Consider the following 114490-nt stretch of genomic DNA (forward strand, 5'->3'; position numbering starts at 1 on the left):
AACAATAGTGCCGGGACGCGTTCTGATAACGCCTGGACAATTTCGGGTACTTACACTTTTGGCCCGACAGAATATGCACTGGGCTACCAGCAAACCCGTGGCACGCATTCCGGCCTGAATGCAGCTGGTAAGGTCATTAACCCGTACGGTAATACCGAAGGGGTGACTGCGACGGCCGATGGTGGCAAGAACGCCGTTTATGGCTCAATCATGTACCACGCCGACAAACAGTTTGATCTCTATGTGGCGGCGGATTACTTCACCACCACGGGCGATTGGGTTCTGGGCGATGCACAGGGCAACGGCATGTTGTACGGAACCGGGCAGGCATATAAAGGCACTGTAGAAGTGGCAACCGGTGCTCGTTACAAGTTCTAGACCTGCCTTGGCATTCGGTGTTCGCAGAGCACTGGAACAGGAATAGTTGGTTAAGGCCGGCATCCGTTATCAATATCAATATCAATAGAAGCCCTGATTTATCAGGGCTTCTTCTCTTCATTTTTCTTTTCAGCGTTTCCAGGTTGCCAATGCCAGCTGGCGCCCACTTGCGTCTGCTGTATCTGTCCAGACAGTCGCTGCTGCCAGATTGCTGGACTATTCCAGGCTAACCCAAGAACACTTGGCTAGAGCGTGCCCAAGCCTGGCAAAGCTGCTGCTGCACGCCCAGGCCGTCAATTCCAAGGCGCATGCTGTCGCCCGGTTTGAGATACCACGGCTCGGGCTTTTGCCCCAGACCTACGCCGGGCGGCGTGCCGGTGCTAATGACGTCGCCGGGATAGAGCGTCATGAACTGGCTGATGTACGACACCAGTTTGGGAATGCCAAAGATGAACTGGTTGGTGCTGCTGTTTTGCACGCGTTTGCCATTGACCTCTAGCCACAACGGCAATACATGCGGATCGGAAATCTCATCTCGCGTCACCAGCCACGGGCCGATGGGCGAAAAGGTGTCGCAACCCTTGCCTTTATCCCACTGACCAGCGCGTTCCAGCTGAAATTCGCGTTCAGATACATCGTTGATCACCACGTATCCGGCAACGTAGTTCAGCGCGTCGGCTTCTTCGACGTAGCTGGCGGTGCTGCCAATGACCACGCCCAGTTCCACTTCCCAATCGGTTTTGACTGAGCCGCGTGGAATTACCACGTTGTCGTTGGGGCCGATGATGGAACTGGACGGCTTCATAAACAGCACTGGTTCTGGCGGCGGTTCCAACCCCGATTCGCGGGCGTGGTCGGCGTAGTTCAAGCCTACGCAAATAATCTTGCCAACACCGTTCACCGGGCAACCGATGCGCACGTCCGCCGGGACTGACGGCAAACGCGTCAAGTCAATCGCCGTCAGCGCGTTCAAGGTGACGGCGTCCAGTTGCTTGCCGGTGAGATCGGGCAACAGCATGGATAGATCGCGAATAACACCTCGCGCATCCAGTGCGGCGGGTTTTTCCTGGCCGATTGGGCCGTAACGCAGCAATTTCATGAGGGCTTCTCTGTTCAGGTTGGCGGATTATTTGATGACGAAGTGGGCCACGCTGCGCGCTTCAATGGCGGTCCAATCCCAGCGGATACCTAATCCTGCATCTTCGGGCGGCAGTGCGTGGCCTTGCTCGATAGCGATGGCTGAGGTGGTCAGGTCTTCCAGTTGCGGAATGTATTCCAGCCAGGTGGCATTAGGCACGGCACAACACAGGCTCACATGCAGTTCCATCAAGAAATGCGGGCAAACGGCGATGTTGTGGCATTCGGCCATATGCGCGACTTTCAGCCAGGGTGTAATGCCGCCCACGCGGGCAACATCGACCTGAATGATGGAACATGCATCGTGGCGCACATAGTCGGCAAACTGGCCCGGGCTATAGAGCGATTCGCCCACTGCAATGGGAATGCGGCTGTGGGAATTCAAGCGGGTGTGGCCAGCAATATCGTCAGCGGGTAAAGGTTCTTCCAGCCAGGCCAAGCCGATGGGTGCGAGGGCGTCGGCCCGGCGCAAAGCTTCGGATAAATGAAACGCCTGGTTGGCATCGACCATCAACTCAAACGCCGCGCCAACGGCTTCGCGTATGGCGGTGAGGCGGGCGACGTCTTCCGATAAATGCGGTTTGCCGACTTTGACTTTGGCGCCCTTGAAGCCCGCTTCTTGGGCCGCAACAGTTTGTTCAACCAGCGTCTCGGTGGGCAACTGCAACCAGCCGCCTTCGGTGGTGTACACCGGGATATTGGGCTTCGCTCCGCCCAGCAATCGCCACAACGGCAGGCTGCTTTGTCTGGCGCGCCAATCCCACAATGCGGTATCGATAGCGGCCAGTGCCAGACTGGTGATTGCGCCGACCGCCGTGGCGTGAGTATGAAAGAACAGATCACGCCATATGGATTCGATTTCTACCGGGCTTTTGCCAATTAGCCGCGGGCCCAAGTGATCTTTCAGTAGCGCCATCACCGATGACCCACCTGTGCCTATCGTATAGCTGTAGCCAATGCCCTCGCTGCCGTCATCGCACACGATGCGCACGATGGGGGTTTCCTGCGTGACGAAGGACTGGATGGCGTCACTGCGGGTGGTTTTGGGGGGGAGGTTGACTTGGTGGAGGTGGATTTGGGTGATAGTGGGCATTTTTCCAATCCGGTTTTTTTAAGTGCCTACGGCACGTTTGTGAAAAGCATTTCAAGAAATTCGTAGCCCGGATGAAGCGTTAGCGGGAATCCGGGGGGCAATATTGGCCTTTGCTAATCCCGGAGGCTCATTGATGTATTGCAACCCCGGATTCTCGCTGCGCTTCATCCGGGCTACCAAACTACCAACAGCGGCAACACCAAACAGGCCCACGTGACCAACAGACGACGTGCTTTTCCTCCCCTGGAGGCACTCATGCCTTTCAAATCAACCCAGCTGGTTACTCATTCGCGACTGCTAACGCCACCAACCCGAAACACAACACCTCTAATCCATATGAAACACCATCTCCGCCATCGCCCAATGCTCCCCATCCGCTCGACTGGCTAAAGGCACCTGGCACGGCGCGCACAAGGCCCACCAGCGCCGCGTCACTTCCTGATCCGCAATCGACTGCATATCCGCAGCAAAATCCGTCCCGTGGTATTCCCAATAACCAAACAGCAAATTCTCCGGCTCGCGCAAAAAGATGCTGTAGTTCTTCACATTGGCGGCTGTTAGTCCGGCGATGATTTCGGGCCAGACTTCAGCGTGCAGCTGTTTGTATTCGGCAATCTTGTCCGGCTTGATGCCAATCACCATTCCCATGCGTTGCATTGGTTTGTTCCTCAAGCTGGCCGCTAACCCTTCACCCCGCCAAACGTCAGCCCGGCGATCAGATGCTTTTGCACGATAAAGGTCAGGATCAACGCGGGGATGATGATGACCACCGCCAGCGCGCACATGCCCGCCCAGTTGATGGTGAATTGCGAGGTGAAGTCCATCAGCCCCACCGGCAAGGTTTTGGTGTCGGTGGTGCGTGTCAGTTGCGAGGCCAGCGCGAATTCGTTCCAGGAGGTGAGAAAGGCAAAGATGGCAGCGGAGGCGATGCCGGATTTGGCCATGGGGAACTCCACCTGCCAGAACGCTTGCCAGCGGGTGCAACCGTCAATCTCGGCGGCTTCGGCCAGTTCGCGCGGAATCTGGCGGAAGAAGCCATCAATCAGCCAAACCGAGAACGGTACGTTCATGGCCACGTACACCAGAATCGTACCGACTTTGGTGTCGATCAGCCCCAGCCAGGACCAGATGATGAACACGGGCAATGACAACGCAATGCCCGGCACGGCACGGCTGAGCATCAGGCCGACAAACAGGTATTTCTTGTAGCGGAATTTGTAGCGGGCAAAGGCGTAACCACCGGCCAGCCCGATCATGATGGCGATGACAGTGCTGGTCACCGAGATAATCACCGAGTTCATGAAATACGCTTTGACCGGGATTTCCGTTACATCGCCCAGGCCGAAGATATTGCGAAAGTTATCCAGCGTGTAGCTCGATGCCAGAAACAAACTGTCCCGCGCCAGAATTGCGCCGTTGGTGCGAAAGGCGTTCAGCATCACCCACAGCCCAGGCAGCAGGATCATGCACATGGCGATGAACACGCCGATCCGCACGCTCCAGCGCAACGCCAAAGCAGCGGGGAACCAGGGTTCGGGCAGATCGCCTTCATCTTGCAAAGGCGCAAACTGGCCAGCTGGTGATGCTGTTTTCAGGCTACGGCCAAGTGGATGCTGGTTTTCCATGGTGTGCGCAATTTGGGTCATTTCAGGCATCCACTTCGTTCAGGTACTGCCGCGAGGCGTTGAGCTTGCGGAAAAAATGCACGGTAAACAGGATCGATAACAGCACTGCCACGTAGGACATCGCATTGGCGTAACCCATGCGCGCATCTTCATAACCGGCGCGGGCGGAGAGGGTCCAGATCAACTCGGTACGCCCGGCCGGGCCGCCATTGGTCATGATCTTGACGATATCAAACGCGCGCCCGACATCTAGCGAGCGGATGGTCATGGCGATATACACAAATGGCATCAGAAACGGCAGGGTCACGTGGCGGAAGGCCTGGATGGGCGTGCAGCCATCCACGCGGGCGGCTTCGAGCGGGTCTTGCGGCATCGCCATCAAACCGGCCAGCAGCAAAATCGCAAACACGGCCGTGGAGTTCCAGATTTCTGCCACCGCCAGCGAGAAAAATGCCAGCTTGGCATCGACCAGCCAGCCAATGGCCTGCGTGATGCCGAACCAATCCTGCAGAATGTGATTCACGATGCCGATGTTGTCGTTGAACATGAACTTGAATTGAAAGCCCACCAGGATCGGCGAGAACATCATCGGAAACATCATGATGGTGCGCAGCAAACGCTGCCCGCGCGTGACCTGGTTGATGAGCAACGCCAAGCCCAGCCCGAACAGCATTTCCAGATTCAGCACCACCGTCAGAAACAATACCGTGCGCCCGAATGCCCACCAGAAATCAACGGATTCAAACAGACGGATGTAGTTCTTGAACCAGATGAAGTTCCAGATGGTTTCCGGGCGCACCAGGCGGTAGGCGGTGAAACTGGTATAGAGCGAGAACACCAGTGGCAGGGCGACCACCAAGCCGATCACCAGGAACGAGGGGATCAGCAAGCGCGCTTCAGGAGGTAGTTTTCGCAATGACATCATCGAGTGGCTCGTTTTCTGGCGATATGTAGGGTTTGCAGGCTTTGCCTGCGAACGCGTTCAAAGGTTGTTTCCGTTTCAACTTCAACTTCAACTTCAACTTCTACTTCAAAAGCTTGAGTGCCTTCAGCACGGGTTTTAAAGGCGTTTGATACCCGGCGGTGGCCGGGGGCACGTGACTTTCTTTTGCTTCGCCAAAAGAAAGTAACCAAAGAAAAGGCGACCCCGCTGCCGCAAGGGGGCCCGAAGTCAAAAACCAAAACAAACCGTCTGTTGGCCTGTGTTCTTTGCGTGCATCCGGCGTTCTCTGGTCGATCGGTATGTTCAATTCCGTAGCCCGGATGGAGCGTTAGCGGGAATCCGGGAATCGATGCTTGCCAAAATCAAGGCACGCGGTCTGTCGATGCATTGCAACCCCGGATTCCAGCGAAGTTTATGCCGAGAATCGGCCTCCATCCGGGCTACAACATCGGGATTGGTAAGGCGTGAGGTATTTATTCCTCGCACCTCACCTTTCACCACTCACTCAATCACTTGTAATACCCGGCGTCATCCATCAACGCTTCAACCTTCTTGGCTGCATCGTCCAGCGCCTGCTTGCTGGTCTTGTCGCCCACAATCGCTTTCTGCAATTCAGGCCAGATCACGTTAGAGGCTTCGATCCATTCCGGGATCAGCGGCGGAGTGAACGAGTCTTCACGCATGCCGGCCGAGAACGTGTTGAACACATCCAGCAGATAGGTTTCGTTCTTGGCTTTGAACTCGGCTGCAGCGGCTTGCTGCGCGTCCAGTCGGGTTGGCATCAAGCCGCGGCGGGCTTCGAGCATCTGGGCGTCAAGGCTGGTCAGGAACATCAGGAAGTCCGCAGCCACTTTCGGGTTGTCGCAAGAATTGGTCAGAGAGAACGAATGCGAGCCAGACCAGCCGGTGCGTTTGCCGCTGCTGCCTTTAGGTGCGCGAACGATGCCGACGTCGCCAGCAATCTTGCTGCTCTTGGGGTCGTTAAAGAAGCTGGCCCAGCCGCCCCAGTCCAGATCCAGCGCGACGGTGCCGCTGGCAAAACCGTTGCCCAGGTCGTCCCATACATAGTTGGGTGAACCCTTTGGTACGGCGCCGGATTTATACATGTCGACAAACCAGTTCAGCGATTTCACGCCAGCCGGGCTGTTGAAAGTGGGCTTCATGTTTTTGTCGAACAACTGGCCACCATTGGCCACCAGCATTTCGTAGAAACGCCCGGTAATGGCTTCGTCTTTACCGGCAAACTGGGTGCCGTAAAACGCTGGCGGTTTGGCAAAGAATTTGGCCTGTTGAGCCACTTCGTCCCAGGTTTGCGGCGGGGCGAGGTCTTTGCCGAACTTGGCCTTGTAAGCGGCTTTGTTGGCCGGATCGTCATAGGCTTTCTTGTTGTAATACAGCTCGCTGATATCCGAATGGCGCGGAATCTCCAGCAGCTTGCCCTTGATGGTGGATTGCTGGATCACCCGTGGCGAGAATTTGGCGATGAAGTCCGGTGGCACCAGGCCTTTCAGATCGCGCGTGATGCTGGTGTATTGCGCGGCAAAGTTGGTGTGGCTGGAATACAAACAGTAATCGATCTTGCCCGAGGCAATATCCTGTTTGAGTTCGCGATCCAGTTCAAAGTGGCTTTTGCTGGAAAGAATCTGCACCTTGGCGCCGGTTTTCTTTTCCCATTCCGGAATCAGGGTGTATAGCGGTTCGTATTGCTCGCCGCCAATCAGTTTGACGCGCAATGTGTAGCCATCGTACGGGCCAGCTTGCGCCGGTAAAGCAAATGCCAGTGCCACCAGCGAAACAAGGGTCAGCGACGGCATGAAACGATAGTTCTTCATCTTGGCCTCCAGAGTCGTTATCACGGAGCTGTGTGTTGACGTTCCGTTTGTGTCATTGCAGGAATATCCAACCGGTAAAAGGCGATGGCGTTCTCGCCGAGAATGGCTGCTTGCTCTGAGGGCGTCAGGTGCGCGAGCAGCTCATCCGTGGTGCTGCACCAGCTGGCGTAATCGCCCGCCAGCCGCAACACCGGCCAATCGCTGCCCCAGATCAGCCTGGAAGGGCCAAACGTGGACAGCAGATGCTTCACATAAGGTTGCAGTGTTTCGGTATGCCATTCGGGCGCGGCTTCGGTGGCCAGCCCGGACAACTTGCAGTGCACATTGGGCAGATCGGCCAGCCCGGCGATCAGATCGGCCCAAGGTTGAAACTGCCCGTCGCGGATTTGCGGTTTGGCCGCGTGATCCACCACCACGCGCAGCTGTGGGTAGTGGCGAGCCAGCGTGAGAATGTGCGGGATGTGGCGCGGCAAAATCAGCGCATCAAACGCCAGGTTGTGCTTGATCATGGCGCGGATGGCCGGTTCCAGCTTGGGCTGCAGAATCCAGGTGTCATCTGACATGCTTTGCAGCATCGGCCGTACACCTTTGAATTTCGGCTGCATTGCCCATTTAGCGATGCGGATGGGCGCATCGCGTTCGGCCAGATCCATCCAGCCGACCACGCCTTTAACAAAGTCATAGCGCTGGGCCAGGTCGGTCAGATACAGGTTTTCGATGACCGAAGCGCGGGTCTGGATCAGCACGGTGCCGTCGATATGGTTGGCCGCCAGCAGTGGTTGCAGGTCAATCGGGCGGAAGGTGCGATAGATCGCGCCCAAATCTGGCGTGGGCCAGTCGTAGCCCGGTAAAGACAAGTCCCAAAAGTGCTGGTGGGCATCGATCCGCATGGCGTTACGCTCCCCCTGGCACTGGCGCAGCGGCGGCGATCAAACCACTTGCTTTGAGTACGGTCCAGAATTCGCCAGGAATGGCTTGTTCAAACCAGGCACAGTTCTGCTGCAATTGCGCCAGGGTTTTGCCGCCGGGAATACAAGTCGCCACCGCTGGGTGGGCCAGCGGAAACTGCAGCGCGGCAGCGGGCAGCGGCACGGCATATTCATCGCACACGCTTTGCAGCGCATCGACGCGAGCGAGTACAGCTGCAGGCGCATCGGTGTAGTTGTATTTGCGGTTGCCGGTGAGCACGCCCGAGTTGAATGGCCCACCGAGGATGATCCCCACGCCGCGCGCCACACAGTCATCCAGAAACGGCGACAGCGTTTGTTGTTCGAGCAAGGTGTAACGGCCCGCCAGCAGGCAGCAATCCAGATCAAATACCTGCATCACGTCGTGCACCACTTGCCACTCGTTCACGCCCAGCCCGACTGCGGCAATCTGACCGCCGCTGCGCAATTCATCCAGCGCCTGCAAACCCCCACCGGCAGTCAGTTGCGCGAAGTAATGATCGTGCTGGTCACCGTGGGTATCGCGGCCAATGTCGTGCACCAGCAGAATGTCGATGCGATCCATGCCCAGGCGTTGCTGGCTGTCTTCAAACGAGCGCATCACGCCGCTGTAGGAATAATCGTAATGGGGCAAGAACGGCAGCGGATTCACCCAGCCGTTTTCGTCACTCACCGCTTTGCCAGGCTTCAGTAAACGGCCGACTTTGGTTGAGAGCACAAACTGGTCACGCGGGCGCTGGCGCAGCATCTGGCCAAAACGATGTTCGGATTTCGTATAACCGTAGTAGGGCGCTGTATCGAAGTAACGCAAACCGGCATCCCACGCGCCGTTGATGGCGGCGAACGCTTCTTCGTCGCTCACATCACGATACAGCCCTGCCAGCGGCGCACCACCCAAGCCAAGGGCAGTCACCTTCAGGGCGCTACGGCCAAGCGCGCGTTGGTCGGTGATCTTCATTGCGCCACCTCAGCGGTTTGGGTGGTGGTGGCGAGGGTAATGCGCGCTTCACTTTGTCGATCAAACAAATAGATTTTGCCGGGCGCCGCAGTCAGCAGCAGTGCGTCGCCGGGTTGTGCGTTGATCCGCTCATGCAGCGTGGCGCAGATTTCGGTCTCGGCCAGGCGCATGATCAAATGTGTGTCGGCGCCGGTGGGTTCTACCACACGCACCTTGGCGCTCAGGCCCGACTGCACACTCAGGCGTAAATCTTCTGGCCTCAAGCCTAGCCAGACAGTTTGTCCGGTTTCGCCAACTTGCGTGGTGGCGACCTGAATGGTCTGGCCGTCATCCAGATTCACCCAACTGCTCTGGCCGTCGTGGCGCAAAGTGCCGGGCAAGAAATTCATGGCGGGTGAGCCGATAAAACCGGCGACAAACTTGTTGGCCGGGTTGTCGTACAGCTCCAGCGGCGTGCCCACCTGTTCGATCAAGCCATCGTGCAGCACGACAATACGATCAGCCATGGTCATGGCTTCGATCTGGTCGTGAGTCACGTACACAGAAGTGGTTTTCAGTTGCTGATGCAGGGCCTTGATATCAGCGCGCATTTGCACGCGTAATTTGGCGTCCAGATTAGACAGCGGCTCATCGAACAAAAACACCTGCGGATCGCGCACGATGGCGCGGCCCATAGCAACACGTTGACGCTGGCCACCGGACAAAGCGCGAGGGAAGCGCTCCAGCAAGTGCGACAACCCCAGCATCTGCGCGGCGTGGTCCAGCCGACGCTTGATTTCGTCTTCCGGTTGTTTCTTGAGACGCAGCGCGAAGGTCATGTTTTCGCCCACGGTCATATGCGGATAAAGCGCGTAGTTCTGGAACACCATGGCGATATCGCGATCACGCGGCGGCAGTTTGTTGACCACTCGGTTGCCAATGCGAATCTGCCCTTCGGTGATGTCTTCCAGCCCCGCCAACATGCGCAACAGCGTGGACTTGCCGCAGCCCGACGGCCCCACCAGCACCACGAATTCGCCGTCAGCAATGGCCAGATCCACGCCGTGGATGATGTGCGTATCGCCGTAGCTTTTCTTCACTTGCGTAAGGGTTACTGATGCCATTTGCTTCGTGATCCTTGGCTGTAGGGTGCGCATTGATGCGCACCGTGACCGCTGAACGCGTTCGCATGCAGGGCATGCCCCAAAAGGGGTACCACAAGGGCACAAACCGCACGGTTATCTTCTAAATCGTTACGCCGCCATCAACCGACACTGCGGTGCCGGTAACAAAACGTGACTCGTCGCTGGCCAGGTACACCAGCAACGGCGAGATATCGTCCACCGTCGCCAGTCGCCCCATGGGTTGGCGGGCGATGAAGTCTTTCTCGGCCTGCACCGGGTCTGCTGCGCTGGCGATGCGATTGCGCAGCGAAGGCGTATCCACCGTGCCAGGGCAGATGCAATTGCTGCGGATGCCTTGTTTCACAAAATCGGCGGCGACTGCCTTGGTAAAACCAATCACACCCGCTTTGGTCGTGCCGTAGACAAAGCGGTTGGGAAAGCCTTTCAGGCTGGATGCCATCGATGCCATGTTGATAATCGAACCACCGCCGTTCTCCAGCATGGCGGGCAAAAACGCCCGCGTAACCCGGAACATGCTGGTCAGGTTCAAGTTAATGCTGAATTCCCAGTCCGCTTCGCTACACGCCAGAATCGAGCCGTTGTGTACGAAGCCGGCACAGTTGAACAACACGTCAATGGTGCCGATTTCGACTGCGATCTCGCTCACGGCAAGGCTGTTGCAGACATCCAGCACGCGGGTGGTGATGTTGGCGTGGTCCAGTGTGGCCAGCGCATCGGCGTTCAAGTCTGTCGCCCACACCTTGGCGCCTTCAGCGGCGAAAGCCAGCGCTGCGGCCCGGCCCATGCCTTGGCCTGCAGCGGTGATGAAGGCGGTTTTGCCGGTAAGACGGTTGGACATGCTGTTTCATCCTTCAAAAGCTTGTTTTGTTAGTGCCTTACGGCACCCATGAAAAGCGTTTGATACCCGGCGGTGGCCGGGAACACGTTACTTTTTCTTGCTTCGCCAAGAAAAAGTAACCAAAAAGAAGGCGACCCCGCTGCAACCCACTCCCCGTTAACTTCGCATCATTGGGGGGGTACCCCCAAGGGGCACCCCGCTGCCGCAAGGGGCCCAGATCAAAAGCCGAAACGAACCGTTTGTTTGCCGGGCACCTTTACGCGCATCCTGCGTTCCCTCGGTCGGCCGGAGCCTAAGGTCTCCGGCTCTCGGTCGGCGTGTTCAGTTGCTTTGTTTGTCCACCAAAAAACATCGGGCCGTAGGCTGGATTCGGCGTAGCCAATCCACCATTTGCAAACCCAGACCCGTCTATTCGTAGCCCCGTAGCCCGGATGAAGGCCTATGCTCGGCATAAACGCTAGCGAGAATCCGGGATTGCAATGCATCAACCGGCCAATGGTCTTCGCTTTGGCCGACCATGCTCCCGGATTCCCACTTCGTTCCATCCGGGCTACACGATCACACCCGCCGGATCGGTAAACATGACGGCCCGATTGGCTCAAAACTTTTGTAGGTCAGAATGAATTCCTGATGGCCCAGCGATTCGGACTTGCTGGCTTCGCCGTTAGCCACCCGGCCTACCAGATCAACAATCTCGCCACCCAGTTCATCCAGTGTGGCTTCGCCATTGAGCAAGCGCCCGGCGTTGATATCCATGTCTTCTGCCAGCCGCTCGTAGGTCTGCGGATTGGCGCAAATCTTGATCACCGGCGAGACCGCTGAACCCACCACTGAGCCACGGCCCGTGGTGAACAGCGTGATATGCGCGCCGCAGGCGATCAGTTCCACGATCTCGGCGTTGTCGGAGATATTCGGGAAGCCAAAGCGCACTTCGCCATCGGGCACCACATCCAGCAGATACAAGCCGCCGGTAGGTGGTACATCGCCCGGTTTGATCAGGCCAGCGATGGGCGAATCGCCACTCTTGGCATACGCGCCGAGCGATTTTTCTTCTTGCGTGGTCAGGCCGCCGTCGGCATTGCCCGGCGCAAAGCTGCCGTGGCCGAGCGTGGCGTAATATTTGGCGGCTTTGGCAACGGCGTTGACGATTTCGTTGCCCAGTTCCGGCGTGGCGGCGCGGCGCTGCATGTGAAATTCACAGCCGACCAGTTCGCCGGTTTCTTCAAAAATACAGGCCGAGCCATTGGCAATCAGCGTATCGAAAGCGCGCCCGACAGCCGGGTTGGCGGTAATGCCGCTGGTACCGTCCGAGCCACCGCAAATGGTGGCAACCACCAGTTCGTCCCAGGCCATCGGCACCTGGTCTTGCGTGTTGAGTTGATCAAGTGCCCATTGCACCCACTCCACGCCTTGCGCGATGGTGCTGCGGGTGCCGCCTTTTTCCTGAATGGTGAGCGTATGCACCGGGCGATCGCTGGCGGCGATGTGGCTATCCAGCCCGCGCTTGTCAAAGCTCTCGCAACCGAGCGACACCAGCAACACCGCACCGACGTTAGGGTGCGTACCCAACTGGCGCATGATCTTGTCGGCGTAGCCATTGGGATAACAGCCAGGAAAGCCAATCAAATGCACTTCTTGCCCGCGAAAATGTTGGACGATTTCGCTGGCGACAAAGTGCGCGCACTCCACCAGATAGGCCACCGCCACCACATTGCGGATGCCTTTGCGGCCATCGCTGCGCGGCCAGCCTTTGAGCGCAGGCAGGGCGGTTTCAGTGTTGGTGGACATAGCTGTGCCCCTCTTCGAGCGTGTAAGTGGGCAAATAATCGCTGGTCAGATTGTGCGTGTGGATATGTTCACCGCGCGCAATGCCTTGAGTGGCGCTGCCAATGATGGCGCCGTAGCGAAGTATTTTTTCGCCTTGGGCGATGTTATGCCGGGCCAGTTTGTGGCCGATGGCAATTGCATGCGGAATGCGTACGGTGACGCTTTCCACCAATACTGTTTCGCCCGCTGCCAAGGGCGCGCAGACAATCAGACAATTGTCTTGAGGCCCGATCAGCAACAAGCGGCGATCGGTCAGCAAAGTTTCAGAATTTGCCATGTTGCAGATACGCCTCTTGTGGATCGACACCCGCCAGAATGGCCGTTCGCACTTTGTTTTCTTTGCCGATGGCGGTTTCCGCCTCGCGCACGATTTCGTCCGCCAGCGCGCCGGGTAACACAATCGCCCCGTCACGATCCGCGCACAGGTAATCGCCGGTATGCAGCGTGACCTCGCCAATAACGACCGGTTGGCCGAATTGTTCCGGCAGCCAGTAACCAACTACATCGACCGGCGTGGTGTGACGGCACCACACCGGGAATCCCAGCTCCAGAATGAACGCGGTGTCACGGCAACCACCATCGACCAGCGCGCCAGTCAGTCCTTTGTATTGCAGCGTCTCGGCAGATAACTCGCCCATGAACGCCGCGTGATGATCGTTAGGCTGGATCACCAGCACATGGCCACTTGGCGCACGGGATAACAGGTTGGTCCATGCCAGCAGCGTGTCATGCGCCGGGGCCGGGGTAGGCTGACCTTCAACGGTAAACACCGGCCCGGCCAGGCGCGTGGTGGCATCCAGTGGGTGTATCTGCCGCGGCAACACAAAGTTGCGCATCCCGGCGGCACGCATGACGTCATGCAGCACGCCGGTATAACAGGCGGCGAGGCGCTGGCTGAGTGGATCAGGCTGCTGCGTGGTCACTGCGCGGTATCTCCGGTTGTTGCACCAGCTGCTGGAAGTTGCGGTCGATTTGCCTGTTTGCAGTAAATCAACTACACCCGTTGTATACTTGGCTCGAAGGTCTATTGGTCTGACCATTGAACCAAAGATTAGGTAGCATGGTGGGCGGATGTCAAGCGTTTTGTGGCGATTTTTTAATGACTACAAAATGCTGCATCGCAATGATTTGACAACAAAAAACAGCAAACCCAAGCGAGTGGAATATGGCGCATCGCCTGCCGCAGATTGAATCCAGAAGACTGTATCGCCAGATCGCCGAATTGATCGGACGCCATATTGATAGCGGCCAGTTTCCGCCGGGCAGCCTGCTGCCAGCCGAGCGTGAACTGGCGCAACAACTGGGCGTGAGCCGGGCCTCGGTGCGTGAAGCGCTGATCGCGCTGGAGGTAGAAGGGCGTGTCACCGTCAAGGTGGGAAACGGCGTGACCGTGCTGGAGAAAACGGTTCAGACTGGGGCCTCGGCGGAGAACAACAAAGCGCTGGAAGCGGTGCAACAAAACGGCTGGCCAGATGTGGGTCCGCTGGAGTTGCTGGAGGCCCGTATCCTGGTGGAATCTGAATCCGCCGCGCTCGCTGCCAAGCGCGCCACCCAATCGGATATCAATTTGCTGGAGCAATATCTGGTGGAACTGGCGGACGAACATCGCCGTTTGCACCACATTCAGCCTGCCGATCGTCGGTTTCATATGAAGATTGCCGAGATGAGCGGCAACCAGGCGCTGGTGCATCTCACCGAGCAATTGTGGGATCAGCGCGGCAGCCCGGTATTTGCCCGGTTTGAAGATCACTTTGTGACGCACCGGCTGTTTGAAGACACCAGCCAGGATCACCGGCGGATTCTAGATGCCATTATCAGCCGCGACAGCACGGCAGCGCGCTCGGCCATGCGGCGGCATTTGAGTGATGTGCGCAAAGCTTTTTTGCGCGGATTATCGGGCAGCAAGACTGAAGAACAAGCTTAGTCCGGATGGATGAACTGGCGCATCAGCGCCGGGACTGCTGAACAGATGCAGCGCCGTTTTACTCGCGCTATGCTGCGGCTTCTTGTCGATTTTCTGGTCGCCCGACCCGTCACGCTGATGTCCGCTTTGCCTGCTACTACCTCGCAACCGATTTACGTCGTCACTCTCGCGGTGATTCGCCACCAGCAATTGCTGTGTGTGCGCAAACGCGGCACCACGCGCTTCATGTTGCCCGGCGGCAAGCCGGAAAGCGGTGAAACCGCCGTTGCCTGCGTCAGCCGTGAAGTGCAGGAAGAACTGGGTTGTTTGGTGCTCACCGATACCTTGCACTACGTGGGCGAGTTTGCCAGTGCTGCCGCCAATGAGTCGGGGCGCCTGGTGCAGGCGCAGGTTTACAACGGGGAAATCGTCGGTGATATTCAGTTGGCGGCAGAAATTGAAGAATATCGCTGGTTGCCACTTAATGGGCCTTGGCCGGTGCCCATGGCGCCATTGCTGCAAGAGCAGGTACTGCTGGCGCTGCAGCAAGTTTGAAGCAACTGTTGGCCGGTCTTTGAATCAAGTGTGATGAGCGGGCCTGGTGAACCGGTGTGGTGGCAATTGTCCGCAGACAGCCTGGTTGGCCACCTGACAAACTCACTGCTTTGTCATTGGCGATGAGCGAGAGCAGATCATGCAGGTTCTTTTGATTGGCACCAATCACATGCAGCAGGCCGACAGCTTGATGTTCCGTCAACTGTGTGGCGTGCTGCAACAGCTCCAGCCAGATCATCTGTTGCTCGAAATGCGCCAGGAAGACATCCAGCAAGATTCCGCAATGCTGGCGCCGTTTTACGGGCCGGAAATGATCCTGCTGGCGCAACAGTTCCGCAATATCGCTCACGGTTTCGACTGGTTAGGCGATGCCATTGTTGGCAAAGCGATTCCGCCTGGCCACATGGATGAACAACAGGCGTTGTCGGCGGATTTGGGCGGCGATGATCTCGCTCCCGCCGGGCGCGAGTTTTACAGCGCTTTCAATGCTGAGCTGGAACCGTTTCTGCGCGATGATGATTTGTTCATCATGAATCAGCCCAATGCGGTGGCCGTGGCGGGACGGTGGATCAATTTCTACAATTGGTGCACCGGTCGCTTTGCCCCGCTGGCGGCTTTCTATCGCAAACGCGTACTGCAGATCGATGCCAATATCGCTGATTTTGTCCAGGCCAAAGTGCACCAGCCGGGCAGCATTTGCGTGGTGATTGGCTTGTCGCATTTGCCGCGGGTCAAGGCCGCTTTGCAGCAACGCTTGCCTGGCGTGCAGACGCGTTTACTGGGTGAGGTTGCCCCGCCATCCGCAGTGCTCTGAGTCGTTTGCGACCGTAGCGTTAATCAGGACAAAACAGCATGAAAGCCCTGGTGTTTGAACAATTTGGTGGCCCGGAGGTTTTGCAGTACCGGGAGATTGCCGATCCGGTAGCACAAGACGATGAAGTGATCGTGCAGATGAAAGCCATCGGCCTGAATTTTGCAGATATCTATCGCCGTAAAGGCAATTACCATCTCGCTGGCCAGCCGCCTTATATCCTGGGTTATGAAGGCGCCGGTGTGGTGGTTGCTCGCGGCAAAAACGTGCAAGGGCTGCAGATTGGCCAGCGCATTGGCTTTGCCGATGTGCCACATGCCAACGCCGAATTGGTGGCGGTGCCGCAAGACAAGGCGATTCCTTTACCCGAAGGCACCGGCTTTGAACTGGCGGCGTCTGTGCTGTTGCAAGGGCTGACTGCGCAGTATCTGGTGAGCGACGGCTATCCGGTAAAACCAGGCGACGTGGCGCTGGTTCATGCGGCAGCGGGTGGCGTGGGGCAATTGCTGACGCAAATGATTATTGCCTTGGGCGGTTCGGTGATCGGCCTGACTTCATCGCCCGACAAAGCCGCCGTGGTGCAGGCGCTGGGTGCCAGCAATGTCTTGCTTTATAAGGATGACTGGCCGCAGCAAGTGCTGGCACTGTGCGGCGGCGTAAACGTGGCTTATGAGTCGGTCGGGTCGACGCTGATGCAAAGCTTTGCCGCCACCCGTAAACGCGGCACTGTGGTGTTCTTTGGCATGGCTGGTGCAGACCCCGCGCCGATTGATCCGCGCATGTTGATGGATACTTCGCAGACCCTCACCGGCGGAGATTTGTGGAACGTGCTGACCAGTTACACCGAACGCACACAACGCGCCGCCCGGCTGTTTGAGTGGATTGGCAGTGGCAAGATCAAGGTAAGTCCGCCCGCAGTAGTTGCGCTGCAAGATGGCGCTGCTGCACATCAACTGCTGGAAAGCCGTAAAAGCACTGGCAAGATACTGCTTATTCCTTAAGCGGGCGGGGCGGATTGTTGTTGCGATTCGCCCTCACAACAGTGCTTTCACCCGCTGGCAAGTCTCGCCAATTCCCGCTTGAACAATCACATCAAAAAACCGGTCCAGTCGCGTGTCGCTCAGGTTGATCAAGCCGCAGGGCACGCCCGCGCGGGCGGCCTCAACCGGAATCAGATTGACCGGGCCAACCTCCAGCGAAGAACCCATGACCAGCAGTAAATCGGCGTTAACGGCCAGATCAAACGCCGGGTCGATCAATGGTACCGCTTCGCCGTAAAGCACCACATCCGGCTTGAGCGCGGCATTGCATTCGCGGCAAAGCGGTAGCGGATTTGCCTGCACATAAGCCAGATCGTGCGTGGTCTGGCAGTTCAGGCAGGTGGCGCCCATCAAGGTGCCGTGCATTTCAAGTACTTCGCGGCTGCCGGCTTTGTGATGCAGGCCGTCGATATTCTGGGTCAGCACGCTGATCCGTTTGCCTTGTTCTTCCAGCCACGCCAGAAACTCATGCCCGGCGTTAGGCGAATATTGGCCAGCCAGTTTCAGCTTAAAAATCTCGCGAAATGCATCCCAGAACCCGGCAGGGTCAGCGTAGAAGTAATCGATCGACACCACGTCGGCAAAGCTGCGGTTCTGTGTGAACAAACCGTTGGCCGAGCGAAAATCCGGAATGCCCGACTCGGTACTCATTCCCGCCCCGGACAGCACGGCAATATGGTTGGCGTTGGCGATCAACGTGGCAAGGCGGGAGAGGTTGTCCATGGCAGTCAACAGGCGTGGGCTAAAGTGGCAGTTTAGCCAAAGCGGGCGATATGGTGTGGGGCAATCCGGCGGCTTGACTGGCAGTTTAAAACGCTGCGCTAAGGCCGGCCCCCAATTGGTTTGCAGGTATGCCTCATGTGATGCTGCGGGCAGCCCGGCTCGTTCAGCCTTGTTCAACCTCAACCCGGAATACCCATGGCCCGTTCTCCCGCACTGCTGCAGATGTGGCAACGCTGTTCCAGACTGCCTGCGGGCAACTGGCTGTTTTCATGGCTGGTGTGCCTGAAAGCACCGTACTTTGGTTCGATCTCGCCGCGTTTTGATGTACTGGAGCCGGGCAAAGCCCAGGTTTCGATCAAGAAACGGCGCAAAGTGCAAAATCATATCGGCACGGTTCATGCCATCGCCATGTGCAATATGGCCGAGTTGGCAGCTGGTACGATGACCGACGTCACCATCCCGGCCACGCACCGCTGGATTCCCAAGGGCATGACTGTTGAGTACCTCAAGAAGGCCGAAACCCATCTGCGCGCCGTTGCTACGGTCACCGCGCCTGCCGATTGGGGCACAGGGATGGACTTGCCGGTGAAGGTGGAAGTGCTGGATAGCAATGAGCAACTGGTACTGCTGGCGACGGTGACCATGTGGGTATCGGCAAAAAAGAGCTGAACCAAACGGGAATGTGACTGCGCGGAACCGGGCCGCCTCGCGTTAAAATGGCGTTTTGCGACCAGCCTTGCACCATGACCGAATCTACCCAAACCCCTGAAGCCATCCTTGCAGCAACGCAACGCTGGCTCACCCGCGCCATCATCGGTCTGAACCTGTGCCCGTTTGCCAAGAGCGTGCATGTGAAGCAGCAGATTCGTTACGTGATTAGCGATGCCACTGATGCCGAAGGCGTCGAAGCAGCCCTGGAGCTGGCTTTGCTGGAGCTGAACGATAGCGATCCGGCGGACGTAGATACCACCTTGCTGATCCTGCCCGCCGCGTTTGCCGATTTTCTGGATTACAACGATTTTCTGCACCAGGCCGACCGTTTGCTCAAGCTGATGGGCTTTCAGGGCAAGTACCAGATCGCCAGCTTTCACCCGCAGTATCAGTTTGCGGGCACCGAAGCAGATGACATCGAGAACTACACCAACCGCGCGCCGTATCCGACTTTGCATTTGATCCGCGAAGCCAGCATCGAACGCGCCGTGGCGGCTTTTCCCGATGCATCGGTCATTTACGAGCGTAACCAGGAAACCATGCGCCGGATCGGGCTGGATGGCTGGCGCAAGTTGATGAGTGCCGACGAGCCGGATTGAGCGTGACCTGAGTACCACCAACCGTAACCCCCGATGAAGTGAAACGAAAATCCGGGGGTGCAATGCAGAAACACAGCGCAGGCCCTGGATTTTGGCTGTGGAGGCCGCCCTGAGGCGCCCGCCGTATCCGGGTGTGGCGGGCGCAAAGTGCAGATGCTTTGGTGCTGTTGCCTGGATGCCTACTTGTCTTTCAAATAAAGCCGGTCATCAAACGTAGCGACCCATTGCGGGAAATAAACCACCAGCAAGGTCATGACGATGCCGCTGGTAAAGGCTTCCGGCCAGCCCATCAACAGGTAGTAGGGTAGTTGTTCGTCAACCAGAAAACCCAGGTCATACACACCGCTGGCCGCCAGCAGGCCGCAGGTGAGCAGCCCCACGCACCACATCGACAAAGCGCCCGCCGCAAAGCTGTTGACGAAGATATAGGTGAAGTAGTTGATGGGCATTTTCTTTTGGGCAAACCGCAGCAATTGCCAGGTGAGCGTGGTGGGAACAGCCGCCACAATCAGCCACGACAAACCCATGCTGGCCCAATCGCCATGCCCATCGTAGATATCTCCGCCCAACGCCACCGCCAAGCCCAGCCGCGCCCGATCCGGTCCAGCGATCAACGTTAACGCGGTGGCGCCGATCAAATGAAACGCCAGTCCGGGCTGGATATTGGCTTTCATTTGCCAGGCAATCAGCACGGCCACCGTGCCGCCAAACCAGCAGGTCAGTTCTGACTGCGGCAACTTGAGCCACGGCACTTGCCACGCCGAGCGGGCCAGCAAGCAGGCGCACAGCAGCCATGCCGTAATCAGCCAGGAATCGGGAAAATGCGCGGCGACCAGGTTCATGGCATCAGGCCAGGTGAATGCGCCACTGTTTGTCCACGATGTCTGCCAGTTGCGTCAGACGGCCATGGAAAAAATGCCCGACACCTGGCACCACAATAATCGGCAATTGTTGCGGACGCGCCCAATCGAACACACCAGCTAATGCCACCACTTCGTCCTCCTCGCCGTGGATAACGATGGTGTCGGCGGGCACGTTGGGAAAAGCCTGACGAGTTACCGATGGGCCGATCAAAATCATGCCTTCAATTTCGTCATCACCCAGGCGCTGGCGAAACTGCGATTGCACATAGGTACCAAACGAGAACCCGCTCAGCAGCACTTTGGGCAGGTATGGATATTCGCTGCGGGCATGCGTCAGCACCGCCGCCATATCGTTGGGTTCTTCCACTCCGCGGGTATGTTCCCCTTCAGAGTTGCCCACGCCGCGCAAATTGGGGCAGTACGCCACGTATCCCAGTCGCGACAAGGTTTTGGCTACCGTCGTCACAATCTTGTTGGTGAACGTGCCGCCTTCCAGCGGGTTGGGATGCGCCACCAGCGCAATGCCTCGTGTTTCGGGCTGCGCGGATTCCAGGCGCAGACATTCCAGGTTGCCCGCTGGGCCAGTGATGTTGATTTGTTCGAAGGTGGGTGCTTTGCGGGGGATGGTCATGGTGATGGTGGGTTGGGCGGGGAAGGGAGTATTTTAGCGCAGGAGGGGATTATGTAGGGCGGGTGCACGCTGCCGTTGCGGATTGGGGTGAATATCAACCGCCAAAGCCAAAGCGTGAGTGCCTTCGGCACGGTGTGAAAGGCGTTTGATACCCGGGGTGCCCGGGGGCACGTTTCTTTCTTTTGCGTCGCCAAAAGAAAGAAACCAAAGTCCCGCAGAGCGGGATAGCAAAAAGGCGACCCGGGCGCAAGCGCCGACGGGATCCGAAGTCAAAAGCAGAAACGAACCGTCTGTTTGCTTGGGGTCTTTACGCCCATCCTGCGTTCCCTCGGTCGGCCGGAGCCTAAGGTCTCCGGCTCTCGGTCGGCGTGGTAAGCATGGATGATTATTCTGGAAGAAACAGCAATATCAGTTCCCCTCTTTTTCAAAGAGGGGCTAGGGGAGATTGGTTTTTGGGTGGATCAGACAGCAATGGTGAATTCCATATTGCAGCCATCTCCCCCAGCCCCTCTTCCAGAAGAGGGGAGCTAAAAGCAACAGCACTGCAACAGCAACAGCAACAGCAACAGCAACAGCAACAGCAACAGCAACAGCAACAGCAACAGCAACAGCAACAGCAACAGCAACAGCAACAGCAACAGCAACAGCAACAGCAACAGCAACAGCAACAGCAACAGCAACAGCACGAAACCCTTGCAGACCAATCACCTTGTCATTCCAGAGGGAATGACGAAATGGTGGAGGCAAAGGTGCATGAGGAGTTGAATCGCAATCGCTCGCCAACAGACGAAGTGCTCTTCCTCCCCTGTCAGGCGCCAAGCGAAGCGAGATTGACCCGGGGTTTCGGGTGACGCCTGTCCGACGCCCGCTTGCGGGCTAGTTCGTCGACCCGCCGGGGCAATCTTGCGAAAGCGCGGGTATCCAGCCGCAGGCTGGAAGCCGGTTCGGGGTCGCCTTCTTTTTGGTTATTTATCCCGGTTTACCGGGACACTTTCTTGGCGAAGCAAGAAAAAGTAACGTGTCCCCGGTCACCACCGGGTATGTAAATAGCCGTGCCGACGGTACTCAAGCGTTTGGTGCTCGGCTAATAAAAAGCACCGGGGAGATTAACTCCAGAAATCCTCGCCCAACAAACCTAAACCAACCCCATATCCACCGCCCGGACCCCCGGAAAAACCGCATCCAGCTGTTTGCCTGACAATCCATACATATGTCCGAACATCCCACCCAACATGCTCCGGTAATCATTCAACACCGGCCAGTCCCGATTCTGGAACAGCGTCGCAATCGACACCGCACTTTGCTGGCCAGCGATCTGGCCGCCACGAATGCCGCCACCCATTACCCAATACACACTGCCATGGCCGTGGTCGGTGCCTTTGTTGCCGTTTTCACGGAAAGTCCGACCAAACTCCGAGACCACAACCACGACAGTTTTTGACCACGTATCGCCGGTTTCCTGCGCAAATGCCGCAAGACCTTTTCCCAGATTGTTGAGATTGGTTGCCAGTGCACCATTGGCGTTGCCTTGGTTGACGTGCGTATCCCAGCCGCCGACATCCACAAACCCCAGCCGATACTGTTCGCGCATCAGTTTCCCCATCCGGCGGGCCTGATTTTCAAAGGCGGTACTGGACGCGGCGCCGCGGTTGGCGGCGGTCATTTCGTCTTGCAACATTTTGGCCACGTCCTGACGCAGGTTCAGGCCTTCGTGCACCTGTTGGGCGAGCGCAGTGTTGGAGTACATGGCAGCCAGCAGTTTTGATTGCCGCTCATCAAACGGGCTGTGATTGGCGTCTTGCAAAGCCACGTTGGGGATATTGATGCCGCCGCTGCAGCAGATCGGCAGCGTGCCAGTGAAAGAAATCGCCGGTATGCCCTGGATTTGCGCGGCCAGGCGATTGATAAACCCGCTCTGATAATCACGGTGCCCGCTCACCGGCTGGCCCAGTTCGATACTGTCTTGGGTTTCAAAGTGGCTGCGGGTCAGGTCGTCGGTACCGGCAAAGGGCATGAAGGCGATTTCGGAGCGTTGCCATAACGGGTAGAGCGAATCCTTCAGTGCTGGATGCAAACCCCAGTCAGTGGATAGCGGTAACGCCTGAGTTTTGGCAATCGAGATATTCGGGCGCACGCTGTAGTAATCGTCGCTGCTGATCGGCACCAGCAGGCTGGATGCGTCGTAACCACCGCGCAAAAACACCAGCAAAAACCGGGTGTCGGTGTTGCTGGCAGCGGCGAACAGCTTGCCGGACCAGCTTAATGTGGTCGCGCCAGCTGCCAAGGCCATCAGTTGCAATACGCGGCGGCGTTCGGGGGAGAAATCGGCGATGGCGTCAGTCATACATGAACTCCGGCGATGACAGCAGCAACATGTTCCATTCTTGCTGGGAGGCGGCTTGCGTCAGCGCGTTGCGGGTGGTGTCGGAGACGTACGGATCAAACAGCTGGTAATAAAGGCGGTTGTTCAGCATCGGAAAGCCGGTGCCCTTGCTGCCATCGGGTTGGTCGAACAAACCGGCGTTACCGGAGCCGATGGCCCGGGCAATTTCAAAGCGTTTTACCATCTGGCCCGAGCTGGACCATGCCTCGGCGGTGAGCGGATAGCCGTCTGGCGTGAGGCGGCCATATAGCGGCTCGCCCAGATTGTTGAGCCAGTTCACTTCCGGTTTCAGATTGATGATCTGGCGGCCGTCATAAGCCAGCCGCAATGCCGATACCGTATACGCCATCGGGTCTTTGAACTGCTTGCCCAGTGACGCTGTGAATTCGCGGCTTTGCAGCAGTGTTTTGAGGACGGCGGCAATGTCGCCATCCGTGTGTTGCCAGGTTTTGGCCATTTGCTCGACCACGTGTTCGGGCGGCGTTTGCGCCATGAAATAGGTGGCGATCTTGCGGCTGACAAAACGGGCGGTGGCGGGTTGGTTGGCCAGAATGTCGGCAACTTGTACGATCTCGGCAAAGCCTTTGCCGTCGATGGTCTGCCCCAGAAACTGCTTGCTGCCAAAGTCGTGCCGCTGTGGGTTGAATTCAAACACGCCGTTGCGCACCAGATAAGCCGCCAACTCCGGTTTGACCTTGGGCGGTTGCGGATTGAAGTTGACGCCCAGGCCGGTAAACACGCGGGCCAGTTCCTGCACATCTTGCTGGGTATAACCGCTGTTCACGCCCATGGTGTGCAGTTCCATGATCTCGCGGGCGTAGTTCTCGTTGATTTTGCCGACGGCGTTTTGCGCGTTATCCAGATACACCAGCATGGCGGCGTTGGTCATGGTGGCCAGTAACAAATCGCGAAAATGCCCCAATACATGCGGGCGAATGGCCGTTTCTTCGTAATCCGGGATCAGATTACGCAGGTTGTTCTTACCCGCGTAAACACTGAAATGGTTGAGCCAGAACCAGTTCATGCGCTCTTGTAATTGGTCGGGCGAATACAGATCACGCAACAAATGACGCTGCATGGTTTCTTGCAGCAGATCGTTGCCCAAGTCATTGCGGGCTTTTTGCAGCGCCTGTTTTTGCTCGTCTTTGGTAGCGGTTTTGAGTTGGTCGTTGATATAACGCCAGTTGTTTTCCAGCGTCAGTGGCGTTTGCTGGTCGACCCACAATCCAGCAATTTGCTGTTTGACGGGCGCAGGCAGGTCACGGTCACCATGCGGATGCAGTTGATCATCCAGAAAATTCGCGCGGCCCAATTTGCGATACCGCGCCACGGTGGCGCTGTCGGCGCCCCAAGTTACGCGTTGCAGCCAGTTCAGATCGGCTTGCGGCAAGTCTGACGACGAATCGGCCAGCGTGCCCGAGCTGTAGAGCAGGCTGCCCAGCGCCAACGCGCCAGCAAGAAAAGGGCCGGTTCGGAACATGCGTTCGTATCCTTGATCTGCGAGATCGCAATAAACATTCAACGGTTGGCTGGCCCCGACGATGACCGCCGCATGTAACGGACAGTAAGCAAGCTCACACATAGCCTTGCGGCCAGTCCACCGGGCGAAAGCACGCGCTCTGCGCTTATCGCAATGGCCTGTCCGTTAGCTGCTCTACAATGCGAAAGCCAGCCTTTACACATTTTTTACCTTCGACTAACCCTGGCTTAAGTCGATTTGCGGCAGACTTCGGGCCGTGGCTGTGATCTATACACTTGTAAGCAGCGAGTCCTGTAACAGGTTGGCGTTCGCCATCGGTATTAGTGCCGGATGTCGCGCCGTAAACTGGCTCCGCTGCCTTGCGTTGATCAATTCGCACCGTTGTTCCATACGTTTTAGAGCCGCTCGCCCCATCGTCCCGGCTGTTGCCGGGGTTGCAAGCAGAGTAACAAGCGCCCGCTTTACCGGCACAAGAAGTCCGGACGGCAGCGCGAGTGGTTATTAAAGCCCGTTGAAGGGCCGCACCGGATAACACTGGATTACCTCATGTCTGCTGACCAGCACCAAAACCCGCCTGTAGTTTCCGCTTCCAGTTTTCAGCCCCAGTCCCGTCGCCGCGTGTGGCCGTGGCTACTCGCCGCCGTGGTGGTGGTGGCCGGTGCCGGGTACTTCATCCATAACGCCAAGCCAGGCGCTGCGGCCCAGGCTGGCGGTGGTCGTCGCGGGGGTGCGGCTGGAGCGGGCGGGGCGCCGATGCCGGTGCAGGCGCGCAAAGTACATGCGGGTGATCTGAACGTTTATCTCACTGGCTTGGGTACTGTGACGCCAGCCAATAGCGTGATCGTGCACACGCGGGTCGATGGCTTGCTGCAAAAAGTGTTGTTCACGGAAGGCCAGGTAGTGAAAGAAGGTCAGGTGCTGGCGCAGATTGATCCAGCGCCGTTTGCCGTTACCGTCGCGCAAGCACAAGGCCAGTTGCTGCGCGATCAAGCGCAATTGCTGGGTGCCCAACAAGATCTGGCGCGTTATCAGACGCTGCTGACGCAAGAATCTATCTCTAAGCAACAGGTTGATCAGCAACAGGCGCTGGTCAAGCAATACGAAGGCACGGTCAAGGCCGACCAGGCGGCGGTGGATAGCGCCAAGTTGCAGTTGTCGTACACCAAAGTGACCGCGCCTGCGTCCGGCCGTATCGGTTTGCGCCAGGTCGATCCGGGCAATATGGTGCATGCGGCGGATACCAATGGCTTGGTGGTGATTAACCAGGTCACGCCGATTTCCGTCATGTTTACCATTCCGGAAACCAACCTGCCGGCGGTGTTGCAGCAGGTCAACAATGGCCAGACGCTGGCGGTAGATGCCTTTGATCGTGGCCAGACCATCAAGCTGGCGAGCGGTAAATTGCTGTCACTGGATAACCAGATCGACACCACTACCGGCACGGTGAAACTGAAAGCCGTGTTCCCGAATACCGATGGTTCGCTGTTCCCCAACCAGTTTGTGAACGCCCGTTTGCTGGTGCAAACGCGCCATGACGCCACCATTTTGCCAAGTGCCGCCGTGCAGCGCGGTACCGCAGGCACCTTCGTATTTGTGGTGGGCGATGATCAAACCGTCTCGGCCCGCCCCATCACACTTGGCCCGGTGGATGGAGACAACGTGGGTGTGGAGTCCGGCCTCAAGCCCGGCGAAACGGTGGTGATCGACGGCGGCGACAAGCTCAAGGAAGGCTCGCCGGTTGAGGTGATCTCGCCCAATGCCAGCGGCGTGGCAGGGCAAAAGCCGCATGCGCATCGCGGTAGTGGTCCGCATGGCATGCGAGCCAGTGGCGCGTGGAAACACAAGCAGAGCCAGGAATAAGGCGATGAGTCGGTCTGATCGTCCCCTGTTCCGGAGCCATAAATGAATCCCTCACGCCTGTTTATTCTGCGGCCAGTAGCAACGTCGTTGCTGATGGTCGCCATCTTGCTGGCCGGTCTGGTGGCCATGCGCTTTTTGCCGATTTCTGCGTTGCCGGAAGTCGACTACCCGACCATTCAGGTGGTCACGCTGTACCCTGGCGCCAGCCCGGACGTCACGACGTCATCCATTACCGCGCCGCTCGAACGCCAGTTCGGGCAGATGCCTGGGCTGAACCAGATGTCGTCGGTGAACTCCGGCGGTGCCTCGGTAATTACTTTGCAGTTCAATCTGGCTATCGGGCTGGACGTAGCCGAACAGGAAGTACAAGCCGCCATCAACGCCGCCAGCAATTTGTTGCCAACCGATCTGCCGATGCCGCCGATTTACAGCAAGGTGAATCCGGCCGATACGCCAATCATGACGCTGGCAGTGACCTCCGGCACCATGACGCTGCCCAAGGTCGAAGACCTGGTGGATACGCGACTGGCGCAAAAGATTTCGCAATTGCCGGGCGTAGGTCTGGTGAGTTTGTCCGGCGGGCAACGTCCGGCGGTGCGGATTCAGGCGAATCCGCAGCAATTGGCATCGTACGGGCTGAATATCGAGGACGTGCGCACTGCCATTGGCAACGCCAATACCAATCAGGCCAAGGGCAGTTTTGATGGCCCGATGCGTGCCTCAACCATTGATGCCAACGACCAGCTCAAGTCGGCGGCCGAGTACAACAGCCTGGTGCTGGCATACAAAAATGGCGCAGCGATTCGCTTGTCGGATGTCGCAACCATTGTCGATGGCTCCGAGAACACCCGCCTGGCGGCCTGGGCCAACGAAAAACCGGCCATTCTGGTGAATATCCAGCGCCAGCCTGGGGCCAACGTCATTCAGGTGGTCGATAGCATCAAGCAACTGCTGCCATCGTTGCAGGCTACGTTGCCTGGCGCGGTGCAGGTGCAAGTGCTGACTGACCGTACCACGACCATCCGCGCATCCGTGCTGGACACCATGTTTGAACTGCTGCTGGCGATTGCGCTGGTGGTGCTGGTCATCTACGTGTTCTTGCGCAACGTGCCTGCCACCATTATCCCGAGTGTGGCAGTGCCGCTGTCTTTGGTGGGCACATTTGGCGTGATGTATATGTGCGGGTTCTCGATCAACAACCTGACGCTGATGGCGCTGACTATCGCCACCGGTTTTGTGGTCGATGACGCCATCGTGATGATCGAAAATATCTCGCGTTATATCGAAGAGGGCGAAGAGCCGATGAAGGCCGCGCTCAAGGGCGCCGAGCAAATTGGCTTCACCATTATCTCGCTGACTTTTTCGCTGATCGCCGTGTTGATTCCGCTGCTGTTTATGGGCGATGTAGTGGGGCGCTTGTTCCGCGAATTCGCCATTACCCTGGCGGTATCGATCCTTATTTCTGCAGTCGTCTCACTCACGCTCACGCCGATGATGTGCGCGCGTTTGCTCAAGCACACGCCGGAAGAAAAACAAAGCCGCTTCTATCACAGCATGGGTGCGTTCTTTGATAATGTCATTGCCCGCTACGGCAAGATGCTGACGTGGGTGCTGGACCATCAGCGTATGACGCTGACCGTTGCAGTGGGCACGATTGCGCTGACTGCGTTGCTGTTTGTGTTCGTGCCCAAGGGTTTCTTCCCGGTGCAGGATACCGGCGTGATTCAGGGTATCTCGGACGCTTCGCAATCGGTGTCGTTTACCGCGATGGCGCAGCGGCAGCAGGCGCTGGCTGATGTCATCCTGAAAGACCCGGATGTGGATTCGCTGTCGTCGTTTATCGGGGTAGATGGCGTTAACGCCACGCTCAACAGTGGCCGTTTCTTGATCAACCTGAAGCCGCACGATCAGCGCAGTTCGTCTGCTACCGATGTGATTCGCCGCTTGCAGCCGGAAGTAGCCAAGGTCGAGGGTATCTCGCTGTTCATGCAGCCGGTGCAGGATCTGACCATTGAAGATCGCGTAGCGCGTACGCAGTATCAGTTCACGCTGCAAACTGCGGACATCAACCAGCTGAGCGAATGGACGCCCAAGCTGGTAGCCAAACTGGCCACGCTGCCGCAACTGGCGGACGTGACCAGCGATTTGCAAGACAAAGGTTTGCAGGCGTACGTGGATATTGATCGCGACGCGGCAGGGCGCCTGGGCATTACCCCAGCGGCGATTGATAACGCGCTCTACAGTGCCTACGGCCAGCGCATGATTTCCACTATCTACACCCAGGCCAACCAGTACCGCGTGATTCTGGAAGCCTCGCCTGAACAGGCTGTCGGTCCGCAATCGCTGGAGAATCTACACGTGGCTGGCACCAACGGCGTGCAAGTACCGTTGTCGGCGGTGGCCAAGGTGGTGGAGAAAAACACCCCTCTGGTGATCAACCATCTGTCGCAGTTCCCGTCGTCTACCGTGTCGTTTAACCTGGCGCCGGGCGCGTCGCTGGGTGAAGCGGTGAAACTGATCGACCAGGCGGAGCAAGAAATCGGCATGCCAGCGGCGGTGGAAACCAGCTTTCAGGGCGCTGCGCTGGCTTTCCGGGCGGCACTGTCCAACGAGCTGTGGCTGATTCTGGCGGCGATTGTCACGATGTATATCGTGCTGGGCGTGTTGTACGAGAGCTATATCCACCCGATCACCATTCTGTCGACCTTGCCGTCGGCTGGTATCGGCGCACTGCTGGCGCTGTTGCTGGCGCGCACTGATCTGAGCGTGATTGCCATCATCGGTATCGTGCTGTTGATTGGTATCGTCAAGAAAAACGCCATCATGATGATCGACTTTGCCTTGCAGGCAGAGCGTGACGAAGGCAAGCCGCCGCGTGAAGCCATCTACCAGGCATGTTTGCTGCGCTTCCGGCCGATTCTGATGACGACCATGGCGGCATTGCTGGGCGCTTTGCCGCTGATGCTGGGCACGGGCGTGGGTTCCGAATTGCGCCATCCGTTGGGCGTAACCATGGTTGGTGGTTTACTGGTCAGCCAGTTGCTCACGCTGTTTACCACGCCGGTGATTTACCTGTGGTTTGACCGCGTCAGCCTGCGTTTCCGTAACTGGAAGGCGCAACGCGATGGCGGCACCACCGCCGCGTCAACGGACGTGCGCTGATGAGTTTTTCATCTACTTTCATCAAGCGCCCGGTCGCCACCACACTGCTCACGGTTGGCATTGCGCTGGCTGGTGCGGTGTCGTTCTTGCTGCTGCCAGTGTCGCCGCTGCCGCAGGTGGATTACCCGACGATCTCGGTTTCGGCCAGCTTGCCCGGCGCTTCGCCCGATACCATGGCCGCCACCGTCGCGACGCCACTGGAACGTGCGCTGGGCCGCATTGCGGGCGTGACGGAGATGACGTCTTCCAGCTCGCTCGGTTCTACCCGGGTGACGCTGCAGTTTGATCTGAATCGCGATATCAACGGTGCGGCGCGCGATGTGCAAGCGGCCATCAATGCCGCTCGCAGTTTGTTGCCGACCGGCATGCCGAGCAATCCAACCTATCGCAAAGTCAACCCGGCCGACGCGCCGATCATGATTCTGGCGCTGACCTCAGACACCCTGAGTCAGGGCCAGATGTATGACGCAGCCTCGACCATCCTGGCGCAAAAGCTGTCGCAGATTGATGGTGTTGGGCAGGTGGACGTGGGCGGCAGTTCGCTGCCGGCGGTACGGGTGGAATTGAATCCGCTGCAGCTGAACCAGTACGGTGTGTCGCTGGAAACCGTGCGCACTGCGCTATCAGCCGCCAACGCCAATCGCCCCAAGGGCCAGACTGAAGACGGTGATCGGCACTGGCAGATTTACGCCAGCGATCAGGCCAAAACCGCCAAAGAATATTTGCCGCTGATTGTCAGTTACAAAAACGGCAACGCGGTGCGCCTGGCAGATGTGGCCGAGGTTAAAGACTCGGTGCAGGATGTGCGCAACGCGGGTTCGGCCAATGGCAAACCTTCGGTACTGCTGATTTTACGGCGGCAGCCTGGCGCTAACATCATCGAAACAGTGGATCGGGTGAATGCTGAACTGCCGGGCCTGACGGCGCAAATTCCGGCGGCAATTAACGTCGCCGTAGCCATGGATCGCTCGCCGACCATCCGCGCCTCGCTGTCTGAAGTGGAGCGCACGCTGATCATCTCGGTAGCGCTGGTGATCATGGTGGTGTTTTTATTCCTGCGAAATGGTCGCGCGACATTGATTCCGGCGGTGGCCGTGCCGGTGTCATTGATCGCCACCTTTGCTGCGATGTATCTGTGCGGATTCAGCCTGAATAACCTGTCGCTGATGGCATTGACCATCGCCACCGGTTTTGTGGTGGATGACGCCATCGTGGTGCTGGAAAACGTATCCAGGCATATCGAAGAGGGCATGAAACCGTTCCAGGCAGCCATGGCCGGTGCGCGCGAGGTGGGTTTTACGGTTATCAGCATGAGCATTTCGCTGGTGGCGGTGTTTATTCCGATTCTGATGATGGGCGGGATTGTCGGGCGGTTGTTCCGCGAATTTGCGGTGACACTGTCGGTGGCCATTCTGGTGTCACTGGTCGTTTCGCTGACCACCACGCCAATGATGTGTTCGCGCCTGCTGCGCGCCGAGCGCAAAGAACATGGCCGCTTGTATCGCCTGAGCGAACGCATCTTCAACGGGATGCAAAACGGGTATCGGCGCTCGCTCACGTGGATTTTGCGGCACGGCCCGCTGACCATGCTGATTCTGCTGATCACCGTTTGCCTGAACGTGTATCTGTACGTGGTGATCCCCAAAGGGTTCTTCCCGCAGCAAGATACCGGCCGTATTACCGGCAACGTGCAGGCCGATCAGAGTATTTCGTTCCAGGCCATGCGCCTGAAAATGGCCGACTTTACCCGGATTGTAAAAAACGATCCGGCGGTCGATTCGGTAGTGGCTTATACCGGCGGTGGCCAGCGCAACAGTGGTTTCATGTTTGTCTCGCTCAAGCCATTGGCCGAACGCAAGCTCTCGTCCGATGCGGTGATTGCACGGCTGCGCGACAAACTGGCCCACGAACCGGGCGCGAAGTTGTTCTTGCAATCAGTCCAGGATATTCGCGTGGGTGGCCGAAGCTCTAACGCCCAGTATCAATACACCTTGCAAGCCGATGACCTGGCCGTGCTGCGCGAATGGCAGCCGAAAATCCAGAATGCGCTGGCCAATGTCGACATTCTCAAAGATGTAAACACCGACCAGCAAGACAAAGGTTTGCAGACCACGCTGACGCTCAATCGCGATGCCATTGCGCGGCTGGGGCTGACGGTGAGCCAGGTTGATTCGGTGCTCAATGACGCATTCGGCCAGCGCCAGGTCTCCACCATTTACCAGCCGCTAAACCAGTACCACGTAGTGATGGAAGTTGCCCCGCAATACTGGCAGAGCCCGGAAGCGCTGAAGAATATCTACATCATCAGCTCGACTGGGGCGCAGGTGCCGTTGTCGACCGTGGCAAGCTATGCACCGACATTTACGCCGCTGGCAGTGAACCACCAGGGCGAATTTGTGGCGGCGACGATCTCGTTCAATCTGGACCCGGGAACGTCATTGTCTGAAGCGCAGACGGCCATTGAAGACACCATGAACCGGCTGAGCGTACCGTCGTCGATACACGGCAGTTTTGCCGGTAGCGCCGCCGCTTTCCAGCAGTCCAATGACTCTCAGAAGTGGCTCATTCTGTCAGCCATTGTGGCGGTGTATATCGTGCTGGGCATCTTGTATGAGAGCTACGTGCATCCGATCACCATCTTGTCGACGCTCCCTTCGGCAGGTGTCGGGGCACTGTTGGCGCTGATGTTGTTCAAAACTGAATTCACCATCGTGGCGTTGATTGGTGTGCTGTTGCTGATCGGTATCGTTAAAAAGAACGCCATCATGATGATCGACTTTGCGCTGGATGCAGAGCGTCGCCAGGGCATGAGTTCGCGTGATGCCATCTTTCATGCCTGCATGTTGCGCTTTCGGCCGATCATGATGACCACCATGGCGGCCATTCTTGGGGCCATTCCGCTGGCGCTGGGACATGGCGATGGCGCCGAGCTGCGTCAGCCGTTAGGCATCTCGATCGTTGGTGGTCTGGTGGTGAGCCAGATACTGACGCTGTACACCACACCCGTAATGTATCTCTACCTGGATCGTTTCCGTCTCTGGTGTTTGCGCCGCATGGGCCGCACTGAAACCCAAACGACCTTTGACGCGCAAAGTGGAGCAGGAGTCCGCTAAATGAACCGAAAACGACAAATCAGCCTGATGACCCTTGCCATCGTCACCGCCTTGACTGGTTGTGCCGTTGGCCCTGACTACAAAGGCGCGCCCCAGGTCGATGCTGGTACCGCGTTCAAGGAGGCGGCAGGCTTTAAACCAGCCAACCCGCAAGAGCTGACACCGCGCGGCAAATGGTGGGAAGCCTACGGTGACCCGACGCTCAACGGTCTGATGGAACAAGTCCAGATCAGCAACCAGAACGTGAAGCAGTTCGAGGCGCAGTATCGGCAGGCCCAGGCCGCTGGTGACGTGGCCCGCGCCGCATTCTGGCCCACGGCCGGGCTGGATCTGTCCGCCGGTCGCAGCCAGAGCAACACCAGTACCGTGAGCGGTACCGGTGGAGCAGGCGCCACCACATCCAACCGCACCGCCATCAAGAACAACTATGGCACGGTGCTCGATGCCAGCTGGGAACCGGATATCTGGGGTAAGGTCCGCCGCCAGGTAGAAGCGCAAGACGCCAGCACGCAAGCCAGCGCAGCTAATCTGGCTGGGGCTTTGTTGTCGGCACAAGCCACACTGGCGCAGGATTATTTCCAGCTGCGCGTGCTGGATGGGCAAAAGGCGTTGTACGTACAGACCGTCGCTGCTTACCAGAAGTCGCTGAATCTGACGCAGAACCAGTACAAAGCCGGCATCGTGACACGTGCAGATGTGGCGCAGGCGCAAACGCAGTTGTATGCGGCGCAGGCTTCACTGACTGACTTGGGCGTTTCGCGGGCACAGCTGGAACACGCCATTGCCATTTTGATTGGCAAGGCTCCGTCCAACTTCACGCTGCCAGAAGAAACCCTGGCCGCGAACTTGCCAGGCATCCCGGCCGGTTTGCCTTCTCAGTTGCTGGAACGTCGCCCGGATATCGCCGCCGCAGAACGTGCCGTCGCCCAAGCCAATGCCAACGTCGGTGTGGCCACAGCCGCTATGTATCCAGCGCTGACGCTCTCTGCCACCGGTGGTTATCAGGGCAATAACTTTGCCGATCTGTTTAATTTGCCCAGCCGGATCTGGTCGCTCGGGGCCGGGCTGACGCAGCCGATCTTTGAAGGCGGTTTGCTGCGCGCCGGTAAAAACGAGGCTGAAGCCCAATACGACGCGGTGGTGGCAGAATATCGCCAGACCGTGCTGGGTAGCTTGCAGGAAGTAGAAGACAATCTGGCCGCGCTGCGGATTCTGGAAGACGAAGCCAAAACCCAGGAAATGACGGTGCATGCGGCGCAAGATTCGGCCGATCTGGCGTTCAATCAGTACAAAGCCGGAACTGCGACCTATGTAAATGTGGCGACGACGCAGGCTGCTTTGCTGAACGCGCAAAGCAATGCGCTGAACGTGCGGCAGCGGCGCTTTACCGCCAACGTGTTGTTGATCAAAGCATTGGGCGGTGGCTGGGAAGCGTCTGAAATGACGCAAACCGCATCGGCAAAGTAAACCGGCAATACGCATGAACGTAGCAGCAAAAAAGCCTCCGAAACTGGAGGCTTTTTTCATTTGTCTGGGCCGAAAGTCTTCGCGCGTTACCTCGCCCTCAATGCTGCCAGCCGCGCCGGTTAATCCACAGCGCCGCAAGCATCACCAGTCCGCCAATCACCAGCCTTGGGATATCCGCATGCTGGTTGAAGAACGCCAGATTGATGAGCAAGCCCACTGGAATATGCATGTTGTTCATGGCGCCCAGCGTACCGGCATCGACCATGCAGGCGCCTTTGTTCCACCAGTAAAAACCCAGCGCTGACGAGATCAGTCCCAGGAACGCCAGCACGGCAAACTGGTCAAGGGTCGCGGGCAATTTGGCCGCGTTGCCAAAAATCAGGAACGAGGGCAGGGCGACGATCAACGCGCCGAGAAAGAAATAACCAAACGAGCGATATTGCGGCAGGTCGCTCGGGTAACGGGCAACCAGACGGCGGTATCCAACCTGGCCCGCCGCAAAGGTCAGATTGGCCGCTTGCAGCAGCAAAAAGCCGGTGAGGGCGTTGCTGTCGATGTGGTCGTAACGGATGATCAGCGAGCCAATCACTGCCACCAGCGCCGCAGCAAAGGCGCGCGGATTGAAGCGGCGTTGCAGCAGATCGTCCAGCAGCGTGATGTAGATCGGCGTGAAGATGGTGAACAGCAGCACCTCCGCCACACTGACAAAATGAAAAGAGCGATACAACAGCAGATAAGTCACGCCAAACTGCAACGCGCCAGCCGCCATGGTGCCCAGCTTGCGCATGCCGGCAATGCCGTTCCAGGCCGTAAATGGCAGAAAGACCAGCCCGGCAATGGCCACGCGGGTGAGCACGGCAAAATCACTATCGACATGACCGGCCAGAAAGATGCCAATCAGATTGAAAGACAGCGCCCAGACGACGGTGATGATGGCGAGATAAGGCATACGGGAACCTTTGAACAAGTTTTTTGGGGCAGCGACGGTCCTTTGCGGGATGGAGCGCGGCGTCAGCCTGTATGACAGGCCCATTACCTGTTCAGGGCCTGCAACACAGCAAGCAGCCCGCAACGGACTGTCCCTGCGGGTTTGCGCGAAATCGGGTGCCTGCCGCCCCGTTGCTGTGTCCAAAGGCGCTTGGCCTTGGGGCACAGCAACGGGTCAACAGATCATCCCGATTTGGCGCAAACGCTGCTCCCAAAGAACCCGTTCAGAGGTTCCTTGAGATCTTCCGCAGCGGTTTTGTACAAGTTGTAATATGACGAAATACTAATTTCGTGCGCGGATGATACAGTGCTGGCGGATTTCGGCCTATCATTCGGGAGTGCGCTTTATGTTGCTTTGCATCAAACCGACCGGTCCAGTGAATGGCCGCGTTGTGCAAGGCCTTGAGTGCCCTTCATTTTCTCGTTATAGCGTTGTGTCATGTCTTCAGATTCCAGCTCTACCCAATTGCCCGATACCGCCGCCGAAGCAGGCGTCACCCGGCGTGTCGTCAGCATTGTGATGTTCACTTTCATTGCTTATCTCACCATCGGTATTCCGCTGGCGGTGCTGCCTTCTTATGTCCATCTGGATCTGGGTTTCGGCTCGGTATTGGCGGGGCTGGTGATCAGCGCGCAGTATCTGGCCACGCTGGCCAGTCGCCCGCAGGCTGGGCGAATGTCGGATAACCTGGGCGCCAAACGTACCGTGTTATATGGCTTGGCCGCCGCGGGTGTCAGTGGCGTGTTCATGCTGCTGGCCGCGCTGACCAGCCATATGCCAGGCGTGAGTTTTGCCTTGTTGTTGGTGGGGCGTCTGATCCTGGGTTTTGCTGAAAGCTGCTGTGGTACTGGCGCCATTACCTGGGGCATCGGTACGGTGGGTGCGCAGCATACCGCCAAGGTTATTTCCTGGAATGGTGTCGCCACCTATGGCGCATTGGCCGTCGGTGCGCCGCTGGGCGTTATGCTCACGCACCAGTTTGGCTTTGCCGTGATCGGCATCGTAGTCATGCTGCTGGGCGTGCTTGGTGTTGCCTTGGCGCTGCCGCGCACAGCTTCACCGATTGTGCATGGTGAGCGCCTGCCGTTTCGCAGCGTGCTGGGCAAAGTGTTCGCTTATGGCACGGGGCTGGCGCTTGGTTCGGCCGGATTCGGCACCATCGCCACATTTGTGACGTTGTTCTACGCCAGCCGCCACTGGCCCAATGCGGCGTTCACGCTGAGCATGTTCGGTCTGTGTTTTGTCGCGACGCGTCTGATATTTGCGCGCAGCATCAACAGCTACGGCGGCTTCAAAGTGGCGATTGTGTCATTTGTGGTGGAGTGCATTGGGCTTACCCTGTTGTGGACCGCGCTGACGCCCACCATGGCGCTGGTCGGCGCTGCGCTGACCGGCATCGGTTTCTCGCTGGTGTTCCCGGCGTTGGGTGTCGAAGCCGTGGCATTGGTGCCCGCTGCCAGCCGTGGCGCTGCGCTAGGGGCGTATTCGGTGTTTCTGGATGTGGCTCTAGGCCTGATCGGGCCGGTTGCTGGCTTGATTATTGGTGGCTATGGCTACCCGGCCATTTTCTTTGTGGCGGCCATTGCTGCAGCGGCGGGCGTGGTGCTTACGGTGGTGTTGCATCACAAAAATCCACGCGGGCCGCAGGCGATTGCTGCGGCATAAAGCACTGATGCAGACCACGACCGGCTGAGCACTCCAACGCCAGTCAGCAAGGTATTTCCCAAAGCCCGACGAAGCAGCTTCGCCGGGCTTTGTCGCATCTACGCGACGTTTCCAACAGTCCTTGCAGGCGAAACGTAAGCAAGCTGCACCATTTTTATGCTATTTGATATTCAGGGGGCTCAAAAAATGCCAGGGTTCCCGGCGCGATCATTCGAACTATTCCGTAATCGCCTCCCTTGGCTTGAACTTGAACTATCTAGAACCTTATCGATTCTGCGGGAATATCACGCACATGCGTCGCTTGATCCAGTGCCTTGCACTTATGTTGTTGGTAATGAACGTCCCGACATGGGCCGCCAATCCGATTTCCATCGTCGAGCATTCGGCTTCCGCGCCGATGGCCTCAGCGCCAGAACCGGCCGACTTTCGCTATATGAACCGGACCATCGTCCAGTTCCGCGACGATCTGGCGGGAGCGACTCCAGCGGTGCGGGCACAACGCGCGCAAGCCGTGCTGGAAAGCCTGAAGGAATCCGATCTGGATCTGCCGCTCAATCGCATTCAGGTGCTGTTTGGCAATATCCAGGTCACGGTATTCCAGTTGGGCGACCGGCTGCTGTTCTCACTCTTGCCGAATGACCAAAACCCCGGCGATCGCCGGCCCTTTGAGGCTTTTGCCACGGATACCGAAAGTAATCTCAAAACGGTACTGGCCGTGCGCAAAGAAGGCATGCATTGGCCCAATCTGATCCACGGCATTGTGGCGACATTGCTGGCCGTTGCCGTGCTGGCAATGGCCGTGTGGGGGCTGGGCCGTTTACGCAAAATACTGCTGCGCTGGTGTGAGCGTTTGCAGAAACGCCATGATGAAGCCGAAGCAACCACAGGGTTTGACTGGCTGGGCGCCTCGGTACAACTGGCGCATCGGTTGATCCAGATTTGTTCCGCCTTTGCATTGCTGACTTTGTTGTATGTCTGGTTGGTATTCGTGCTCAAGCAGTTCGTGCTGACCCAACCACTGGGTGATCGCATGGGCGGCTTTCTGGTGGATCTGCTGACACGTATTGCCGAAGGCTTTGTGAGCGCAGTACCGGGCGTGATCACCGTGGTGGTGATCTTGCTGATCACCCGGGCGGTGCAAGACATCATTGCCCGGGTGTTCGAGGCGGTGCAGAAAGGGCGCATGGAAATCCCCGGCTTGCATCCGGATACCGCCGGTGCCACGCGCCGCATGGTATCGGTGATGGTATGGGCGCTGGGGCTGACGTTTGCCTACCCGTATATTCCCGGCTCGCAAAGTGACGTGTTCAAGGGCTTGTCGGTGCTGTTCGGCTTCATGATCACGCTGGGCTCGGCGGGGATTGTGAATCAGCTCATGAGCGGCATGGTGCTGATTTATTCGCGGGCGCTGACCAAGGGCGATCTGGTGGCGATCGGCGAAACCACAGGCGTGGTGACTGAGCTTTCTACTTTGTCGGTCAAACTACTGACGCTGCGCAAAGAGGAAATCACCATCCCGAACGCGGTGGTAGTGGGCAATACCATCCACAACTACACCCGCGCCGCCGGGGCAACCGGGTCGCTCTTGTCCACGACCGTGACCATCGGTTACGACACGCCATGGCGGCAGGTACATGCCATGCTGGAGGCCGCCGCGCAAAAGACGCCTGGGCTGGCAGCAACGCCAGCGCCTTATGTGTTGCAACGCGCGCTGTCGGACTTTTACGTGGAATATCAACTGTTTGCCCACACGCCAGATCCGATGGGGCGGGCCGGAACCTTGTCTGTGCTGCATGCCAATATCCAGGACGAGTTCAACACCTGGGGCGTACAGATCATGTCGCCGCATTTCGAGGAGCAACCGCATCAAGCGGTACTCGTGCCCAAAGGCCAGTGGTATCCGGCGCCAGCCAAACCGGCCAATGGCGAGGGGACTTCCTGACCAGCGGCGTTGTTTCACAACCAGACTGCCTCGCGACCAGTCTTACAAGCGTCTAGCTTTAGGAATGAGCATTAATGAGGTGCACAAGGCTGATCAACCCGGCCTTGCTGCCCACACAACAAGATCGATAAAAAAAACGGACTCACTCGCCAGTCCCAGGTGCAATGAGCCGGGAGATGCGTATGCGACAAGGCTTGTTCAAGCTAAGGGTCCGGTGCGCGCTGGTGAGTAGTCTTTCCGGCATTTTGCCTGCTGTTGCCTTGGGCGACGGTTTTGTTCCCGATATGTCCATGCAGCCCGGCGCAACGCTGGTGGCATCCCGTCTGGGTAATAGCAGTACCAACACTGGCTGGGGCAGCAAAAGCACCGAACCGGGCGCAGCTGCCTATTTATTGAATAGCCAATGGAGCCTGGTGACCCAGCCCTTGCTCAACGGCGGGCAGTCTGACTTGTTGCCCGGCTCCAACCCCTACGGCACCGGTCAAGACGTGCAGAACGTTTTGGTGCTGCCAGCCAAAGTTCCTGAGAGTGGCTGGATCGCCGGCGGCGGGACTGCTTTTCTGGGCGACAACACACTGGTTTCCACCGCACCGCTGACCCGCTGGGGCGGCGGCCCCTCCGGCATTGTCATGATGCAAAACCAGAGCTGGAGTTGGGGCGTGGAGGCCAACCATATTTGGTCGTATACCATTCCGGCTTTGCACGGCAACGCCAGTACCTCGGCCTTTCAACCGTTTATGGCTTTCACTCAAAGTTCCGGGCTGACATGGTCGGTAGGTTCCGAAACCACCTACGATTGGGTGGATAAAGTGTGGACCGTGCCGGTGAGCGCCGGCCTGAGCAAAATGTTTTCATTTGGTAGCCAGAAAGCCATGCTGGGTGTCGAAGGCAAATACTGGATTGCGCGCCCGGATAGCGTGCCGGGCTGGGGCGTGCGTCTGACTGCCTCGGTGTTATTTCCGGATTAGCCCATCTTTAATGATATGGCCGGTTGTACTGGCTGCCGGTAGAACCAGGTGCAAAGTTCGCAAACTGCCCTTGTCTGACTATGATGATGAATCAGCCAGCCCATCTATGCCTCGGGCACGGTGCAGTTGCCAGTCAATGGAGTTCACAACGCATGCCAAACGAAGAAGCCACCCTGGAACAGCGCAAAGCGATCGGGATCGAAGCACGCAAGCAAACCAAACGCAGCAGTCACCACAAGACTGGCAATACGGATCGCGATCCGTTGGCGTTGCTTGAGGCCAATAGCGAAGGGCGCGTGACCAAACTGGTGCCGTTGCGTTACGCGCGCATGCTGGTGTCACCGTTTGCGTTTTTCCGCGGCAGTGCAATTTTGCAGGCACATGATCTGGCAGGCACACCTGACTCCGGCATCCAGATGCAAATCTGTGGCGATTGTCATCTCTCCAATTTTGGCGGCTTTGCCACGCCAGAACGCAATTTGTTGTTTGACGTAAATGACTTTGATGAAACCCATCCCGGGCCTTGGGAGTGGGATCTGAAGCGTCTGGCCGCCAGTTTTGCCGTGGCCGCCCGCCACCTCGGGCACGGTGACTCAGCCGCCGAAGAAACGGCTTATATTGTGGCGGAGTCCTATCGGCAAAAAACGCTCGAATACGCAGAAATGGGCGCGCTGGAAACCTGGTATGACCAGATCACGTTTGAGCGAATTCTGGAAAGCGCCAAGACTGCCGAAGGGCGGCGGTTGGTGCGCGAGGGTATGGCCAAAGCCGACCGGCGCAGTAGCGAGGAGCTGCTGCCAAAACTGGGCGTGATGAAAGACGGCGTCTGGAAAATCCGCGATGCGCCTCCTGGTGTGTTTCATATTCACGGCAACACCAGCCTGTTTGATGAAGTGGATGACTGGGTGCAACTGGGCAGTCCGGAAGCGTTGATCAAAAAACTGTACAAAGAGTATTCGGGCACGATTTCGGCCAGCCACCGGCAATTACTGGAACGCTTCACGCTGCATGACATGGCCTTCAAGGTGGTTGGGGTGGGTAGCGTCGGTACCCGCTGCTTGATCGCCTTGATGATAGGCAGTCAGGGCGAGCCGTTGTTCCTGCAAATCAAGGAAGCCCGCGATTCGGTGCTGGCGCCGTATGTCAAACCCAAGACCCCGTTTCAACATCAGGGGCGAAGGGTGGTGGAAGGGCAGCGCCTGATGCAGGCTTCCAGCGATATTTTCCTGGGCTGGTCAACCGGGCCATCAGGGCGGCACTTCTATTTGCGCCAGTTGCGGGACATGAAAGTCTCGCCGCAGGTTGAATTGTTCGACTCCACCATACTCAAAGGCTATGCACGCTCCTGCGGCTGGGTCCTGGCGCGGGCACATGCAAGGGCCGGTGGTCTGGCAACGGAAGTGGCCGGGTACTTGGGTAAAAGCGACAGCATGGCGGTTGCCATTGGCAAATATTCAATGGCTTACGCCGACCAGGTCGAACGCGATTACGACATTTTCTCCAAAGCGTGTCGCTCCGGTCGGCTTGTCGCACGTACCGAAGCAGATTACACCGCAGATTTTCTGGTGTAGCTGCGCGGCGAGATGGGCTATAACCGCTATGAAAGGTATGTACGACGTTTTAAAATCCGGGCTAGCCCACCAAAAGGAATTTGCTTGATGCGTTCGATTCGTCAAATGGCCATTGCAATGGCTCTGCTAGCACCGCTAGCTGTTACCAGCCATGCAGCCGGCCTTGGCTTCATGAGTGACACGCCGCTGGCCCGGCTGAAGCCAGATGAAATCACCAGTCTGAACAAAACCATCCAGGATGCGCTGGCCAACAGCAAGATCGGAGAAAAGGAAAACTGGAGCAACGTGGATCAGCCCAGTTCCACACCAACTTCGGTAGAGATCACACCCACGCGTGATTTTGAGCGCGACGGCATGAGTTGCCGGGCGCTGATCCTGGCATTCAAGAGCAAGATCCAGAACGACACGATGACCCCATCCTATTGCAAAGCGGCAGATGGCACTTGGCAACTGGCGCCGCCGAACAGCGCCAAAAAGCCCAAAAATGCTTCGGCGACGACGACCAGGTAAGCGCTGGTTAGCCAGCAAAAAAGCATGCAGCCAGAACGGCGCATGCTTTTTTTTGTCCTGATTTTTAGGAAGTTACGAAATGTCACGTCCTCGGTCACAGCAAAAATACCCGCAGCGGGCTAAACTGCGATGATTGGACTATTGCAATTTATTTCCCGGAGTTTTCATGTTTGTTCAATTAGTACAGTCTCGGTTGAAAGATCCAAATTCATATGACGTATTTGTGTCTCTCACCAATGACATGCTGGCCTGGTTGCGGGTACAGGCGGGTTTTGTCGCCTACGAGATGTACGAAGGCGATGGTTACTTTTTCGACCGGCTAGTGTGGGAAGACGAAGCCAGCTGTCGCAATGCCGCAGATCGCTTCATGGATACCGGCACCGCTTTCAGCATGCTGGCGTTGCTGCAGCCTGAAATTCATACGCTATTTGGTGAAGAAGTCATGCGCTCGGTTGCGCAGCACATGACCTGATCAGGTCGCTCTGGCACTGCGGATGTTATTCTTGTCGCACCGGCCGCATGTAAGCCTGCCGGTTTTTCGACAATTTCTTTCCCGACATTCTTCGCCTATGCCCGCAGTAAAACTCGTTTGTTTTGATATGGATGGCACGCTGGTAGACAGTGAAAAACTGTGCAACCAGGCCTTTCTCGAACTCTTGCCGCAGCTGGACGAGACCATAGACGGCATGGTGCAGCGTTATCGCGGCATCAAATTCGCGCCCATTGCGGCTGATTTGGCCCGGCGGATAGGCCAGCCATTACCCGATGATTTCGAAGCCCGCTATCGCGCCCGCGTGGTCGAACTGTTTGATGCCGAACTGGAAGTCATGCCCGGCGTCATTGAAATGCTTGATCAACTGCATTTGCCGTTTTGTCTGGTCTCCAACGGCCCTGCCGCCAAAATTCGCCACGCGCTTGAAATCACTGGCTTGGCGGAGTTATTTGGCGAGCGCATTTACAGCGCGTACGACGTGGGCAAATGGAAGCCTGATCCCGCTTTGTTCCTGCATGTTGCTCAAGAACTGGGCGTTGACGCTGCCGCTTGCGCCGTCGTAGAAGACAGCCCAACGGGCATCCAGGCCGCATTGGGCGCGGGCATGCACGCCTTGTATTACCAGCCGCATGGCCAGCAAGACGCTGTTCCGGCCGGTGTAACGGCGTTTACCCATATGGCGCAATTGGTGCCACTGCTGCAGCAAATCAGCTGAACATCGCACACAAAACAAAGGCCCGGAGTAGTGATGATCCGGGCCTTTGTTTTGAGCGTGTATCTCCGCGCGCGATTTATTCGTCCATCAGCCGTACTTTGAAACGCTTGCCCTTGATATTGCTGTTGGAAAGCCGCTTGCAGGCTTCATCGGCAATATTGTGGTCGACTGCAACAAAGGTCGAAAAATCAAACACATTGATTTTGCCGATCTGTTCGCCTTTAAAACCGGCATCGCCAGTCAGCGCGCCCAGCACATCGCCGGGACGGATTTTTTCCTTGCGGCCAGCGGCAATGGCCAGTGTGGACATGGGCGGTTGCAGTGTCTTGCCATCGGCAGGCTTGGCTTCGTTCAGGTGATGCCAGACGGCTTTGACGCCTTGCTGGTAGTCCTCAATCAGCTTGACCCATTTCTTTTCGTTAGCTGCTGCCAGTGTCACCGCCAGACCACGTTCTTTGCCGCGACCAGTGCGGCCAATACGGTGGACGTGGACTTCAGCGTCTTTGGAGACGTCGACGTTCAGCACCATGTCCAGTGAGGCAATATCCAGCCCACGCGCGGCCACATCGGTGGCAACCAGGATGGAACAACTGCGATTGGCAAAGCGCACCAGAATCTCGTCGCGATCACGTTGTTCCATGTCGCCATAAAGAGCCAGGGCCGACAAACCACGCGCGCGCAGTTCTTCGGTCAGCTCGCGGCAATGGATTTTGGTATTGCAGAACGCCAGCGTGGAAACCGGACGGAAATGCTCAATAATCTGCGCGGCGGCGGCGTTACGCTCGGTGTGTTCAACGTCGTAAAAACGTTGTTCGATGCGGTTGGCATCGTGAAACGATTCCACTTTGACTTCCACTGGCTGGCGCAAGAACTCTGCACTTTGCTTGCGTACGTCTTCCGTATACGTGGCCGAGAACAGCAGAGTCTGCCGGCGTTGCGGACACTGGCGCACGATGTTGGCGACTTCGTCAAAGAAGCCCATATCGATCATGCGGTCGGCTTCATCCAGCACCAGTGTGTTGATGCGACGCAGGTCCAGCGTTTCGCGGAACAGGTGATCGTGCAGGCGGCCCGGCGTGCCGACCACGATATGCGCACCGTGTTCCAGCGAGCCAATCTGTGGCCCCATCGGCGTGCCGCCACACAGCGTGACGATCTTGATGTTGTCCATATGCCGCGCCAACTGGCGCAGCGATTTGGCCACCTGATCAGCCAGTTCGCGCGTAGGGCACATCACCAGCGCCTGAATCGCAAACAGCTTGGGGTTCAGGTTATGCAAAATGCCAAGGCCAAACGCCGCGGTTTTGCCGCTGCCGGTTTTGGCTTGGGCGATGACATCTTTGCGATCCAGGATCAGCGGCAAGCTGCGCGCCTGGATGTCGGTCATTTCAAAGTATTCAAGGCTGTCCAGATTGGCCAGTTGTTCTGGCGACAATGGCAGCGCGGAAAAAGGTTGTTTCCTGGTCACAGGGCGTCCTCGATTTTTAAGTGTGGATTAGAGGCTTGAGGGCCAGGGGGTAAGAATTTCAAAACCGTCGTCGGTTACGGCGATCATGTGTTCCCATTGCGCGGACAGCGAGCCGTCACGGGTCACAACGGTCCAGCCATCGGCCAGTGAGCGCACTCCTGGTTCACCGGCGTTGATCATCGGCTCCACAGTAAAGGTCATGCCTTTTTTCAGGCGCAGACCGGTGCCGGGGCGGCCGTAATGCAGCACTTGCGGGTCTTCGTGGTACACCCGACCAATGCCATGGCCGCAATATTCGCGCACCACCGAATAACCGCGGCTTTCGGCCAGCGTCTGGATTGAGTGACCCACATCGCCCAGCGTCGCGCCCGGTCTTACCACTTCAATGCCTGCCATCATTGCTTCAAAAGTCGTATCGACCAGTTTTTGCGCGGCGGGTGAGGGCGTACCGGCGTAGAACATGCGGCTGGTATCGCCGTGCCAGCCATCTTTGATGACGGTAACGTCGATATTGACGATATCGCCATCCTTGAGCAATTCCTTGGGGCTGGGAATACCGTGGCAAACCACGCCATTGACCGAGGTACACAGCGTTTTGGGGAAGCCGTGATAACCGACATTTGCAGGAACGGTTTTCTGGATTTTGGTGATGTATTCAAAACAGCGCCGATCCAGTTCTTCAGTCGACACGCCCGGCTGCACGTATTCGCTGATCATCTCCAGCACTTCGGCGGCCAGGCGGCCAGCCACGCGCATAGACTCAATCTGTTCGGGCGTTTTGAGGGTAATGGGCATTGCAATCCTTTGTTTTCTGCCTGAGGCAGCTATCCATAAACGGATTATCCCGTGCAATGTGCGGGACATACAGCTTTTTCGCGTTTTTTGGCCCGATAGACTCCGTTGGGTCAGCTTTGTAGCGCGCGATATTTGCCTTTTTGAGTGCGGGGTTCTTCAATCCACAGGCTTTGGGCAATTCTTGCTGTCAATTCAGGGAGATACCCACGCAGCTGCCGCGCCGCTCGCATCGGCTGCGCGAGTACGCCGAACTTCGTCACGTACCCGTTCCAGAAATGCTTGCACCAGCGCGGGCTGGCTTTCGCGCCGATGGACCAGCCAGACCGCTGTGCGTGCGGCAGGGTGGTCAATGGTGCGATAAGCCACGGTTTCTACCTGAATACGTTGTTGCAGGGCGGGCATGATACCCACGCCAAACCCGGCGGCAATCAAGGCAATCTGCGTCGAGGTTTCCCGCGCTTCCTGCACGATGTTGGGCGTAAAACCGGCATCGCGGCACAAATGCCAGACCTGTTCAGCCAGCGTAATGCCAATGCCGCGCGGAAACATCACAAAGCCGTCGTGGGCAAATTGTTCCAGCGATACCGGCACGGCCGGATCGCCCTGCGCGGCGGGGTGGCTGGTGTGCATGGCAATCACTAACGGCTCTTGCAAGAGTTCGATGATCTGCAAGGCGTCGGGTACGGCGATTGGCCTGATTACGCCAATATCCAGCCGTCGTTCCATCAGCGCGTCAATCTGATGGGGTGTGGTCATTTCACGCAAAGTGAGCTGCACTGCCGGATGGCTTTCGCGAAAATCGTGAATCGAACGGGCAAACACCGCGGTAAATGGTGCCGAACCGGTAATGCCCAACCGCAATTCCCCCGATTGCCCGCGATGCGCCCGTACCGCCTGTTCGACCGCTTGATCCAGTTGCTTGAGTATCAGACGGGCGTCATTCAGAAATGAACGCCCGGCCTGGGTGAGCTCGACGCGGCGGTTGGTGCGATTAAACAGCCGCACGCCCATGTCCTGTTCCAGTGCCTGTATCTGCTGGCTCAGCGGTGGCTGAGTCATTTCCAGCCGCTCTGCGGCACGGCCAAAGTGCAGTTCCTCGGCAACGGCCACAAAGTACCGCAGTTGTCTCAATTCCATGGCGGGGTTTTTCCGGTCAGGCTTATTGGGTCGAAATTCATATCAAATAGGTCGATTGATATTATCGACATTAACTGACCATTTTTCTAGACTGTATGCTCAGAGTTTCCTTGCACCTTACACCTCTACGCCACTGTGGCCGCGAGGTGTTCTTTTGCGTGATACCTACCCAAAATGAATATTCAGGCTGACGGCGTACCGCTCCCCAAACGTTATTGGGCAATCCTGACCGTTGCCTTGGCCATCAGCATGGCTGTGCTGGATGGGGCCATCGCCAATATTGCTTTACCGGTTATTGCCCGTGATCTGCACGCCAGCCCGGCTGCATCGATCTGGGTGGTCAACGCATACCAATTGGCTATCACCGTGTCGCTGCTGGCGTTTTCTTCGCTGGGCGATATCTATGGCTACCGGCGGGTTTATCAAACCGGTCTGGCCGTGTTTACGGTGACCTCGGTGATTTGCGCGTTGTCTGATTCGCTTACCACGCTGACCATCGCCCGGATTCTGCAAGGCTTTGGCGCTGCCGGTTTGATGAGCGTAAACGCGGCGTTGATCCGGGTGATTTATCCCAAAGCCCAGTTGGGGCGCGGTATGGCCCTGAACTCGCTGATTGTGGCGCTTTCGTCGGCGGCTGGCCCGACCATTGCTGCGGCGATTCTGGTGGTGGCGTCATGGCAGTGGCTGTTCGCCATCAACCTGCCATTGGGCGTGCTGGCGTTTGTGATTGCCATGAAAGCTTTGCCCAACAACGCCCACAAAGCCACGCACGCATTCGACTTCAAAAGCGCGCTGCTCAATGCCTTGACCTTTGGATTGCTGATTTTCAGCATCGACGGTCTGGGGCACGAGGCCAATCGTCTATTGGTGCTGGCGATGCTGGCGGTTGCGATCGTGGTGGGTTATTTCTTTGTGCGCCGCCAATTGACGCTGTCTGCACCTTTGTTGCCGATTGATCTGCTGCGCATTCCGATCTTTGGCTTGTCGATTTGTACTTCGATCTGCTCGTTCTGTGCGCAAATGCTGGCCATGGTGTCGCTGCCGTTTTACCTGCAGGAAACCCTGGGCCGTACCGCTACGCAAACGGGGCTGTTGCTCACACCGTGGCCCTTGGCGATTGTGTTTGTCGCACCGCTGGCCGGGCGCCTGGTAGAAAAGAAATACTCGCCAGGCATGCTCGGGGGAGTAGGAATGGCCATTTTCGCGGCTGGTCTACTACTGCTGGCGCTGTTACCGGCTGATCCGTCCGGGCTGGATATCGCTTGGCGTATGACACTGTGCGGTATTGGCTTTGGCTTCTTTCAGTCGCCCAACAACTTTGCCATGCTCTCGTCGGCTCCCGCTCATCGCGGCGGCGGAGCCAGCGGCATGCTCGGTACAGCGCGTTTGCTGGGGCAGACCATGGGCGCATCACTGGTGGCGCTGATGTTTAGTTTGTTTCCCATGAACGGCACCCGCAATAGCTTGCTGGCCGCAGCACTGTTTGCCATTTGCGCTGCTGGAGTGAGTTGCATGCGCATGGCCAATGGCGTAACCAAGAAAATGGCGCCAGGTTAAACGCTGGCGCCAGGTATATCGGTCATTCAGTTGTGATGCTGTCGGGATGCCCGATCATCTTGCTGCGTCTTGTTGCGCATGAATACAATCGCCACGATCCCCGCGATCAGCACGCCGGGGATCAACAATGGCAGCATCAGAAAAATCGCCAGCAGAATCAGCAGCACTGGCGCCAGAATCAGCGTCACCAGCAAGATGGATGATCCAGCCAGCAGCAGCATGAGCAACATTGCCACTAGCGATTCCGCCACCAAGGCAAGTAGCACACTGCCAGCCGCCAGACCCCAAGTCGCGAAGCCATGCACGGGCTCACCGTTGTAGCTGATTGAAAATCGCTGCGCCGGAATCAGATAATGGCCAAGTGCCATAAACAGCACTGCCAGTAATACAACTCGCCAAACGCTGGTGCTACGCATGAATCTGCCTTTTGCCTGAAATGAGCGGTGAAGGTTTTTTGGATGATTCTGTGCTGAATAATGGCGTATCTGCGCCAGGATGCAACAAACGCCACCGCCTGCGGCTATCAGGGGTTGTTTTGCGCTGATGAATTTGAAAGCAAGGCGCGGAGTGCTGGTCGTGGCATGATGAACGAATATGGTTGCACCACTGAACCGGGAGCAATCATGTCTGCCCAACTTCTTATACCCGCAATGAACCCGCAAACAACTATTGATCAATCAACTGGTTATGCCAGCGAAGAAGAGCGCTGGGACGCCATCCTGCGCCGCGATAAAGCCGCTGACGGTGCCTTCTGCTATGGCGTGCGCACCACTGGCGTCTATTGCCGACCATCTTGCCCGTCACGCCATGCCCGGCGTGAGAATGTCGGTTTTTATGACTCCGGAGCACAAGCGGAACAGGCCGGTTTTCGTGCCTGCAAACGCTGTAAGCCGGATCAGGAATCGCTGGCGCTGCAACACGCCAAAGCGGTGGCCCAGGCTTGCCGGTTGATTGAAAGTAGTGAAACGCTACCGGCGCTGGCCGAGTTAGCCAGCGTGGCCGGGCTGAGCCGCTATTATTTTCATCATGTTTTCAAAAGCATCACCGGCGTCACTCCACGTGAATACGCCGTTGCACACCGGGCCGGGCGAGTGCGCGACGAACTGCAGCGCAGCGATAGCGTTACCGATGCTTTGTACGGCGCCGGTTTTGGCTCTAGTGGGCGCTTTTACGAGAAATCCAGCCAGTTACTGGGAATGAAACCGCGCGACTACCAACGTGGCGGTCAGCGCGCGCTGATTCGTTTTGGCGTGGGCCAGTGCGCGTTGGGGGCGATTCTGGTCGCGGCAACCGAACAAGGCGTGTGCAGCATTTTGCTGGGCAATGATCCAGATGAACTGGTGCGCGACTTGCAGGACCGCTTTCCCAATGCGGAGTTGACCGGTGGTGACGCTGCGTTTGAAGCCTGGATGGCGCAAGTGATCGGTTTTGTCGATGACCCCACGCTGGGGCTGGCGTTGCCGCTGGATATTCGCGGTACCGCGTTCCAGCAGCGCGTGTGGCAAGCGCTGCGCGACATTCCGCCAGGCAGCACCGCCAGTTACACCGATATCGCCCAGCGTATCGGTTCACCCAAAGCAGTGCGGGCGGTAGCGCAGGCATGTGCCGCCAACGCCTTGGCGGTGGCGATTCCGTGTCATCGGGTGGTGCGCAATGATGGCGCTTTGTCTGGTTACCGCTGGGGTGTGGAGCGCAAGCGCGCCTTGCTGGAACTGGAGTCGGAGAAGAACTGATGGCGATGGGCGATTTATTCAGCGGTATGTTGCAAGGTGAGGAACAGATCGCGCCAGGCGCCGTGCTGCTGCGCGGATTCGCCCGGGACATTGCCCCGGCTTTGCTGGCGTGCGTGGCCGAAATCAGCCGCGTGGCACCGTTTCGCCATCTGGTTACGCCGGGTGGCTATACAATGTCGGTCGCCATGACCAACTGCGGTCGCGTGGGCTGGGTGTCGGATGAAAGCGGTTATCGCTACGCGCCGCATGATCCGCAAACGGGTTTGCTCTGGCCGCAGATGCCAGTCTTGTTCAGTGATCTGGCCCGGCGTGCGGCAGAGGCTGCGGGTTTCAATGGCTTTGCGCCGGACGCCGCCCTGATCAACCGCTACGTGCCCGGTTCGCGCTTGTCTTTGCATCAGGATAAAGACGAAGACGATGCCCGTGCGCCGATTGTGTCTGTGTCGCTGGGTTTGCCTGCGGTGTTTTTGTTTGGTGGACTGAATCGCAGCGACAAAACCCGTAAATATCGCGTGGAACATGGTGATGTAGCGGTATGGGGCGGCCCGTCGCGGCTGGCTTTTCACGGCATCGCTCCCTTGGCCGATGGCGATGATCCATTTACCGGCAATTGCCGGATCAACCTCACTTTTCGTGCTGCACTCTAAACACAGATATTTCGGCGTCATCTCGCACACTGTACCTGTAGCGCCAGCTTTGCCCGCAAGGTGTACCGATACGCCTGCGGATATGGCAACGTAATATCAGGTTCTTGTTCCCGAGTTTGCAAAGGCACGCTTCATGTCCGGTTTATCACTGCCACGCCCCTTACCGCTGTCTACCGTTGCCGCAGGCTTTGTGACGGTACTGGTGGGGTTCACCAGTTCAGTGGCGATCATCTTCCAGGCCGCGCAAGCAGCGGGGGCCTCTCCCGCACAGGTGTCATCGTGGATTGCGGCGCTGGGTTTTGCCATGGGCATTACCTGCATTGGCCTGAGCCTGCGCTACCGCAATCCGGTCGTCACCGCGTGGTCGACGCCGGGCGCGGCGTTGCTGGTGACTTCGCTAGCGGGCGTGCCTATGGAATACGCCATCGGCGCGTTTGTGTTTTGTGGCGCGTTGATGGCCTTGAGTGGCATCACCGGCTGGTTTGAGCGGGTAATGAATCATCTGCCGCTGCCAGTGGCCGCCGCGATGATGGCCGGGGTGCTGGTGCATTTCGGCATGAACGCATTTGTGGCCATGAAAACCAACTTTGCCATGGTGTTGGCGATGTTTGTGGCGTACTTGGTACTGAAGCGTTTCTGGCCGCGTTACTGCGTAATTCTGGTGTTACTGCTGGGCATTGCGCTGGCCGCATTGCAAGGCCAGTTGCATCTGAACGGCCTGCAATTGCAAATCGCCCGGCCAGTCTGGGTGACCCCGGCGTTTTCCTGGCAAGTGTTGATCGGCGTGGGGATACCGCTGTTTGTGGTGACCATGGCTTCGCAAAACGTGCCCGGCGTCGCGGTCATGCGGGCGGCTGGTTACAACACGCCGGTTTCGCCGTTGATTACCTGGACCGGGGTCACCACCTTGGTGTTGGCGCCGTTTGGCTGCTTTGCGGTGAATCTGGCGGCAATTTCCGCGGCGTTGTGCATGGGTAAAGATGCCCATGAAGACCCGTCCCAGCGCTATCTGGCCGCGATCTTTGCCGGGATATTCTATTTGCTGGCGGGCTTGTTTGGCGCCACCGTCGGCGCTTTGTTTACGGCCTTCCCCAAAGAACTGGTGATGGCCATCGCCGGGATCGCGCTATTTGGCACCATTGCCAACAGTCTCAGTACCGCGATGCGTGACGACAACTTGCGTGAACCGGCCCTGATTACTTTTCTGGTGACAGCCAGCGGTACCAGCCTGTTTGGCATCGGTTCGGCCTTCTGGGGATTGGTCGCGGGCGGGCTTACGATTGCGATACTGAACGGCTGGCGCCGCACCTGTGTTTGACGGAAAAATAAAAAAAGGGCCAGCAATTGCGTGGCCCTTTTTTTGCCTGATCCGGCTATCCACACATGATTAGAACATGGCAGGTTGTGGGCCGGCTGCCCGATTGAAAGGCGTAGCCGGTGCCGAATCCAGTTTGTCGGCCGAGTTGAGCAAGGACTGGATTGCGCGCTCGAACAGCGGCGTGGTTTCCAGGAACCGGGCGCGACCTGCAGCCAGCAAGCGCTTGAACAATTTGACGCTGATAACGGAGGGGCGATCGTTGCCTTCCATCGTCAAAACCAATGTGGTGGCAGAACTGCTGACCCAGTTCAGGCGGGCAGTGGCCGGATGACCGGTGAGGTTGACCTCCACGGTAACGCCGTCTTGCAAGCCCGCATCCACCGCCTCGTCTTGCGCGATTTCTTCCGGCGTTGCGGTTTCTTTGGCAGGAATGGCGGGCAGGGCTTCTTCGTCCAGTTCCAGCATGTGATCGATCAGATCCAGCTCCACTGCCAACTCGTTAATCGCCTCGGTGACCATTTGCCGATCAAAGGCCGGGGCAACTGCGGCGTTGGTGGTGTCCGCAGCTTCAGCCGCGAGGAAAGAAACAAAGTTCTCGCGCACCATTTCAACGGGTGGCACCGGTGCGGAGACATGCGTGGCGGACAAGGCCAGGCGGTGCGATTCGGCCAGCCATGTCAGCAACTTTTGCTGATCCGGCTTGGGCAGGCCGGTGTCTTCCAGCCCCACGCGCAGGGTTGCCAGCATGCCTGGAATCATTCCCAACAGTTCTTTGCGTTCGCTGAGTGACACTTTGGGCGCCAGGCTCCAGATCAAATCCGGCACCAGCAAACGGTAACTCAAGGCGCGATCCGGGTTGCTGCGACCGGCCCGTTCAATGGCGTGGGTCCAGTCATTGACCAGAAAATCGTGTAGATAGCCATCAAGTCGGTAATTGGAGAGCGAATCGCCCAACATGCCGCTAGTGCGGGCGTAATCGAGGGTGTGGTTTTCCGCGTTTTCTACTGCTTCGACGGCGCGTTCAACCGACGTACTGGCGTTGCGCAGTTCGCGCGCAATAAACGCGTCGAACTCATCCAGCATGGCGCCAAACAACGCCAGGCCTTCAGTTTTGTCGGCCAGCAAGGTTTCAATGATCTGGCGAATCTCGACGCTGATGCGTTCACCGGTTGGATCAAGTGAACGCAGGCCCAGCGAAATCGAGCCAATGCGGTTCACCAGCATGCGGGCAGGGTGGTGAGCCTGGGTAAAGAATTCGGGGTCGAGCAGCGCCGTTTTGAGCACCAGGAACTGCAGTCGGCCCAACTGTGCGCGCACTTCAGCCGGTACTTCGCTATCGCTCAAGATGAACTCGAACAGCATGGCGACTGTATCGATAATCATCTGCTCGGAACTGTCTTTGGCGACATCCGACAAGCGCGAACGTGCTTCCAGAATCAGGTTGCGTACGCGACCGTTGTCAAAAATCTGTTCCACAGTCGGTGTGGCAGCAAATTGCAGTTCTTCGACCATGCCGGACAGTGGCGTATGGCGAATGATGCCGCCGCTCGCGCCGCGAACACCAATGCCAGCCAAGCTGCCATCCGCACCGGCACTGGGTTCATATTCATTAAAGGGCAAGTGGTCTTCTTCAGCGTAATCGCCTGCTGCAGAACCGGCAGAACCGGAGCGCGATTTGGTAAACAGATTACGCAGAACTTCACCCACGCCCTGAGTTGCGCCCAGCCAGCCGCGGCGTCCGCCAGCTTGCTCCCCCGGCGTTTGACCCTGACCTTGACCTTGCCTCTGGGCAGCGCCGCCGCCGTAGCCATAAGGCTGCGGCGCCATGCCTGCGCCATATTGGCCGGGGCCGCCGCCTGCGGGCATCTGTCCCCCGCCTTGGCCCGCAGGCCAGCTTTGACCAGCGCCACCGCCACCGGACCAGCCGGGAGCCGCACCGTATTGTGGTGAGCCGCCACCTTGCGTTTGTGCGCTGTGTGCTTGCAATGCCGCCGGCTCCGGTCCCATACCCAAAGCGTGTTGTACAAACTGCAGCAACTGGTCGCTGCGATCTGGCTGCGGGGCAGACATCGCCGGCATGGTCGGGATCACGCCCGGGTTAAAGCCCATGCCCGGCGGCGCGCCGAATGGCGATTGCAAACCAGCCGGATTAAAAGGCATTTCGCCAACATAGTTGGAGTCATGGCCGTCGGCACCACCCATGCCACCCATTGCGTCATCATGACCCTGTGGCGGGCCAGGTTGCGGCGCTTGTTGGCCTTGTTGCCAGGGCGCGGCTTTGCTGCGGCGAATTTTCAGTTGTAGCGTGCTGGCAATGCCTTGCGCCGCCAGATGTTCATTCAGCTGTTCGTAGATTTTAACCACCGGCCCGGTCATGTCGGATGCCAGTTGGTCGGTGAGTACCAGCGCAGTATCTTCTTCCAGACCCAGCGCATCCACGGTCTGGGTGATACAACGCGTAAACAGGTAAGGCCGGAACGGATTTTCCCGCTCTTTGATGTCTTCTTGCCCAAACAGCACGGCGATACGGATATTCAGATCACGCAGTTGCTGTTCGGCCGAATTGCGATAGCGCCGCATGATGTTATCCAGGCGCACTTCTTCTTCTTGCGCCGAGGTATCAATCAGGCTGAGCGTGGTCTGGGTAAAAGCATCGGCAAACGAAGGGCGCAGGGTGCTATAGGCGGTCTGAAAGGCGCGATTGAGCAGGCCTTCCATTTTCTGGTTGAGCTGCTGGCGAATTTCAATGTCGCGCTTGAAGAGCACGCTGCGTGCGTCAAACCGCGAATAACGTTCTGCTGAGGTGCCAGCAGTTTCGGCCAGTTCATCCAGGTTATGCAAGGAAACGGGAGTCAGAGCATCCACGGCCTCGGCAAAGGCCTTGAGGAATTCTTTACGTGTCTGGGCTAGTACCGCGTTTCGATCCATCTTTTGCTGCTGCCCTTCGCCAGTGGCGTGTATTTAGAGATATCAATCAGAGATATCGAGGTATTGAACTTATTGTAAGCAAATAGCATGTGATCTGCGACATATTAGCGAGGCTGATATGCCAGGTGTATGCCGGTTGCGACACCGTTCATCCCCGGTTATACAGCCACTGGGCCCGCCTGGCTGTCTTTTTCCTGAGAGAGTAAGGTTTTTTCCCTACGAAAGCTGACGGGTATTGGTCATATTTCTGACGAATGCTCGTCGTTTTTCAGGCGAAACGTAGCGCAAAAGGGTGCGCGAGCAGCGCCGCCGAGTGGCCATTGGCGCGAGCCTCGGTAACGAGTTGTGTCAAGAGACTGCTTCGTTATAGATAGCAGCGAGCTGGCCGCATTGGGCCAGCGATCGCGCTCAAAACCCGCGCAACGGCAGAGCAGGTTCGTCCATCAAGGCCACTTGCTCGCGTAGTTCCAGCACGCGGTCTTGCCAGTAACGTTGCGTATTGAACCAGGGAAAGGCAGCGGGGAAGGCGGGATCATCCCAGCGCTGGGCCAGCCATGCCGAGTAATGGATCAGCCGCAGCGTGCGCAGGGCTTCGACCAGATGCAACTCGCGGGCGTTAAAGTCGGCAAATGATTCGTAGCCTTCCATGATCTCGGATAGCTGCATGGTCATTTCCTGGCGCTCGCCAGACAACATCATCCAGATATCCTGAATGGCCGGGCCGCTGCGGCAATCGTCAAAGTCGACAAAGTGCGGGCCATCGTCAGTCCACAGGATGTTGCCGGCGTGGCAATCTCCATGCAGGCGGATGTTACGCATATCGCCCGCCCGTTCGTAGCAACGCTGCACGCCTTCCAGCGCCTGGGCGCTAACTGATTCCCAGGCTGCGAGCAGGTCGGGCGGAATAAAGCCGTTATCCAGCAAAAAGCGGCGTGGCTCAACCCCAAACGTTTCGGGATTCAACGCCGGGCGTTCGCTGAAGGATTTCTGCGCGGCTACTGCGTGAATGCGACCCATAAAACGGCCAAGCCAGGCCAGCGTGTCCAGATTATCCAGTTCCGGTGCGCGCCCGCCGCGACGGGGGAACAGGGCGAAGCGATAGCCCTGATATTCGTGCAAGGTGGCACCGTTGATAAGCAGTGGCGCGACTACCGGGATTTCACTGGCGGCCAGTTCGGCGCTATACGCATGTTCTTCGGCAATGGCCGCATTGCTCCAGCGCAAAGGGCGATAAAACTTGGCGACTACGGCCGGGCCTTCATCAATGCCTACTTGATAAACGCGGTTCTCGTAGCTGTTCAAGGCCAGCAGGCGGCCATCAGCGATCAGGCCGGTGGATTCAATGGCATTGAGGACACAATCCGGGGTGAGTCCGGCAAAAGGCGGGGTTTGCTGCGTGTTTTCTGTCATGCCGTCATGATGCCAGTGCAGCGCTTTTGCCGCGAGCAACTTGCGGTATATGGCCTTTTCACGTCATGCTGTTTGCGTATTGCCGCGACCTGGATCAAGCAGCCGGGTCCGGCCAGACGGCATGATGCAAAAATCCGACTCACCACACAGACACAGAGCCATGACCAAAAGCATTATTTCAGATATGGACGGCGTGATTTATCGGGGCAAAGCCTTGATCCCCGGCGCCAACGACTTTGTGCAGCGCTTGCTGGCTGCCAAAACGCCGTTTTTGTTTTTGACCAACAACGCCGAACAAACGCCGCTGGATTTGAAACTCAAGCTGGAACATCTGGGGATCAAAGGCCTGACTGAAGACAACTTCATTACCAGCGCCATGGCCACGGCCATGTTCCTGAAAAGCCAGAAAGAACACGCTACGGTATATGTGGTGGGCGGCGGCGGCCTGATCAACGAGTTATATAACGTTGGCTATTCGATTTCAGAGTCGAACCCGGATTACGTGGTGGTGGGCAAGACTACCAGCTTCAGCTATGAGCAAATGAAAAAAGCCGTACGCCTGATTGATGGCGGCGCCAAGTTCATCGGTACCAACCCCGACATGATCGATCCGGTGGAAGGTGGCAATGAACCGGCGGCGGGGACCATCCTGGCCGCCATCGCTGCCGCAACGGGCAAAACGCCCTACATCGTCGGCAAACCCAATGCACTGATGATGACTTTGGCGACACGCAAGCTGGGCGTGCATCCGGACGACGCGGTGATGGTTGGTGATCGCATGGACACCGATATTGTTGGCGGTCTGGAAGCAGGGATGACCACTGTGCTCGTGTTGTCTGGCGTGAGTACCCGGGAATCGATCAAACAGTTCCCGTACAAGCCAAACCACGTTTTCAACAATGTTGGCGAAATCGATATCGAAGCATTGTGATTGCAACAGCGACCTGGCCAAGCCCGGCCGCTACTGCCGCAGCATGAAAAACGCCCGATTGATGAACCGGGCGTTTTGCATTGCGTTTTACCAGTGCCTGGTTACAGACCGCTGGCCCGACCGAAGCGCTTGCCATCCGTGCTGACACTACGAACCTGCACAGCTTGCGGATCAGCCACTGCTGGCGCATTGGCGGCATTCCATGCTTGCCACGTTTTACCGGCATCCAGCGAATACTGGATATGCACGCCAGGCAACTCAGTTACCGCCGCCAGCTTACCGTTCACGACCTTGGCACCGACCATGGACAGACGGTAATCGACACCAGCCCGATCCAGCTTGGCCAGTTCACGTTGCCCCAATGCATTGGCAAAGCCGGTGTAGTCATTGGCAATTGCCTGGGCATCGACGTTATGCGTTACGCCAGACTTGAACACCGCGCCCGATTGATATGGCAATTCCCATGAAGCTTTGTGCCATGCGCGTTCAGCCACTGCGATCAGACGCGGGAAGGCCATATATTCGTATTGCTGGTCAGTACGGAACGATTCACTCCAGACCTGGGCGGAAAGGCCGATGACATTCGGCGCGACATCCGCCGACTTGACCTCGAAGGCCTTGCCATCCCGATCAAGCGACGTTTCGGCATTCTGCGGCAGGTTTTCCGGCGCGAAAGTGAAGATCTTTTTCAGCGTATTGGAACGTGCGCCCCAGTAATAACCACGCTCATTTGGATCAACTTCGTTAGGGAAGTCCAGATAGACATAATCCGGGCTGGAAATGATTTGCGCAAAGCCCTTGGCACTCATCTCGGACGCTGTATCAGCGCCGCCCCAGAACAGGGTGTCCCAGAAGTTGACGCGCGGTGTCACCGGGAATTCCTTGGCATTCGGCGCTTTCTTCAGACCATCTTGCCATGCCTGGAAGTTGGTCACGCCGTACTTCGGCAGCAAGCCGTTGACCTGATGGGCGTAGTAGGAAGGCAGGTGTTCCATGCTGTCCACTTTGCCCGATTTGACCAACGCCTGGCAGACTGGTGATTTGCCCCACGGATGATCTTGCAGACTCATGTCCATCTGGCCCTTACCCGCGTTGTCCTTCGCGTTTTTGTCGGCATAACCGCCGCCGAGGAAGATGTTTTTGGCTTCATCGGCACCAAAGTGCCAAGTGTTCATTTTGAGGCCGGCATCTTTATACATCTTCGCCACTTCGCCAATCACCTTGTCGGTGAACTTCAGGGTCGAAGGCAGGCATGGGTTCAGTGTCGACAGGCGGTTGTAGTACTGCACGGTGGTGATATTGCTGGTGTCTTGCGGATCAACCAGGCGGTATTCGTTGGCCTCAGCGGTTTTGCCTTGCGCCGACAGTTCTTTGTAACGCGCTTCCATCGAAACTACCGCAGCACGGGAGTGAGCCGGCATATCGATTTCCGGGATCACTTCGATATTGCGGGCGTGGGCGTACTTGAGAATCTCAATAAATTCAGCGCGAGTGAAGTAACCACTGCCATTGGTTGAGGTGTCCGGCCCGGCCCCCAGCTGTGGCAACAGGCATTTGGTTTCGCTCAGGTCCAGGCAACGTTTGCCGCCCACGTCGGTCAGTTGTGGCAGGCCAGGAATCTGCAGTCGCCAGCCTTCATCATCAGACAAATGGAAGTGCAACTTGTTGAGTTTGTACGCCGCCATCTGGTCGATGGCCTTGAGCACCATTGCCTTGCTGTGGAAATTGCGGGCCACGTCAATCATGAAGGCACGATAGTTAAAGCGCGGTGCATCGACGACCTGCATGGCTGGCACAACAGTCGGACCCTGCACGTTGACCAGCGACAGCAGTGATTGCACGCCATTGAATGCACCAGCTGCATCGTAGCCAGTCACGGTCACGCCCTGCGGCGTAATGGTCAGGCTGTAGCCTTCGGTTTTACGGGCCGCTTCTGGCACAGCATCGGGTTGCACCGAAACACGGACAGGCAATGGCGCAACTTTGGCTGGCAGATTCCCTGACTTGGGCGCAACGCCCAGCATTCTGAAGCGGGCCTGCAGTGCCTCCACGTTACTGGCCGTTAAACCGGTTGCTTTCAGCTCCAGCCCGTTGGCGATGGTGATGTTGCCACCGGTCATGGTTTGCTGCATGGGTTCTGGAATCATGCGGCCGGCAATGGCAGCTTGAGATAATGCCGGGGTCTGGCTGTATTGCTCGAAGCGGCTGCTGGCGTTCATCAACACATTGGCGTCGGTGGCCGTACGTTGCCAGTTTTTGCCCAATGGCCCGACAAAGCTATTGATGTCTTCTGTGTTGGTATTGGCGATTACCTTGGCATCGGCGTTACCTGCCTTAACCATCCAGCGGGGCATGGTGTCGTAAGTGGAGATTTGCCAGTATTCCAGCACCAGCGGAATCTTGATCGCGGCGTTCGCGCCGAAGCCGTTGAACTTTTCGGTCGGCTGCAGGCGGTAAAGGTCACCAGTCAGATGGGTAATCTTGAACTGGTCAGTGTCTACCTTCAGCACCCGGCGGATGCTGGAAAAATAGATCTCCCAGTCTTTGCCATTGATGGCCGCGCCAGTGTTGGTCAGCGTGACGTCCACCGAATAACAAGAGGCCCAATCCGCGCCCAGCGGTGCGCATTTTGCAGCGTCCAGACCGTTGGCAATCACGTCGTATTGCACGTTGAGCTGATGAGCCATGGTGTTGGTCAGCTCGGCATCCGGCGTGGCAGCCAGTGCCATACCTGACAAGGCCATGGATAAGGCAATCAGACCCGGTTTGAGTTTCATGATGTTGTCCTCTGCAATAGCAATTTCGATGTTAGATCGTTATGGCCGCAGCGCGGGCCGGTCCGCCCATTGGGTGGATCTATGGACGAGTCCGTGTGCAAGTGCCTGCTAAAAAGTGCTGGGGCAAACGGTAGGCGTCATGACGGCAACCGTCGTTGCCTTTTATCAAAATTCTCGGGTGGAATATTGACAATGAACAAATCCAGAAATGGCGAATCTGGCAAGTGGCCGTAGTGGTGGAGAGGGGTACGGGCGGGGCCTGATGAACTAACTGGCCTTGTTTTTAATTTATGGCAAAAATACAGGCAAAGCAGATCAGCCAGCTTTGGTGATTCGAACGCCATGTATCACAACGCAATTAGCTTGGGCTTGCGCCCGCTCTTGCGGCAGAGCACACCCGCAATGCCCAATCCCGCCAGCATCAATGCCCATGAGCCAGGCTCGGGCACTGCAGGCAGGATATGCACGGTAAAGGCGGCCAGAACCGGGCTGGTTATGCCCACCGGATTGGGCGCATTGCCTTCCGACATGTCGACATACAGGCCAAAATTTTGCCCCGCCAGCACACCAATATGCCGGTAGCGACCGCTCACGTTCAGGTCAGCAAGGGTGAACTGATCGGAGAGGGAGTCAAAAAACGGTGTTTTCACGCCATCAAGCAGATAACCAAATTGCGCATTTTTGGTGAGCAACAGATCGTCATTGCCATACCACCAATCCAGATCAACTGTTTGCGCGGTGGGAAAGGTATAGCTGATCGACACAAAATCGGGCTGCTGCTCGGTGGTGCTCAAAAAGTAGACATAGTTGTAATTGTATGGAGGCTGACCGCAGCAGTTTTGAATAATCCCGCCAGTGGGATAGCCTTGCGACGAGAAAGCAACCCAGTTCCAGTTGCTTTGGTCCCACGCCAAGGCGCTGCTAGATGCAAACAGAGTCGCTGCGCAACTAAGCAGCGCAAGGGTCTTGCCCATTTGCAATTGCATTGTCATCTCCCGGCGATGTCTCGATTCAAGAACGGATATCGAACGCGAACATTGAGATTTATTCTTGATCGGTCGTCGGCTTTTTGCGCATATTTTTGCTGCTTTTAGATGGGCGGCGGCCCGTTCCGCCCAGAGAGTGGCTGGAACTTGCGCTGAGTAGTTCAGGCTGGTTGGGTAAATCCTCGCGCAGCCCGCCCGGCCGCCCAATCCAGCGCTGCACAAATCACAAAATAAATGGCCCCGGCAAACAGAAAGATGGGCACTGGATGAATCATCACCCGGTTGCTGACCTGACTGGCGATGGTCGATAACTCGCTTACGCCCACGATATATGCCAGCGACGTATCTTTGATCAGCGTGATCCACTGGTTTACAAAGCTGGGCACCATCATGCGCAGGGCTTGCGGCAGGACGACGTATCGCAGCACCTGACCTCGGGTAAAGCCCACGGAATAACCGGCATCCCACTGACCGGCGGGAATGGCCAAAATACCTGCGTGCACCGCATGGGCCAGATAGGCCGCGCTGATCAGCGAGAGTGCGCACATCACCGGCAGCAAGCCCGGCACATCCAGCCCGAATACGATGGGCAGGAGAAAGTAAGTCCAGAAGATCAGCATCAACACCGGAATGGCCCGCAGAAATGCCAGTACCAGCGTGAGCGCATGCCCGACCACGCCACGCGAGAAGGTCAGGGCAATGCCAAGGAGCGCGCCCAGCACGGCCGAGGCGACGGCCGAACCAATGCTCAACAGTAGCGTTAACGCTGCTCCGCCCAACGGGCCATCCGGAAAAGCACCCCACAGCAGGTAGTCCAGGTTGTGCCAGATCACGATCAGTGCATCCATGGCTCAGGCTCTCCCTGGCAATGCCGCGCGGCGGCGGGCGAATTGGGAGAGTGCTTCGATCAGCGCAATGATGCCGATGTAGCCCAGCGTAGCAACGCCGAATGCCTGAAACGTGAGAAAGCTGGCGGCCTCCACCTGGCGCGAGGTGTAGCTCAACTCGGCTAGTCCGATTCCCATCGTCAGCGAGCTGTTTTTGACGATATTCATGTACTGCCCAAACAGCGGCGGCTGGGTAATGCGAAGGGCTTGTGGCAGCACGATATAGCGCAACGTTTGCCAGTGGGTGAGCCCGGTAGAAAGCCCCGCTTCCATTTGTGCGCCCGGCACGCCGCGCAGGCCGGAGCGAATATCCTCGGCAATAAAGGCCGTGGCATAGAGCGTCAGCCCGAACACGGCGGCAAGAAACTCGAACGATGGCCATGCCAGCGTAATGCCAGGTAATGGCCATTGATGTGGCGTATTCAACCAGGTCATGGCCGATTCCGGCAATAGATTGGGCGCGCCGAAGTACCAGAAAAACAGCTGGATCAGCAGTGGGGTATTACGAAATATCTGCACATAAGCGGTGGCGAGGGTACGCAATCCGCGATGAGTGCTGTTGCGGGCTAATGCGAGCAAGAACCCGCTTATCGTGGCCGCGATAATGACGATGAATGCCACCCAGGCGGTCATGGCCAGCCCATTGGCCATCCAGTGGAGGTATTTGGGGGAGAGGAGGAGGGTGGTCATATTGGAGATTCGTGAGCGATGTGCATGGCAGGTTTTTTGCGCCTGGATCGAATGAAACGAGTAAAACACCAACCCCGGAAACGCTGCTTTACCGTGGAAACACAATGTGGCGGACCACGCCGACCGAGAGCCGGAGACCCACGCTCCGACCCACAGAGGTAGTGGACCACCTGGCAAACAGACGGTTTGTTTTTGCTTTTGACTTTGGGCCCCCTTGCGGCAGCGGGGTCGCCTTTTTGCTATCCCGCTCTGCGGGACTTTGGGTTTCTTTTCTTTGGCGACGCAAGTTGCACGATAAGTGTCTTTTGCATATGAAACGTGCTCCCGGGCACTCCCGGGTATCAAATGTTTTTCACCAGCGTGCCGAAGGCATTAACAAAACATGCTCTAGAGACTTAAGCGCAAATATCAAGGTCGGTTTCACCTTCCGGAGAAAAGAGGAGCCGGTTCTGTGCCGCAAATACCGTGGCTCTCGGCAAAACAGCAATCCCGGATTCTCACTACGTTTCCTCCGGGCTACGCAAGCCAATCCTGGCAAAAGAAAAACATCGCGCCCCTTGCGCGGCGCGATGTATCAAAAAGCAATCAGAAGACGTGGACGAGAGAGTTTGCACTTGTTGGGGCGATAGCCGCCTTACTGGGCGCGGATGTGCGCGTCGCCGATTTTGAACAACCGTGGCAGCGGCGCTTTGGTAGTCGGGCCAAACCAGCGATCGTAAATTTTGCTGGCCGTGCCGTTCTTTTCCAAATCTTTGAGGGTGTCGTTCAGGAACGCGGTCAGGCGCGCTTCACCTTTCGGTACACCGACACCTTCCAGCTCTTCAGAGATTGAAAAAGCCGGAATTTCGTATTTATCTTTGTCTGGCAAATTGCCCAGAATGGCCACCAGTTTGGAGCCGTCTTGTGTAATCGCCTGCACATTGCCGTTACGCAGGGCTGTGAGCGCAAACGGCGTGTCGTCGTACAACACAACGGTGGCGTTAGGATATTTCTCGCGCAGCGTGGCTTCCATGGTGGTGCCTTTGTCGGCGCCAATGCGCAAGCTCGTTACCTGATCTGCGCTCTTGACTACGCCTTTTTTGGCCAGAAATTGCTGGCCAGAGGCAAAGTATGGAATGCTGAAATCAATCACTTTGGCGCGTTCTTCGTTGATGGTGAAGTTGGCGAAGACCAGATCCACTTTGTTGGCGGTCAGCAACGGAATACGGTTGGCCGGATTGGTGGGAGTGATTTCCAGCTTCACGCCCAGGCGCTTGGCCACTTCCTGGGCGTAATCGACATCCAGACCGACAATCTTGTGGGTTTTTTCGTCAACAAACCCGAACGGTGGGTTGCCATCAAAAGCGGCAACGCGCAGCACGCCGGCTTTTTTGATGTCATCGAGTTTGTCGGCCAGCGCAAGGCCAGAAGTGAGCGACAGCAGCAGCAGAGCGAGTACTTGTTTTTTCATTGTCATGGTCAGGAAAATCCCGGTGCGATTGATAGTCAAGGCAGGAGCGAGGCGTGATCCGGTTTGTGTTCGACCAACGCAAAGGCGGTGGCGGGTAGGCCAGACGCCGTGTTTTTGCTCCATCTGGATCGCATATTAGCGGGCGCTTTTAATTCTTACTAATTATATAAAATAATTTTGTTATCGTTAATTTGCATATAAATGCCGATAAAGAGTCACTAAACCAACGTGGGCGCGGTTTGCGACTGTGCCAGCCAATCTGCGGGGCAACTGTAGATAGCGGCTTATCCAGGCGAGGTTTAATCTCAAAACTCATTGCTTTATAGATATTCCGCGCAGGCCAGGAGAATCCCATGCAGGAACGTTTTTACATTGATCCTTACCAGACCACCCTGCAGACCACGGTCATGCGCCACGATGATGCTGGTTTGGTGCTGGGTGATACCTTGTGCTATCCGCTTGGGGGAGGTCAGCCGGGAGATACCGCACAGCTCGCGTTGGCCGACGGTGGCGTGCTGGCAATAACCGACACCCGCCGCGACAAAGCCACGCGAGAAATCGTGCATCTGCTGGAGGCCGATGCCCCGCGCCTGGCTGAAGGCACCGCCGTAACCCTCACCCTGGATTGGGCGCGGCGGCATCGTCATATGCGCGTGCATACTTGCCTGCACTTGTTATCGGTGGTGATCAAGGCCGGTGTCACCGGTGGCAACCTGACAACGGAATCCGGGCGACTGGATTTCGATTTGCCCGAAGGCATGGAACTGGATCGGGAATTCATTGAGAGCGAACTGAATCGCTTGATCAGCGAGGACCATCCGGTGGCGGTCCAGATGACCAGTGGCGCAGCTTTGAAACGCCAGCCAGAGCTGATCAAAACGATGTCAGTGACGCCGCCGCTGGAGTTGCCGGAGATTCGTTTGATCGCCATCGAAGGCATTGATTTACAGCCGTGTGGTGGCACCCACGTGCAACGCACCGGTGAAATTGGCGCGGTGATGGTAAAGAAGATCGAAAGCAAAGGTGCGCGCAACAAGCGGGTGGTGCTGGCTTTGCTGGATTGAGCGAAAGGCGCGCTGTTGCGCTGTACGTAGTCTGAATCGATGATGCGGGCCATGGTTTTGGCCCGTCTCTTTTAATAACTGGCTGAAAACGCGTCGCAACCGTGCTCTACATGAAACATGAGCACGCTCGCCCTGGAGTTGAGAACGATGGATCAGCAAAGAACAGATCGCTTGCCGCCGCTGCCGTTAGAGGCGTTGACCGAGGCACAGCGTACCGCCGCGCAAGCCTTGATTGATGGCCCGCGCAAAGGTGTAAAAGGGCCGTTTATTCCGATGTTGCGCAGTCCCGAATTACTGGATCGGGTGCAGCGGGTCGGCGAATACCTGCGTTACGACACGGTGCTGGAAAACCGGATTGGTGAGTTCGTTACGCTGATTGTGGCGCGGGAATGGAGCGAACCCTTTGAGTGGTCAACGCATTATCCGTTGGCTCTGGCGGCGGGCGTGGCGCAAAGCACGCTGGATGATCTGGCCGAAGGTGCGCGGCCACAAACGATGGCGCAGGATGAAGCGCTGGCTTGGGATTTCACTACTGAGCTCACCCGCAACAAGGGCGTTTCGGACGGTACGTGGCAGCGCGCGCTGCAGCAGTTCGGTGAGCAGGGCGTGGTAGAACTGGTGGGACTGATTGGCTACTTTACGTCGGTGATCATGTTGTTGAGCGCGGCGCACACGCCGGCGGTCAATCCGGTGCCATTACCGGTTTTGCCACGCTGAAAGTGGGTGAGTCGGCAGCTGGCAGACAAAAAGAAAGGGAGGCAAAAAACTGCCTCCCTTTTTCATTTGCGCCAGTTCGCGCTTGAGTGTTTGCTTGTCATCACGCCGTTTCACTTTGTGTGCTTTGTCGTGAGCGCCAGCGTGGCGTTGGGTTGCGGCCAACGCAAATGGATTGCGCGGCACCAGGGTTTTGCCTCGGGTTTTCATGGGGTATGCCTCAATGGTTGCGATCTATGGCCAACCAGCCAGATTGGCCGGTCTGCCAGAGCGCGCACATTGTAACTGGCAATCCGGTCAGATCACATCCCTGTGGCCAGTCAAAACCAGTCCAGTCCCAAGGCTTAAACCCGGCGTACCGACTCGCGCCGCACCAATTCAAATTGCGGTTGCACCACCGGTTCGGTCGAGCCGTTCATCATGCCCAGCAAGGTATGTCCGGCCAGCCTTCCCATATCAAACGTGGGTTGGCGAATGGTAGTGAGTGGCGGCAGCATGTAATTGGAAACAGCCAGATCATCAAAACCGATCAGCGAAATTTCTTCCGGCACCCGAATGCCACGCCGATACAGGCCAAGCCGTGCGCCCATGGCGCTTTGATCGTTGGCGGCAAAAATGGCGGTAAACGGACTACGCGATTCCAGTAACTGGTTAATCGCCAGCACGCCACCCACTTCAGTGAAGTCGCCGCTGGCGATCAGGGCAGGGTCTACCACCACGCCAGCATCTTTCATGGCGCGCTTGTAGCCTTGCAGGCGTTCTTCCGCATCGGGCTGGCCCAGTCGCCCGCAAATATGGGCAATGCGCCGGTGGCCTTGGTCGAGCAAATATTGAGTGGCTTCGTAGGCGGCTTGTTCGTTGTCTACGGCCAAGCCGATGGCACGTGGCGCATCCAGTCGACGCCCGGTAATCACCACTGGCACCTGGCGTGACAGAGACAAAATCTGCTTGTCGCTGGAGGTGGCGGTAAAGATGATGATGCCGTCCACGCGACGACCAATCAGCAATTCTGCGTGATCTTTTTCTTCGCGTGATTGCCAATGCCCGCTGACGATCAGCAGGGCGTAGCCCGTGCCGGAGATGGCGTTCTCCACGCCTTTCAGTTCTTCACCAAAGAAAGGGGAGCCCAGATCTTGCGTGATGATGCCAATGGTTTTGGTGCTGCCTGTCTTCAGACTTTGCGCCAAAACGTTGGGCGTGAAATTCAAAAGTTCAATCGCCCGCGAGATGGCTTCTTGTTTGATTTTTGAAACACCGGTAACGCCTGTCAGGTAGCGCGACACCGTGCTGGCCGAAACCCCGGCTTCGCGCGCGACGTCTTGCACCGTGACATTTTCTTTTCGCGAATGATCTTCCATATTGCTTCTATGTTTGGGTTGACTACGAAGTACGCACCATAGAGGTGCGATAAATAGTTGTGTTAGTCAAGTTTATCGGTTTTGTCAGCACTGGATTGAATCATGCTCTTTACTGATTTATAACCATGTAAATCAATATATTGCCTGGAATGTTACGGTGTTGTTCGGGCCACCATGTATGGCAATTGCATGGTGTTGCTATTTTGTAGTGCAAACGTTGCACCTACATGGAACCACTTATTGCCCTAGCTCAAAGGATGCCCGAAACTGAAAACGATTTCAAAAAAATCAGCGAAAAAGCACTGAAATTGCTGCAAACGCGAAATCGATTTCAATGGTACTACAACCCCAATCGTTGGAGAGAGCGATGAAACAAGTTGTACGACTTGCAGTTCTGGGTGCACTGGTTGCTGCGACCGCACCCGCATGGGCCACCACAGTATTGACCGTTTCCAGCTTCCCGGATCTGGATCGCGATATCAAAACAGCGATTCCGCTGTACAAGAAGCTGCATCCGGATGTCGAAATCAAACTGGTTAGCCGCGAACGCGTTGACCATGTGAATGCACTGACCACCCAACTGGCTTCCGGTACTGGCTTGCCAGACCTGATGGGCCTGGAAATCGGCTTCGTTGGTCGCTTCATCGCTTCGGGCGGCCTGGAAAATCTGTCCAAGGCACCGTACAACGTCAACCAATACCAAAGCCAGGTGACCAGCTATTCCTGGGCACAAGCCAAGGGTACTAATGGTGACCTGTACGCCATGCCAGTCGACATCGGCCCGGGCACACTGTTTTATCGCAAGGATCTGCTGGACAAAGCCGGTGTTTCCGAAGCTGATCTGACCAAGAGCTGGGAAACCTATCTGGCTTCTGGCAAGAAGATCAAGGCAGCGACCGGCGCTTACCTGGTCGCCAGCCCGGTGGATATCAAGGATATCTACATCCGTTCCAATCTGAAGAACGGTGAAGGCATCTATTTTGACAAGTCTGGCAAGGTGATCGTAGCCGGTAACCCGCGCTTCGAAACTGCTTTCAAGCTGGCTAAAGAAGCTAACGATGCCGGCATCGCTGGCAACATCAAGCAGTGGACCAACGACTGGGCGGCTGGCTTCCAGCATGACCAGATCGCTACCCAGCCAATCGGCGCGTGGTTGAATGGTCACCTGGCTCACTGGCTGGCTCCGGACGAAGCAGGCAAGTGGCGTGCGGCTGATCTGCCAAACGGCGCATATGCATCGTGGGGCGGTTCTTTCTACGCTATTCCGACCAAGAGCACACACAAGGCTGAAGCGTACGAGTTCCTGAAGTTCCTGACGCTTAATCGCGATCAGCAACTGGCTACCTTCAAGGAAATGGACGCATTCCCGTCGCTGAAGTCGGCACAGACTGATCCGATCATGTCCGAGCCGCTGCCGTACCTGGGTGGTCAGAAAGCCCGTGAAATGTGGCGCGAAGCTGCCAAGCATATTCCGGAAATCCCGATCAACAAGAACGATGGTGTAGCTGAAGACATCATCAACGACCAGCTCGACCAGGTTGTCCATCAAAACAAGGACATCAAGGCCGCTCTGGCTGACGCTCAGTCGGATATCGAGCGCCGCGCAAAACGTTGATTGTAATCGGTTGATGTAAACGCGGCTGGCCCGGCCTGTTGGCTTGCCGGTCGCGTGTTTTACCGGGTTTGCACTCTCCTGGTGGTTGTTCAGGATCAAAGGCAGATGCGGCATGGTCGGATCAGACGTGTTGTTGCGGTGGCTGCCACCATCAAGGCGACACGACTGGCCGGTTTTGCAGTGATCACCAGACTCTACAACCGATGCAAGGTCGCCCGTTTCAGGGTTAAAGGCGCGAGAGTCTGTTCAAAGTGTTTATGCAGCTATCCCAGGCGGCGAAAAGATTTTGAACAGGCTCTAATGACTCTTTGACCATTTTTTCCCGGAACGCCGGAGCAAGTTTCATGGAATCCGTGTTGTCCCCCGCTGCAAGTGTTACCTCGCGGCCCCGCCGCAAGCGTGTACACGCATGGAAGTGGGCCCCCTATCTGTTTATCAGCCCGTTTTTGATCATCTTTGCCGTGTTCGGCGTGTTTCCTTTGTTGTTCTCTGCCACCTTGTCGTTCGCGCAGTGGGATCCTGCGGCGGGTTTCTCCGCCGTTAAGTGGATTAACTTCGACAATTACAAGTTTGTCATGACGGACACGTGGTTCTGGAAATCCCTGTTCAACACGGTCTACATGGCGCTGGCCTCTGGCGTGCCGCAGCATCTGGTGGCGATCCCGTTTGCCGCCTTCCTGTGCACCGTACTGCGTGGCCGCAACACGATTCTGGGTGCGTATTTCCTGCCGTTCATTACCTCCAGTGTCGCCATTGCGCTGATTTTCAGCTCGTTGTTTTCCAAGGACTTCGGTGCCATCAACGCCATGGTGATGGGCCTGCACAATTTGCCGCTGATTGGCGGATTGTTCCCGGATCACAAGATTGACTGGTTGCTGGATACCTCGCTGGTCAAACCGACCGTGAGCTTTGTGGTGTTCTGGCGTTATGTGGGCTGGAATACCGTGCTGTACCTCGCCGCAATGCAGACCATTCCAGAAGACCTGTACGAAGCCGCCACGCTGGATGGCGCAGGGACTTTCCGCAAGTTCTGGCACATCACGCTGCCCATGATCCGCCCGATGATGTTCTTTGCCGTCTCGCTCACGCTCATCAATAACCTGCAGCTGTTTGAAGAGCCGTTCATCTTGCTGGGTGACAACGGTGGCATGGGGCAGGCAGGTATGACCACCGCTATGTATATGTATCGCACCGCGTTCTATTTCAGCGATTTCGGCACGGCATGTGCGATTTCCTGGGTGATGTTCATTCTGATTGCCGTGTTGTCGTACGGAAATCACAAGTTGTTCTCGCTGTTTGCTGGCGGGGAGGAATAAACCATGGCTATGGTCAACAACAAGAGTTCAAGAAGCCGTCCACTCGCCTGGGTGATCGTGGTCATCGGTGCGGTGCTGATGCTGGCGCCGTTCTACTTCACTTTCGTGCTGGCAACGCAGCCGCGTGAAGCCATTTACCATATCCCGCCACCCATGTGGTTCGGCCCGGCCTTGCTCAAGAACATCAACACCCTGGTGTCGATGATTCCGTTCTGGCACAACCTGGGCATGAGCTTGTACGTGGCGTTCATGACCACCATTCTGGCGCTGTTCTTCTGCTCGATGGCTGGTTACGCCTTTGCCATGTATGAGTTCCGCTTCAAGAAGGCGCTGTTTGCCATCGTGCTCGGTAGCATGTTGCTGCCGCCGTTCGTGGGCCTGATTCCGACCTTCATGCTGATGAACTTCCTGGGTTGGCTGGATCAACCGCGGGCCTTGTATCTGCCCGCAGCAGCAGCAGCTTTCGGCATCTTTTTGATGCGCCAGTACATCAGCTCGGCCGTACCTAAAGAACTGATGGAAGCGGCGCGTATTGATGGTTGCGGCGAGTTCCGCATTTACTGGAACGTGGTACTGCCGCTGATTGGTCCTGCGCTCGGTACACTTGGCCTGATTACCTTCATCAGCAGCTGGAACAGCTTTCTGCAACCGCTGGTCATCATGCACTCACCAGAGAACTTCACCGTACCGGTCGCACTGCGCAGTATGCAAAGCCCGACCAATACGGACTGGGGCGCGGTGATGGCGGGTTCGGCTATCGCGGTATTGCCGCTGCTGATCCTGTTTGCGATGTTCTCCAAGCGGTTAATTGCAGGTTTGACCGCTGGCGCAGTCAAGGGCTAAGCCAACCGATACAGCAGACCGCCACCAAACCTTAACAACACGTTTCCCGCCTGAAGCCCGCCCGGATCGCTGAGTTTTACGACCGGGGCAGGGCGGGCTACGTCCGCAGTCTGGTTGGGGGTGGTCAGAAAATGAAACCGAACACATTGAAATCTGGATTTTCATTCTGGATTTGACTTTTATATTCAGCGGGTTGCGCTGGCAGGCGTGCCCATTACTTACCTGATTGATTCATTGCATATAGATACGGAGTTGCCATGACAAACCCAACTTTTCCTCGTGACTTTATCTGGGGCACTGCCACCAGCTCTTTCCAGATTGAAGGCGCAACTGACGTAGACGGCCGCGGCCCGTCCATCTGGGACACTTTCTGCGCGACGCCTGGCAAGATCAGCGACGGCAGCGATGGCTCCGTGGTGTGCGATCACTATCATCGCTACAAAGAAGACGTGGCCCTGATGGCCGGTCTGGGTCTGGATGCTTATCGTTTCTCCATCGCCTGGTCGCGCGTTCAGCCTAAAGGCTTTGGCGACTGGAACGAAGCCGGTTTTGCGTTCTATGAAAACCTGATCAACGAACTCGAAGCCAAAGGCATCAAGCCGCACGTGACGCTGTACCACTGGGATCTGCCGCAAGCGCTGCAAGATCGCGGCGGCTGGGCTAACCGCGAAACTGTGCATCACTTTGCTGCTTATGCCGCTGAAGTGGGCCGTCGCTTTGGCAACCGCGTGGCATCGATTGCCACTCACAACGAACCGTGGTGCACCGCTTATCTGGGTAATTTCCATGGCCGTTTCGCGCCTGGTTTTACTGACGTGGCACTGGCTAACCAGGTTTCGCACCACTTGCTGCTGTCACACGGTCTGGCCGTAAAAACCCTGCGTGAACAAGGTGTTACTGCGCAACTGGGTATCGTGCTGAACCAATCGGATGCGGATGCCGCGACCGACAGCGCTGCTGACAAGCGTCAGGCTCAACTGGAATACGAAAACTTCACCGGCTGGTTTATGGACCCGATCTTCAAGGGCCACTATCCACCGCTGGCGCTGGAAGTCTACGGCGATGCCGCACCGAAAGTGCAAGACGGCGACTTTGAAATCATTGGCCAGAAGCTGGATTTCCTGGGCGTGAACTACTACTTCCGCGCATGGTGCAGCACTGACACACCAAAGATTCCGGAGCCGTGCGAGCTGGGCCGCACTGACATGGGTTGGGAAATCTATCCGAAGGGTCTGACTGACCTGCTGGTGCGCATCAACCGCGAATACACCGATCTGCCTCCGATTCTGATCACCGAAAACGGCATGGCCAACCCGGATCGCATCGATAGCGATGGCGGCGTGCATGACAAAGAACGCATCGACTTCCTGCAGCGCCATCTGGGCGCGCTGAAAGATGCGATGGATGCCGGTGTGGATATCCGCGGTTACTTTGAGTGGAGCTTGCTGGATAACTTCGAATGGGATTCGGGTTTGTCCAAGCGCTTCGGCATTGTTCATGTGGATTACCAGACGCAAAAACGCACGCTGAAAGACAGCGCGCACTGGTACCGTGAATTCATCAGCCAGCAAAAGAAGGGCTGAGCGACATGGCGGCTATCTCGTTACGCAATATCACCAAGACCTATGGCGACAATGCGCCAGTGATTGATGGTCTGGACCTGGAAGTCAAAAAAGGCGAGTTCGTGGTGTTTGTCGGGCCTTCGGGCTGCGGCAAATCCACCTTGCTGCGCATGATTGCCGGTCTGGAAGAAATCTCTGGCGGCGATCTGTATATCGAAGGCGAACGCGCCAACGATCTGCATCCGTCCGATCGCGGCATCGCCATGGTGTTCCAGAGTTATGCGCTGTATCCGCACATGACCGTAGAACAGAACATGGGCTTTGGTCTCAAGCTGTCCGGTATGGACAAGTCGAAGATCAAAGAGGCCGTGGGCCGTGCCGCCGAAGTGCTGCATATCACCCACTTGTTGCATCGCAAGCCTGCCGCTTTGTCGGGCGGGCAGCGGCAACGGGTGGCGATTGGCCGCGCTATCGTGCGCCAGCCCAAGGTATTCCTGTTCGACGAACCGTTGTCTAACCTGGACGCCTCGCTGCGCGTGCAAATGCGCATTGAACTGGCGCGGCTGCACCGTGAGCTGGGTACCACCATGGTTTACGTGACGCACGATCAGGTCGAAGCCATGACCTTGGGTAATCGCATTGCGGTGTTCAACCAGGGCAAGCTGGAGCAAGTGGGCGCGCCTATCGAGCTTTACAAAGATCCCAAGAGCACGTTTGTGGCGGGCTTCCTGGGTTCGCCCAAGATGAACTTCCTGGCTTGCCAGACTGCAGGTGTCGCGGCCGGTAATCTGTTGCTGAAGGTGGGTAACGAGCAACGTCTGCAACTGGATCGCACGGCTGCGGCAGATATGCCAGAAGAAGTCACACTGGGTATTCGTCCTGAACACGTCCGTGTGGTGGCGCCTTTTGAAGGCCTGCAGGCGCGAGTGGATCTGGTAGAAAATCTGGGTGATACCCAATTGGTGCATACCGCTGTTGCGGGCTGCCAGGAAGCCTTCTCGATCCGCCTGCCAGGCGATAGTGACGCGCCGAAGGTTGGCGAGACCGTGGGTCTGCACATCGAATCATCCCGCGCGTTGTTGTTTGACCGCGCAGGTCGGGCGCTGGAACTGGCCTGATCGATTGTTGTAGCAAGTGGTAAGTAGCAAGAGCAGTACCGCGTTAAATGCATCATCCATCCTGGTTGTAATGCTGTGAGCACACTTTAAAACCCCGCTGATGCGGGGTTTTTTTTGCGGCGAGCGCCTGATGGTTTGCAAATTGGCCCGAAACGTATTAAATCGCACGCTGATCATTCAAACCCATCCTCACAAGCCCGCTCTTATGACTTTCAAGCCGCCACTGCTGTTCATCACCCGTCTTGCCGTATTCGTTGCTGCCAGCCTGAGTTGCGTTGCCGCACAGGCCGCGCCCCAGGGCGAGTCGTTTGCAGTAACGGGCGAACGAGTCGTTACCGCCATTCCGCAAGGCTGGAAACTGGCCTGGATGATGGGCACGCCAGCGGGCGGTTTTATGGCCGAATACATTCCGGCTGCGGACAATATCGACACTTGGCATGGCGGTTATCTGGCGATAGCGCGGTTTCCTTATCCGTCGGCCAAGGTGATGCAGGAATTCAAAGACAAAAAGGTCCATCCGGCAGAAGTGGCGCAGGCGCAGTTGCAAGACGCGCTGCGTAACTCCTGCGGCGACAAGTTTGAAGCCATGCCCCGAGGCCTGAATCAGCTGGGTGATTTGCTGTTTTCGGTCAGCGGCGGCTACTGCCCGCATATGGGCACCACCGCGCCGTTTGGCGAGGGTTCTTTTGTGGCGTTTATCGAGGGCAAAGAGTTCTTGCACAAAGTGCAGTATTCCTGGCGCCCCGCCAGTACCAAGGAACAAGACCAGAACAAGCCGTGGGGCATCGGCAAGGACAAGAGCGTGCAGTATCTGGAGGCGATGAAGGCCAGCACCTTGTGTGACGGGAGCTACAAGGCTTGTAGCGCAAATTATCGTTAGTGGCGTTTTGGACTTGATGCAGTATTCAACTCAAAACAAGCGCTTGAAGTTGGCGACGAAGCTTGAGCCCACAGCGGGCTACCTACTAAGCCCGCATCCCTAAATCCACTCTGGCTCCAGCGTAAACCGTACCGACAAAATCTCCCCCGGCGCCAGCCACGCGCCACCCACCAAGCCGGGATGAGTGTCAGCCAGGTTCAGCCAATCGGTGCAGTTGCTCACCGGCTCCATGCAAAAGTGATCCAGCCCTGGCGGCACATACAGCACAAAGTAATCCAGCGGCGCGTCCGCGCGCAGGGTCAGGCGCGAGGCCGATTGCGGCCATGTAATTCGGGCCTGATGACTCCAGCCGGTGAAGTTGTTATCCAGTACCAGATCAGCCAGCACGCGCCCGGCGCGCATTTGCGCCAGTAAATCGGGCTTCACCAGCGCGGTGGGCATGACTTCTTCATCCGCCGCCCACATCGCTTCTACGTCGGTCTGGATTTGCGTATCGGCCTGGCGCAGAAAATAGGGATGATGCCCCAGGCCCGCTGGCATGGGCACGTTGTCGGTGTTTTTCAGAGTCATGCGCACGGTGAGACGCTCCGCCGTGAGTTCAATCCGCTGGCTGGCAAAGAACGCCCACGGCCAGGCGCCGGGCTCGTGTTCCAGGGTGAGCGTTGCCGCATCACTGGAAAGCGCAGCAACTTGCCACGGTCGTTGCCAGCCGTAGCCATGCAAGGTGTGGGGTGAGCCTGCGACATTGGCGGGCATGTTCACCACGCGCTGACCACCGGGCGCGACGCCGTTGCGGATGCGGTTACAAAACGGCAGCAGCGGAAAACTGGCCATTTCCAATGGATTACCGTCGGCCAGGCTTTGCGCCGTGCCGGGCCTGAGCCAATCGTGTTCGCGCTGATCTTTAGTGCTGAAGTAACGAAAAATGCTGCCGCCAATGTCCGGGGCCAGCAATAAGGTGTGTTCGCCGCGGGTCAAGCGCAACAGCGCGGATGGGGCGAGCGTAGTGCCGGGCAGGGCAGAGAGCGACATGGCAGAGTCCACACGACGGTTAAGGGGCCGTTCCTGGCTTTTTTTGCGATTCTATCAATATTTTCCATAAATTATTACTAATAATAATGGCTAATTATGGGGCGCCTATCAGCGATAAAGCGGAAAAAATCAAACTGATCGCATATCATTGCGTGTGAAAACGCCTGCTGGTGCTGTCGCCAGTAGCTCATATCCAGGATCGCTTGATGGCCAGCCCAACCCGCAAGACCAAAAAACTGCCGCAACGGCGCCCGACCATGACCGACATCGCCAAGCAGGCCGGGGTGTCGCAATCCACGGTTTCGCTGGTGCTGAACAACAATGTGGGCAGCGCCAAACTGTCGGAAAAAACCCGGGCCACGGTGCTGCGTATTGCCAGCGAACTGGGCTACCGGCTGACTCACCGCACTAGTGCGGCGCCACAGCGCGGCCGCAATATCATTGGTTATATCGTGGATTCGATTTCCACCAGTCCGCATCCGGTAGTGAGCGTGGATGGCGCACGCGACGCGGCGTGGGAGCACGATTGTGTTTTGTCGGTGTTCGCCACGCGCGGCGACCCGGAGGTGGAAGAGGCGGTGCTCAATGCCTTGCTCGCCAACCCTTCGCTGGTGGGCGTGGTGTATTCCACCATCTTTACCCGCAAGGTCAATGTGCCCGAGGCTTTGCACCGCGTACCCACGGTGTTGCTGAACTGCTACACCGATGAGCGCAACTTCTCGCATGTGGAGCCGGGTGAGGTTGGCGGCGGCCATACCGCGACTGAATATCTGATCAACGCGGGCCACACCCGCATCGGTTTTATCAACGGCGAACCGTGGATGGACGCGGCCAAAGACCGCTTCAAAGGTTACCGCCAGGCCCTGGCGACTGCCGATCTCCCGTTCGATCCCAAGCTGGTGCGCGATGGTGACTGGATGTCTGGTACCGGCTTTGAACAGACCTTGTCTTTGATGGCCGAGCCACGTCCGCCGACCGCCATTTTTTGCGCCAATGACCTGATGGCGCTGGGCGCGCTGGAGGGTTTGAAACAGCTGGGTCTGAAGGCGCCAGACGATGTGGCGATCATGGGTTATGACGATCAGGAAATCGCCCGGCATACGCATCCACCGCTGACCACGGTGCTGCTGCCTAACTATGAAATGGGCCGTTGGGCCATTGATACGCTCATTGCCGAAGCCGCTGCGCCCTTCGAAACCACGGGTCAAAATGGCCAGCGCAAGCGTCATATCAAGATGGAATGCCCGCTAGTGGTGCGTGATTCAGTGGAGTGCTCGCAATCTGATCAATAATATTTGACAAATATTATTAATGAATCAAGAATCCTCTTCGTAGTCTCAAAACAAGAAGTACATTTTGCGAATGACGTTCCCCGAGGAGGTTCATGATGCGAGTACGATCTGCAGGCCTGGCTGTCTTGATTGCCAGCTTTGCCTTGGCCACTGCGACTGCAATGGCTGACGGCGTGCCTAAACTACCCAAGAAAGCCAGCTACAAAGTCGGCTTTGCCCAAACCGAAAGTAATAATCCTTGGCGTATCGCCGAAACCCAAAGTTTGAAAGACATTGCCGGCAAGTGTGGCTGGACGCTGGTGTACACCGATGCCGCCAGTTCTGCTTCCAAGCAAGTGGCTGACGTGCAAAGCATGATCGCGCAAAAAGTTGATCTGATCATCCTGGCTCCGCGCGAAGAAAAGCCGCTGGTACCGGCAGTCATGGCCGCCAAGAAAGCCGGTATTCCGGTGATCGCCATTGACCGCGATCTGGATCAAAGCGTGGCCAAGCCGGGCCGTGACTACGTTACCTTTATTGGTTCTGACTTTATCGATCAAGGCCACCGCGCTGCGCAATGGCTGATCAAGGCTACTGGCGGCAAGGGCAAGATCATTGAACTGGAAGGCACCACCGGTTCATCGCCTGCAAACAACCGTAAAAAGGGTTTTGACGACACGGTGAAAAAACAGGCCGGCATGCAGATCATCGCTTCGCAAGATGGTGACTTTGCGCGCGATAAAGGTCGTCAGGTCATGGAGTCGCTGCTGCAAGCGCATCCGGATGTGACCGCTGTGTACGCGCACAACGATGAAATGGCGATGGGTGCCATTGCTGCGCTGGAAGCCGCTGGCAAAAAGCCGGGTAAAGATGTGATTGTGGTGTCGATTGATGGCACCAAAGACGCACTGCAAGCCATTATCGACGGCAAGCTGGGCGCCACCGTGCAATCGAGCCCATTCTTCGGCCCGATCTCCTGCAAAACCGCGCAAGAGTACGCCGATGGCAAGAAGATTCCGCCTTGGGTCAAGGTGTCGGACATGTTCTTTGACAAGAGCAATGCCAAAGAAAATCTGGCTAACGGGTTCTGATCTGACTGGTTGATTTTACCTGGCTGGCTCGTTCGGCAGCCGGGTTCTCATCCCAGGCGTTTTGTGATCCACACTGCAAAAAAAGTTTGTTCAAACTGCTCAGGGAAAAATACGAGAAGAATTCCGCCGGTGCCATTACGGCGCTGGTCTGTTACGCAAGCTGCGGCTTGCCGATGTTTGCTTCGGACAGAATTGGCGGTGCCGCGCGACTTCGCTGGTTCTGTCTTCCTCTCTCAGGCCGGCTTGCCGGCCATTTTTTTGCGCAGCAGTTGTTTTTCAGTGTTTTTTTCCATAAAAACCAGAAATATTTTCCATGAGATGCATGCTGTAAAGCTGCGGCTCAACGCGGCGGCGGTTCTGCGTGCCCCAGTGCAGATTGCCACCATGCTGGAGGAAACAGATACACCATGACTCAACCTGCTAACACTCCCTTGCTGCAGATGAGCCAGATCAGCAAGGCGTTTTCCGGCGTGTCTGCGCTCAAAGACGCTCGCCTGAGTATTGCGACTGGCGAAGTCCACGCCTTGATCGGGCAGAACGGTGCGGGTAAATCCACGCTGATCAAGATTCTCACTGGCGCGTACAAGCGTGACAGCGGCGAAATCCTGTTTGCCGGTCGGCCCGTCAATTTCACTACACCGCTGCAGGCGCAACGCGGCGGCATCAGCACCATTTATCAAGAACTCAATCTGATTCCGCTGCGTTCTGTGGCAGAGAACATCTTTCTTGGGCGCGAACCACGTCGCTTTGGCCTGATCGACTGGCCGCGCATTCATGCTGACAGCGAGGCGTTGCTGGAAAAACTCGGCATCGGGGCTGACGTGCGTTTGCCGCTGAATCAGTGCAATACCGCTACGCAACAGATGGTGGCCATCGCCCGCGCCGTATCGCTGCAAGCCAGATTGGTGATCATGGATGAGCCGACTTCATCGCTGGATGAGCAAGAAGTCGAAACGTTATTCCGGGTGATACGCCAATTGAAAGCGGATGGTGTGTCGGTGATTTTTGTCAGCCACCGGCTGGATGAACTCTATGCCGTGTGTGATCGCGTCACGGTGATGCGTGATGGTCAAACCGTGGCCGAAAGCAGCATGCAGGATATGAACAAACTGCAACTGGTGACCACCATGCTGGGCCGCGAGTTGGCCAGCACCGTGGCGCGCGCCGCCAGCGAAGAAGTCGCGCAGGACGAAACCCGGCAGGCCACGGTGCAGATTTCGGCACTCAAAAGCGGCGTACGGGTGAACGATGCGTCGCTGGCGGTGTATCCGGGTGAGATCGTCGGTCTGGCCGGTTTGTTGGGGTCGGGCCGTACCGAACTGGCGCGCTGTGTCTTTGGGGCCGACCGCGTGGGCAAAGGTGAAATTCATCTCAAAGGCCAGAACGTGAAATGGCAATCCCCGGCCGATGCCATTGCGCACGGCGTGGCGTATCTGTCTGAAGATCGCAAAATCGAAGGCATCATTCCCGAGATGTCGGTGGAAGAAAACCTCACGCTGGTGTTGCTGCCACGGCTGGTCAAACTGGGTGTGGTCGATCGCAAGGCGCAGCAGCAGATCGTGCAGAAATTCATTGAGCGTTTGCAAATCAAAACCTCCGGTCCCAAACAGAAAATCCGCGAGCTTTCTGGCGGCAACCAGCAAAAAGTGCTGCTGGCGCGCTGGCTGTGCGCAAAGATTGATTTGCTGATGCTGGACGAACCTACACGCGGCATCGATGTGGGCGCCAAGGCCGAAATTCTCACGCTGATTCGCGAACTGGCTGACGACGGCCTGGCCGTGCTGATGATCGCCTCCGAACTTGAAGAACTCACCGCCTACGCCCAGCGGGTAGTGGTGCTGCGCGACGGTTATACCGTGCGCGAACTCACTGGCGGGCAGATCAGCGAAAACAACATCATGGCGGCCATGGCGAATGCCGCGCTCAAAGAGACTGCCTTGCCGGAGGAATCCGTATGACCGCGCTTGCTTTACGGCTGACGCAAAGTCGGCGCTATATCCCGTCTGGCGCCTTGCTGGGACTGGTGTTGTTGCTGGTTTTCAATGTGGCGTTTACGCAGAATTTTTTGTCAATCCAGACCTTCAATATCAACCTGACTCAGGTCTCGACCATCGTGATTGTGGCGGGGGGCATGACCATGGTGATCGCCACCGGTGGCATTGATTTGTCGGTGGGCTCGTTGATGGCGATTTCTGGTGCGCTGGCGCCGCTGATTTTTGGCGCAAACAGCGGCCCGTTCGCCAATCCGGTAGTGGGCATGATCGGCGCCATCATTCTGCCGATTCTGGCCGCTGCGCTGGGTGGTGTGCTGAACGGCACGCTGGTAACGCGCTTTCGCATTCAACCGATTGTGGCGACGCTGATCTTGTTCATCGCCGGGCGTGGCGTTGCCCAGGTGATGACTAACGGCAATCTGCAAACCTTCAACAATGAGGAGTTTCGCTGGCTGGGTCTGGGCAAGGTGCTGGGTTTACCGGTGCAGGTGTGGTTGATGCTGGTGACGGTTGCGGCGGCGGCATGGATTATGCGTTCCACCTTGTTCGGGCGTTACATTCTTGCCACGGGTGGCAATGAGCGCGCGGCGCGGCTGGCCGGCGTGCCGGTGGCGCGGATCAAACTGGCGGTGTACGTGATTTGCGGAGCGCTGTCTGGGCTGGCTGGACTACTGGTGATTGCCATCAATTCGTCCGCCGATGCCAATCTGATCGGCATGGGCATTGAACTGGATGCCATTGCCGCCGTTGCCGTGGGCGGCACCTTGCTCACCGGCGGCCGTGCACGCATTCTCGGCACGCTAATTGGGGCGTTGATTATTCAAATGGTGCGCTACACCTTGCTGGCTCACGGCGTGCCCGATGCCGCGGCGCTGGTGGTGAAAGCCGCCATTATTCTGGCTGCGGTTTACCTGCAAAAGCGGGAGAGTTAAGTGATGTCCAAATCATTACATGCGGCGGCTGGCGCGGCGCTGACGCCGTTAACGGCAGCACCGGGCAACAACAAACTGCGGCGGCTGCATTTTCTGCGCACGCAAGGCGTGCTGGTGGCGCTGGTGTTGTTGCTGATCTTTGGCGCGCTGCGCTACGACAACTTTCTGGGCGCATATAACGTGCTCACCCTGCTGCGCTACAACGCCATGTTCGGGCTGATCGCCGTGGGTATGGCGTTTGTCATCATGACCGGCGGGATCGATTTATCTGTAGGCACCACGGCCGCGCTGGCCAGCGTGATCTCTGCCACGCTTAGCCCGCACGGTATCTGGCTGGCGTTGGCGGGCGGCGTGGGAGCGGGGCTGGTGATCGGCGCGGTAAATGGCCTGGTGATCACCCGACTGCGCATTCTGCCTTTCATTGTCACGCTGTGTACCTTCCTGGCGGCGCATGGGCTGGCGTTATTGTTTGCCGGAAACCAATCCGTATCGGTGTCATGGGACAGCGGGTTTACCGATTTTGGCCAGGGCGATTTTCTGGGCTTGCCAATTCCGGCATGGATAGGCGCGGTGGCGTTCATTGCCGGTTCGGTGTTGCTCAATTTCTCTGGCTTTGGCCGCACTGTGTTGGCGATTGGTGGCAATGAAGAGGCCGCCCGCTTGATGGGCTTGCTGGTCGAACGTGTCAAATTCCTGGTTTATCTGTTGAGCGGTGCGCTGGCTGGTTTGGCGGGAGTGATCCTCGCTTCGCAGTTTGGTGCAGGCCAACCCAATGAAGGCAATGGCTGGGAGTTGTTTGCCATTGCCGCAGTGGTGGTGGGTGGCACGCGTTTAAGTGGAGGCGAAGGCTCGATTGGCGCGACTTTGTCGGGCGTGCTGCTGCTGGGGCTCATCTTCAACATTCTCAACTTCGAGAATGGCAAAGGCGTGATCAGTTTGTCGGCCTACTGGCAGTCGGTGATCCGGGGAGTGTTCTTGCTGATTGTAGTGATCCTGCAAGCGCGCCTTGCACGCAAAGAGACCGATCTGCTGCATTGACGTCGCCGCACATTAGGTGATATTCGCCAAAAACAAAAGCCCGGTATTTGCCGGGCTTTTGTTTTGCTGCTGCAACTGGCCAGCTTTATACCGTGCAAACAAACCGGGCGGATTCTTTCCCGGCATATCAGTTACCAGTGCGCGGGTGAACCGCATACAGTCCTGTCTTCAAATTCCGCTTATACCGGCAAAAGCTGAGGTTCAGTATCTAACTTACTTATCGAAACAATCAGCCAGAAGCACATGCATGCACCGCTCTTGTTGCACTGCATCCAGGTATTGTTTGCGTTCAGGCTGGATTGGGTGAGTTTTTTCTGAAATGCCGTTGGTCTGAAACGTTGCGATCGCTTCCAGTGTGCGTCTCATATTCTTACTTTTAAGGAAAGTAAGCATTGATTTTAATGCGAGTGTCACATAGAGTAACTGTCAGGGAGCACAACCAGAATCATTGACATCGGGAGAGATGCAATGGCTTTTTCAATACCAAGACTTTGCTGTGTTGCGGCCGCATTGTGGGCTTGCAGCGCGGCGGCGCAGGCCACTGTTTACCAGTTCGGCGACCTGCTCTCGGGTGGCGGACCGGCAACTGCCAATTTTGCTTCCCTCACCGTGACAGGAGAGGGGACTTCGGCGTTGCACTTCAGTTTGGCGCTGAACCCGGCCATGGCGAGCATTTTTGGTTCCAACAGCTTCATTGGCTCAATGGCTGTGGATGTGAGCGGAATATTTGGCACGGTCGGCATAACTGGCATCACCGGTACCGGGGTTGGCTGGGTGCCCAAGGTTACCAAGGCCAATGGCGGCGGGCCCGGTGGTGTCTGGGATTTTCGCTTTGACTTTGGCCAAGGCAATGACCGGCTCAAAAGCGGTGACACAATAAACTGGGTCGCCACATTTGGTAACGGCCATGTAGACCCGGTTCTGGCGGGAAAGGACTTTGCGTTACATCTACAAAACACCAGCTTCTGTAATGATGACAGCGCATGGTATGTGCCCAGTTTGATACCAACACAGACGACGGTGCCAGCAGTGCCAGAGCCAGAAACTTACGCTTTGCTGGGCATGGGGCTGGTGGGTTTGGTGGTTGCACGCTCCAGACGGAGCAAGCCTGCTGCCAGTCAGTGATAGATGTATATGTCCCGGTAACGTGGGGCAAGCAAAAGGCCGATCAGAAGATCGGCCTTTTTCATGTCTGCATCGCGGATCTCGGTTGTTTTTCAAACTGAGATATTGAGCGCTTCGCTCGGGGTCTGATCCTGGCCTTGCCGGTAATGATGACTATGACCGCCATGCGCTTTAGCGCCTTGAGTCGCGCTGTTCTGCACGCTCGCCAGTGCATCTGTGCCACCGGCGGAACTGCCGGTTGCGTTGGCCACGTTGCTGCTGGCAGCCAGACTGTCCGGCAATATATGGCTGGCGCCGCGATCTTTCAGCCAGTCACTCATTTGCTGCAGCAACATTTGATTGAGACTGATCACAAAACGCGCGACGCCATCTGCCGATGCCGATGCCGGAATCAGATTGCCGGTGCCCGCATTGGCGGCGCTCTTGCGGGCGGTGGGTGCCGCACTGGTCGTGCTGCCGCCTGATTGCGGATTGGTCAGGGCGATTGCGGGCCAACCTGAGGTATCAAAGCGGGTTGGCGCGCCGGTTTGCTGGTCGCCGCTGCCACGGGCCTGGTTGCCACTATTGAAGGAGGCAACGGTGGCCGAGGTGGAAACCTGCAGCAAGCTCATGCCTGCCGAAAAACTGATCGTGCGGCCATCGCTGGTGGTGAGCGTGCCTTTGGCGTTCAGCTGGATCGCCTCGGCGGCATAACTGACACTGGCGCCTTGCGCGTGGTTGCCCTGCTGGCTGACTTGCGCCGCGTTGCCACTCTGCGCTTGTTCGCTGATATCGCCGCTAAATTGCATGGCCTGAATACTCACGCCCAGCATTTGCTCCAGCATGGACTTGAAAATGCTCATCTGCGGGCTGATCACCGAGTTCATATTGCCCGGATCATTGGCTGCCGCTTGCTGGCCAGCCGTGGAAATCTGCACGTCACTGCTGGGCGATGTCCCGCTACTGGCACCGCTGGCGGCGGAACTGGCCGTGTAAGTGCCGCTGAACTGTTGCTCGGCCTGGAATGAATACGCTGAGGCCAGCGTGACTTGAGAAGAATCGATACGCATGAGGGTTGCCTGATCGGCTTTTGGTCTACGTTGTATCGGCTTGTATCTGGCTGACTTGAGTCTGGTGCGGGCGAAAGTCGACCGATGGTCAGTCGTCGGCCTGAGTCTGCCGTGCTGGCTCGTTTTGCATCTTGCGCGTAATGAGGCGATGCGCCCCTGCAGACAAGAAAACCCGGGCAGACTGCGCTACTATTTGCTTCAACTTCACCTGCTTGTGGATGCCCCGATCTTGAATCTCATCACTTCAGAGCGCCTGAGCCTGCGCTGGCTTACTGCCGATGACGCGCCGTTTATTCTGGAACTGCTCACCAATCCATCATGGCTGCAATATATTGGTGACAAGGGTCTGAAAACCACCGAGGACGCCCGCAACTACATCGTTAACGGGCCTATGGCGATGTATGAAAAGTACGGCTTTGGCTTGTACCTGGTAGAGCGGGTTGCCGATGGTGCAGCGCTGGGCTTGTGCGGCCTGATCAAGCGCGACGGGCTGGCCGATGTCGATATTGGCTATGGCTTCATGCCGCGGTATTGGTCACAGGGATACGCGCTGGAATCGTCACTGGCCGTGCTGGACTATGGCCGTAAAGCGCTCGGCATTGAACGGGTGGTGGCGATAACCTCGGACGACAACCAGGCCTCGGTGCGACTGCTGGAAAAACTGGGCCTGCGCCACACCGCCAACGTGCGCCTGAGTGATATTGCCCCAGAACTCATGCTGTTTACCCCGCAGGACGCCATATGCATCTAGCTGAAATTCCGTTTGGCACGACCGACTGGACCACGATCACCCGCACCGAGCATCCCGGCGAAACCGGCATGGCTTATTGGCGTACGCAGCACTTCGGCAGTATCCGCGTGCGCATGGTCGAGTATTCGCCAGGTTATCTGGCCGATCACTGGTGCGTGAAAGGGCATATTCTGCTGTGTCTTGAAGGCGAGCTGCATACCGAACTGGCCGATGGTCGCCAGTTTGTGTTGACTGCCGGCATGAGCTATCAAGTGGCAGATAGTGCCGAACCACATCGTTCTTCGACCGCTGTCGGTGCCCGATTGTTTATTGTGGATTGAGCCGCGCGCCCGTTTGGCCTTTCCCCCGAATGCCGGGTTTATACAAGCAGAATAAATACTGTTATGGAGTTGCCGCTTTGAGCCGTCCCGATTGCATTAAAAACTGGCGCGAGATCCAGTTGCCCGATGAAGGCAGTTATCCGGGTAGCCAGGAACTGTTTGGGCTCACCTCGTCATTCAGCCCGGTATTCGGCCTGACTCGGCTGGGAATACACCACGAAGTGTTGCCGCCGGGTCGCCGCACCTCCTGGCCGCATGCCGAAAAAACCGAAGAAGAATTTGTATTTGTGATTGAAGGCACGCCGGACGTCTGGCTGGATGGCGTATTGCACCGCCTTGCGCCGGGCGATGCCGTGGGCTTTCCGGCGGGCACCGGTGTTTGCCACGTGCTTATCAACAACTCACAAAGCGACGTGCGTTTGATGGTGATTGGCGAGCGTACCAAACCAGATAACCAAATCCACTACGCATTACACCCTCAGCGCAACGCGGAAATTGGCGAGCGCCACTGGCACGACGTGCCACTGCAACCGCAGGGCGATCACGATGGTTTGCCAGATCAATTGCGCGAATCGAACGGCCCGTTTTAATCAATGACGCGCGCTGGTCCGGCGTGCGTGGACATAACACAAGAAGAGAAAAACGATGCTGGTGATGGCGGTGTGGTTTGGTCTGGCTTTGTTGTTTTCAATCTTTGTTGATCAATGCCATCGGGCGCGCTGGCAAATTGAAAAACATTATCCGGAGTTTTTTGCGAGCGATGCCAAGCCGCCGATTGCGGGCATCCTCAACAGAGTGAACATCTATCAAAGCATTACCGATGTGCACGAGTTTCTGGATTCGGGCATTGGTCTGGAGAACTTGCCTGCGGATTGCCAAGTGCGTTTCACACGGATTCGCTGGCTGAAATGGGCCATGCTGCTTTATCTGGTGACGGTGCTGGTAGCGGCATTCGTGTTGGGTTGACACGAACGCCATCACCATCCCGGTCGATTAATTAGTTCGTGGTTTGACGATCCGTGCGTTGAAAGCCACAAAGGCCATCAGCACGGCAGTACCGCCCAAGGCGATCGGTAGCGAAGTGGCGCGGGACAAAAAGCCGATCGCCGCCGGGCCAGCCAGCATGCCGGTATAGCCACACATGGTCACCAATGGCAACGCGGTGCTGGCCGGGACGCCAGGTATCTTGGCCGAGGCGCTGAACAGCACTGGCACAACGTTGGATGCGCCCATGCCCACCAGCACAAATCCCAGCAGGCTTAGCGGTACCCAAGGCGCCGCGACAATCGTGACCAGGCCAGCGGCAGCCAGCAAACCGCCCACCAGCACCACTTTTACTGGCCCCAGGCGATGGGTGATGAAGTCACCGGTAAGCCGCCCGGCAGCCATGGCGACTGAAAACGCCGCGTAACCCAAGCCCGCACCCGCTTCAGATACGCCGCGTTCAAAGCGCAAGAACACCGCACCCCAGTCGAGCATGGCGCCTTCGGTGAGAAAACCAAAGAAACACAGCATGCCCAGTAGCCAGACCATGCTGGGCGGAAAGCGGAATTTATCGTGCTGTTCATGCTGCGGTTCGGTCTGGGCATGTGGCAGCAAATGGCGTGATTGCAGCAATGTCGCCAGCGTAAACGCCGCGCCCACTGCCAGTGCGCACCAGGTCATGGTCATGCCGGTTTTCAGCAGCGCTGCGATTCCGACGCCACCCAGCAAACCGCCCAGTGAAAACAAACCGTGGAAAGACGACATCAACGGACGCCCGGCTTGGGCTTCAACAAACACTGCCTGGTTGTTCATGGTCACGTCCACTGCACCCAGCAGCGCGCCAAACAAAAACAACGCTACGGCCAGCCAGATAGGCGAGGGTGCAATGGCCAGCAAGGGTACCGAGATCACCATGGTGCTGCCGGCCAGCGTCAATACCCGGGCGCTGCCATAGCGTTTCATCAGCACGCCAGTCAGCGGCATGGCCAGCATGGCACCGCAGCCCAGTGCCAGCAAAATACTGCCCAGTGCGGCGTCGTTCAGGTTCAGCCGCAGCTTGGCAAACGGCACCATGGCCGCCCAGGCGGCATTGGCGATGCCGGTCAGCAAAAACAGCAGGCGGGTGGCGCGGCAGGAAAGATGCCAGTGCGTGCTGCTGGCAGTGTCGTTCGGTTTCATGTTGTTCCGTGGATTGACGGGCTGTTATCGCAGCCCTTGTTGGTCTTGGCTGGCCGGGCTAAAGCCCGGCTGATTGCATTGTCATATTTTCAGTCAGCACGCAGGATGTTGATTCCTGCATCAGTCAAACTTGTTCCTGCTTCAGCCAGGTGCTGGAGGTGTGTGGGTTCGGCATCGGCTTCCACGACCAGATGGGTAATTTCTGCCAGCGGGGCAATGGTGAACGGCGCGCCGGTGCCCAGCTTTTCATTGGTCACAACAGCGACGATTGCGCCGCTAATGGCAACTAACTGCCGCTTGAATGCGGCATCTTCGGCCTGACTGGCACCAACGCCGGCCAGCGCGTCAATTGAGCAGATGCCCAGAAAACAAATGTCCGGGCGCATTTGCTGAATATCGAGCAAAGCCGCAGTCCCCAAAGTGCCGCCCACATGGTGATCCAGCGTGCCGCCAATCAGGATCACCCGCAGGTCTTCGCGCCCCACTAGCGCTGCGGCAATGGCGGGGGAGTTGGTAGCAATGGTCAGGCCGATGTCTTCTGGCAACACCTGTGCCACGGCCAGATTGGTCGTGCTGGCATCCAGAAACACCAGTTGCCCGCCCTGAATCAGCCGCACTGCGCTTTGGGCCAGCCGCACTTTTCTGTCGACATGCTCCCTGCTGCGCTCGCCGATGGGGCGTCCGTTACTGGACATGGCAATCGCCCCGCCATAGACCCGCTGGCATTCGCCTGCCGCAGCCATTTCGCGTAAATCGCGGCGCACCGAATCTTCGGACAAGCCAAATTCCACCGCCAGTTCCGAAGCCAGCACACGACCATCGCGCTGTAAGCGTTCGCGGATAAACTGGTGCCGATCTATCGGTAATGCAGTGCCTGATTTAAAACGTTCACGACGTAAAGTGTTGCCCATCTCAAAATCCTGGCCGGTGATCAGTAAAAACTGCTTCAACTAATCGTGCATTAACGTGTATTAATTTGCAATATTTTATGCACGATTCAGCAAAATATTGCTCGAACTATATCTTGTTTGTGCGTGTTTTGGATCGTAAATGCAAAAAACAATGACGTACGCAAACATGGTTGGCCGATGCCAACGGCATGGCTGATGTCCCGGATGTATCTGCACCCAGGTTGTTTTGTACCTGCTTGTGTTAAACGAACCCTCGACATCCGGCGCTACATTTAGATTGTTGTCAGGCTTTATTGACATTGCATAATGCGCCGCTTCGAGTGAACAGCATCCTGTCTGGCTCGGCTTGATCCTGTTAGAGCGAAAACAATAATGCACGCACAATTCAATTTGGGACCGCGCAACACGCTGGGCCAGGCCGGTCTGGTGGCGTTTGATCTGGCGCTCATCATGGCGCTTTGCTGGCCGCTGGCACACCAGTACGGATATGCCAGTGCGACGATGTGGATCATGGTGCCGGAGTTGGGCGTGCCCGGTTTTATCTTGCTGCTCAGTCGGCAGCAAACAGGTGCAAATCGCCGATCATTTGTTGCTGCATGGAAATCCTGCCGCCTTGCCGATCTGGCCCATGAGTTGCGTTCGCCGCTAACCGTGCTGGCGGGCGAAATTGAGGCGATGCAGATTGGTTTGCGCGAGCCGGATGCGGCCACCCTGGATGCGCTGGCCGGGGAAGTGCAACGCCTTTCCAGGTTATTGCGAGATCTGGATCAGCTGTTGGGGCACTCCAGCGGCGGGGAGTTGCCGCCCGAGACGGTCGATGTGGGCCAGTTGATCGAGAACCTGCTGCGCCGGCATGACCGGCCCTTGCGTAAATCGGGCCTCACGGTGGATTTGCGGCTGGAACCGGCGCCATCGATACAGGGTGATCGACTACGCCTGGAGCAACTTTTTACCAACTTGCTGCAAAACAGCTTGCGCTACACCGATGCGCCCGGCCGTATTTTGATCACGGTAAGCGAAGTACAGGCAGGTGTGTTGCAGGTGACGTGGGAAGACAGCTCCCCCGGCGTACCCGGTGGCGAGTTGCCCAGACTGACCGAGCGTTTTTACCGCGTGCCGGGCCACGGCGTGCGACACCCGCATTCCAGCGGATTGGGTTTGGCCATCGCCCGCGCCATTGCCGAAGCGCACAGCGCATCGCTGCATGCCCGGCACAGCGAACTGGGTGGTTTGTGCTGGACTTTGCGCATAAGCGCAGCTGACATGGAGATTTTGCAATGAGCCCGGTGGTACTGCTGGTTGAGGATGAAGCACCCATTGCCAGATTGCTGGCAGATTATCTGCGTAGTGACGGTTTTGAACCGATCTGGCAACGCACTGGCGACGCGGCGCTGAACTGGCTGGCCGAAAATGAAGCGGCGTTGATGTTGCTGGATCTGGGCTTGCCCGGCGTGCCTGGTATGGAAGTCTGTCGCCGGGTGCGTCAGACCTCAACCTTGCCCATCATCATGTTGACCGGGCGTGACAACGAAATGGATCGGGTACTTGGCCTGGAGATCGGTGCCGATGATTACATCTGCAAGCCCTACAGCCTGCGCGAAGTAGGTGCGCGCGTGCGCACTGTGCTGCGCCGGGGGCAACCGGCACCTGCGCCAGCGCGAGAGCAACTGATCCTGGATGACGATGCCGGGCGGGCGAGGGTGGCGGGGCGCGACGTGCTGCTTACCGTGGTCGAATATCAGTTACTGCGCTTGCTGGCGGCGCGGCCGGGACGATTGTTTTCCCGTGCCCAGTTGATCGATGGCATGTATGCCGATGGCCGCGTCGTGACGGAGCGTACGGTGGATAGTCATGTGCGCAAAATCCGCCAGAAACTGGCCGTGGTGGCGCCGCGTGTCGAGTTTATCCAGTCCGCTTATGGCGCGGGCTATCGCTACGAGATTGCCTCCCGCCGCCTGGGTTAAGCCGTATCGACTGACTTTCACATTTGCTGCACATTTGCTGCGCAATTGGTTTGCACACTGCACACAAAGCTTGACGACGCCCGCAGGGGCGGGTCGACCAGGCGATGTTTTCAGCGAGGCAGACCGTGGCATCCCGATATTTCCCGGATTATTTGCGTTTGGCAGCATGTGGTACGGCTTTGGCGCTGCTTGCCGCATGCAGTAGCGAGCCGCAATCCATGGTGACCCGGCCGGTGCGCGCCATTCCGCAGCAGCCGCTCAGCGCCTTCGATAACCAAGGCTCGATTTTCCAGACCGCCACCGCGCAAATGCTGTACGAAGAAGCCGTGGCCAGCCGGGTTGGCGACACACTGACCATCCAGATTCAGGAAAGTCTCACCGGCAGTAACTCCGCCACCACCAACGCCAGCAAAAACGGCAGCGTAGCCTTCAAGGGACCAGGGTCGACCTCATCCATGAGTGGCGTGGTCAAAGAACTGTTTGACCTGAACGTGACCTCTAGCGGGTCCGATACTTTCAAAGGCACCGGAACCACTAACAATACCAACAGCATGACGGGCACGCTGGCGGTGTCGGTGATCGACGTTCTGCCGAATGGCATGCTGGAAATTGCTGGCGACAAGCGCATTGCGGTCAACGGCGATACCAATGTGCTGCGTTTTTCCGGGCTGGTGAAAAAACGCGATATCAAAACCGGCAACGTGGTGTCGTCGCAAAAAGTGGCGGATGTGCGGCTCGAACAAGTCGGCCACGGCGTGGTGGGTGATGCCAGCACAGTGGGCTGGTTGCAGCGCACCTTCATGAGCGTGCTGGGTTTCGATTGATGTCATTGCGTTCATGGGCTCAGGTCGTCGTGCCACTTGTCATTACATTGGGCCTGTCGGGCTGCGTGGTGGTGCCAACTTTTCCGCTGGGCGATGCAATCTCTGCCACGGCAGACGGGATAGCCACGGTGGTTTCGGTTGCACCCTCGTTCGGCTCGAACTCGCCTTTTGAATATGTGCGGCCTTATCTCTCACTCAAAGAAGTCTGCATAGACTGGAACGAAGTGGTGTCCGTGCCCGACTTTGTGCCGTCTTTACAAGTACTGCTCAAACGCTACGGCGTGGAGAGCCGGGTGTATTCGCCAGGCAGCGCGCCCGCTGGCTGCGCCCAGCTCACCTATACGGCAACCCGCAAATGGGAGCGGCGTTGGGGCAACGATGAAGACTCTGCCTATCTGGCCGCAGCCTCGCTGGTCCTGCGGCGTAATGGCCAGTTACTGGGCAGCGCCACCTACGAATCCGGCAATTACGGTTTTGATAAATGGAAAAACACCGGCGCCAAGCTTGCTCCGGTGGTTGATACCCTGCTGGCCGGCAATTAAGCCTGTGCATAACTGAAAGCCGATGCCTGTGGTCGCCCAAGGCCGCTCGGGGTGATCGTTTGGAGCAATCCGGAAGATGGTCCGGCAGAGGGGTTCAAGAGGCCGGTGGCAGGGGTAATCAGAAATGGATAGGCGCAAGCGCGGGCTGGCATTTTTGCGCCTCTGGCGCTTTCTTGATGGAGAGTCTGTATGACGATCAATGCTGTCGGTTCAACCATGCCGCAGCCACAACGGCCAGCCAGCACCAGCCGTCCTGTGGCGCAAGCCCGGCCCCAGGTCGAAACTGCACCTGCGGTAACCACCCCGGCTGCACCGCAAGCAGCCAGTGGCTCGGTAAACGTGCGTGCTTGAGGCAACAAGGTGTGGCCGGTATAACCACTGGCCGCACTAGCAAGGCAAAAGGCGAACCGGCTGACTGGTTCGCCTTTTTTTCTGGCAAAAACGGTGAACCTGGCGATGCCCTGGCAAATCAGCCCAGTTGTTTCTCTACCCAGGCAGCGTAACCATTGATGAAGTTCTGCAGGAAGGTGCGACTGCGTTCGTTATTGAGTTTGCCGTTCTCGTCAAAGATATCGCCAGCGCCGCCTACATAAGCTTCGGGCTGCTGCATGCACGGCACGTCCAGAAACACCAGTGACTGGCGCAGATGGTGATTGGCCCCGAAGCCGCCCACCGCGCCGGGCGAAACGCTGACCACCGCGCCCGGTTTGCCGCTCCACACTGATTTGCCATAAGGCCGCGAACCCACGTCGATGGCGTTTTTCAATACAGCGGGCACGGAGCGGTTGTATTCCGGCGTGACAAACAGCACGGCGTCGGCGGCTTTGACCTTGTCGCGAAAGGCAACGTAGGTGGCAGGAGGTGTGGCGTCGATATCTTCGTTGTACAACGGCAGATCACCGATCTCGACGATCTCCAGTTGCAATGATGCGGGCGCCAGTTCGGCCAGCGCCAATGCCGTTTTGCGATTCAGCGATGCTTTGCGCAAGCTGCCAACGAGGACGGCTACTTTACGGACAGTGCTCATTGCTGGGGACTCCATGGGTGAGGGAATGCTTGCCGCGCTGGCAACATGCCAGGCGGGTTGACGCTGGGCCACTTGATTCACTTTAGTTGCTGGCGCTGCACATCGCGGCAACGCGCCAGCCTCACGGTTACGGTGAGTGGTGGAACGGCGTGCTGATCAACGATCAACAAGTACGACTGACGCTGTAGCGCGCAGTTGCAATGGCCCGACGTGCCTCTCTGACCCGACTCCACGCCACCGGCCAAGCTGCGCGGATTAGTGCGCCCAGTCGCTGTCTTCTATTTCGTCGTCATCCAGATCATCGTCTTCATCTTCCAGTTCGGGATGCAGGATTTCCAGCGCCTCGTCATAGGCCGAATCCAGCCCGCGGCAGTATTCCGGTTGATCCCAGCCCTCACGCTCAAATGATTCAAGCATTTCCAGGTAAAAGTCGCGCCGCAGATCTTTATCGAGCACCGCTTTCTGTGCTGCGGTAATCAGATCTTCGAAGAGTTCACTGCCACCTTGCCATGACATCGGTGTTCTCCTGTTGCACTGCGGTAAAAAACGCGCTACCGATTGTCGGGTAGTGCCTGCGCTGTGTTTCTCGCGCCAGGCCGCGTCATTACTGCGATTAAGTGGAATTGTTTCAAACGTTCATTTAAGTGCTTTCACCTACAGACACTAATTATGCGACTGGATATGTTGCATTGCAGCAAGTTAGTGGAGTAGCTTGAAGGCATTCGGAGTTTTTGCTCGCCCCATGCGACAGGCGTGGTGGCAAAAAGTGCGATATCCGATGCGGTTTTCGTGTTTTGTGCAAGGAGATCAATCATGCAACAGCATCAGGGCTATCTAATCGAAACAGGCGCCGAGCTAGATGTAGAAACGCTGGAGTGGTATCCCACGTTGTCTATTGGCGTGGCCACCGACGGCGTTGACCCGCAGTTTGTTTTTCCGTGGCAGCGCGTCTCCAAACCGACCGAATACTGGTCCGAAGCAGCGGCCAACGCCGAGGCCCTGAGGGTGGCGCGGCATATTATCGAGTCCGGCAAATTGCCGGCCCGCCACAGCCAGCGGGCGCTTGCCTGAACCGCTGAATCGGGTGGTGCGGACATGAAAAGGCGGACCAGATGGTCCGCCTTTCTGTTTTTGCTCATCGCCTGCTCATCTCTATATTCGTCTGTATTCGTGCCAGCTGGTGCTGCGGTCGGGGTTTACTGAGCCAGCAAGGGCTGCAGCAAATCCGGGCCTTTAACGGTCAGATGCAACAACATGTGCTCGGCTTTGCGCATGCTGGCATAAGGGCCGCCCACTTCTTGGCCGTGCTGAAACAGATACAAACCGGCAAAGCGGCCGATGCCTGTCTCATCGACATGCACGCATTCCCGCAGTTCGTAGCCTTCGTCCTTTCTCCAGGTTCTGGACCAACGTGTCAGCGCCATTTGTGTTCTCCCGATCTAGCCAAAAGCCATCATCCCGCGCGAAATGCACAGCGGGCATAGGTGCGGCAGATGCCGAAGGCTCGCTGACCTGGCGGGCATCAGAAGCCGCCGTGGTTGCAGCGAGGATTACGCCTGCCAGAAGTGCACATCAACCGGTGACATTCTTGCGCGAGCGATACGCAAAACACGGGCTGATACCTGGCTGGGCTTTTCTTTCATACCTGTAAAGATATAGCCAATATTTTGGTAGTGGGGGATGCCGCATCGCACCATAACCGGCCTGGCCCGCATTCCAGCTAGACATGCTCCCGACATACGGTACGTGAACGCACGTCATCACGGCGATTTCTACCTTTTGATACGCCCACCAGGAAGATTCTGAAAGAGTGCTCAGGTAATATGACGTCTGCCTGGTCCTTTCTGTCTTTATTCCCATGATTATTCGTCCCCACGCCCACTGGTTGCGCTTGTTGTTTGTCTGGCGCGGTTCGGTGTTGAGTCGCTTGCTGGAACGATTGACGCTGGTCTGCGCCGTGTCTGTGCTGGCTGTTTTGGCCCGCGGCTGGTGGACCGCTGAATTTGCCAATTCGTCATTGAGTATTCCGCCCTTTACCCTGATGGGCATTGCTCTGGCGATTTTTCTGGGCTTTCGTAATTCGGTAAGTTACGAGCGCTATTGGGAGGCGCGCAAGCTGTGGGGCGGTTTGTTGGTAACGGCCCGATCCATCACCCGCCAGGTCAGTTCCAGCGCGCCGCACTCAGCCACAGGTACGGCTCTGAGCAAGGGCATGGTCGCGTGCGCCTACGCGTTGCAAGGGCAATTGCGTGGTAACGATACCTGGGCAGACGTACAACGTTTGCTGCCGCCCGAGTGCTGGCCCGCGCTGCAGCAGGCAAGCTTCAAATCCGCGTTTATCTTGCAATGGTTGGGTGAGCAGGCTGGCCAGATGCGCCGTGCTGGCGAGCTGACCGACTGGCAATGGCAGGCGGTGGATCACAACTTCAATACGGTGTCGGAGATCATTGGCGGCTGCGAACGTATTGCCGGTACGCCGATTCCGTTCAGTTATCGCGTGCTGCTCAATCGCACCATCACCTTGTATTGCATGTTGTTGCCGATTGGCCTGGCCACCAGCATAGGCTGGTTAACGCCGCTGATTTCCACCTTTGTGGCGTATACCTATCTGGCGCTGGACGTGATCGGTGAAGAGCTGGAAGAGCCTTTTGGCACCGAACCCAATGATCTGCCACTGGCGGCGTTATGCCACACCATCGAAGCGGCCACCTTTGAGGTACTGGGCGAACCGCTGGCTGTGACCGCACCGCTGCCGGACAACTACATTCTGCGTTGAACGAGCGGGGCGACTGGCTCAGGCGTCGCTAGCGAGTTGCATTGCAGCCTGGGCGTGCTGGGCTGGATGCTCGGTCGGCTCGGTGGCGGCAGCAAAATGCGCGGCCAGCAGCGGCACCAGGCGGGCGCAAACTCCGGGCGGCATATCGTGCGCCATGCCGAGAATCTCTTCAAACTGCGCACCCGGTATCTTGCGCGCCGTGTCGCGGCCACAGGCAATGGGCACCAGCGGGTCGTCGCTGCCATGCACCACCAGCGTAGGTGCGGTGATATGAGCCAGCAGCGGGCTGCGATCCGGGCTGGCTACAACGGCCATCAACTGGCGCAGCACGCCTTGCGGATAAATCGAACGCTCCAGGCTTTTGCCGATACGCTCCCGCTGCATTTCAGGTGCAGTTTCAAAGCCGGGGCTATGCAATACCCGCCAGTTTTCCTGCAGAAAATCGATCAGTGCCTCGCGCTGCGCCGGGTGATAAAGCCTGGCAGGCGTGCCGCGCAATAGCGCTATTTGTGCGGCCTTGGTCGGGCCGGGCAGGGTACGGTCCCCCGTGGTGCTCATGATGCTGGTCAGTGACAGCGTCCGCTGCGGCGCCTGAATGGCCAGCAGTTGCGCGATCATGCCGCCCATTGATGCGCCAACGATATGCGCTTGCTGTATATGCAAAGCGTCCAGCAAACCCAGACTGTCACGCGCCATATCTGCCAGCGAATACGGCGGACGAATCGGCAAGCCCAGTTTGTGTTTCATGGCCGCCCACAGCAATTTGGGCTTGCCCAGATGATCCAGATGCGACGACAGACCGACATCTCGGTTATCAAAGCGGATCACAAAATAGCCCTGTGCCGCCAGCGACCGGCAAAAATCCTCCGGCCAGCCGAGCAACTGCATACCCAAACCCATAATCAGCAGCACAGCCGGATCAGCCGGGTCGCCAAAGGTTTCGTATTCGAGTTCGATATGATTGGCAGCAACGTGGGTCATGGTGGGATGTGGTAGTGGGCCAATGCTTATAGATTGCGTGAATCACCCGGCTACGTCCACCCCAGGAATTGCTATCGGTTGCGTGATAAATACACGGCAGCGATGTCAGGTGTCTGACTGGCCCGGCCCTGCAGCCACGCTGATCCGGTATTGCAGCGTGACCGGTTTACCCGCATGGAGCTGCAGGCCGCGCCCGGCCAGCGGATGGCCAGCGGGTGGCCGTACCACACCGCCCAGTTCAAACACGCCATTGACCGGCTCGATACCCAAGGCAAAATTGCGGCCCAACCACGGCGCCTGGTCCCGCCCGCCATTGCTGATCCACAAAACGGCATCGGGTAACTGGCTGGCGTCCCAGTTCAGGGTTACCACTACGTTTTCTTGCTGATAATGCAGTGCAAATTCACCATCGCAATCCACCAGTTGCAGCAATTCTTCGCACGGCTGCGCCATGGGCAGATGGCTGAAGTCGTGCGTGCCACCATTCAGACCAGGCAGTGCGGCCAGATCGTGCGCCAGCTTGCTGTGGGCCAGTTGCGAGCTGGGTTCAAAAGGCATCGGGAAGGTAACCGCCCTGGCGAAAGTTCCCGGGCGCAAACTCAAACTGCCGACTTCTTTGGGGACCCGAAAAGTAGGGTGCAAGGCAACCGGCATGATCGTAGCTGCGCGCGGCAAGATGCGCAGGCTGATCTCCAGCGCCGGGCTGTGCGGGTCGGCTTTGATCTCCCGGCGCAAGCTGGCGATGGCCGAGTCGGCAGGGTAGTCGATGCCCAGCACAATGCGGTTGGCGTCGCGTTCCAGTAACTGCCATTCCTGGTTGGCACCGGGCCCGTGAATCTGTTGATAGGCCGGATCTTCCGGCCGGTGAATGGTCCAGCCGGGGGCGAGTTCGGTCGGGGTTTCGACCCGACTGAACGGCACGCAAGGCCATTCTCCACGCATGCTGCGCAGCAAGCCGGGTAGCGCTGGATCGCAAGCCCACGGTGCCACGTAAAACGGTTGAAAATGGCGCTCTTCAGACAGGCGAAAATAAACCGGCCCCAGCATGCCGCCCAGTGCTTTGATGCACGCGGTGCCATGCGGCCAGACCAGTTGCCAGTTGCCAGGGGTGTCACTGTGCATGCGGAGATTCCGTGATCTGTTGCGCCAGCAGGCTGCTGACTTCCTCCCAACAAGGGGCATAGGCGCCAGTTCTGGTGGCGACCAGTGCCGCTGTGGCGGCAGCGAAACGCAGGTGAGTGGCGGGGGCAGCGTCTGGCTGGCGCAGCAGACTGGCCATCCAGCCGCCCATGGCCGCATCGCCGCAGCCAACCGTGTCAGTCACGGTGACAGGGAAAGCCGGTTGCATGTATTCGATCCCATCACAGAACAAGCTCATTCCTGCGGCGCCACGTGTCACCATGATCTGCGCAAAAGGTGCCAGCGCCCGTAGATGGGCGATAGCCTCACGCTGGTTAATGCCAGGAAACAGGTGCTGCAAGTCTTCGTCGGACACCTTGAGATAATCTGCGATGCCAGCCATGACATGAAAAGTGTCACGATAGGCGGCGTGGGTCATCAGATTGCGCCAGTTCGGGTCAAATGCGATGCGCTTGCCGGCCAGATGCGCAGCCAATGCCACTTCAACCAATTTGCTGGCCAGCGGCTCTCGCGCCAGGCTGATACAGCCAAAGTGCAGAATCTGGGCGGCGCTACGCCAGCCGACGGGTAAACGGTCTGGATCAAACCACAAGTCGGCACTGCCTTCGCCGATAAAGAAGTATTCCGGCGGTTGCGTAGACGGCACCATTGCCAGTAGCGGCGGCGCATCGAAGCGCTGGGTAAAGCGCATATCCAGCCCGGCTTCGGCGGCCAGCATGTAGAGGGCATCGCCAAACAGATCATTGCTGACAGAACCGGCATAACCAGCGGCAACGCCCAGACGGACGCCAACGCAAGCCACATTCCAGCAGGCGCCGCCAGGTTGCGCGGCCCAGCGGCCATCGCTTTGCCGGATAAAATCGGTAAGTGCTTCGCCAAATACGACGTAAGCGGGCAGGGTCGACATGATGCTCTCCTGGCAAATTGCGGCGTGCAGTGGCCCGCATGCTGCGTTTGCGGCAAGGTCGGAAAAACAAACGGAGAATGCGGGGCCGGTCAGGCAAGGCTCCGGCCCACGATCATTGGGGGTGGAGCGTGCGGAATATCAGTTGGTGCTCGACTGCTGCTGACGCCATTTATCCAGCATGACTGCCAGCACAATCACCACGCCCTTGGCCACGTATTGCCAGAAACTGGACAAGCCCACGATAGTCAGGCCGTTGTTCATTACGCCGATAATCAATGCGCCAATCACGGTGCCCCAGATCGAGCCGACGCCACCCATCAAACTGGTGCCGCCCAACACGACCGCGGCGATGGCATCCAGCTCATAACCGGTGCCCCAGTTGCCATTGGCGCCATACAAGCGGGACGCGCTCATGGCACCGCCGACGCCAGAGAACAGGCCGTTGATGGCATACACGAACATCAGCACGGCGCTGACGCGAATACCGGTCAAGCGTGCGGCTTGCGGGTTGCCACCCACGGCATAGATATGTAGCCCCAAGACAGTCTGGCGCAGGATGAACCAGCTGATCAGCACTACGCCGATCGCTACCCAGATCAGCCACGGCACGCCCAGAAAATTGCTGTTACCCAGCCATTCAAACGAGGGAATGTCGCGGTTGAGTACGGTGGTGCCATCGGCAAACAGGTAGGCCGCACCGCGCAAGGCAGTCATGGTGCCCAGGGTGACCACAAACGGGTTGATCTTGAACCCGGCCACCATCACACCGTTGAGCGCACCCATGACCAGCCCGGACAGCAAGAACACTGGCAAAGCCATGGCCGCCATGTGTCCCGGCAGTGACGCCAGCATGCCCAGTACCGCCGATACCGCCAGAATTGAACCCACCGACAGATCGATCCCCGCCGTGAGAATGACAAATGTCATCCCGCAAGCCAGCACCAGATTGATGGAGGTCTGACGCAAGATGTTCATGGTGTTGCCGGTGGTCATGAAGTTCGATGTGCCGTCATCACTGAGGTAACGCGTCAGGAAATAGAACGCGATATACATCAATACCAGCACCGGCAACATGCCGACGCGGTTGAATATTTCTTTGAAACCCATATGGGTTTTGGGCTGGCTGGGCGCCGGAGTAACTGGCGCCAGGCCGTTGGCAGAAAGAGGGTTGGCCATGATGATGTCCTTGATTCGGTGTTGCGTGATCAGTGTTCGGTGCGCGTCAGGCGGGTTCGGCAATGCGTTCGGGCACAGCCAGCGTGGCGTAGGTCATGATGGTTTCCTGGTTGATTGCTGCGCCAGTGACTTCGCCTGTTACATGGCCTTCGCGCATGACAACAACGCGATCACAAATGCCAATGACCTCGGGTAGTTCGCTGGAAATCACCACTACCGCTACACCGCTGGCAGCCAGTTGGCTGATGATGCGGTAGATCTCGCTCTTGGCACCGACGTCTACACCACGTGTGGGTTCGTCCAGAATCAGCACCCGCGGCTTGATAGCCAGCCAGCGAGCCAGCAACAGTTTTTGCTGGTTACCGCCGGACAAACCACCGACGATGCCGTCCGGCCCTGGTACTTTCACGGAAAGTTGCTTGATGGCGTCTTGCGTCAGCTTGCGCAGCGCCTTGTGGTTCAACAGGCCAAAACGCGAGTTTTGCTGCAGTACGCTCATGGTGGTGTTGGCCAGCGCCGACAACTGCAAAAACAACCCCTGGCCTTTGCGGTCTTCCGGCAGATAGCCAATCCCCAGTTTCATTGCGTCCAGTGGTTCGCGGATTTGCGCCGCCTTGCCGTCCACCATGATTTCACCGGCAAGCATGGGATCAGCGCCAAAAATGATCCGCGCCAGTTCAGTGCGACCAGCACCCACCAGACCGGCCAGCCCCAGTACTTCCCCGGAACACACATGAAACGATGCATCGTTGATCTTGCCGCTGCGCACGTTACGCACTTCCAGGCGCACTGGCCCCGGGGCAGCTGTTTCGCGGCGCTGGTAGAAATCGTCGAGCGGGCGGCCGACCATCATCTGGATCACGCGTTCGGGCACGGCTTCGGCGCGCAGCAGCGTGCCCACATAGCCGCCATCGCGCATCACCGCCACGCGATCAGCCAGTTCGGTCATCTCAGCCATGCGGTGGCTGATATAGACAATGGCAATGCCATCGGCACGCAAGCGGCGGATCACCTCAAACAGGCGCTCCGTTTCGCGGTCTGACAGGGCGGCGGTGGGCTCGTCCATGATCAGTACGCGGCTTTTGTGGATCAGCGAGCGGGCGATTTCCACCTGCTGCTGGTCGGCAATACCCAATGAGCCCGCCAGCGTGTCAGCACTGAAGCGCGCACCTAGCGAGGCCAATACCTCGGTGGTGCGATTGCGCATTGTGGTCAGATCAACCCGGCCAAAACGGCCTTTGGGTTCGCTGCCCATAAACACGTTTTGCGCCACGGTCATGTGCGGCGCGACGGCCAGTTCTTGATAAATCAGATTGATCCCGGCCGCGCGGGCATCGCCGGGAGAGTTGAGTTTGACCACTTGCCCGCCAAGGCGGATCTCACCGGCATCGGGTTGGTAAACGCCGGACAGCACCTTCATCAAGGTGCTTTTGCCCGCGCCGTTCTCGCCCATCAAGGCCAGAACTTCGTGACTGCGCACTTGCAGCGCAACGTCATTCAGCGCTTTGGTGGCGCCGAAACGTTTGCTGATGTGCTCCATTTCCAGAACAATTTCGTTCATGGCAGAACTCCAGGGTGTGAGAAGGAGAGCGAGAGGAGCGAGGCGTGGGTTGATCTGGTGCGGTGACTGTTGCTGGCAGGCAATATGTCCGCACCGTACGCCAGGCTCCTCACACGTCGCCTACTTCACCCAACCTTGGTAGGTGGCGATATTGGCTTTGGTAATGGCCGGAGTAGGCAGCAGCACCACGTTCTTGGCGGGCTTTTTGCCATTCATCAAGTCGTAACCCATTTGCACGGCGGTCTCGGCCATTTTGTATGGGTCTTGCGCGGTGGAAACCGCAAACAGGCTGGATTTGTCTTTCAATGCGGCTTGAGCGTCCGGCGCACCATCTACCGAGGCGATCAGTTTTACGTCGGTGCGGGCAGCCTGTTTGATGGCCAGCTCAGCGCCAATCGCAGATGGGTCATTAATCGCAAATACGCCGTCAATTTTCGGATGAGCCGTCAGCAAGTCGGCCATGACCTGCATGCCACCGTCGCGGCTGCCTTTGGCGTCTTGATTGTCAGACAGCACCTTGATGCCCGGGTAAGTGGCCAGTAGCTTCTTGCACCCCGCAACGCGGTCGATCACAGAAGTCACGGGCGGGCCATTCACGATCACCACATTGCCCTTGCCATTCAGTTGCTTGGCCAGAAAACGACAAGACTCCGTGCCGGCCATGGTGTTGTCTGACATGACGGTGATGTCGGCACCCTGTGCGCCAACGTCCACGGCCAGCACGATCACACCAGCGGCTTTGGCTTTTTCCAGGGCGGGAGCAATGCCTTTCGGATCAGCCGCGTTGACGATAATCATGTCGGCTTTATTGGCGACGAAGTTTTCAATCTGGCCGACTTGGGTATTCAGATCGTACTTGCTGGAAACGGTCGTGACTTTGACATTGGGGCCAGACAGTTTTTTGGCTTCATCTTCCGCACCTTTGCCGATAGCGACGAAGAACGGGTTAGCCAGATCCCCCACGGTGACGCCAATGTATTTGATTGGCTTGGCCGCAAACACGGGCATGGCAAATGCAGCTGCACACGTGGCTACAATAAGGCGTTGGGCAATACGCATTGTCGGACTCCTGATCCATATGAAGAAAAATGCCTGCTGTGAGCTGCTTTGGCATTGGTGCGGTGATTGGTTTTGTCTTCCGCTGGAAATAAATGTACACGTGTACACTTTTAAAGGCGAGTATGCACCAATCATGGGCTGACGGGCGGTATAAGGTGTTTTTTGTACTTAATAATGGTGCACTACAACAAATAAAACGGTCGTTAGAGCAGCTTGTGGCAAGTATTTCGCCGGTTTGTGTACACTGTCCTTTACACGCGTTCATATTGATTTCACATGACAAATAGCCCAGGCGGGCAACCCGTGCCGCCAACCGAAACAGTCGCCACGCCGGATGAATTCGCCGGGGTGGTCACCATGAATGACGTGGCTGCTGCGGCCGGTTTGTCGCGCACCACGGTCAGCAAATTTTTCAACGGCAGCGCAACACTCAAGCCTGACACCCGCGAAAAAATCGAGCGTGCGTGTCGCGAACTCAACTATGTGCCGGACTTGCACGCGGTGAGTCTGGTGACGGGGCGCTCCAACCTGGTGGGCGTGGTGCTGCCGTTTATTGCCGAGCCGTTCTTTGGCAAGGTGCTGCAACTAATGGAGCGTGAAGCCGCCGCTTTGGGGTTGCAGATTGTGATTCAGGCATCCAACAACGACACTCGCCGTGAAGCTGCCGCGTTGATGGCATTACGCGCCATGAAGGTGCACGGCATTATCCTCACGCCGATTGAATCGGAAGATAACCGCGCTTTGCTGGCCAGCCTGCAAAAAGAAATGCGCATTGTTTTTCTCGATAGCTTCATGGACGAAAACTGCCACTTCGTCATGAACGATAACCATCAAAGTATCGGTCTGATGGTTAACTACCTGTTAAGCCGCAATGTGATTCCGGCTTACCTGGGTACGCCCAAAATCGCCAACCCGTCACGTCCCGAGCGCCAGGCCGGTTATGAAGCGGCCATGCGGCAGGCCGGTGAAAAACCAAGGGTGATTCCGGTGATGCTGGATACGCCCACCTGGCAATTTGAGGCGTTTGCGTACGAGCAATTGCTGAACTGGTGCGGGCAGGGTGGCCTGCGTGATTCCGGCGTGGGCGCCATCATGTGCACGACCGATCGCGTGGCTTTCGGCGCGGCCAAAGCCTTGCGCCGCTTTGGCAAACATCCGGGCAAAGACATGTTGCTGGCGGGCCATGATGATCTGGATATCTGTGAATACATGGACCCGCAACTGACCACCGTACACCAGGATATCGAACGCATCAGCAAGGCGGCGATGCACTTTATCCAGCTTGATCCGGGTGAGCTGACGGGAAGGTACTACCAGCAACGGTTTCCGGGACGGCTGGTGATACGCGAATCGGCGTGAACCTGTCCCACACGCTGTAGTCGCACCACTGACAAACTTGTGAAGCAATTGCTGTCAGAATCGGGTGACATTCATGTCCCGATTGAGTCACTGCGGATGTTTCCATCAGCCGCCTGACCGATCTGCCTATGCGAATTTTGCTGCTTTCTTCGGCGATTATGGTGACATCGTCGCCCATTTTTGCCACGCCGTGCCAATCCATTACCAATAACAAGCAGCGCCTGGCTTGTTACGATGAATTCTTTGGCCGTCCGGACAATGCCCCGCAAGACATCCCCGCTGATGCGCTCAATGCTGCGCAAGCGACTCAACCTGCGGCGACAAGCAGCAATGCCACGGCCAGCGCCGTCGCCAGTGCGAATCCCGCCAAACCGGGTGCACTTGCGGCCTCCGACGCCGCCGCGGCATCCGCTCATCATTTCTGGAATGACTTTGCGCTGCGCGACGGCCCGGGCCCCAATGCCACTAACCCGGCGGTACTGGCGATAACCCATGGCTCCGAGAATTCATCCTCGCTCGCCCAGGCGGGGTTGACCTGGCGGCTGGGCAAAAATTTTCTGCCGCAAACGCTCACGGATTGGGGCTGGCGCTGGTATTCGGCGCTGTGGATCAACATGAATACCGAGTCTGACAACCCCTACAACACGCGTGGGGCGCAACTGGGCGCGGCGGGAACGCTGTTCGATGCCAGGCAGGACGGGTTTGCTTTGGGCAGCTCGGCCAACATCAATATCAAACAGGATTCGCAAAACCACACGCAATCACAGGGCGTGGCGTTTGATACGCGACTGATCCTGCCGGGCTGGTTGGTGATCGGTAAACCCTACAGCCCGGATCGCGCTTCGTGGTTTGTTTACCCCTTGGGCGGCGTGTATGTGGACCACCTGGCGCGCGTGGTCAAAGGTGACGAGACCGGTACCGCCATGGGCGGTTACGCTGGGGTCTCGGGAGATTATTATCCGGGTGGCTGGCTGTGGCGGCTGCGCTTTCACGCCTCATTCCTGGCCGCCAAAGACCTGGAAAGCACGCCTGGCCTGAATAGGCGCTTCTCGCGCTTAAGCCGCTTTGGCGTGGATTATTCGCTGGCACCAAACAAGGATGGATCGCGCCCATCGGTGATGCCGTCGATTTCGCTGGAGCGCATTGTTGGCGACAACTATATCGACGGCACCGCCTACACTGCGCAGACGGTGCTGTCGCTGAAGTTGCTGACCAATTAACGCATTAGCGCGCGCTGCCTTGCTGCAGCGGGATGGCGGCTTCGGCAGCCACTGGCGTTGTCGGCGGCGCTGCAACTTTGCGGACGTTACTGTGCGCAGTGCGGCGAGCGGCGGTGTGGCGTTCCAGCAGTCGCTGCATGACGCAGAAAGCGCAGAGCAAAGCGCCAATGACAATGCGGGTCCACCACGAACTGAGCGTGCCATCAAAGGTGATCAAGGTCTGGATCACGCCCAGTATCAGTACGCCAAACAGCGTGCCGGTGACATAACCAACGCCGCCCGTGAGCAGCGTGCCGCCGATGACGGTAGCGGCGATGGCATCCAGTTCCATGCCCTGCGCGTGCAAGCCGTAGCCAGACAGCATGTAAAAAGTAAATGTCACCCCGCCCAGCGCCGCGCAAAACCCTGACAACGTGTACACCAGCACTTTGGTGCGCGCGACCGGCAGACCCATCAACAGGGCAGAGCGTTCGCTGCCACCGATGGCGTACACCACCCGGCCAAACTCGCTGTAATGCGCCAGCCACAGCGCTGCCACAAATGTCGCCGTGGCGATCAGCACATTGGCCGACAGGTCTGCGCCGGGCAGATGCAACCGGAATTCAGACACCGCCGTATAGGCCGGATCGCTGATGGTGATCGACTCGATATTGATCAGAAAGCACAGCCCGCGCGTGAGGAACAAACCGCCCAGCGTGACGATAAAGGGCTGCAGCCGGAAATACTGGATCAGCACACCCTGAAACGCACCAAACGCTGCGCCAATGGCCAGAACCAGCGGCGTGACCACCCAGATCGGCCAGTGATGCGATTGCACCAGCGTGGCGGAAATCATGGTGGTCACCGCCACCAGTCCGCCTACTGACAAATCGATGCCGCCGCTGATCACCACAAACGTCATGCCGATGGCGACAATCAGTAAAAAGGCGTTATCAATGAACAGGTTGAAAAACACTTGTAGTGAGAAAAACCCGCGATAGGCCACCGAGCCATAGGCAAACATCAGCAGAAACAGCCCGAGTGTGATTAGCAACGGCAGGGTGCGAACATCGGTCAGCCGGTCAGTGCGCAACCAGCTTTTGGCAAAGGTGCTCATCGCATTGCTCCTTGCCATGACGGGTCACGGATAATCAGTCGCCGCACCGGCTCGGACTGCACCACGCACACCACAAACACGACTATGGCCTTGACCACCAGATTGGCTTCGGGCGGAACGCCAATCGAATACGTGGTGTAGGTGAGCGTCTGGATGATCAACGCCCCAATCAGCGAACCCACCAGACTGAAGCGCCCACCGGCCAGCGATGTACCGCCCAACGTTACCGCCAGGATGGCGTCCAGCTCCATCAACAAACCGGCGTTGTTGCCATCTGCGCTTTTGACATTGGCGCTAATCACCAGCCCGGCCGCACCGGCCATCAAGCCAGAAAAACCGTAAACGCACAGGGTAATGGCGCGGGCTTTGATCCCGGCGAAATGCGATGCCGTGGGGTTGATGCCGATGGCGGTAATAAACAAGCCCAATGCCGTGCGCTTGGTGAGAAACCACAGCAGCAAGCCCACCGCCGCCACGATATAGAGTGCAAACGGCAAACCAAACAGAAAACCCGCACCGAGGAAGAAATATGGCTGGTAATAAATGGTGATGATCTGGCCTGACGTCAGCAATTGCGCAATGCCGCGCCCAGCCACCATCAAAATCAGTGTGGCGATGATAGGCTGCATGCCCACCACCGACACCAGCGCGCCATTCCACAGCCCGCAGAGCAAGCCGACCGCCAGCGCCGCGATAATGGCTACCGCCAGCGGCACGTTGGATACGTAGGTCTCCACGCCGTTAACGATCTGCATATTGCCGCCAATCAGCACGGCCGCCGTGGCCGCGCAAATGGCCACCACCGCGCCGACCGAGACATCGACCCCGCGCGTGGCGATCACCGGCGTCATGCCCAGCGCCACCAGCGCCAGTGGCGAAGCGCGGTTGAGAATGTCGATCAGGCTGCCAAACAGATGGCCGTCTTTGTTCTCCACGTGAAAAAAGTGCGCGTTGAAGGCGCGGTTAACCAGCAGCAGTACCAACAGTGTTAGTACTGGCAGAAACAGCGGGTGTCGCGTCAGCGTCTGGCGCAGCGAGCGGATGCGCGCTGGCCACGACGTTAGGGTCGTATCGGTCATTGTTCGCCTCCGGCAATCATGTGAAATACCGCGTGTTCATCGGTCTGGCCTGCGGGCAGTTCGCCCACTTTGCGCCGGTCACGCAGCACAGCAATGCGGTTGCTGACGCGCACCACCTCGCTCATCTCGGATGAAATAAACAGAATCGCCAGTCCTTTGCGGCACAACGCCAGGACCTGATCCATGATTTCGAGTTTGGCGGCGACATCGATGCCACGGGTGGGTTCATCCAGAATCAGCATTTTCGGGTCGGTCGCCAACCAGCGCGCCAGCAGGGCTTTTTGCTGGTTGCCGCCAGAGAGCAAGCCAATGGGTTGTTCAGCATTGGGTGTCTTGATGCCCAGATGTTGGATGTACTGCGCGGCAATGGCGTCCTGACGTTTACGCGGCAGATAGTGAAACAAACCGCGCCGCGCCTGTAGCGCCAGAATGATGTTTTCGCGCACGGACAGATCAGCAATGATGCCTTCGTTCTTGCGATCTTCCGGGCAGTAGCCGATGCCGTGGCGGATGGCATCGCGTGGTGAGCTGAAACGTGTTTCATGGCCGCCCACACTGAGCGCGCCGCTTTCGCATTTATCCACGCCAAACAGCAGGCGGGCGGTTTCAGTGCGGCCCGATCCCAGCAATCCGCCCAGTCCAAGGACCTCACCGGCACGAATATCCAGGTCCAGCGCCTGCATGCTGCCGCGATGACTCACGCCTTGGGCTGCAATGAAGGTTGCGCCGGGTTCGGTTTCGGCCCACTGCGGCTTGTTCAGGTGTTCCAGATCAATCTCGCGGCCAACCATTTTGTGAATCAGACTCAGGCGTGGCAGTTCGGCAGCGAGATATTCGCCTTCGCGCTCGCCATTGCGCAGCACGGTGATGCGATCAGAAATAGCGTAGGTCTGTTCCAGAAAGTGGGTGACAAACAAAATGGCCATGCCGCGTGAGCGTAGCTGGCGCAGCAAGGCAAACAGTTTCTGGACTTCGTCTTCATCCAGGCTGGAGGTTGGTTCGTCCAGAATCAGCACTTTGGCATCGACACTCAGGGCGCGGGCGATGGCCACCATTTGCTGAATGGCGATAGGGTAGGTATCGAGCGCGCGGGTGACATCCAGATCCAGCGACAGTGTGGCCAGCAGCGCCTGCGCGTTGCGATTGAGCGTCGCCCAGTCAATCTTGCCCGCCTTGCGTACAAAGCGGCCAATGTAGATGTTCTCGGCCACCGACAGATTGGGGCAGAGGTTCACTTCCTGGTACACGGTGCGGATACCGACGGATTCCGCCGCCTCAGGTGAATCAAGCTTCACGGTTTGGCCGTCAAATACAATTTCGCCCGCTTCAGCGGGGTGGACGCCGGTGAGCACTTTGATCAGCGTGGATTTACCTGCGCCGTTCTGGCCCATCAGGGTATGAATTTCGCCCGCGAACAGGCGAAACTCAACCTGCTTCAAGGCATGCACGCCGGGAAAGCGCTTTTCTATCCCGCTCATATGCAAAATGGCCTCGCTATTGGGGCGGCGAGGCGGGGAACTGGCAATGGCATTCATGGATCTCGGTCCTTGTGGCGCAAGCCTTTGGTTGAATGTCGGTTCGGGGCTGGCGTTGTTCTTGTCAGGAGAACAGGAAGGGCCAGTTACGGCAGGGCGCCGCTTGACGACGCCCCGCCGTGACTTTCAACTCAACTTAATACTTGCGTGACGGGAAGGCCGCAGCTGCGGTTTCCATCGGGAAGACCGTTTCTTTGGTGACGATGCGTTTCGGAACCGACTTGCCGGCAGCAACCAGCTTGGCGGTATCCATCAGTTGTGGTCCGAGCAACGGGCTGCATTCCACAGAGACATTCATCTTGCCAGCCATCATGGCCTGGAAGCCGCCCTTGGTCGCATCAAACGACACAATGATGATGTCTTTGCCTGGCTTCAGACCGGCTTCTTCAATGGCTTGAATCGCGCCAATCGACATATCGTCATTGTGCGAATAGACCACCTGGATTTGCTTGCCATAAGACTTGAGGAAAGCTTCCATCACTTGCTTGCCACCGGCACGAGTGAAATCGCCGCTCTGGCTGGCAATGATCTTGAAGCGGTCATCGCTCTTGATGATTTCAATCAAGCCGTTGTGCCGATCAATGGCCGGTGCCGAACCCACTGTGCCTTGCAGTTCTGCGATATTGATCGGGCCTTGTGCGCCTTTGTAGTGATCTTCCAGCCAACGGCCACCACGGCGGCCTTCTTCCAGGAAGTCCGAACCAATGAACGCGGTGTAGAGCGAGTCGTCTGATACTTTGACTGCACGGTCGGTCAGGATGACCGGAATCTTGGCGGCTTTGGCTTCACGCAATACTGGCTCCCAGCCCGATTCCACCACCGGCGAGAAAGCAATAACATCCACTTTTTGCGCAATGTAAGAGCGAATCGCCTTGATCTGGTTTTCCTGCTTTTGCTGGGCATCCGAGAACTTAAGGTCTACGCCTGCATCTTTGGCGCTGCTCTTGATGGATTCGGTGTTGGCGGTGCGCCATTCACTTTCTGCACCCACCTGGGCAAACCCCAGTACCAGCTTGTCTGCGGCATGGGCTAGCGAGCCACACACCATCAGCCCGGCAGCGACCATGACCGCGGCCAGAATCTTTCTGCTCGACTTTTGCATAATCTTCGACTCCTTCTAATGGATTGTTTTGCCGGCACTTTCTTGGTGCGGCCGGATCAGGCTTTCATGATTTCAAAGCCTGTAAAATCCTGCGCCAGGCTAGCATTCATACCAATGTAATTTTCGGCTGAAGCTATGCACAAAACAGGACAAATGTGCACTGCCATGGGGCGTTGCTTACCGATGAAAATGACGCAGTTATTGGCATTGCAGCAAAAACGGTGATTTGGCGGATGGACGAATACGCCAGAGCAGGGCGACAAAACGGTTGCGCATCCATGCGCGCCAAAAAGTGAGAGATGGATCAAACGGTTGGCGTGAGACCGCCGAAATGAGTGGTCAGGCGGCCGAAGTGACGCTGCAAGCGCGCTGGTTCAGGGGCGAAAAACTGGCAAAATTGGGGGAATTTGCTGCTGAAAAGGCATAAAAAAACGCCCGACATGGCGGGCGTTTTTGGTACTGCTCAAAGGTACAAGTCTGGTCTTAGCGATGACGGCCGTGCGAGCGACGCGGCTGGTCAAACCAGGCCGACACCGGTGTGTTCTCGTTGGAGACCGGTTGCGCATCACCGCGCAAGATGGCTTCGCGTTGCGATTTATCCATCTTCTGGCCGGTGCTGGCGGTGCTGCTGCGATCACCGCGTTGGCTGTTGCCACGGTTGCCGCCGTCGCGACCTTCACCAGTGCCGCCAGTACGAGGTTGTTGTGGGCGGTCATTGCGGCGAGCGCCAGCTTGACCATTCGCTGCGGCACCTTGACCCTGGCCCTGACCTTGGCGACGACCTGGATTCTGACCCTGACCCTGGCCTTGTCCCTGACGGCGTTGACCGTCAGCCGCCTGGCCTTGACCACGACCACCGGTAGCGCCATCACCTTGCGGGCGTGGCTTCTGGTTGCGATTGCGGTTTTGATCCTGGCGTGGCGGGCGACCATCAGCCGAACGACCTTCGCCTGGTTCGCGCGGTGGACGGGCTTCGCCGCCTTCCGCTGCCGGGGCGCGTTGCGGGCGATCTCGACGTGGTTGTTGGCTGCGGCCACCACGACCCTGGCCTTGTCCTTGCTGCTGGCGGCCACGTCGACCCGATTCAATCGGCTCGGGCTTGGCGTTAGGATCGGGTTCAAATGTCGGCACGATCTCGCGTGGCAGAGCACGTTTGATCAGCTTTTCGATATCGGCCAGCAGGCGCATTTCATCGATACACACCAGCGACAAGGCTTCGCCTTGCGCGCCAGCACGACCCGTACGACCGATGCGGTGCACGTAATCTTCGGCAACCATCGGCAGCTCGAAGTTGATCACGTGTGGCAGTTCTTCGATATCAATGCCGCGTGCGGCAATATCGGTAGCAACGAGTACCTGCAACGTGCCGGACTTGAACTCGGTCAAGGCGCGGGTACGGGCAGACTGGCTCTTGTTGCCGTGAATGGCCAGAGAAGGAATTTCTTCTTTGGTCAGTTGTTCGGCCAGCCGGTTGGCGCCATGCTTGGTGCGGGTGAACACCAGCACCTGGAACCAGTTGTGTTCTTTGATCAGATGCGCCAGCAAATGGCGTTTCTTTTCGCGATCCACCAGCACGATCTTCTGGGTGATGGCTTCAACAGTGGCATTGCGGCGGGCAACTTCGATCAGCACCGGGCTGTTCAGCAAGTTGTCGGCCAGTTGTTTGATTTCGTCCGAATACGTGGCCGAGAACAACAGGTTCTGCCGTTTGGTTGGCAACAGTGCCAGTACTTTCTTGATGTCATGGATAAAACCCATGTCCAGCATGCGGTCGGCTTCGTCCAGTACCAGGATTTCCACCCGCGACAGATCAACCGTGCCTTGCGACAGGTGATCCAGCAGACGGCCGGGCGTGGCAACCAGAATATCAACGCGACCTTTCAGTGCCTTGATTTGCGGGTTGATGCTGACACCACCGAACATGGCGAGCGATTTATGCCCGGCATATTTGCCGTATTCACGCACGCTTTCTTCAACTTGCGCTGCCAGTTCACGCGTTGGTGTCAGCACCAGTGCGCGAATCGGAGCATGCTCGCCGCGCTTGACCGTGATCGGGCTGGCGCTGAGCAATTGCAGAATGGGAAGCGTGAAACCAGCGGTTTTGCCTGTGCCGGTTTGAGCTCCGGCCATGACATCCTTGCCGGCGAGAATGGCTGGGATAGCCTGTGTTTGAATCGGTGTGGGTTCCGTATAACCAAGATCGGATACGGCACGCACAAGTTCGTCCGCAAGACCTAAAGCGGAAAAAGTCATTAATTAACTCCAGAGCGTGTATCGGCCATTGCTGCAAATGCAGCTCCAGTCCGTTGGCGGATACAGGAATGTCGTGTGTGGGAACAGCGAAGACTGGATGCGCTCTGCGTAGTTCCGTGGGTTCCTGGAGCGGGTGCCGGTGAGGCGAGTTGTACTCAACAGGACGGTGCGCGCTTTAGCGCAAGTTGCTGGCGGATAGTAATGCTCCGGGCAACCAACTACGCCCGGCACATTATACGCATGCGTTGGCTGGCGTCGAGTGTTTTGCCAACGCGGTTACATCATTTTGCAGGGCGAGTGGCGATGGTGCATTGATACACGCCGCCGAAGAAGGTCTTTTTGGTCCAGCAAAAATCGCCGGAATACCGTGCATATTCGGGAATCTGCCGTTGCCACAAGGCGTGTGCAAACGGTTCCAGCCAGGCGTTCACTGCCCGCAGCAACCAGCCGATGGGCTGCCACGCGGCAGGGCGGTGATAGTCCACAAAGATGGCCTTTCCGCCTACCGGTACTTTGGCCAGCATGTGATCAACGATGGCGTGTTTTTTGGCTTCAGGGACTTCATGCAGCAGGAAGAAACTGCAGACCACGTCATAACGCGTATCGCTGGCAAATGTGGCGGCATCGGCCTGGCAGACGTGGGCCCAGCGCATGTCAGCCAGTTTGGCGCTGCCGTGGCGAACCTGGGCGGGGGTGACGTCTGTGAGGTGGAATGTGCCTTTGGCGCCAACCTTGGCCGCCGCGCGTTGTACAAGGTCACCATAAACATGAGCCACTTGCCACACCTTCATACCGGGCTCGAGTTCTTTAAGGTAAGCCCGCATCAGGCGCTGATCGTTACCAAACAGCAGCGTGCGCACTACCCAGTTGTGATCAAGTTTTTTGACATGATCCGGATTTACGTAAGCCCAGTCATATACCTCGATCATGTAATCGGGCACACCGGCGTAATCGAGGTTCTCGTGCTGGTTTTCTTGATTTTCTTGAGCAGCAAGGGTTGCGCTGGCGGTATCTGGCGGCATTGTCACACTCCTGTATTGTCAAAATCTCGAAAATACTAAGGGCGGTTACGACAATGGAATTTGCGTTGACGCAGAAACGGCCAATTTGTTGGCTCCAGATGTGCAAAGTGCCAAGCCAATAGCCGTTTGTCTGGCGTTGTGAAGACCGCTCACTACAATGCCAAGGGAATATCTGGATCAAGCTATGCGATCGGTCTGTGGTTATGCCTGAAAATTGCTTGACTAGACTGATTGGTCTATTGGTAGACTTTGCGACTTGATTGTAGAACAACCCATCATCCGGACCGGAGAACACCATGAGTCATTTGTTTGCCCCGTATCAGTTGCGCGGTCTTGAACTCCCCAACCGCATTGTGGTTTCGCCCATGTGCGAATACTCAGCGGTCGATGGCTTGGCCAATGACTGGCACCTGGTGCATCTGGGCAGCAGAGCGGTGGGCGGAGCTGGACTGATTATTTTTGAAGCAACTGCCATCGCGCCGGAAGGGCGCATCAGCCCGGAAGATCTGGGGCTGTGGAATGATGAACAAATTGCACCGCTGGCACGCATTACCCGCTTTATCAGCGAACAAGGCAGCGTGCCGGGCATTCAGCTGGCGCACGCAGGCCGCAAAGCGAGCACTTTTTCGCCATGGCGCGGTTCGGGCGCGGTATCAGAAGCTGAAGGCGGCTGGGCCAATGTGGTTGCGCCATCCGCCATTGCGTTTTCGCCTGAATACCCGCAACCGCATGCGCTGGATCAGGCCGGGATAGACAAGGTGGTCGCCGGTTTTGTGGCGGCAACGCATCGTGCCGTTGCGGCCGGTTTCAAAGTGGTAGAAGTCCACGCCGCGCACGGTTACCTGCTGCATCAGTTTCTCTCGCCACTTTCCAATCTGCGCACCGACCAGTACGGCGGTAGCCTGGAAAACCGCGCCCGTTTGCTGCTGGATGTGAGCCGCGCGGTAAGGGCGGCCCTGCCGGACGATCTGCCGTTGTTCGTGCGGATTTCTGCCACTGACTGGGTTGAAGGCGGCTGGAGGGCCGATGAAAGTGTGGTGATATCGCGCTGGCTCAAAGAAGAGGGCGTTGATCTGATCGATGTCTCCAGCGGCGGCACCGTGCCTGTAGCGCCGATTCCGGTTGGCCCGGGCTATCAGACCCGCTTTGCTGACCAGATCCGCCGCGAAGCGGGCATTGCCACCGGCACGGTGGGCATGATTCTGGAACCCGCCCAGGCCGACCATATTATCCGCACTGGCCAGGCTGACCTGGTGTTGCTGGCGCGTGAATTGCTGCGTGAACCCTACTGGCCATTGCACGCTGCGACGGCTTTGCACACCACGACATCATGGCCGGAACAATATCTGCGTGCCGCGCCCAAGGGCTCAACCACTCGAACTCCACGTTAAGCGAGGTCTATATCATGAAAATCGGGCTGATTGGTTTGGGCAATATGGGCGTGGGCATTGGCGGCAGTCTGCTGCGCGGCGGCCATTCGCTGACGGTCTACAACCGCAGTAAAGACAAAGCAGACGCGTTGTTGGCACAGGGCGCACGCTGGGCCGATACCCCGCGTGAACTGGCGCAGGGCCAGGATGCCGTGCTGACGATGGTGGCCGATGATGCTGCCTTGCTGGCGGTAACGCGCGGAGACAATGGCCTGTTGGCCGGATTGGCGGCAGGCGCGGTCCATGTCTCTTTGAGTACGGTCAGCCCGGCTTTGGTGGAGCAACTGGCGCAAGAACATGCGGCGCAAGGCAAAGCATTGGTCGCCTCACCGGTGTTTGGTCGCCCCGACGCCGCTGCTGCGGCCAAGCTGTTTGTGGTGGCATCGGGCAAGCCGGAACACATCACCGCTGTGCGCCCGGCGCTGGAATGCATCGGCCAGAAGTTGTTCGAGATTGGCGATCAGCCGCAGCAGGCTGCGTTGGTCAAACTGATTGGTAACTTCTTGATCAGTTGTGTGATTGAAGGCTTGGGTGAAGGGACCGCGCTGGCTGAAAAAGCCGGGGTAGCGCCAGAAAAACTGATCGAAGTGCTCACCGGTTCCATCTTCGCCGCACCGGTCTATCAGGTTTACGGCGCGTTGATTGCCAACGCGGGTTATCTCAACCCAGGCTTTGCCTTGCCCTTGGGCCAGAAAGACAACCGGCTGGTGCTGCAGGCGGC

Annotated in this window: 104 protein-coding genes (2 of these 104 cut by a window edge); 54 read left to right on the forward strand and 50 right to left on the reverse strand. The window is 57.5% G+C overall.

What is annotated here, in order from left to right; translation table 11 throughout:
* Positions 1-378, forward strand: the 3' portion of a protein-coding gene (locus tag N7220_RS17640) for a porin (RefSeq protein ID WP_283148835.1). Its footprint begins 1095 nt before the window's first position; the window shows 378 of its 1473 coding nt (coding positions 1096-1473); its start codon lies off the left edge, out of view; its stop codon occupies positions 376-378.
* Between the two features lie 226 nt (positions 379-604).
* On the opposite strand, the gene N7220_RS17645 is transcribed toward N7220_RS17640, so the two are convergent.
* The 13 genes from N7220_RS17645 to N7220_RS17705 all read right to left on the reverse strand — a co-directional run bounded on the left by N7220_RS17645 (position 605) and on the right by N7220_RS17705 (position 13625).
* A complete protein-coding gene (locus N7220_RS17645; protein WP_283148836.1) occupies positions 605-1477 on the reverse strand; it encodes a fumarylacetoacetate hydrolase family protein in 873 nt (290 codons plus the stop codon).
* 27 nt (positions 1478-1504) lie between these two features.
* On the reverse strand, positions 1505-2608 hold the full coding sequence (locus N7220_RS17650) for a mandelate racemase/muconate lactonizing enzyme family protein (RefSeq protein WP_283148837.1): 1104 nt from the start codon (positions 2606-2608) through the stop codon (positions 1505-1507).
* A 327-nt stretch (positions 2609-2935) separates the two neighbouring features.
* The gene (locus N7220_RS17655) at positions 2936-3265 is read right to left on the reverse strand and encodes an L-rhamnose mutarotase (RefSeq protein ID WP_283148838.1); all 330 of its coding nucleotides are present in this window, start codon (positions 3263-3265) and stop codon (positions 2936-2938) included.
* A 23-nt stretch (positions 3266-3288) separates the two neighbouring features.
* The gene (locus tag N7220_RS17660) at positions 3289-4254 is read right to left on the reverse strand and encodes a carbohydrate ABC transporter permease (protein ID WP_283148839.1); all 966 of its coding nucleotides are present in this window, start codon (positions 4252-4254) and stop codon (positions 3289-3291) included.
* A 1-nt stretch (position 4255) separates the two neighbouring features.
* Complete coding sequence (locus N7220_RS17665) at positions 4256-5158, reverse strand: carbohydrate ABC transporter permease (protein ID WP_283148840.1); 903 nt, start codon at positions 5156-5158, stop codon at positions 4256-4258.
* A 527-nt stretch (positions 5159-5685) separates the two neighbouring features.
* Entirely contained in the window at positions 5686-7008 is a 1323-nt protein-coding gene (locus tag N7220_RS17670; protein ID WP_283148841.1) for an ABC transporter substrate-binding protein, read from the reverse strand.
* 20 nt (positions 7009-7028) lie between these two features.
* Positions 7029-7898, reverse strand: a complete 870-nt coding sequence (locus N7220_RS17675) for an amidohydrolase family protein (protein ID WP_283148842.1) — start codon at positions 7896-7898, stop codon at positions 7029-7031.
* A gap of 4 nt (positions 7899-7902) precedes the next feature.
* Complete coding sequence (locus N7220_RS17680; RefSeq protein WP_283148843.1) at positions 7903-8913, reverse strand: aldo/keto reductase; 1011 nt, start codon at positions 8911-8913, stop codon at positions 7903-7905.
* Entirely contained in the window at positions 8910-10016 is a 1107-nt protein-coding gene (locus N7220_RS17685; RefSeq protein WP_283148844.1) for an ABC transporter ATP-binding protein, read from the reverse strand. The genes N7220_RS17680 and N7220_RS17685 overlap by 4 nt, the downstream gene beginning before the upstream one ends.
* A gap of 121 nt (positions 10017-10137) precedes the next feature.
* Positions 10138-10875, reverse strand: a complete 738-nt coding sequence (locus tag N7220_RS17690; protein ID WP_283148845.1) for an SDR family oxidoreductase — start codon at positions 10873-10875, stop codon at positions 10138-10140.
* A gap of 558 nt (positions 10876-11433) precedes the next feature.
* Positions 11434-12663 (reverse strand): UxaA family hydrolase, encoded by a 1230-nt coding sequence (locus tag N7220_RS17695; protein WP_283148846.1) that lies wholly within the window; start codon positions 12661-12663, stop codon positions 11434-11436.
* Positions 12647-12979: a UxaA family hydrolase gene (locus tag N7220_RS17700; protein ID WP_283148847.1), complete on the reverse strand. Its 333-nt coding sequence runs from the start codon at positions 12977-12979 to the stop codon at positions 12647-12649. Before N7220_RS17700 ends, N7220_RS17695 begins: the two co-directional genes overlap by 17 nt.
* The gene (locus N7220_RS17705; protein WP_283148848.1) at positions 12966-13625 is read right to left on the reverse strand and encodes an RraA family protein; all 660 of its coding nucleotides are present in this window, start codon (positions 13623-13625) and stop codon (positions 12966-12968) included. Before N7220_RS17705 ends, N7220_RS17700 begins: the two co-directional genes overlap by 14 nt.
* Positions 13626-13867: 242 nt before the next feature.
* Here N7220_RS17705 and N7220_RS17710 point away from each other — a divergent pair, with 242 nt between their 5' ends.
* The 4 genes from N7220_RS17710 (at position 13868) to N7220_RS17725 (ending at position 16972) form a co-directional block, all read left to right on the forward strand.
* Positions 13868-14626 carry a FadR/GntR family transcriptional regulator gene (locus N7220_RS17710; RefSeq protein WP_283148849.1) on the forward strand — a complete coding sequence of 253 codons (759 nt, stop codon included), beginning with the start codon at positions 13868-13870 and terminating at the stop codon, positions 14624-14626.
* Positions 14627-14635: 9 nt separating this feature from the next.
* Complete coding sequence (locus N7220_RS17715) at positions 14636-15160, forward strand: NUDIX hydrolase (protein WP_283148850.1); 525 nt, start codon at positions 14636-14638, stop codon at positions 15158-15160.
* Positions 15161-15299: 139 nt separating this feature from the next.
* Complete coding sequence (locus tag N7220_RS17720) at positions 15300-15974, forward strand: hypothetical protein (protein ID WP_283148851.1); 675 nt, start codon at positions 15300-15302, stop codon at positions 15972-15974.
* A 38-nt stretch (positions 15975-16012) separates the two neighbouring features.
* Positions 16013-16972, forward strand: a complete 960-nt coding sequence (locus N7220_RS17725; RefSeq protein ID WP_283148852.1) for a quinone oxidoreductase family protein — start codon at positions 16013-16015, stop codon at positions 16970-16972.
* 33 nt (positions 16973-17005) lie between these two features.
* Here the strand turns inward: N7220_RS17725 and N7220_RS17730 are convergent, their stop codons facing one another.
* The gene (locus N7220_RS17730; protein ID WP_283148853.1) at positions 17006-17734 is read right to left on the reverse strand and encodes an NAD-dependent protein deacylase; all 729 of its coding nucleotides are present in this window, start codon (positions 17732-17734) and stop codon (positions 17006-17008) included.
* 195 nt (positions 17735-17929) lie between these two features.
* Here N7220_RS17730 and N7220_RS17735 point away from each other — a divergent pair, with 195 nt between their 5' ends.
* Together N7220_RS17735 and N7220_RS17740 are read left to right on the forward strand one after the other, a co-directional pair.
* A complete protein-coding gene (locus tag N7220_RS17735; RefSeq protein ID WP_283148854.1) occupies positions 17930-18403 on the forward strand; it encodes a hotdog fold domain-containing protein in 474 nt (157 codons plus the stop codon).
* 74 nt (positions 18404-18477) lie between these two features.
* Positions 18478-19044, forward strand: coding sequence for a DUF1415 domain-containing protein (locus tag N7220_RS17740; protein WP_283148855.1), 567 nt, complete (start codon positions 18478-18480; stop codon positions 19042-19044).
* Between the two features lie 179 nt (positions 19045-19223).
* On the opposite strand, the gene N7220_RS17745 is transcribed toward N7220_RS17740, so the two are convergent.
* Entirely contained in the window at positions 19224-19886 is a 663-nt protein-coding gene (locus N7220_RS17745) for an energy-coupling factor ABC transporter permease (protein WP_283148856.1), read from the reverse strand.
* A gap of 4 nt (positions 19887-19890) precedes the next feature.
* A complete protein-coding gene (locus N7220_RS17750; protein ID WP_283148857.1) occupies positions 19891-20538 on the reverse strand; it encodes an alpha/beta hydrolase in 648 nt (215 codons plus the stop codon).
* Between the two features lie 377 nt (positions 20539-20915).
* On the opposite strand from N7220_RS17750, the gene N7220_RS17755 reads away from it, so the two are divergent.
* Positions 20916-21389, forward strand: coding sequence for a hypothetical protein (locus N7220_RS17755; protein WP_283148858.1), 474 nt, complete (start codon positions 20916-20918; stop codon positions 21387-21389).
* A 284-nt stretch (positions 21390-21673) separates the two neighbouring features.
* Here the strand turns inward: N7220_RS17755 and N7220_RS17760 are convergent, their stop codons facing one another.
* Positions 21674-22882 (reverse strand): DUF1501 domain-containing protein, encoded by a 1209-nt coding sequence (locus N7220_RS17760; protein ID WP_283148859.1) that lies wholly within the window; start codon positions 22880-22882, stop codon positions 21674-21676.
* Positions 22875-24401 carry a DUF1800 domain-containing protein gene (locus tag N7220_RS17765; protein WP_283148860.1) on the reverse strand — a complete coding sequence of 509 codons (1527 nt, stop codon included), beginning with the start codon at positions 24399-24401 and terminating at the stop codon, positions 22875-22877. Before N7220_RS17765 ends, N7220_RS17760 begins: the two co-directional genes overlap by 8 nt.
* A 546-nt stretch (positions 24402-24947) precedes the next feature.
* Here N7220_RS17765 and N7220_RS17770 point away from each other — a divergent pair.
* Genes N7220_RS17770 through N7220_RS17785 form a run of 4 tightly spaced genes read left to right on the forward strand, consistent with a single transcriptional unit; the run spans position 24948 to position 34003 of the window.
* Complete coding sequence (locus N7220_RS17770) at positions 24948-26261, forward strand: MdtA/MuxA family multidrug efflux RND transporter periplasmic adaptor subunit (RefSeq protein WP_283148861.1); 1314 nt, start codon at positions 24948-24950, stop codon at positions 26259-26261.
* A 42-nt stretch (positions 26262-26303) separates the two neighbouring features.
* Positions 26304-29423 carry an MdtB/MuxB family multidrug efflux RND transporter permease subunit gene (locus N7220_RS17775; protein WP_283148862.1) on the forward strand — a complete coding sequence of 1040 codons (3120 nt, stop codon included), beginning with the start codon at positions 26304-26306 and terminating at the stop codon, positions 29421-29423.
* The gene (locus N7220_RS17780) at positions 29423-32536 is read left to right on the forward strand and encodes a multidrug efflux RND transporter permease subunit (protein ID WP_283148863.1); all 3114 of its coding nucleotides are present in this window, start codon (positions 29423-29425) and stop codon (positions 32534-32536) included. Before N7220_RS17775 ends, N7220_RS17780 begins: the two co-directional genes overlap by 1 nt.
* Positions 32537-34003 carry an efflux transporter outer membrane subunit gene (locus N7220_RS17785; protein WP_283148864.1) on the forward strand — a complete coding sequence of 489 codons (1467 nt, stop codon included), beginning with the start codon at positions 32537-32539 and terminating at the stop codon, positions 34001-34003. It abuts the gene before it with no gap.
* A gap of 97 nt (positions 34004-34100) precedes the next feature.
* Here the strand turns inward: N7220_RS17785 and N7220_RS17790 are convergent, their stop codons facing one another.
* Complete coding sequence (locus tag N7220_RS17790; RefSeq protein WP_283148865.1) at positions 34101-34952, reverse strand: carboxylate/amino acid/amine transporter; 852 nt, start codon at positions 34950-34952, stop codon at positions 34101-34103.
* Between the two features lie 477 nt (positions 34953-35429).
* On the opposite strand from N7220_RS17790, the gene N7220_RS17795 reads away from it, so the two are divergent.
* From N7220_RS17795 to N7220_RS17825, 7 genes are all read left to right on the forward strand, one after another.
* Positions 35430-36656 carry an MFS transporter gene (locus tag N7220_RS17795; protein ID WP_283148866.1) on the forward strand — a complete coding sequence of 409 codons (1227 nt, stop codon included), beginning with the start codon at positions 35430-35432 and terminating at the stop codon, positions 36654-36656.
* A 292-nt stretch (positions 36657-36948) separates the two neighbouring features.
* Positions 36949-38598 (forward strand): mechanosensitive ion channel family protein, encoded by a 1650-nt coding sequence (locus N7220_RS17800; RefSeq protein WP_283148867.1) that lies wholly within the window; start codon positions 36949-36951, stop codon positions 38596-38598.
* Positions 38599-38774: 176 nt separating this feature from the next.
* Positions 38775-39566 (forward strand): hypothetical protein, encoded by a 792-nt coding sequence (locus N7220_RS17805; RefSeq protein ID WP_283148868.1) that lies wholly within the window; start codon positions 38775-38777, stop codon positions 39564-39566.
* Between the two features lie 152 nt (positions 39567-39718).
* Positions 39719-41137 (forward strand): DUF2252 domain-containing protein, encoded by a 1419-nt coding sequence (locus N7220_RS17810; protein WP_283148869.1) that lies wholly within the window; start codon positions 39719-39721, stop codon positions 41135-41137.
* 87 nt (positions 41138-41224) lie between these two features.
* Positions 41225-41647: a hypothetical protein gene (locus N7220_RS17815; RefSeq protein ID WP_283148870.1), complete on the forward strand. Its 423-nt coding sequence runs from the start codon at positions 41225-41227 to the stop codon at positions 41645-41647.
* A 223-nt stretch (positions 41648-41870) separates the two neighbouring features.
* Positions 41871-42119 (forward strand): hypothetical protein, encoded by a 249-nt coding sequence (locus tag N7220_RS17820; protein WP_283148871.1) that lies wholly within the window; start codon positions 41871-41873, stop codon positions 42117-42119.
* A 97-nt stretch (positions 42120-42216) separates the two neighbouring features.
* Positions 42217-42855, forward strand: a complete 639-nt coding sequence (locus tag N7220_RS17825) for an HAD-IA family hydrolase (RefSeq protein ID WP_283148872.1) — start codon at positions 42217-42219, stop codon at positions 42853-42855.
* A 76-nt stretch (positions 42856-42931) separates the two neighbouring features.
* On the opposite strand, the gene dbpA is transcribed toward N7220_RS17825, so the two are convergent.
* The 3 genes from dbpA to N7220_RS17840 form a co-directional block, all read right to left on the reverse strand.
* Positions 42932-44323 carry an ATP-dependent RNA helicase DbpA gene (gene dbpA / locus N7220_RS17830; protein ID WP_283148873.1) on the reverse strand — a complete coding sequence of 464 codons (1392 nt, stop codon included), beginning with the start codon at positions 44321-44323 and terminating at the stop codon, positions 42932-42934.
* Positions 44324-44350: 27 nt separating this feature from the next.
* The gene (gene map, locus N7220_RS17835; RefSeq protein WP_283148874.1) at positions 44351-45118 is read right to left on the reverse strand and encodes a type I methionyl aminopeptidase; all 768 of its coding nucleotides are present in this window, start codon (positions 45116-45118) and stop codon (positions 44351-44353) included.
* Between the two features lie 192 nt (positions 45119-45310).
* The gene (locus tag N7220_RS17840) at positions 45311-46255 is read right to left on the reverse strand and encodes a LysR family transcriptional regulator (protein ID WP_283148875.1); all 945 of its coding nucleotides are present in this window, start codon (positions 46253-46255) and stop codon (positions 45311-45313) included.
* A gap of 174 nt (positions 46256-46429) precedes the next feature.
* Here N7220_RS17840 and N7220_RS17845 point away from each other — a divergent pair, with 174 nt between their 5' ends.
* Complete coding sequence (locus N7220_RS17845) at positions 46430-47812, forward strand: MFS transporter (RefSeq protein WP_283148876.1); 1383 nt, start codon at positions 46430-46432, stop codon at positions 47810-47812.
* Positions 47813-47838: 26 nt separating this feature from the next.
* On the opposite strand, the gene N7220_RS17850 is transcribed toward N7220_RS17845, so the two are convergent.
* Complete coding sequence (locus N7220_RS17850) at positions 47839-48228, reverse strand: hypothetical protein (RefSeq protein ID WP_283148877.1); 390 nt, start codon at positions 48226-48228, stop codon at positions 47839-47841.
* Positions 48229-48435: 207 nt separating this feature from the next.
* On the opposite strand from N7220_RS17850, the gene ada reads away from it, so the two are divergent.
* The 3 genes from ada (at position 48436) to N7220_RS17865 (ending at position 51510) form a co-directional block, all read left to right on the forward strand.
* Positions 48436-49545: a bifunctional DNA-binding transcriptional regulator/O6-methylguanine-DNA methyltransferase Ada gene (gene ada, locus N7220_RS17855; RefSeq protein WP_283148878.1), complete on the forward strand. Its 1110-nt coding sequence runs from the start codon at positions 48436-48438 to the stop codon at positions 49543-49545.
* Positions 49545-50192 carry a DNA oxidative demethylase AlkB gene (alkB, locus tag N7220_RS17860; protein WP_283148879.1) on the forward strand — a complete coding sequence of 216 codons (648 nt, stop codon included), beginning with the start codon at positions 49545-49547 and terminating at the stop codon, positions 50190-50192. The genes ada and alkB overlap by 1 nt, the downstream gene beginning before the upstream one ends.
* A gap of 133 nt (positions 50193-50325) precedes the next feature.
* Positions 50326-51510, forward strand: coding sequence for a benzoate/H(+) symporter BenE family transporter (locus tag N7220_RS17865; protein WP_283148880.1), 1185 nt, complete (start codon positions 50326-50328; stop codon positions 51508-51510).
* 69 nt (positions 51511-51579) lie between these two features.
* On the opposite strand, the gene N7220_RS17870 is transcribed toward N7220_RS17865, so the two are convergent.
* Complete coding sequence (locus tag N7220_RS17870) at positions 51580-54438, reverse strand: DUF1631 family protein (RefSeq protein ID WP_283148881.1); 2859 nt, start codon at positions 54436-54438, stop codon at positions 51580-51582.
* Positions 54439-54846: 408 nt separating this feature from the next.
* Positions 54847-55848, reverse strand: a complete 1002-nt coding sequence (locus tag N7220_RS17875; protein WP_283148882.1) for a serine/threonine protein kinase — start codon at positions 55846-55848, stop codon at positions 54847-54849.
* 160 nt (positions 55849-56008) lie between these two features.
* On the opposite strand from N7220_RS17875, the gene N7220_RS17880 reads away from it, so the two are divergent.
* Entirely contained in the window at positions 56009-56779 is a 771-nt protein-coding gene (locus N7220_RS17880; RefSeq protein ID WP_283148883.1) for an HAD-IIA family hydrolase, read from the forward strand.
* Between the two features lie 101 nt (positions 56780-56880).
* Here the strand turns inward: N7220_RS17880 and N7220_RS17885 are convergent, their stop codons facing one another.
* The 5 genes from N7220_RS17885 to N7220_RS17905 form a co-directional block, all read right to left on the reverse strand.
* The gene (locus tag N7220_RS17885; protein ID WP_283148884.1) at positions 56881-59556 is read right to left on the reverse strand and encodes a family 20 glycosylhydrolase; all 2676 of its coding nucleotides are present in this window, start codon (positions 59554-59556) and stop codon (positions 56881-56883) included.
* A gap of 347 nt (positions 59557-59903) precedes the next feature.
* Positions 59904-60542 (reverse strand): PEP-CTERM sorting domain-containing protein, encoded by a 639-nt coding sequence (locus N7220_RS17890; protein ID WP_283148885.1) that lies wholly within the window; start codon positions 60540-60542, stop codon positions 59904-59906.
* A 161-nt stretch (positions 60543-60703) separates the two neighbouring features.
* On the reverse strand, positions 60704-61390 hold the full coding sequence (locus tag N7220_RS17895) for an amino acid ABC transporter permease (RefSeq protein ID WP_283148886.1): 687 nt from the start codon (positions 61388-61390) through the stop codon (positions 60704-60706).
* Between the two features lie 3 nt (positions 61391-61393).
* Positions 61394-62119, reverse strand: a complete 726-nt coding sequence (locus N7220_RS17900; RefSeq protein WP_283148887.1) for an amino acid ABC transporter permease — start codon at positions 62117-62119, stop codon at positions 61394-61396.
* A 634-nt stretch (positions 62120-62753) separates the two neighbouring features.
* Positions 62754-63575, reverse strand: a complete 822-nt coding sequence (locus tag N7220_RS17905) for an ABC transporter substrate-binding protein (protein WP_283148888.1) — start codon at positions 63573-63575, stop codon at positions 62754-62756.
* Positions 63576-63922: 347 nt separating this feature from the next.
* Between N7220_RS17905 and N7220_RS17910 the strand changes: the two genes are divergently transcribed.
* Both N7220_RS17910 and N7220_RS17915 read left to right on the forward strand, forming a co-directional pair.
* The gene (locus N7220_RS17910) at positions 63923-64633 is read left to right on the forward strand and encodes an alanyl-tRNA editing protein (RefSeq protein WP_283148889.1); all 711 of its coding nucleotides are present in this window, start codon (positions 63923-63925) and stop codon (positions 64631-64633) included.
* A 147-nt stretch (positions 64634-64780) separates the two neighbouring features.
* On the forward strand, positions 64781-65350 hold the full coding sequence (locus N7220_RS17915) for a carboxymuconolactone decarboxylase family protein (protein ID WP_283148890.1): 570 nt from the start codon (positions 64781-64783) through the stop codon (positions 65348-65350).
* Between the two features lie 341 nt (positions 65351-65691).
* On the opposite strand, the gene N7220_RS17920 is transcribed toward N7220_RS17915, so the two are convergent.
* Complete coding sequence (locus N7220_RS17920; protein ID WP_283148891.1) at positions 65692-66705, reverse strand: LacI family DNA-binding transcriptional regulator; 1014 nt, start codon at positions 66703-66705, stop codon at positions 65692-65694.
* 367 nt (positions 66706-67072) lie between these two features.
* On the opposite strand from N7220_RS17920, the gene N7220_RS17925 reads away from it, so the two are divergent.
* From N7220_RS17925 to N7220_RS17950, 6 genes are all read left to right on the forward strand, one after another.
* Positions 67073-68320: an extracellular solute-binding protein gene (locus tag N7220_RS17925; RefSeq protein WP_283148892.1), complete on the forward strand. Its 1248-nt coding sequence runs from the start codon at positions 67073-67075 to the stop codon at positions 68318-68320.
* Between the two features lie 344 nt (positions 68321-68664).
* Positions 68665-69636 (forward strand): carbohydrate ABC transporter permease, encoded by a 972-nt coding sequence (locus tag N7220_RS17930; protein ID WP_283148893.1) that lies wholly within the window; start codon positions 68665-68667, stop codon positions 69634-69636.
* Positions 69637-69639: 3 nt separating this feature from the next.
* Complete coding sequence (locus N7220_RS17935) at positions 69640-70479, forward strand: carbohydrate ABC transporter permease (RefSeq protein WP_283148894.1); 840 nt, start codon at positions 69640-69642, stop codon at positions 70477-70479.
* Between the two features lie 257 nt (positions 70480-70736).
* Positions 70737-72062 (forward strand): GH1 family beta-glucosidase, encoded by a 1326-nt coding sequence (locus N7220_RS17940; RefSeq protein WP_283148895.1) that lies wholly within the window; start codon positions 70737-70739, stop codon positions 72060-72062.
* Positions 72063-72067: 5 nt separating this feature from the next.
* Positions 72068-73159: an ABC transporter ATP-binding protein gene (locus tag N7220_RS17945; RefSeq protein WP_283148896.1), complete on the forward strand. Its 1092-nt coding sequence runs from the start codon at positions 72068-72070 to the stop codon at positions 73157-73159.
* A 205-nt stretch (positions 73160-73364) separates the two neighbouring features.
* Positions 73365-74039: a hypothetical protein gene (locus N7220_RS17950; RefSeq protein WP_283148897.1), complete on the forward strand. Its 675-nt coding sequence runs from the start codon at positions 73365-73367 to the stop codon at positions 74037-74039.
* 99 nt (positions 74040-74138) lie between these two features.
* On the opposite strand, the gene N7220_RS17955 is transcribed toward N7220_RS17950, so the two are convergent.
* Positions 74139-75071, reverse strand: coding sequence for an aldose 1-epimerase (locus tag N7220_RS17955; protein ID WP_283148898.1), 933 nt, complete (start codon positions 75069-75071; stop codon positions 74139-74141).
* Between the two features lie 206 nt (positions 75072-75277).
* Between N7220_RS17955 and N7220_RS17960 the strand changes: the two genes are divergently transcribed.
* The 7 genes from N7220_RS17960 (at position 75278) to N7220_RS17990 (ending at position 82522) form a co-directional block, all read left to right on the forward strand.
* On the forward strand, positions 75278-76363 hold the full coding sequence (locus N7220_RS17960) for a LacI family DNA-binding transcriptional regulator (protein WP_283148899.1): 1086 nt from the start codon (positions 75278-75280) through the stop codon (positions 76361-76363).
* Between the two features lie 92 nt (positions 76364-76455).
* Positions 76456-77433, forward strand: a complete 978-nt coding sequence (locus N7220_RS17965; protein ID WP_283148900.1) for an ABC transporter substrate-binding protein — start codon at positions 76456-76458, stop codon at positions 77431-77433.
* Between the two features lie 63 nt (positions 77434-77496).
* Complete coding sequence (locus tag N7220_RS17970) at positions 77497-77844, forward strand: hypothetical protein (protein WP_283148901.1); 348 nt, start codon at positions 77497-77499, stop codon at positions 77842-77844.
* Complete coding sequence (locus N7220_RS17975) at positions 77841-79391, forward strand: sugar ABC transporter ATP-binding protein (RefSeq protein WP_283148902.1); 1551 nt, start codon at positions 77841-77843, stop codon at positions 79389-79391. Before N7220_RS17970 ends, N7220_RS17975 begins: the two co-directional genes overlap by 4 nt.
* A complete protein-coding gene (locus N7220_RS17980; protein ID WP_283148903.1) occupies positions 79388-80359 on the forward strand; it encodes an ABC transporter permease in 972 nt (323 codons plus the stop codon). Before N7220_RS17975 ends, N7220_RS17980 begins: the two co-directional genes overlap by 4 nt.
* Before the next feature lie 3 nt (positions 80360-80362).
* Positions 80363-81397, forward strand: coding sequence for an ABC transporter permease (locus tag N7220_RS17985; protein ID WP_283148904.1), 1035 nt, complete (start codon positions 80363-80365; stop codon positions 81395-81397).
* Positions 81398-81865: 468 nt separating this feature from the next.
* Positions 81866-82522 (forward strand): PEP-CTERM sorting domain-containing protein, encoded by a 657-nt coding sequence (locus N7220_RS17990; RefSeq protein WP_283148905.1) that lies wholly within the window; start codon positions 81866-81868, stop codon positions 82520-82522.
* A 92-nt stretch (positions 82523-82614) separates the two neighbouring features.
* Here N7220_RS17990 and N7220_RS17995 read toward each other — a convergent pair whose 3' ends face one another.
* The gene (locus N7220_RS17995; RefSeq protein WP_283148906.1) at positions 82615-83571 is read right to left on the reverse strand and encodes a hypothetical protein; all 957 of its coding nucleotides are present in this window, start codon (positions 83569-83571) and stop codon (positions 82615-82617) included.
* 229 nt (positions 83572-83800) lie between these two features.
* Between N7220_RS17995 and N7220_RS18000 the strand changes: the two genes are divergently transcribed.
* The 4 genes from N7220_RS18000 (at position 83801) to N7220_RS18015 (ending at position 85608) form a co-directional block, all read left to right on the forward strand.
* Positions 83801-84322 (forward strand): GNAT family N-acetyltransferase, encoded by a 522-nt coding sequence (locus N7220_RS18000; RefSeq protein WP_283148907.1) that lies wholly within the window; start codon positions 83801-83803, stop codon positions 84320-84322.
* Positions 84313-84642, forward strand: coding sequence for a DHCW motif cupin fold protein (locus tag N7220_RS18005; RefSeq protein ID WP_283148908.1), 330 nt, complete (start codon positions 84313-84315; stop codon positions 84640-84642). The genes N7220_RS18000 and N7220_RS18005 overlap by 10 nt, the downstream gene beginning before the upstream one ends.
* 77 nt (positions 84643-84719) lie before the next feature.
* Positions 84720-85232, forward strand: coding sequence for a cupin domain-containing protein (locus tag N7220_RS18010; protein WP_283148909.1), 513 nt, complete (start codon positions 84720-84722; stop codon positions 85230-85232).
* A gap of 55 nt (positions 85233-85287) precedes the next feature.
* On the forward strand, positions 85288-85608 hold the full coding sequence (locus N7220_RS18015; protein ID WP_283148910.1) for a hypothetical protein: 321 nt from the start codon (positions 85288-85290) through the stop codon (positions 85606-85608).
* Positions 85609-85635: 27 nt separating this feature from the next.
* On the opposite strand, the gene N7220_RS18020 is transcribed toward N7220_RS18015, so the two are convergent.
* Together N7220_RS18020 and N7220_RS18025 are read right to left on the reverse strand one after the other, a co-directional pair.
* Positions 85636-86805: an MFS transporter gene (locus N7220_RS18020; protein ID WP_283148911.1), complete on the reverse strand. Its 1170-nt coding sequence runs from the start codon at positions 86803-86805 to the stop codon at positions 85636-85638.
* An 89-nt stretch (positions 86806-86894) separates the two neighbouring features.
* Positions 86895-87716, reverse strand: a complete 822-nt coding sequence (locus N7220_RS18025; RefSeq protein WP_283148912.1) for a DeoR/GlpR family DNA-binding transcription regulator — start codon at positions 87714-87716, stop codon at positions 86895-86897.
* A 372-nt stretch (positions 87717-88088) separates the two neighbouring features.
* On the opposite strand from N7220_RS18025, the gene N7220_RS18030 reads away from it, so the two are divergent.
* From N7220_RS18030 to N7220_RS18050, 5 genes are all read left to right on the forward strand, one after another.
* Positions 88089-88997: an ATP-binding protein gene (locus N7220_RS18030; RefSeq protein ID WP_283148913.1), complete on the forward strand. Its 909-nt coding sequence runs from the start codon at positions 88089-88091 to the stop codon at positions 88995-88997.
* Positions 88994-89680 carry a response regulator gene (locus tag N7220_RS18035; protein WP_283148914.1) on the forward strand — a complete coding sequence of 229 codons (687 nt, stop codon included), beginning with the start codon at positions 88994-88996 and terminating at the stop codon, positions 89678-89680. The genes N7220_RS18030 and N7220_RS18035 overlap by 4 nt, the downstream gene beginning before the upstream one ends.
* A gap of 125 nt (positions 89681-89805) precedes the next feature.
* Positions 89806-90504, forward strand: coding sequence for a flagellar basal body L-ring protein FlgH (locus N7220_RS18040; protein ID WP_283148915.1), 699 nt, complete (start codon positions 89806-89808; stop codon positions 90502-90504).
* Positions 90504-91046: a cell division protein FtsI gene (locus N7220_RS18045; RefSeq protein WP_283148916.1), complete on the forward strand. Its 543-nt coding sequence runs from the start codon at positions 90504-90506 to the stop codon at positions 91044-91046. Before N7220_RS18040 ends, N7220_RS18045 begins: the two co-directional genes overlap by 1 nt.
* Before the next feature lie 189 nt (positions 91047-91235).
* The gene (locus N7220_RS18050) at positions 91236-91397 is read left to right on the forward strand and encodes a hypothetical protein (RefSeq protein WP_283148917.1); all 162 of its coding nucleotides are present in this window, start codon (positions 91236-91238) and stop codon (positions 91395-91397) included.
* 118 nt (positions 91398-91515) lie between these two features.
* Here the strand turns inward: N7220_RS18050 and N7220_RS18055 are convergent, their stop codons facing one another.
* Positions 91516-92073, reverse strand: coding sequence for an NADPH-dependent FMN reductase (locus N7220_RS18055; protein ID WP_283148918.1), 558 nt, complete (start codon positions 92071-92073; stop codon positions 91516-91518).
* A gap of 255 nt (positions 92074-92328) precedes the next feature.
* Positions 92329-92589: a hypothetical protein gene (locus N7220_RS18060; protein ID WP_283148919.1), complete on the reverse strand. Its 261-nt coding sequence runs from the start codon at positions 92587-92589 to the stop codon at positions 92329-92331.
* Between the two features lie 297 nt (positions 92590-92886).
* On the opposite strand from N7220_RS18060, the gene N7220_RS18065 reads away from it, so the two are divergent.
* Positions 92887-93144 carry a hypothetical protein gene (locus N7220_RS18065; protein WP_283148920.1) on the forward strand — a complete coding sequence of 86 codons (258 nt, stop codon included), beginning with the start codon at positions 92887-92889 and terminating at the stop codon, positions 93142-93144.
* Positions 93145-93269: 125 nt separating this feature from the next.
* On the opposite strand, the gene N7220_RS18070 is transcribed toward N7220_RS18065, so the two are convergent.
* On the reverse strand, positions 93270-93497 hold the full coding sequence (locus N7220_RS18070) for a hypothetical protein (protein WP_283148921.1): 228 nt from the start codon (positions 93495-93497) through the stop codon (positions 93270-93272).
* A gap of 434 nt (positions 93498-93931) precedes the next feature.
* On the opposite strand from N7220_RS18070, the gene N7220_RS18075 reads away from it, so the two are divergent.
* Positions 93932-94849 carry a bestrophin family protein gene (locus N7220_RS18075; RefSeq protein WP_283148922.1) on the forward strand — a complete coding sequence of 306 codons (918 nt, stop codon included), beginning with the start codon at positions 93932-93934 and terminating at the stop codon, positions 94847-94849.
* An 18-nt stretch (positions 94850-94867) separates the two neighbouring features.
* On the opposite strand, the gene N7220_RS18080 is transcribed toward N7220_RS18075, so the two are convergent.
* The 6 genes from N7220_RS18080 to N7220_RS18105 all read right to left on the reverse strand — a co-directional run bounded on the left by N7220_RS18080 (position 94868) and on the right by N7220_RS18105 (position 101673).
* The gene (locus N7220_RS18080) at positions 94868-95830 is read right to left on the reverse strand and encodes an alpha/beta fold hydrolase (protein WP_283148923.1); all 963 of its coding nucleotides are present in this window, start codon (positions 95828-95830) and stop codon (positions 94868-94870) included.
* A gap of 105 nt (positions 95831-95935) precedes the next feature.
* Positions 95936-96952 carry an aldose epimerase family protein gene (locus tag N7220_RS18085; RefSeq protein ID WP_283148924.1) on the reverse strand — a complete coding sequence of 339 codons (1017 nt, stop codon included), beginning with the start codon at positions 96950-96952 and terminating at the stop codon, positions 95936-95938.
* Positions 96942-97877 (reverse strand): carbohydrate kinase family protein, encoded by a 936-nt coding sequence (locus tag N7220_RS18090; protein ID WP_283148925.1) that lies wholly within the window; start codon positions 97875-97877, stop codon positions 96942-96944. Before N7220_RS18090 ends, N7220_RS18085 begins: the two co-directional genes overlap by 11 nt.
* A gap of 138 nt (positions 97878-98015) precedes the next feature.
* A complete protein-coding gene (locus tag N7220_RS18095; protein ID WP_283148926.1) occupies positions 98016-99053 on the reverse strand; it encodes an ABC transporter permease subunit in 1038 nt (345 codons plus the stop codon).
* 46 nt (positions 99054-99099) lie between these two features.
* Entirely contained in the window at positions 99100-100614 is a 1515-nt protein-coding gene (locus N7220_RS18100; protein ID WP_283148927.1) for a sugar ABC transporter ATP-binding protein, read from the reverse strand.
* Positions 100615-100734: 120 nt separating this feature from the next.
* On the reverse strand, positions 100735-101673 hold the full coding sequence (locus tag N7220_RS18105) for an ABC transporter substrate-binding protein (protein WP_283148928.1): 939 nt from the start codon (positions 101671-101673) through the stop codon (positions 100735-100737).
* A gap of 276 nt (positions 101674-101949) precedes the next feature.
* Between N7220_RS18105 and N7220_RS18110 the strand changes: the two genes are divergently transcribed.
* A complete protein-coding gene (locus N7220_RS18110) occupies positions 101950-103032 on the forward strand; it encodes a LacI family DNA-binding transcriptional regulator (protein WP_283148929.1) in 1083 nt (360 codons plus the stop codon).
* 128 nt (positions 103033-103160) lie between these two features.
* Entirely contained in the window at positions 103161-104252 is a 1092-nt protein-coding gene (locus N7220_RS18115) for a hypothetical protein (RefSeq protein ID WP_283148930.1), read from the forward strand.
* 4 nt (positions 104253-104256) lie between these two features.
* Here N7220_RS18115 and yjfF read toward each other — a convergent pair whose 3' ends face one another.
* The 6 genes from yjfF to rquA form a co-directional block, all read right to left on the reverse strand.
* Positions 104257-105348: a galactofuranose ABC transporter, permease protein YjfF gene (gene yjfF, locus N7220_RS18120; RefSeq protein ID WP_283148931.1), complete on the reverse strand. Its 1092-nt coding sequence runs from the start codon at positions 105346-105348 to the stop codon at positions 104257-104259.
* Positions 105345-106427: an ABC transporter permease gene (locus tag N7220_RS18125; RefSeq protein WP_283148932.1), complete on the reverse strand. Its 1083-nt coding sequence runs from the start codon at positions 106425-106427 to the stop codon at positions 105345-105347. Before N7220_RS18125 ends, yjfF begins: the two co-directional genes overlap by 4 nt.
* Positions 106424-107962 carry a sugar ABC transporter ATP-binding protein gene (locus tag N7220_RS18130; protein ID WP_283148933.1) on the reverse strand — a complete coding sequence of 513 codons (1539 nt, stop codon included), beginning with the start codon at positions 107960-107962 and terminating at the stop codon, positions 106424-106426. The genes N7220_RS18125 and N7220_RS18130 overlap by 4 nt, the downstream gene beginning before the upstream one ends.
* 136 nt (positions 107963-108098) lie before the next feature.
* Positions 108099-109064: an ABC transporter substrate-binding protein gene (locus N7220_RS18135; protein ID WP_283148934.1), complete on the reverse strand. Its 966-nt coding sequence runs from the start codon at positions 109062-109064 to the stop codon at positions 108099-108101.
* A gap of 483 nt (positions 109065-109547) precedes the next feature.
* Complete coding sequence (locus N7220_RS18140; RefSeq protein WP_283148935.1) at positions 109548-111317, reverse strand: DEAD/DEAH box helicase; 1770 nt, start codon at positions 111315-111317, stop codon at positions 109548-109550.
* A gap of 281 nt (positions 111318-111598) precedes the next feature.
* Entirely contained in the window at positions 111599-112339 is a 741-nt protein-coding gene (gene rquA, locus N7220_RS18145; protein ID WP_283148936.1) for a rhodoquinone biosynthesis methyltransferase RquA, read from the reverse strand.
* 296 nt (positions 112340-112635) lie between these two features.
* On the opposite strand from rquA, the gene N7220_RS18150 reads away from it, so the two are divergent.
* A complete protein-coding gene (locus tag N7220_RS18150) occupies positions 112636-113730 on the forward strand; it encodes an NADH:flavin oxidoreductase/NADH oxidase (RefSeq protein WP_283148937.1) in 1095 nt (364 codons plus the stop codon).
* A gap of 14 nt (positions 113731-113744) precedes the next feature.
* Positions 113745-114490, forward strand: partial view of an NAD(P)-dependent oxidoreductase gene (locus N7220_RS18155; protein WP_283148938.1) — the 5' portion only. 139 nt of this gene lie beyond the right edge of the window; 746 of the gene's 885 nt are visible here — the first part of the coding sequence; its start codon is at positions 113745-113747; its stop codon lies off the right edge, out of view.

Origin of the sequence: Silvimonas soli, assembly GCF_030035605.1 — a bacterium.
Taxonomy (GTDB): domain Bacteria; phylum Pseudomonadota; class Gammaproteobacteria; order Burkholderiales; family Chitinibacteraceae; genus Silvimonas; species Silvimonas soli.

What these genes read in the sequence shown, in the direction of transcription:
- N7220_RS17645 (WP_283148836.1), bottom strand. Translation starts at nt 1,477, where the DNA reads ATGAAATTGCTGCGTTACGGCCCAATCGGCCAGGAAAAACCCGCCGCA.
- N7220_RS17650 (WP_283148837.1), bottom strand. Translation starts at nt 2,608, where the DNA reads ATGCCCACTATCACCCAAATCCACCTCCACCAAGTCAACCTCCCCCCC.
- N7220_RS17655 (WP_283148838.1), bottom strand. Translation starts at nt 3,265, where the DNA reads ATGCAACGCATGGGAATGGTGATTGGCATCAAGCCGGACAAGATTGCC.
- N7220_RS17660 (WP_283148839.1), bottom strand. Translation starts at nt 4,254, where the DNA reads ATGACCCAAATTGCGCACACCATGGAAAACCAGCATCCACTTGGCCGT.
- N7220_RS17665 (WP_283148840.1), bottom strand. Translation starts at nt 5,158, where the DNA reads ATGATGTCATTGCGAAAACTACCTCCTGAAGCGCGCTTGCTGATCCCC.
- N7220_RS17670 (WP_283148841.1), bottom strand. Translation starts at nt 7,008, where the DNA reads ATGAAGAACTATCGTTTCATGCCGTCGCTGACCCTTGTTTCGCTGGTG.
- N7220_RS17675 (WP_283148842.1), bottom strand. Translation starts at nt 7,898, where the DNA reads ATGCGGATCGATGCCCACCAGCACTTTTGGGACTTGTCTTTACCGGGC.
- N7220_RS17680 (WP_283148843.1), bottom strand. Translation starts at nt 8,913, where the DNA reads ATGAAGATCACCGACCAACGCGCGCTTGGCCGTAGCGCCCTGAAGGTG.
- N7220_RS17685 (WP_283148844.1), bottom strand. Translation starts at nt 10,016, where the DNA reads ATGGCATCAGTAACCCTTACGCAAGTGAAGAAAAGCTACGGCGATACG.
- N7220_RS17690 (WP_283148845.1), bottom strand. Translation starts at nt 10,875, where the DNA reads ATGTCCAACCGTCTTACCGGCAAAACCGCCTTCATCACCGCTGCAGGC.
- N7220_RS17695 (WP_283148846.1), bottom strand. Translation starts at nt 12,663, where the DNA reads ATGTCCACCAACACTGAAACCGCCCTGCCTGCGCTCAAAGGCTGGCCG.
- N7220_RS17700 (WP_283148847.1), bottom strand. Translation starts at nt 12,979, where the DNA reads ATGGCAAATTCTGAAACTTTGCTGACCGATCGCCGCTTGTTGCTGATC.
- N7220_RS17710 (WP_283148849.1), top strand. Translation starts at nt 13,868, where the DNA reads ATGGCGCATCGCCTGCCGCAGATTGAATCCAGAAGACTGTATCGCCAG.
- N7220_RS17715 (WP_283148850.1), top strand. Translation starts at nt 14,636, where the DNA reads ATGAACTGGCGCATCAGCGCCGGGACTGCTGAACAGATGCAGCGCCGT.
- N7220_RS17720 (WP_283148851.1), top strand. Translation starts at nt 15,300, where the DNA reads ATGCAGGTTCTTTTGATTGGCACCAATCACATGCAGCAGGCCGACAGC.
- N7220_RS17725 (WP_283148852.1), top strand. Translation starts at nt 16,013, where the DNA reads ATGAAAGCCCTGGTGTTTGAACAATTTGGTGGCCCGGAGGTTTTGCAG.
- N7220_RS17730 (WP_283148853.1), bottom strand. Translation starts at nt 17,734, where the DNA reads ATGGACAACCTCTCCCGCCTTGCCACGTTGATCGCCAACGCCAACCAT.
- N7220_RS17735 (WP_283148854.1), top strand. Translation starts at nt 17,930, where the DNA reads ATGGCCCGTTCTCCCGCACTGCTGCAGATGTGGCAACGCTGTTCCAGA.
- N7220_RS17740 (WP_283148855.1), top strand. Translation starts at nt 18,478, where the DNA reads ATGACCGAATCTACCCAAACCCCTGAAGCCATCCTTGCAGCAACGCAA.
- N7220_RS17745 (WP_283148856.1), bottom strand. Translation starts at nt 19,886, where the DNA reads ATGAACCTGGTCGCCGCGCATTTTCCCGATTCCTGGCTGATTACGGCA.
- N7220_RS17750 (WP_283148857.1), bottom strand. Translation starts at nt 20,538, where the DNA reads ATGACCATCCCCCGCAAAGCACCCACCTTCGAACAAATCAACATCACT.
- N7220_RS17755 (WP_283148858.1), top strand. Translation starts at nt 20,916, where the DNA reads ATGGATGATTATTCTGGAAGAAACAGCAATATCAGTTCCCCTCTTTTT.
- N7220_RS17760 (WP_283148859.1), bottom strand. Translation starts at nt 22,882, where the DNA reads ATGACTGACGCCATCGCCGATTTCTCCCCCGAACGCCGCCGCGTATTG.
- N7220_RS17765 (WP_283148860.1), bottom strand. Translation starts at nt 24,401, where the DNA reads ATGTTCCGAACCGGCCCTTTTCTTGCTGGCGCGTTGGCGCTGGGCAGC.
- N7220_RS17770 (WP_283148861.1), top strand. Translation starts at nt 24,948, where the DNA reads ATGTCTGCTGACCAGCACCAAAACCCGCCTGTAGTTTCCGCTTCCAGT.
- N7220_RS17775 (WP_283148862.1), top strand. Translation starts at nt 26,304, where the DNA reads ATGAATCCCTCACGCCTGTTTATTCTGCGGCCAGTAGCAACGTCGTTG.
- N7220_RS17780 (WP_283148863.1), top strand. Translation starts at nt 29,423, where the DNA reads ATGAGTTTTTCATCTACTTTCATCAAGCGCCCGGTCGCCACCACACTG.
- N7220_RS17785 (WP_283148864.1), top strand. Translation starts at nt 32,537, where the DNA reads ATGAACCGAAAACGACAAATCAGCCTGATGACCCTTGCCATCGTCACC.
- N7220_RS17790 (WP_283148865.1), bottom strand. Translation starts at nt 34,952, where the DNA reads ATGCCTTATCTCGCCATCATCACCGTCGTCTGGGCGCTGTCTTTCAAT.
- N7220_RS17795 (WP_283148866.1), top strand. Translation starts at nt 35,430, where the DNA reads ATGTCTTCAGATTCCAGCTCTACCCAATTGCCCGATACCGCCGCCGAA.
- N7220_RS17800 (WP_283148867.1), top strand. Translation starts at nt 36,949, where the DNA reads ATGCGTCGCTTGATCCAGTGCCTTGCACTTATGTTGTTGGTAATGAAC.
- N7220_RS17805 (WP_283148868.1), top strand. Translation starts at nt 38,775, where the DNA reads ATGCGTATGCGACAAGGCTTGTTCAAGCTAAGGGTCCGGTGCGCGCTG.
- N7220_RS17810 (WP_283148869.1), top strand. Translation starts at nt 39,719, where the DNA reads ATGCCAAACGAAGAAGCCACCCTGGAACAGCGCAAAGCGATCGGGATC.
- N7220_RS17815 (WP_283148870.1), top strand. Translation starts at nt 41,225, where the DNA reads ATGCGTTCGATTCGTCAAATGGCCATTGCAATGGCTCTGCTAGCACCG.
- N7220_RS17825 (WP_283148872.1), top strand. Translation starts at nt 42,217, where the DNA reads ATGCCCGCAGTAAAACTCGTTTGTTTTGATATGGATGGCACGCTGGTA.
- map (WP_283148874.1), bottom strand. Translation starts at nt 45,118, where the DNA reads ATGCCCATTACCCTCAAAACGCCCGAACAGATTGAGTCTATGCGCGTG.
- N7220_RS17840 (WP_283148875.1), bottom strand. Translation starts at nt 46,255, where the DNA reads ATGGAATTGAGACAACTGCGGTACTTTGTGGCCGTTGCCGAGGAACTG.
- N7220_RS17845 (WP_283148876.1), top strand. Translation starts at nt 46,430, where the DNA reads ATGAATATTCAGGCTGACGGCGTACCGCTCCCCAAACGTTATTGGGCA.
- N7220_RS17850 (WP_283148877.1), bottom strand. Translation starts at nt 48,228, where the DNA reads ATGCGTAGCACCAGCGTTTGGCGAGTTGTATTACTGGCAGTGCTGTTT.
- ada (WP_283148878.1), top strand. Translation starts at nt 48,436, where the DNA reads ATGTCTGCCCAACTTCTTATACCCGCAATGAACCCGCAAACAACTATT.
- alkB (WP_283148879.1), top strand. Translation starts at nt 49,545, where the DNA reads ATGGCGATGGGCGATTTATTCAGCGGTATGTTGCAAGGTGAGGAACAG.
- N7220_RS17865 (WP_283148880.1), top strand. Translation starts at nt 50,326, where the DNA reads ATGTCCGGTTTATCACTGCCACGCCCCTTACCGCTGTCTACCGTTGCC.
- N7220_RS17870 (WP_283148881.1), bottom strand. Translation starts at nt 54,438, where the DNA reads ATGGATCGAAACGCGGTACTAGCCCAGACACGTAAAGAATTCCTCAAG.
- N7220_RS17875 (WP_283148882.1), bottom strand. Translation starts at nt 55,848, where the DNA reads ATGACAGAAAACACGCAGCAAACCCCGCCTTTTGCCGGACTCACCCCG.
- N7220_RS17880 (WP_283148883.1), top strand. Translation starts at nt 56,009, where the DNA reads ATGACCAAAAGCATTATTTCAGATATGGACGGCGTGATTTATCGGGGC.
- N7220_RS17885 (WP_283148884.1), bottom strand. Translation starts at nt 59,556, where the DNA reads ATGAAACTCAAACCGGGTCTGATTGCCTTATCCATGGCCTTGTCAGGT.
- N7220_RS17890 (WP_283148885.1), bottom strand. Translation starts at nt 60,542, where the DNA reads ATGCAATTGCAAATGGGCAAGACCCTTGCGCTGCTTAGTTGCGCAGCG.
- N7220_RS17895 (WP_283148886.1), bottom strand. Translation starts at nt 61,390, where the DNA reads ATGGATGCACTGATCGTGATCTGGCACAACCTGGACTACCTGCTGTGG.
- N7220_RS17900 (WP_283148887.1), bottom strand. Translation starts at nt 62,119, where the DNA reads ATGACCACCCTCCTCCTCTCCCCCAAATACCTCCACTGGATGGCCAAT.
- N7220_RS17905 (WP_283148888.1), bottom strand. Translation starts at nt 63,575, where the DNA reads ATGACAATGAAAAAACAAGTACTCGCTCTGCTGCTGCTGTCGCTCACT.
- N7220_RS17910 (WP_283148889.1), top strand. Translation starts at nt 63,923, where the DNA reads ATGCAGGAACGTTTTTACATTGATCCTTACCAGACCACCCTGCAGACC.
- N7220_RS17915 (WP_283148890.1), top strand. Translation starts at nt 64,781, where the DNA reads ATGGATCAGCAAAGAACAGATCGCTTGCCGCCGCTGCCGTTAGAGGCG.
- N7220_RS17920 (WP_283148891.1), bottom strand. Translation starts at nt 66,705, where the DNA reads ATGGAAGATCATTCGCGAAAAGAAAATGTCACGGTGCAAGACGTCGCG.
- N7220_RS17925 (WP_283148892.1), top strand. Translation starts at nt 67,073, where the DNA reads ATGAAACAAGTTGTACGACTTGCAGTTCTGGGTGCACTGGTTGCTGCG.
- N7220_RS17930 (WP_283148893.1), top strand. Translation starts at nt 68,665, where the DNA reads ATGGAATCCGTGTTGTCCCCCGCTGCAAGTGTTACCTCGCGGCCCCGC.
- N7220_RS17935 (WP_283148894.1), top strand. Translation starts at nt 69,640, where the DNA reads ATGGCTATGGTCAACAACAAGAGTTCAAGAAGCCGTCCACTCGCCTGG.
- N7220_RS17940 (WP_283148895.1), top strand. Translation starts at nt 70,737, where the DNA reads ATGACAAACCCAACTTTTCCTCGTGACTTTATCTGGGGCACTGCCACC.
- N7220_RS17945 (WP_283148896.1), top strand. Translation starts at nt 72,068, where the DNA reads ATGGCGGCTATCTCGTTACGCAATATCACCAAGACCTATGGCGACAAT.
- N7220_RS17950 (WP_283148897.1), top strand. Translation starts at nt 73,365, where the DNA reads ATGACTTTCAAGCCGCCACTGCTGTTCATCACCCGTCTTGCCGTATTC.
- N7220_RS17955 (WP_283148898.1), bottom strand. Translation starts at nt 75,071, where the DNA reads ATGTCGCTCTCTGCCCTGCCCGGCACTACGCTCGCCCCATCCGCGCTG.
- N7220_RS17960 (WP_283148899.1), top strand. Translation starts at nt 75,278, where the DNA reads ATGGCCAGCCCAACCCGCAAGACCAAAAAACTGCCGCAACGGCGCCCG.
- N7220_RS17965 (WP_283148900.1), top strand. Translation starts at nt 76,456, where the DNA reads ATGATGCGAGTACGATCTGCAGGCCTGGCTGTCTTGATTGCCAGCTTT.
- N7220_RS17975 (WP_283148902.1), top strand. Translation starts at nt 77,841, where the DNA reads ATGACTCAACCTGCTAACACTCCCTTGCTGCAGATGAGCCAGATCAGC.
- N7220_RS17980 (WP_283148903.1), top strand. Translation starts at nt 79,388, where the DNA reads ATGACCGCGCTTGCTTTACGGCTGACGCAAAGTCGGCGCTATATCCCG.
- N7220_RS17985 (WP_283148904.1), top strand. Translation starts at nt 80,363, where the DNA reads ATGTCCAAATCATTACATGCGGCGGCTGGCGCGGCGCTGACGCCGTTA.
- N7220_RS17990 (WP_283148905.1), top strand. Translation starts at nt 81,866, where the DNA reads ATGGCTTTTTCAATACCAAGACTTTGCTGTGTTGCGGCCGCATTGTGG.
- N7220_RS17995 (WP_283148906.1), bottom strand. Translation starts at nt 83,571, where the DNA reads ATGCGTATCGATTCTTCTCAAGTCACGCTGGCCTCAGCGTATTCATTC.
- N7220_RS18005 (WP_283148908.1), top strand. Translation starts at nt 84,313, where the DNA reads ATGCATCTAGCTGAAATTCCGTTTGGCACGACCGACTGGACCACGATC.
- N7220_RS18015 (WP_283148910.1), top strand. Translation starts at nt 85,288, where the DNA reads ATGCTGGTGATGGCGGTGTGGTTTGGTCTGGCTTTGTTGTTTTCAATC.
- N7220_RS18020 (WP_283148911.1), bottom strand. Translation starts at nt 86,805, where the DNA reads ATGAAACCGAACGACACTGCCAGCAGCACGCACTGGCATCTTTCCTGC.
- N7220_RS18025 (WP_283148912.1), bottom strand. Translation starts at nt 87,716, where the DNA reads ATGGGCAACACTTTACGTCGTGAACGTTTTAAATCAGGCACTGCATTA.
- N7220_RS18030 (WP_283148913.1), top strand. Translation starts at nt 88,089, where the DNA reads ATGCACGCACAATTCAATTTGGGACCGCGCAACACGCTGGGCCAGGCC.
- N7220_RS18035 (WP_283148914.1), top strand. Translation starts at nt 88,994, where the DNA reads ATGAGCCCGGTGGTACTGCTGGTTGAGGATGAAGCACCCATTGCCAGA.
- N7220_RS18045 (WP_283148916.1), top strand. Translation starts at nt 90,504, where the DNA reads ATGTCATTGCGTTCATGGGCTCAGGTCGTCGTGCCACTTGTCATTACA.
- N7220_RS18050 (WP_283148917.1), top strand. Translation starts at nt 91,236, where the DNA reads ATGACGATCAATGCTGTCGGTTCAACCATGCCGCAGCCACAACGGCCA.
- N7220_RS18055 (WP_283148918.1), bottom strand. Translation starts at nt 92,073, where the DNA reads ATGAGCACTGTCCGTAAAGTAGCCGTCCTCGTTGGCAGCTTGCGCAAA.
- N7220_RS18060 (WP_283148919.1), bottom strand. Translation starts at nt 92,589, where the DNA reads ATGTCATGGCAAGGTGGCAGTGAACTCTTCGAAGATCTGATTACCGCA.
- N7220_RS18065 (WP_283148920.1), top strand. Translation starts at nt 92,887, where the DNA reads ATGCAACAGCATCAGGGCTATCTAATCGAAACAGGCGCCGAGCTAGAT.
- N7220_RS18070 (WP_283148921.1), bottom strand. Translation starts at nt 93,497, where the DNA reads ATGGCGCTGACACGTTGGTCCAGAACCTGGAGAAAGGACGAAGGCTAC.
- N7220_RS18075 (WP_283148922.1), top strand. Translation starts at nt 93,932, where the DNA reads ATGATTATTCGTCCCCACGCCCACTGGTTGCGCTTGTTGTTTGTCTGG.
- N7220_RS18080 (WP_283148923.1), bottom strand. Translation starts at nt 95,830, where the DNA reads ATGACCCACGTTGCTGCCAATCATATCGAACTCGAATACGAAACCTTT.
- N7220_RS18085 (WP_283148924.1), bottom strand. Translation starts at nt 96,952, where the DNA reads ATGCACAGTGACACCCCTGGCAACTGGCAACTGGTCTGGCCGCATGGC.
- N7220_RS18090 (WP_283148925.1), bottom strand. Translation starts at nt 97,877, where the DNA reads ATGTCGACCCTGCCCGCTTACGTCGTATTTGGCGAAGCACTTACCGAT.
- N7220_RS18095 (WP_283148926.1), bottom strand. Translation starts at nt 99,053, where the DNA reads ATGGCCAACCCTCTTTCTGCCAACGGCCTGGCGCCAGTTACTCCGGCG.
- N7220_RS18100 (WP_283148927.1), bottom strand. Translation starts at nt 100,614, where the DNA reads ATGAACGAAATTGTTCTGGAAATGGAGCACATCAGCAAACGTTTCGGC.
- N7220_RS18105 (WP_283148928.1), bottom strand. Translation starts at nt 101,673, where the DNA reads ATGCGTATTGCCCAACGCCTTATTGTAGCCACGTGTGCAGCTGCATTT.
- N7220_RS18110 (WP_283148929.1), top strand. Translation starts at nt 101,950, where the DNA reads ATGACAAATAGCCCAGGCGGGCAACCCGTGCCGCCAACCGAAACAGTC.
- N7220_RS18115 (WP_283148930.1), top strand. Translation starts at nt 103,161, where the DNA reads ATGCGAATTTTGCTGCTTTCTTCGGCGATTATGGTGACATCGTCGCCC.
- yjfF (WP_283148931.1), bottom strand. Translation starts at nt 105,348, where the DNA reads ATGAGCACCTTTGCCAAAAGCTGGTTGCGCACTGACCGGCTGACCGAT.
- N7220_RS18125 (WP_283148932.1), bottom strand. Translation starts at nt 106,427, where the DNA reads ATGACCGATACGACCCTAACGTCGTGGCCAGCGCGCATCCGCTCGCTG.
- N7220_RS18130 (WP_283148933.1), bottom strand. Translation starts at nt 107,962, where the DNA reads ATGAATGCCATTGCCAGTTCCCCGCCTCGCCGCCCCAATAGCGAGGCC.
- N7220_RS18135 (WP_283148934.1), bottom strand. Translation starts at nt 109,064, where the DNA reads ATGCAAAAGTCGAGCAGAAAGATTCTGGCCGCGGTCATGGTCGCTGCC.
- N7220_RS18140 (WP_283148935.1), bottom strand. Translation starts at nt 111,317, where the DNA reads ATGACTTTTTCCGCTTTAGGTCTTGCGGACGAACTTGTGCGTGCCGTA.
- rquA (WP_283148936.1), bottom strand. Translation starts at nt 112,339, where the DNA reads ATGCCGCCAGATACCGCCAGCGCAACCCTTGCTGCTCAAGAAAATCAA.
- N7220_RS18150 (WP_283148937.1), top strand. Translation starts at nt 112,636, where the DNA reads ATGAGTCATTTGTTTGCCCCGTATCAGTTGCGCGGTCTTGAACTCCCC.